The sequence below is a fragment of the Demequina sp. NBRC 110052 genome (assembly GCF_002090075.1).
GTDB lineage: Bacteria > Actinomycetota > Actinomycetes > Actinomycetales > Demequinaceae > Demequina.
This window is the reverse complement of sequence record NZ_BBRI01000003.1, coordinates 567894-680785: the sequence shown is the minus strand read 5'-3', so window position 1 is coordinate 680785 and position 112892 is coordinate 567894. Positions and strand designations below refer to the sequence as shown.

The window sequence follows — 112892 nt, the reverse complement described above, 5'->3', positions numbered from 1 at the left end:
CGCCTCGCGATGATGTGACGCCTGATGCGCGGCGCGTGCCAGGGTGGCTAGGCTGACCGGCATGACGTGGCTAGCCTCCCCTGCACACCATCGCTGGCTCGAGACGGAGACCGACCGACTGCTCGCCTTCGGGCGCGCGAGCCGCGATACACGCGGCGGCTTCGGGCGACTCGACGCTGCTGGCGCACTCGACGCGACGGACGGCGTCGAGGGCATCGTCGAGCTGTGGATCACGTGCCGCATGACGCACGTCTACTCGCTCGGCGCGCTGCTCGGACGCCCGGGCGCGGCCCCTCTCGCCGACCATGGGATCGACGCGTTGCTGGGGCGCTTGCGGGACGAGGAGCACGGCGGCTGGTTCGCCTCCGTCGGCCCCGACGGCCCCGTGAATGATGCCAAGGAGGCCTACGGCCACGCGTTCGTGATCCTCGCCGCCGCGTCGGCGACCGCGGCGGGGCGCCCGGGCGCGGCAGCACTCCTGGAGGACGCCATCGCGGTGCACTCGGAGAGATTCTGGGACGCGGCGTACGGCATGAGCCGCGAGTCGTTCTCGCGCGACTGGGCGGACGAGGAGGACTACCGCGGCATCAACGCCAACATGCACACGCTCGAGGCGTACCTTGCGGCGGCCGACGTGACGGGCAACCACGAGCTGCTGGGCCGATCGTTGCGCATCGCGACCCGGGCCCTCGACACCCTCGCCCGCGCGCACGGCTGGCGCCTGCCGGAGCACTTCGACGCGGACTGGAATCCGCTGCTCGACTTCAACGAGGCCGAGCCCGCGCACCCGTTCCGCCCCTACGGCGCGACGATCGGGCATAGCTTCGAATGGGCGCGCCTGACGGTGCAGCTCGCGTCGTCGCTCCAGCAGGCCGGGCTCGCGGCACCCGAGTGGATGGTGCCCGCCGCGCGCTCGCTCTACGCGCAGGGCGTGACCGACGGCTGGAGCGTCGACGGTGAACCCGGCTTCGTCTATACCGTGGACTGGGAGGGCGCTCCCGTGGTGCGCGAGCGCATGCACTGGGTAGCGGCTGAGGCGATCGGAGCCGCGGCAGTGCTGTGGCGCCGCACCAAGGCGGCGGAGTATGCGACCCAGTACCAGCAGTGGTGGGACTACACGGGCGAGCACCTCATCGACGACGCGCACGGGTCGTGGCACCACGAACTGAGCGCCACCAACGGACCCTCGGCGACCGTGTGGCCCGGCAAGCCCGATCTGTATCACGCCGTCCAGGCGACGCTCATCCCGCGCTTGCCGATCTCGCCCGCGCTCGCGCCGTCGCTCGCTGCAGGCACGCTCGGCTGAGTCCGTTCGGAGCGCCGACTCACCGGTGCCCGTCGGCGCCGACGGTGAGCACGAGCGAGCCCTCGAGGCCTCCCGCCTCCAGCGCCCGATGCGCTGCCGCAGCGTCGGCGAGTGGGAACGTGCCTGCGACGAGCGGGCGCACACGCTCTGGCACGAGCGGCCACACGTCGCGCTCGACACCTGCCACTACCGCGGCGCGCTCCGCGAGCGGCCTCGCTCGCAGCGTCGTCCCGATGATGCTCGCGCGCCGGGCGAGCAGCAGGCCCAGGTCGAGCTCGGCCCGCGCCCCCTTCTGCAGGCCGATGACGACGAGTCGCCCGCCGGTGGCAAGGGCCTCGAGATTGCGCTGGAGGTAGGCCGCACCCACCACGTCGAGGATCACGTCGGCGCCGCCGCGCTCGCGCACGCCCGCGACCCAGTCGTCGGCGATGTGGTCGAATGCGGCCTCGGCCCCCAGGTCGAGGCAGCGCGCGACCCTCTCCGGTCCCCGCGCCGTCGCGAGCACGCGCATGCCCCGCGCCGCGGCGTACTGCACCGCGATCGATCCGACGCCGCCGAGGCCGCCGTGGACGAGCACGGTGTCACCGGCCGTGGCGCCCGCAGCGTCGAGGTTCGACCACACCGTGCATGCGGCCTCGACCAGCGCGGCCGCCTCGACCACCTGCAAGCCTGCGGGGATCGGCAGCACCAGCGACGCATCGACCGCGACCTGCTCGGCGTAGCCCCCTCCGGGGAGCAGGGCGCACACTCTGTCGCCCGCGGCCCATCGTCCGACGCCTTCGCTCACCTGAGTCACGACGCCGGCGACCTCGAGGCCCGGCCAGCCCGGAGCGTCGGGCGGGGGCGGATAGAGACCCCGGCGCTGGAGCGCGTCCGCGGGGTTCACTCCCGCGCTCTCCACAGCAAGCACCACCTCGCCAGGCCCGGCAGTAGGGTCGGGAGCGTGTCCGGGCACCAACATCTCGGGCCCGCCGAAGTCGGACATATGGGTGACATTCATCACACTTGTCCCGTTCCTGCCGTCATAGTGGTCACGCTATTACGTCTCATGTGGCGTTCGACCGCTGGCGCTCATGTTTTCGGCACCCGGGCCGATAAGACGTGAGAGCCGTCGCACACCCGGTGCGGGGCGGACGCCGTCGGGTGACGATCCGGCGGCCAGAGGAGAGGGTTCGATGCTCCAGAGAATGGGTATCCGCGGCAAGATGCTGCTCACCATCGCGGTGCCGCTGTTCATCCTCGTGGTGACCGGTGCCGTCATCGTTGCGCAGGCCGTCGGCCAGCTCTCCGCCGCCAACAACACCCAGTCCGTCGTCGCCGCGCTCACCGAGGCGCGCGACTTCCAGTCAGACGTCACCGACGAGCGCTACCTCGCCGTCAACTTCCTCGACTCCGTACAGCTGGGTCGCGAGGCCTACACCGACGCGCAGGCCGACACCAATACGGCCTACACGACCCTGCAGGACTACCTGTCCACGGTGCAGGACCCCGAGAACCCCGCGCTCGCGGAGGACGCTGCGCGGCTCTCGTCGCAGCTCAGCGCTCTGATGACGCCCGACGCCAACGGCAACGTCCTGGGCGAGCTGCGCGTCGACCGCATCACGGCCGACGAGACCGGCCTCGTGTTCCCCGAGCAGCAGCAGGCCACCCAGGCTCGAATCGACTACGCGACCATCGCGAGCGCCGTCGAGCGCCTGCAGGAGTCGGGCGCGGCGGCATCGACCGGCTCCGCCGTGTACCTCGGAGGCCTCGCGAACCGTCTCAACGCCGAGGGCCTCGTGCTCCTCCAGCTCCTCACCGAGCCCGTGGAGATCCGCACCGAGCTGCTCGCCGTGTACGACGAGACCCTCGTCTCCATCGACGCCCTCACGACCGCCTCGCAGCAGATCGGATCCTCGGGCGAGAACACCCCGGTGCGAGAGCGCATCGACGCAGGAGCCGTCCTGCTCGAGGACCTTCCCGCCGTGCGCGCCAACACGCTCGCGGGCACCGCGAACTCGTCGACCACGCGCAACTACTACACGCAGATCATCGACCTCTCGAACCAGTCGATCCAGGCCGCCACCTCGACTGCCACCGACTCGGATCTGACGTCGCGCCTTGCCGCGACCGCCCGTCTCACGTCGCTCACCGAGAGCCTCGAGTTCGAGAAGATCGTCGACCAGCGACTGATCCGCGCAGGTGAGTTCGGCCCCCAGGACCCCGCCTTCGTGCGAGAGCAGGCCGTCCGTTCGGACCTGCTGCTCGACGAGGCCCAGGCGACCACGCAGTCGGTGCCGTCGCTCGGCACCGTGCCGGAGTTCCGGTCCGTTGCGTCGGGCGCGAACTCGACCTACACCGCCGTCCGCACCTCGTTGCTGAACGGACTCGACTCGTCGCTCGTCGCCGCCCAGTCGGCTGACTGGCCCGGCCTTGTGGACAATGAGGTCATCCAGTTCACGCCGATCATCGATCAGGCGTGGGACGAGGTCGTCGCGATCACCGACCAGAACGTGCAGGCGCTCGTCACGCAGACGATCCTCGTCACGCTGCTCGTGGTCGCGGCTATCGCGATCGCGTTCATCGTCGCGTCGACCATCGCCCGCCAGATCACCGTGCCGCTGCGACGCCTGACGACGACGGCGACCGCCGTCCGCCAGGAGCTTCCGCGACTCGTGGAGCGAGTCGCGATGCCGGGCGAGTCCGTGGACCTCTCTGAGGTCCAGATCCCCGTGGAGTCCAGCGATGAGGTCGGCCGCCTGGCGGAGGCGTTCAACGGCGTCAACGCGGCGACGCTGTCCATCGCGGCCGAGCAGGCCGCGCTGCGTGGCTCGATCTCCGAGATGTTCGTCAACGTCGCGCGCCGCGACCAGGTGCTCCTCAACCGCCAGCTCGCGTCGATCGACGAGATGGAGCGCACCGAGGACAACCCGGACACGCTCACCAAGCTCTTCGCGCTGGACCACCTCGCAACCCGAATGCGACGCAACTCGGAGTCGCTCCTGGTGCTCGCAGGCATCGACACCGGTCGCCGTCTGCGCCGCCCCATGCCGCTGTCCGACGTGGTCCGCACCGCGTCGTCCGAGATCGAGCTGTACGAGCGCGTCCAGCTTGAGCTCGACGCCGACCCCTCGATGGTCGGACACTCCTCGCTGACCGCTGCGCACCTCTTCGCCGAGCTGCTCGAGAACGCGACCGTGTTCTCCGACCCCGGCTCGCCCGTGATCGTGCGCACCGGCGAGCGCGACGGCGCGTACATCGTCGAGGTCGTGGACACCGGCATCGGCATGAACCCGGAGGAGCTCCACGAGGCGAACTCCCGCGTCGCCTCCAACCAGGCGTCGGAGATCCTCGGGGCCCAGCGCCTCGGCCTCTTCGTGGTCGGTCGTATTGCGCGCCGCATCGGTGCGCGCGTCGAGATCACCTCCCACGAGGGCGAGGGAACCACGGCTGTCGTCACGCTGCCGCCCGCGCTGTTCGACGAGCGCGACCACCAGGCACCCGCGGCGCAGAGCCAGCGTGCGTCGCAGACGGTCGCCGACGAGATCATCGACAATCCGCTGACCGGACCCGCGGAAGCCGCGGGCCAGGCACGTCCCACCGCGGCAGCCGCTGCGGCAGCCGGAACCGCAGCGGCCTCGCTCGAGGCCTACACGCCGTCCAAGATCGAGGAGGGCACAAGCCTGTCCGGTCGTGCGGGAGACGCCGCGGACGACTCGATCCCCGTGCCTCAGATGCCTGCTCGCGACGTGGAGTCCCTCATCGCCGCGGACGCCGCATCCGCCCCTGAGGGTGCCGCCACCGACTCGACCGCGCTGGTCGACGGTGCGACGCCCGCCGGGCTTCCCACGCGTCGCCGCCGCGCGGAGGATGGCCCGCAGGCCCCCGCCGAGCGCACCCCTGTGATCCCGCTGCCCGCGCAGGCGACTGCCGAGCAGCTCTCGGCCCTCGAGGGCGAGTCCGCCGCGGGAGGCTTCACGCCCGCCGTCTCGGCGAGCGAGGTCGCGCCCCAGAGCGCCGAGCAGCGCGCTGCGATGTTCCGCGGCTTCCGTCCTCGCCGCGCAGGCGAGGAGCCTGCCGCCGCGCCCGCGGAGGAGGCGGCACCGAGCGCGCTTCCGTCTCGCAGGCGCCCGTCCGACGCGGCGGCCGCCTTCGGCGCGGCTGCGGCCTTCGGCTCCGCCACGCAGCAGCCTGAGGCGGAGCCCGCCCCGCTGCCCACGCTCGAGCCCGACGAGAGTGCGACACCGCCCTCCGCTCCGGCGCTCGAGGAGGAGCCGCAGGATGCGCCCGCGCAGGCGTCGGAGCCCGCGCCTTCCACCGGGCAGTCCCCGCTCATTCAGCACGGCTTTGGTCACGACGACTTCGCGGCGCCCGCCGCAGGAGCCGCCGCCGGGGACGCCGCCGCGATGGCATTCGAGATCCCCACCTTCGAGGATGACGAGCCCGCGCCCGCGCCCGCGCACGAGGCACCGGCCGGTGCGACTGAGCAGCCAGAAGGCTTCGCGATGCCCGCCTTCGAGGACGACTCGCAGGCGGGAGTCCAGAGCGTGTCGCTCGAGGACTACCCGGCGGGTGCCTACGGCGAGCAGCAGCACGCGTCGGGCGAGCAGGCTCCGCCGCAGCCTCAGCAGCCGCAGGCGCCCCAGCTGTTCCAGCAGTGGGGCCAGCACGCACCTCAGGCGCCCCAGCAGGACCAGCCCGAGGCCTACCAGCAGTGGGGTCAGCCTGCGCCGCAGGCGGAGCAGTCTCAGCACGAGCAGCCGCAGGCCTACCAGCAGTGGGATCAGCCTGCGCCGCAGGCGGAGCAGTCTCAGCACGAGCAGCCGCAGGCCGCGACCGCCCCGTCGGCCCCGCAGCCGCCCGAGCCCGCCCCGAGCCTGGACGACCTCATCAGCTCGGCAGTGAGTGAGGACGAGGACGCACGCGGCGGGTTCTTCAACCGCCTCTTCGGACGCAAGGGCGACGCAGCCGCCGCGGGTGCCGCTGCAGGTGCCGCAGGTGCCGCAGCGCGTGCTCAGCAGACCTCCTTCTCCGTGCCCGAGCCGGCCGCTCCCGCGCAGCCCCTGCAGCCCACGCAGCAGGCACAGCCTCCGACGTCTGGCCCTGTGCCCATCGCACCCGGTCCGGGCGGCGGGTTCATGCCCGAGGCGTCGCAGGACGACAACTGGGCTGCCGACGTGGCCTCAGTGCAGTCAGCGCAGGCGGCCGCGCAGCCCGCTCCGACGAGCTTCGCGCCCGACCGGTCGACCTTCACCCCCGACCAGCTCGCGAACCCTGTCGGCTGGGAGGCCGCGGGCGCAAGCGCGCTCCAGGCCGCCGAGCCGGAGTCCGCACGCTCGTACCGCCCGGTCGTGCAGATCGACCCGGAGCCGGTCGAGGAGGACTCGGGCGCGCCGGACATGAGCGACGTGTTCTCCGAGTTCAGCTCGCTGACCGCCGAGCGTCCCAAGGTCGAGAAGACCCGCGCGGGGCTCGCCAAGCGTCAGAAAGCGCCTGAGGCCGAGCGGCCCGCGCCACAGCCGCTCGAAACCGAGGTCTCGATCCCCGCGGCGCCCCGCGATGCGGAGGCAGTGCGCAGCCGCTTCTCGAACTTCTACTCAGGAACCCAGCGTGCCCGTTCCGACGTCGCCGCGTTCGAGCAGCAGTCGGATCCGGCGGTGAGCGAGTAGAGATGTCCCACCCCACAACGATGATCGAGCTCCACCACAGGAGCTGCAACACCCCCAAGGAGGAGCAGTGAGCGAACTGAGTCCCGAGGCCACCAACTTCGGTTGGCTGCTGGACAACTTCGTCCAGACCGTGCCCGGCACCCGTCACACGCTCGTGGTGAGCGCGGATGGCCTGCTGATGGCCATGTCCAAGAACCTCGACCGCACGGGCGGAGACACGCTCGCCGCAGTCGTGTCCGGCATGGCGTCGCTGACGCGCGGAGCCGCGCGACAGCTCAACGCTGGCGAGGTGCGCCAGTCCATCATCGAGATGGACGAGCTGTTCCTGTTCCTGATGTCGGTGTCCAACGGCTCGGTGCTCGCCGTCGCCGCAGACTCGACGTGCGACGTGGGCCTCGTCGGCTACGAGATGACGCTGCTCGTCTCGCGCACCGAGAACGCTCTCACGCCGCAGCTGATCACCGAGATGCGCCAGAACCTGCCGACCGACGGTCAGCTGCGCGCGTAGGGCGAGATCATGACGGACCAGCCAGCTGAGCACGACGGCGAGGACACCTACGCGGTCCGGCCGTATGCAGTCACGGGCGGCCGCGTGAAGGCAGCAGGCAAGGACCTCCCCATGGAGGCCCTCGTCGAGTCGCTCGCCGACCCTCAGGCTCTGCGGGGCATCACCCCGGAGAAGAGAACGATCCTGCAGCTCGCTGCGGGTCAGTATCAGTCCGTGGCGGAGCTCTCTGCCCACACCCGGCTTCCGCTGGGTGTGGTCAGGGTGCTCGTGACGGACCTTGCAGAAGAAAACCACCTGAAAATTCACACTGGTGGCACGGCCGACGACGCGAGCACGCATGACGAGCACGGCGGCCTGTCCCTGAGTCTCTTGGAGAGTGTCCTCGATGGCATCGCAGCCCTCTAACGCGCCCGCGGCAGCTGCGCCCGCGCACGTGGCGCCCACCGTCGTCAAGATCGTGATCGCAGGCGGCTTCGCCGTCGGCAAGACCACGTTCATCGGCTCGATCTCGGACATCGACCCCCTCAACACTGAGGCGGCGATGACGGAGAAGTCGATCGGCATCGACGATGCCGGCGGCGTCACCGACCGCAAGACCACCACCACGGTCGCGATGGACTTCGGCCGCATCGCGCTGCCGGGCTCGCTGTGGCTGTACCTGTTCGGCACCCCCGGCCAGGATCGCTTCCTCTTCATGTGGGACGACCTGGTGCGCGGCGCGATCGGCGCGGTCGTGCTTGTCGACACCGAGCGACTCGACCAGTGCTTCCCGGCGGTCGACTACTTCGAGGGCAAGGGCATTCCGTTCGTCGTATGCGTCAACTGCTTCGACGGCGTCGCCCGCCACCAGCTCGAGGACGTTCGCGAGGCACTCGGCGTCTCCGCCGAGGTGCCCATGATGTACACGGACGCGCGTGAGAAGGCCGCCACGAAGCAGGCCCTCATCGCTGTCGTCCAGCTCGCCATGAAGCGTCTCAAGGGGGCCTGAGCCTCCGGAGGGGGACCGCGCGCACTGCGCGCACACGCACGCGCCGCGCCTCGGCAGGGAGGTGGCGGCGCGTGCGTGCGTCACGGGCCCGACGCTGGGGCGAGTGCGCGCTCACGGGCGCCTGGCGCGTCGGGCGCGGGCAACGGAGACCGGGGCCGCGCGGCGATACCCTGGGGGACGTGATCTACGTCGACGGCACCGCCCTGTGCAGGTTCCTTCCCGGCGTGCGCTACTTCGAGGAGTGGAACGCGTGGGTGGTGCCACGCGTGCGCGAGGTGGTCACCACTCAGCTGGGCCTCACGGAGCTCAGGCAGGCCGCTGAGCTCTACCCCCGGGAGACGAAGGCGAAGGCGTTCGACGTGGTCGAGGTCGTGCGCTCACGCATGCCCCTCATCCGGTTCTCCGACGAGAACGTCACGGTGTCCACCCACGCTGCGGCGGTCCTCAAGCCGTTCGCGGCGCTGCACCTCGGCGCTGCAGTGGCCCACCCCGCGATCGACACGATCGCAACCTACGACGTGGAGCTCGCGCGCGTCGCGGCCCTGTACGAGCTTCGCATCGTGACGCCCGGCCTGCCGGAGGGCTGGCACAATGGCACGGGCGCGGCGCCGCACGGCGGCTGACGCACCGGGAGAGTTGACCGAGCGGCCGAAGGTGACGGTCTTGAAAACCGTTGAGGCGTAACCCGTCTCCGTGGGTTCGAATCCCACACTCTCCGCCCCGGCGGGGCCGCGTTGCTCGGCGTGCCCCGCGACCGGTACCCTGGACCCCGGTCCAGCGCCGAGGAGACGTGACTGAGCGGCCGAAAGTGCATCCCTGCTAAGGATGTGATGGGGTTACCCATCCGTGGGTTCGAATCCCACCGTCTCCGCTCCCGGCCCCTGTCGAAGCGACGGGGGCCGTCGTGCGTCCGGGAGCGTTGACCTGGGGCGTATCAGAGTGGATCGAGCAGCCACACGTCGAGGAAGCCGCGGACGAGCGCGGACATGTCCACCGCCGCGCGGTCCAGCAGCCACTGCACCTGCAGGCCGTCGAGAAGTGCGATCGTCTGCGTCGCGATCGAGAGCGGATCGGCGCCGTCGATGAGCTCGCCCTCCTCCTCGAGCTCGCGCAGGGCGTCGACGAGGATCCCTCGCAGCCATGCGTAGCGTTCAGCGAAGTACTCGTGGCCGGGGTGATCGGGCGATGTCGCTGCCGCGGACAGCGTGGTGAACAGCGCGACGGTGCCCGGCGCCTCGACGTTGCCGCGCGCGATCGCCAGGAACGACCGCAGCAGGCCTCGCCCATCGCGCTCGTTCGTATCCATGCCCTCGATGCCGCGATCGTCCCGCCAGCGCAGCGCGTCCACCAGCAGCTCCCGCAGGTCCGGGTAGCGCTCGCGGAGCTGTCCCACGGTGATCCCGGCCTCGCGTGCGACCGCGCCGCGCGGGTCGTCCTCGAGCGAGCCGGTCGCGGACACGGCGAGCACCGCGTCGAGGATGCGGGCATCCTCCGCATCCACGTCCATGCGGGCGCCGCCGGGGCCCGTCAACGTCGTGGTGTCTGCCACCTCTGCGCCTCCCTTCGCAACATTGCGATGACTTGACTCTACGTCGCCGGACCCGCAAGCGACGACGAGCCGACCATGTGCACGGGCTCGCGTGAATGCCTGTATACTCGTGTCTCGGCCCGCTGGGCCATGCGCCCTTAGCTCAACGGATAGAGCATCTGACTACGGATCAGAAGGTTGGGGGTTCGAATCCCTCAGGGCGCGCATCGAGACGAAGGCCGGACCGCAAGGTCCGGCCTTCGTCATCTCCGATGCCGTGCGCTCCAGACCGGCGCATCGGGTCAGTCGAGTCGTCCGCCGTCCGCGCCGAGCGTGATCCTGGTCGCGTCGTCGCCCTGCTGCGCGACGATGGTCAGCAGCGTCTCCCTGCCGGGTGGCAGCAGCCGGACCGTCACCACGCCCCCGGTGGCGTCGTCGAGGACCTTCGCCACCGCGTCGGACAGGCGCTGCATGGCGAGCCCGTCAGCGACGGGCTCCCCACGGTCGTCGAGCAGGACCACCTGGACTCCTCGGCGCCGCGCGGCCGCCGCGGATGTGACGACGGCGGGGGTCGTGAGGCCACGGGCGCGCACGGAATCGCGCAGATCCGCCTCGGCAGCCTGGAAGTCCACCCTCTCGGCCTCGGTGAACGGTGCGCCCTGCGCGATGCGCCGCAGCGGGGCGCCGGCGGTCTGGACGACCTCGGCGACGCGGCGTCGGCGGATCTCGCGCCGCGCCTGCGCCTCCGCCTGCGCCTGCGCCGCCTCGTCGGCACGCGCACTGAACGCGTCGATGTCCCGGGACGCGCGCCTGAGGCCCGCCCCGAGCAGCGTCGCCACGACGAGCGTCCCGGCGTGGGTGTTGAGCATCATGAGCGTCGAGAGGGGACCGCGCCCCGAGGTGACGCCCCACGCCGCAGTGAGCGCGGCCATGAGTGCGAAGCCGACCCACGCGAGACCTGTGCGGCGCCGCAGCGCGAGGAAGAACAGCAGCCACGCGTTGGCGCTCTGATGCCACGTCGCACGGCCGAACTCACCGGTGTCGGGAAGGTTCCAGGTCACGAGTGCCGTCGACACCCCCACCACGGCGATCACGATCCACGTGCGTGCGAGCGGATACGGGTCCGGCCCGGGCACCATGAGCATGACAGCAGCGCCGAGCACGAGGACGAGCGCGACCATCGAGACCGCGGGGAAGGTGACGGCGTCCGCGTAGATGATCGCGAACGCGATGTTGGTGACGGCGAACAGGCCGACGATCACGTGGGCGGGCTCAGAGCCGAGGTGCAGAAGCGTCGCGGTGTCCGCGGGCAGGCGCCCTCCGCGCTGGCCGGTCATGCGCGCGTCCACACGAGTGAGACAACAGTGCCCTGGCCCGGCGTAGAGTCGACGGTGGCGTCGCCTCCTGCGTGCCGCATGCGCTCGACGATGCTCACCCGGATTCCGAGGCGACGCTCGGACACCGTGGCGGGATCGAAGCCCGCGCCGTCATCCGAGGCGCGCGCGGTGATGAGGTCGGGTGTGACTGTGAGGCGGACTGTGCGCTCCACGCGGCCGCCTCCGGCGTGGCGCATTGAGTTGCGCAGCGTCTCGGAGAGCGCCTCGACCACCGCGAACGCCACCTCGTGGGGGATGGTCCCGTCACCGTCGGAGGTGCCTCGTACGTCCGCCTCGGGAGCGGTCTCGAACGCCGCGGCCCGCAGCATGGAGAGCACCTCACCTGGGGTGAGAGGACGGTCGGGACTGTCGCCCGCGGCGAGGCGTTCGATCTCGTCCAGCGCGACGGTGGCCTGCTCGGCCACGGCCGTGGGCGGATGCGAGCTCGCGGCGGCGTAGAGGACCGACATGACGTCGTCATGCACGATGGCGTTGATGCGCGACTCCTCGCGCTCGCGCGCGGCCGTGCTCGCCTCGGCCGCAGCCTGCTCACGCGCGGTGCGCGCGGAGGCGTCGACGCGCTTGGCGGCGTAGATCAGCGCCAGCGACGTGCCCATCACAATGAGCGAGTACAGCGTGCCTCCGAGCGCGTCCACGAAGGGCCTCTCGTCGACGACGGGTCGCGAGAGCACCTGAGTGAAGGCGACCACTGGCGCCTGCATCACGCCGTACAGCCACACCCAGTTGCTGTTCCACACCACGGCCGCGATGACCGCGTGGAGCGCGTTGATCCCCTGGAGCCACGGTGGGGAGTCGAGAGTTCCCAGGCCGTCCACGATGGCCCACGGGAACGCGAGGTGCATGATCGCAAAGGCGATCACCACCGAACCTGCGTAGATGCGCATGAGCCTCAGCGGGGCCCACGGTGCCAGAGGGGCCAGGAGCGTCGGCGCGCCGAGCCCGATGACGATCGTCGCGAGGGCGTAGGTGGGCTGGAGGTGATCCACCTGGGACAGCGCGGTGGGGAGCATGAGCCCTGCGAACACCAGCCCGCTCAGCCCGCACGAGAGGTACAGGATGCGAAGCATCCGGTCGAGCGCCGGAGTCTCGGACGTGACGGCGACGCGGGTCGCGCCGCGCGTCGTCATCCGTCGATCCCGAGGTACCCGTCCTCGACGGCGCGCTTGTAGAGGTCGATGCGCGACTGCGCCGGCCGCCCGGCGTCGGCGTACTTGCGGCGGATCCGGCTCACGTAGTCCGCGACGGTCTCGCGCGACAGACCGGTCCGACGCGCGACCGTCGCCGCGGTCTCGCGCGACAGACCGGTCCGACGCGCGACCGTCGCCGCGGTCTCGCCCGAGGCGTACAGCGACAGGATCTCCTGCTCGCGCCGCGACAGTTTGGCATCCTGGAGCCCCGCATCGGCGTCGATCGCGGCCGCCCAGTCGGTGCCGAAGACCTCACGGCCCTCCGCGGCGGTGCGGATCGCATCGATGAGCACCTCGGGCTCGCTCGACTTGCGGATGAGTCCGAGCGCTCCCGAGCGGGCCGCAGACTGGATCAGCCGACGGTCCTCCGCGCCCGTGTAGATCAGCACGTGCGCGCCCATCCGGTGGATGGCGGCGACGTTGTCCGCGGGCAGCGAGCCGTCGGTCAGCCGCAGGTCGAGCACGACCAGGTCCAGCGTCGCGCCGAGGGATGCGAGGTCGGCGACCGTCTCCACGGTCCCCGCGAGCGTGAGCCCGTCGGCGGCCTCGACGAGGTCGCGGAAGCCCACCGCGATGAGCGCGTGGTCCTCGACCAGCGCGATCGTCCGCTCAGCCATGCGAGTACCCCCTCGTGATCCGGCCGTGTCCCTCACTTTAGTGCCCGAGTGCGGGCGGTCACGCGTGACGCCCCTCCCGGGGCGGTGCGATGGGGCAGTGAAACGCGGCTTCACGGCCCACATACGCCGCCAGGGCGTGGTGGGCGAGGGCGGGCGCGCGACGACACGGAGCCTCATACCCCGCGCGGTACCCACGCCCGGGTGCCCCCAGAAGATGGGGCTTTACGACCCCTAGTGCCGGTGCCAGAGTCGTCGTGGGCTCGCCGAGAGGCGCGCCCGGTCCTGGAGAGGAGGAAGTGATGCACTGGTCGGCGGAGGAAATCGTTCTGGTCGTCACGGGGGTCCTCTTCGCTGGGATCGTCGCGTCCTCGTACCTGCCTCAGGTAGAACTGACCCTGACCTCACGCCTTGCGTTTGCCATCGGCGCAGTGGTGTTCATCGGGGCCGCCGTGACCCTGGCAGGTGTCGAGTCCGCGAGCTATCCGCCACTTCTGTGGATTCTTCCCTTGGTGCCGCTCATGGTGATCGGGGTGCTGATTCGGGATGCCGTGGTCGGGGGGACCGCCGCGGCACCGCAGTCCTCGACCGCCATGGGCGCCCAAGGGGAGCACGAGATGCGTGTGACCGAGCTGCTGGGCCCCGCTCCGGGCGATTCCGGCGTCGGCATCGGTCGCGCGCTCGCGGCGGACCCGCACGCCTCGCCAGAGCAGCTCGCCGAGTTGGCCTACGCCCAGCCGGTGCTTCGCCCTCTCGTCGCCTCGAACCCAGCGACGCCTGCGAATCTGCTCGAATGGCTCGCCTCCCTCGGCGACCCTGACGTGCAGCGCGCTATCGGCACGCGCACCGCGCACTGATCCTCCGCCGGCGCCGGGTCAGGCGTCGGCGAAGTCCACCACGACGGGGACGTGATCGGACGCGCCCTTGCCCTTGCGCTCGTCGCGCACGATCTCGCATCCAGTGGCACGAGCCGCGAGCGGGGCGGAGGCATAGACGAAGTCGATCCTCATCCCCTCTCCCTTGGGGAAGCGCAGCTGCTTGTAGTCCCAGAAGGTGTAGGTGCGCTCGGCCGGGAGGAATCGGCGCGACAACTCTTCGAACCCGTGGTTCGCGAGCGACGCAAACGCGTCGCGAGCCTCCCGCGTCACGTGGGTCTCAGCGTCCGAGTCCTCCTCGGACCAGATGTCCGTGGGCAGCGGCGCGACATTGAAGTCGCCTACGAGCGCAGTAGGAGCGCCTGCCCACTGCTGTGACGCGTCCCGCAGTCGTGCGAGGAAGTCCAGCTTGTATGCGTAGTGCGGATCCGCGAGGCCCCGCCCGTTGGGCACGTAGAGACTCCACACGCGCACGCCCCCTGCGGTGGCGCCGAGCGCGCGCGCTTCAACGACAGGCTCCTGCCCGGGCTTGCCGAATGCCGGCTGCGCCGGGAATGCCTCCTCCACGTCGTCGAGCCCCACGCGCGAGGCGATCGCCACCCCGTTCCACTGGTTGAGACCGTGGATCGCGACCTCGTAGCCGCGCTCCTCGAACCCCGCGAGAGGGAACTGTGCGGGCTTGCACTTGATCTCCTGCATCGCGAGCACGTCCACGTCGGCCCGGTCGAGCCAGTCGAGGATGCGCGGCTCGCGCGCGCGGACGGAGTTCACGTTCCAGGTGGCCAGTCGCATGGCGACCACGGTACCTGCACGACCGCCGCGCGGGGCCTGGCTCGCCTAGGCTGTGCGCATGGCGACCGCACTGGTGACGGGGGCTTCCGCGGGCCTGGGCGAGGAGTTCGCCTGGCAGCTCGCGACGGCCGGACACGACGTGGTGCTCGTCGCGCGTTCGCGCGACCGGCTCTCGGAGATGGCGGAGGTGATCGCGTCCGCCACGGGTGTGGACGTGAAGGTCCTCGTCGCGGATCTCGCCGACCCCGAGCAGCTGGAGACGGTGGCGGCGAGGCTCGACGACCGCGAGCGCCCGGTGAGCCTGCTCGTGAACAATGCGGGGTTCGGGCTGGGCGAGGGCTTCCTCGCGTCGTCGTGGGAGGCCGAGAAGCGCATGCTCGACGTGCTGGTGGCAGCGCCGATGCGGCTGAGCCACGCGGCGCTGCCAGGCATGGTCGAGCGGGGCCATGGCGCCGTGCTGAACGTCGCTTCGATCGCCGCGCACCTCGGCAACTCGACGTATGCGGCGCACAAGCGCTGGGTCGTCGAGTTCACCGAGGCGCTCGCGGGCCAGCTCTCGGGTACCGGGGTGACGGCGACGGTGGTGCTGCCGGGTCTGGTGCGGACTGAGTTCCACGACGGGCCGACGCTCGCGCACATGCGCGAGGATTTCCCCGAGTCCGTGTGGCTGACCCCGGAGCAGGTGGTCAGCAGCGCGCTCGGGGCGGTGCGACGCGGGCAGGTGACGGTGACGCCGTCGGCGCTGTACGGGATCGCCGGCGGCGCTCTGAGGTTCGTTCCCAAACGGCTGACGCGGGGACGCCGCAGTCAGCGTCGGGACTGAGCGTCCTCACGCCCGACGCGGCGGTCACCGGCCGCGGGCTCCCCCCCTGCGTCTCGGTAGGCTGGGCGCATGACCTCCGGAACCCCGCGCGAGCAGTTGCGTGACCTCATCCTCGACCTGGCCGTGGTGCGCGGTCGCGTGACCCTCGCCTCGGGCAAGGAGGCGGACTACTACGTGGACCTGCGTCGCGTCACCCTGCACCATCGGGCGGCGCCCCTGGTGGGTCACGTGCTCCTGGACGCGCTCGAGGAGGCGGGCTTCGGCCCGGCCGATGTGGATGCGGTGGGCGGTCTGACTCTCGGAGCGGACCCCGTGGCGACGGCGCTGATGCATGCTGCCGCGTCGCGCGGCCTGGATCTCGACTCGTTCGTGGTGCGCAAGGAGTCCAAGGCACATGGCCTGCAGCGCCGCATCGAGGGTCCTGACGTCGCCGGTCGAGCGGTGGTCGCGGTGGAGGACACCTCGACGACAGGTGGCTCGGTTCTGACAGCGGTCGAGGCGCTGCGCGAGGCGGGTGCCAACGTCGTGGCGGTCGCGGTGATCGTCGATCGCGACACGGGTGCGCGCGAGCGCATCGAGGCCGAGGGGCTTCCCTACCTGTACCTGTACGGCCTGGACGACCTCGGCCTGTCCTGACGCATCGGCCGGGGGACGGATCCGATCGTCCCCGGGGCCGATTCGTGCAGAGCGTGTCGTCATCCCCGCCGCCGATGACGGCGTCGCTGGCGCTGGCTAGGGTGGCGGCATGACCAGGAACCTCACGTCGCGCCTCATGTCGATCGGGGCCGTCGCCGCGGTCGTCCTGGTGCTCGGCGTGGGCACGGGCTCGGACCTGCTGTTGGGGCTGGGCCTCGCGGCGGGCATCGTGGTCGGCGCGTGGGCGCTGTGGGACAGCGCGCAGCGGAGCAGGCATCGCAAGGAGCTCGCGACCTTCGCGGCGACGCACGGTTGGCAGTTCGAGCCCGCGACCACGGCCTACACCGGTCGATTCTCGGGCCTCCCCTTCGAGTCCGGCGTGCGCCGACGTCAGGAGGACGTGCTGCGCGGCACCTTCGCCGGCGCGCAGTGCGCGACGTACACGCAGGTCTACGAGACTCAGCGGCGTCAGACGAGCACGCGGAACTACTCCGATGCTCTGCTGCTGGACGAGGCGCTGTTCGGCGCGCTGCTGGCGCACGAGTCAGGCTCTCGGAGTCAGACCCAGACGTTCCACGTCACGCTCGTGGAGCTGCCCGTGACGCTGCCTCGGCTGGACCTGGTGCCCGAGGGCGTCGGCACGCACGCGGCGAAGGCATTCGGCGGCTCGGACGTCGACGTCGAGTCGCACGCCTTCAACCGTCGATGGCGCGTGATCGCCTCGGACCAGCGGTACGCGCACGCCATCCTTGACCCGCGCATGATCGACCGGCTCCTGCAGTCGGACCTCGAGGGCGTCTCGCTCAGGATCGACGGTGGCGCCGTGCTGCTGTGGTCGCCCGGCCGACGCGGCACTGAGGATCTCGCTCGGCGCCTCTCGGTCCTGACGTCCGTCGCACGCCGCATTCCCGCTCACGTGGTGCGGGAGTACGCGGAGGCGGGCCTCGCGCGCGGCGAGGGTCGGCCGATCTCACCCTCGGCACCGTCGTGGGCCACGACGCCTGGCGCGCTCACGTCGGGCCGCTGGACCGGCATCGAGCCCGGCCCGGCCGCCACCGGAGAGGGTTACTCAGGGCTTCCGAGCGGCGACGAGGACTTCGACATCTTCCGCTTCAGGGTCCTGTGACAGGAGAACCTGGGGACAATGCGGCCTCCCCTCGAGGCCGCCGCTAGCATCGAGAGAGCATGCCTCGGTCGGGGGGACCGCGGCGACTGAACCCGAGGAGGGGTCATGGAGTGGATCATCGGAGGCATCTTCGCCTTCATCGTCATCGTCGGCCTGTGGGCGATCGTCGCGTACAACGGCCTCGTCAAGCTGCGCAACCTGGTGCAGGAGGCGTGGCGCCAGATCGATGTCGAGCTGCAGCGCAGGCACGACCTCATCCCGAACCTGGTCGAGACCGTCAAGGGCTACGCGAAGCACGAGCGGGCGACGCTCGAGGAGGTCACTCAGGCGCGCACCATCGCGGCGGCGCCGGGGTCCTCTCCGGCCGAGCAGGCGCAGCAGGAGAATGTGCTGACCCAGGCGCTCGGACGTCTGTTCGCCGTCGCCGAGGCCTACCCGGACCTCAAGGCGAACCAGAACTTCCTGCAGTTGCAGCAGGAGCTCACCAACACGGAGGACAGGGTGGCGGCTGGACGCCGCTTCTACAACGCGAACGTGCGGACCCTCAACACGCGTATCGAGACGTTCCCGACCAACCTCATCGCGGGGATGTTCGGCTTCCACCGCGAGGAGTACTTCGAGACGGTCGAGTCGGCGCGCACGGCACCGAACGTGCAGTTCTAACGTCGCCTCAGACGATGCGAGATGCCCGGTAGGGCGCTAGTTTGTTCGTGACGGGAGTCACCGTGGCTTCCGCGATGAGCCGTAAGGGGCTTCCGCCATGTGGGACTTCTTCTCGAACTTCCTGTCGATCCTGTGGTTCACCCTGTGGATCGTTGTCTGGGTGTCGTTCATCATCCTGGTATTCCGCATCATCGGAGACGTGTTCCGCGACAAGTCGATCGGCGGATTCGCCAAGTTCCTGTGGATCGCCGCGATCGTGCTGCTGCCGGTGCTCGGCGCGCTCGTCTACGTGATCACTCGCGGCCGGTCGATGGCCCAGCGCGACCTTGAGGCCGCCGAGGGCATGCGCGCCGCACAGGTCGAATACACCAAGGGCCTCATGAACGAGGCAGGGGGCCCCGCGTCGGAGATCAAGGCCGCCAAGGATCTGCTCGACGCCGGTACCATCACCGCCGAGGAGTACGAGGCCATCAAGGCCAAGGCGCTCGCGTAGCGCTCACGAGGCGAGAGAGCCCGGTCCCGCGCGTGCGGGGCCGGGCTCTTCGCATGGGCGGCTCGCGCGCTACGCCTGAGCGTCGTCCTCTTGAGCGTCGTCTGCGAGGACAGGCCGATCGGGACGCGACTCGAGCCGGTGCTTGATCCACTCGACGACGATGGGGATCAGCGACACGGCGACGATGAGGATGAGCGCGACTTCGATATTGTCCTTCACGATGTCGAACCCGCCGAGCCAGAAGCCCAGCAGGGTCACTCCCACGCCCCACAGGAGTGCGCCGATGACGTTGTAGCGGATGAAGTGCGAGTAGTGCATCTTGCCGATGCCTGCGGCGACCGGGATGTAGGTGCGCACGAACGGCACGAAGCGCGCGAGCACGATCGCGCGACCGCCGTACTTCTCGAAGAACGCGTGCGTCTTGTCGATGTGCTCGCGCTTGAAGAAGCGGGAGTCAGGTCGGTTGAAGATCCTCGGCCCCGCCCCCCGACCGATGGCGTAGCCGATCTGGTCGCCGATGAACGCCGCGGCGAACAGCGACAGGCACGCGACCCACAGCGGCACGTCGAGTGCTCCCGTGCCGACGAAGAGTCCCACCGTGAACAGCAGTGAGTCGCCCGGGAGGAACGGGAACAGCAACCCGGTCTCGATGAGGACCACCGCGCAGATCGCGACGAGGGCCGCAGTGCCGTAGTCGTCGATGAAGCCCGTGATGAGGACCTCGGGGTCCAGCCAGTCGGGACCGAGGGTGGGCAACGGGGCGGCGGCGAGCAGCGCGGAGAGGTTCGGCACGGGCACCAGCGTACGTGGGCCACGGCAGAGCGTGACGCCGACGCGGTAGCCCCTCCGTCCCGGGCGCGCGATCCGGCACCCTGCGAAGATGGGCCCATGAGCGATGCCTCGGTGCGACTCGGCACCCCGTCCACCTCGACCGCCACCCGCGCCCTGCTCCTGGGTGCGGGCGAGCTCGGCAAGGAGGTCGCGATCGAGCTCACGAGGCTCGGCGTCGAGGTGATCGCCGTCGATCGCTATGCGGGGGCCCCTGCCATGCAGGTCGCGCACCGGTGGCACGAGGTCGACATGCTCAACCCGGCCGCTCTGCGCGCGGTCATCGACGCCGAGCGTCCGCACGTGATCATCCCCGAGATCGAGGCGATCGCCACCTCGGTGCTCGCCGAGGTCGAGGCGGCAGGCGAGGCACGCGTCGTGCCGACCGCGCGGGCGACGATGCTCACGATGGATCGCGAAGGCATCCGCCGGCTCGCCGCGGAGGACCTGGGGCTTCCGACGTCGCCGTACCTGTTCGTCGAGAGCCGAGACGCACTCGGGGTCGCGGTGGAACGGCTCGGCTACCCGTGCGTCGTCAAGCCGGTCATGTCCTCGTCGGGCAAGGGACAGTCCGTGATCCGCACCGCCGAGGATGTCGACGCGGCGTGGATCGCAGCGGTCGAAGGTGGCCGCGCGGGCGGGACGCGGGTGATCGTCGAGGGGTTCGTGGACTTCGACTACGAGATCACGCAGCTGACCGTGCGGCATCGGGATGGCGTGAGCCTGCTCGCACCGATCGGCCACACCCAGGTCGACGGCGACTATCGCGAGTCCTGGCAGCCGCAGGCGATGTCCGATGCGGCGCGGTTCAGGGCTCAGGAGATCGCCGAGCGCGTCACCGAGGCGCTCGGCGGGTGGGGCGTGTTCGGCGTCGAGCTGTTCGTGAGAGGCGACGAGGTGCTTTTCTCGGAGGTCTCGCCCCGTCCGCACGACACGGGCCTCGTGACGCTCGCGTCCCAGGACCTCAGCGAGTTCGCGCTCCATGCGCGCGCGGTGCTCGGTCTGCCGATCTCTTCCGTGTCCTTCCTGGGCCCGTCCGCCTCGTGCGCGGTGCTGGCCGAGGGCACAGGCGTGCCCGTCTTCGCCGGAGTGGGCGAGGCGCTCGCGGCGCCCCACACGGACGTGCGGCTGTTCGGCAAGCCGCGGGTGGACGGACGACGCCGTGTCGCCGTCACGGTGGCCCGCGCCGGCTCGACGGACGAGGCCCGCGCACGAGCTCGCGCGGCCGCGGCTGCGCTGCGCATCGAGCTAGTCGAAGAGTAGGGAGGGTCACGCCGACGCGACGACGGTGTGCTCCTCCGGCGACACCTTGACCTTGCGGCGTGCGAGCTGGGGGTAGCGCCGCCTGTACTCGTCGGCGCTGATGTCGGTGATGAGAGTGAGACCGTGCTCTGCGAGCAGACGCGCAGCCTCGGCGGGGTAGAGGCCCAAGCGCCACGGAGGGCCGCCGTGCACGAGTCCCTTGGCCTGCGCGAGCCCGTCGTGCGACCTCACGGTGGACTTGAGCACGTAGGTGAGGACGAGGTCGGTGCCGAGGCCCAGCGATGACACGCTCGTGAGCAGGCGCTCGAGCGCGATGTCGCTGAGGTACTGCGTGACGTCCTCGCAGATCACCATCGTTGGCTCGGCAGGGTCGACCCCCGCGTCCGTCAGGGCGTGCGCCGCTTCGAGGCTCTCGAGATCGATCGACGCGTAGGTGACGTGCTCCGGCAGCGAGCCGAGAGTGCTGGCGACCGCGTCGCGCTTGTACTCGATCATGTGCGGAAGGTCGAGCTCGAACACGTGCGCATGCTCGATGCCAGGGATCCGGTGGGCGCGGGTGTCGAACCCTGCCCCGATGATCGCCACCTGGGTCGTGCCGCGCTCGAGAGCGTCCCGCAGCACGTCATCGATGAAGCAGGTGCGGCTCACCAGCAGCCCGTAGTAGCCGGGTGCGGTGCCTTCGATCCGCCCGATGACGGAGGCACCTCCCCAGGGATCCATCATCCGGTAGCGCGCATAGTCGCCGAGAAGACCCTCCAGGAGCGGGTCGTCGAACAGCCTCCGCGAGTCCGGCTCAAGCTGCTCGATGAGCCTGCACATCGCGGACATGGCCGCGGTCGGCTCAGGCAGTGGTCCGTCGTCCTTGCGACGGAGGAACAGGCCCATCGGAGCGCCCCCTTCCGGTGCGGCTCCTTCGCCGCACCCGAATGGTTCCAGTGTGCTCCTTCGCCGGGCCATGGGGGGTGGGACGATGGACCCCGTGAGCCACGAGGAGTCCGCTGAGCGCGTCCCCAGCCATGGCGTCGGGCCTTGGCCGGGGGGTGAGCAGGCGTGGCCGCCAGATGAGCGCTACGACCCCGAGCTGCTTCGCGACGGTGACCGGCGCAATGTCGTGGACCGCTACCGCTACTGGAGGCACGAGGCGATCGTCGCGGACCTCGACGACCGGAGGCACCCCTTCCACGTAGCCATCGAGAACTGGCAGCACGACCTGAACATCGGTTCGGTGGTGCGCACCGCCAATGCGTTCCTCGCACGCGAGGTGCACATCGTGGGGCGCCGGCGCTGGAACCGGCGAGGCGCCATGGTCACCGATCGCTATCAGCACGTGCGCCACCACCCCGACGCCTCGGCGCTCGCGACGTGGGCGACCGGCGCGGGGCTCCCTGTGATCGGCATCGACAACCTTCCCGGCTCGGTGCCGCTCGAGACCTATGAACTGCCGCGGCAGTGCGTGCTCGTGTTCGGCCAGGAGTCCGTGGGGCTGACCGACGAGGTGCGCGAGGTGGCGGACGCGACGCTGGCCATCGCGCAGTACGGTTCCACGCGTTCCATCAACGCCGGGGCAGCCGCCGCGATCGCGATGCACGCGTGGGTCCGTCAGCATGGAGATATTGAGGCGGGGCATGATCTCTGAGATCCGCGACGAGGACCTCGAGCCTTGCATGAAGCGACACGCAGATGCCTCGCTGCGGGCGCTCGCGCACGTTCGACCCCGGCGCCCAGGTCGGTGAGTGGACCACCCTTGGCAAGACCGGGGCGCCCTACACGGTGACCGACATGGGTGGAAGTCGATCCTGATGCATCGCACGGGTCCAGTGCCGTCGTTGTAGGTTCGCGTCGCCGCGGAGGTTCACGACGCCGCACAGGTCATCGCGACCATGTCGATCCATTGCGTTGCGTGCGTCGTACGGGTGAGACTCGGGAGGTACCCGGGCTCGACTCAGCAAAGGATCCGCCATGAAGTACATGCTTCTCATCGTCTCCGACCCCACGATTGAATCCCCCGAGCCCGGAGACGCGGGCTTCGAGGAGTACATGTCCGCGTGGAGTCAGTACACCCAAGATCTGGTCGATGCTGGCGCCTACGTGTCCGGCGAGGCGCTTCAGGATGCTGGCACTGCGACAACCGTGCGGCATGCCGCCGGCAGCACGACTGTCGTCGACGGCCCGTTTGCCGAGCTCAAGGAGCATCTGGGCGGCTACTACCTCATCGATGTGGACACGCTCGATGCCGCCCTCGACTGGGCGCGCCGCCTGCCGGTGGGAGAAGGCGCGATCGAGGTGCGCCCGGTGTTCCCCACCGACGGCTACTGAGGACGATGGCGAGCGCAGGGCCAGCGCTCACCCGTGTCGCGCGTGAGGAGGGTGGGCGGCTGCTCGCCCTCCTCACCGACCGGCTAGGCGACCTCGAGCTCGCACACGACTGCCTTCAGGAGGCATATGCGACTGCGGCCGCACGGTGGCCCGCGGATGGCATCCCGCGAGACGCTGCGGCGTGGATCTACGTCGTGGCGCGCAATCGAGGCGTCGACAGACTGCGTCGTGACGCCGCCTCCCGCCGGAGGATGCAGGCGCAGTCGCGGGTGCTCGAGACAGGCGTGGCGCACGACGCGCCATCCGAGGGTGGAGTCTCCCCAGAGTTGATCGATGACTCTGACGACGCTGGTGACGAGCGGCTCCGGCTCATGCTGCTCTGCTGTCACCCCGCGCTGTCCCGCGACGCGCAGGTGGCGTTGACGCTGCGCCTCGCGGGAGGGCTCACGACGGAGGAGATCGCGGCGTCTCTGCTGATCCCGGAACCGACCGTCCAGCAGCGCGTGGTCCGTGCGAAACGCAAGATCAGAGCGGCCGGCATCCCCCTCGCGATCCCTGCGGACCTCGACGCACGTGCTGAGATCCTCGCGACTGTGCTGGGGTTCATCTTCAACGAGGGCTACCTCGCGCACGCGACCGATGCGGGCGCGCTCACGCGGGCGGAGCTAGCCGACCAGGCCATCAGCCTCACGGCGGCAGCCGCAGATGCGCTGCCCGACCACCCTGAGCTCGCGGGCCTCCTCGCGCTGGAGCTCTTCCACCGTTCCCGGGACGCCGCTCGGGTCGACAGCCACGGACGCCTCGTGCGCCTCGGCGATCAGGACCGCGCGAGGTGGGATCGTGTCATGATCGCCCGAGGTTTCGCTATCCTGGGTCGCGCCCTCGCGGCTCGGCAGCTTGGTCCATGGCAGGTGCAGGCACTGATCGCCGCCGAGCACACGCGTGACGAGACCGACTGGGCGCGGATCGTGCGCTACTACGACATGCTCCTGTCCATGACACCCGGCCCGATCGTCGCGTTGTCGCGCGCGATCGCGGTCGCCGAGGTGGAGGGCGCGGAGCCCGCGCTCGCCGAGGTGGAGCGGATCCCTGGCCTCGAGCACTATCACTTGTGGCATGCCGCGCTCGGCGACCTGCGTGAGAGGTGCGGCGACCGTGGCGCCGCCCGTGACGCGTGGGCGCGAGCCGCAGAGTTGGCGCGCAATCCCGCCGAGGCCGCCTTCGCTCGCGAGCGCGGCGAGCGCCTCCGACGGTCGATGTGACGGCCGCGTGAGAGGGCACTGGTCTGCCCCGGTGCGCAGGACCAAAGCCCGCCCACGGCCAAACCTGATCTCTGACAGAATGGATGGCGGTTCCATCCGCACAAGTTCAGGAGTCACCATGGCTATCGCCACCACTGAGTCTTACGCCGCGATGCTCGATGCCGCCAAGGCCGGCGGCTACGCGTTCCCCGCGATCAACATCACGTCCTCGTCCTCCGTCACCGCCGCCATCCAGGGCTTCGCCGAGGCCGAGTCCGACGGCATCATCCAGGTCTCGGTCGGTGGCGGTCAGTACGCCTCCGGCTCGACCATCAAGGACGCCGTGGTCGGCTCGCTCGCGCTCGCGGCCTACGCCCGCGTGGTCGCCGAGAAGTACGGCGTGACCATCGCGCTGCACACGGACCACTGCCACAAGGTGTACCTCGAGGAGTGGCTCAAGCCGCTGCTGAAGCTCGAGGCCGAGTCCATCGCCGCCGGCAACGGCCCCATCTTCAACTCGCACATGTGGGACGGCTCGTCCGTGCCGATGGACGAGAACCTCGCGATCGCCGAGGAGCTGCTCGAGCTCTCGCAGGCCGCTGACACGATCCTCGAGATCGAGATCGGCGTCGTCGGCGGCGAGGAGGACGGCCACTCGGCCGAGGTCAACGACAAGCTCTACTCGACCCCCGAGGACGGCATCAAGACCATCGAGAAGCTGGGCCTGGGCGAGAAGGGCCGCTACATGACGGCCATGACGTTCGGCAACGTGCACGGCGCCTACAAGCCCGGTGCCGTGAAGCTGCGTCCGGAGATCCTCGGCGACATCCAGTCCGCCGCTGCCGAGAAGTTCGGCAAGGAGAAGCCGTTCGACCTCGTCTTCCACGGCGGTTCCGGCTCGACGGCCGAGGAGATCGCGACCGCGGTCTCGCACGGCGTCATCAAGATGAACATCGACACGGACACGCAGTACGCGTACACGCGTCCTGTGGTGGACCACATGATGAAGAACTACGACGGCGTCCTCAAGGTCGACGGCGAGTGGGGCAACAAGAAGGCCTACGACCCTCGCGCCTGGGGCAAGCTCGCCGAGGCCGGCATGGCCGCTCGCGTCGTCGAGGCGTGCCAGCAGCTCGGCTCGGCCGGCAAGAAGATCTGAGCCGTGTGACTTCGTGGGAAGCCCCCGTGGTCGCATGACCGCGGGGGCTTCCGCACGTCCGGGCCGGAAGACAGATAGCATTCCAGGGGCGCAATCGCCCCATGAGCAGACCAAGCCCCCGGCGAAGCACCGGGGTGAGGGGAGGGCACCGTGCCTGGTGTCGTGATCGTCGGAGCCCAGTGGGGCGACGAGGGCAAGGGCAAGGCGACCGACGTGCTCGGTTCGCGTGTCGACTACGTCGTGAAGTTCAACGGCGGCAACAACGCCGGTCACACCGTGGTGGTGGGCGACCAGAAGTTCGCGCTGCACCTGCTGCCGTCCGGCATCCTCACGCCCGGCGTCACGCCCGTCATCGGCAACGGCGTCGTCGTCGACCTGCGGGTGCTCTTCGGCGAGCTGCGCCAGCTCCAGGAGCGCGGCGTCGACACCTCCAAGCTGCTCATCTCCAACGCGGCGCACCTCATCACGCCCTACGCGCGCACTCTCGACAACGTCACCGAGCGCTTCCTCGGCAAGAAGAAGATCGGCACCACCGGGCGGGGCATCGGCCCCGCGTACGCGGACAAGGTCAACCGCCTGGGCATCCGCGTGGGCGACCTGTTCGACGAGGAGCTGCTGCGCGACAAGATCGAGGGCGCGCTCGCCCCCAAGAACCACATGCTCGTCAAGGTCTACAACCGCCGCGCGATCACGGTCGACGAGGTCGCGGACGAGCTGCTCGGCTACCGCGACGAGCTCGCGCCGATGGTCGCTGACACGTCGCTCGTGCTGAACGAGGCGCTCGCGCGCGGCGAGAACGTGCTGTTCGAGGGCGGCCAGGCGACCATGCTGGACGTCGACCACGGCACCTACCCGTTCGTGACGTCGTCCAACGCCACCGCCGGTGGCGCGTGCACGGGCTCCGGCGTCGGCCCCACCGCGATCGACTCGGTCATCGGCATCGTGAAGGCCTACACCACGCGCGTGGGTGAAGGTCCGTTCCCCACCGAGCTGCTCGACAAGTGGGGCGACCGTCTGCGCGACGTGGGCCACGAGTTCGGCACCACCACCGGTCGCCCCCGCCGCTGCGGCTGGTACGACGCCGTGATCTGCCGGTACGCCTCGCGCGTCAACGGCCTCACGGACCTGGTGCTCACCAAGCTCGACGTGCTCACCGGCCTCGACGAGGTGCCCGTGTGCGTCGCGTACGAGGTCGACGGCAAGCGCTACGACGAGCTGCCGCAGGACCAGGCCGACTTCGCGAAGGCGACGCCGATCTTCGAGACCTTCCCCGGCTGGACCGAGGACATCTCGAAGGCGCGCACGTTCGAGGAGCTGCCGGTCAACGCGCGCGACTATGTGCTCGCGCTCGAGAAGATCTCAGGTTGCCGCATCTCTGCGATCGGCGTGGGCCCGGCACGCGACGAGATCATCGTCCGCCACGACCTTCTGCACGCACGCGGGGTCTGAACCGTTCGGCTGGCGTCCCACCTGCATCCTGTGAGGCACTGAGTGCTCAGGTGCAAGGCCAGAGAGCACTGAGTGCCTCACAGCGCGCCGCTGGCGAGGGCGAGCGTCCGCGCGCCGTCGGTAGACTCGCGAGCGTGATCGTCCTTCTTGTCGGCAGCGGCGCCCGTGAGCATGCGCTCGCCCGCGCGCTCCACCTCGACCCGTCCGTCACGCAGCTGCACGCCGCGCCGGGCAACCCCGGCATAGGCGACCTCGCGACGCTGCACGCGATCGACCAGAACGACGGCGCGTCCGTCGCCTCTCTGGCGGCGCTGGTGCGTGCTGACCTTGTGGTCGTGGGGCCCGAGGCGCCGCTGGTCGCGGGTGTCGCGGACGCGGTGCGAGCTGCAGGCATCCCCGTCTTCGGGCCCAGCGCCGAGGCCGCGATGCTCGAAGGCTCCAAGGCGTTCGCCAAGGAGATCATGGCCGCTGCCGACGTCCCCACCGCAGCTCCCCGCGTGTGCGACACGGCAGACGAGGTCGCCGCGGCGCTCGACGAGTTCGGCGCCCCGCACGTGGTCAAGGACGACGGGCTCGCGGCCGGCAAGGGCGTCGTCGTGACGTCCGACCGCGCCGAGGCGCTCGCGCACGGCGCCGCTGTGATCGACGCGGGTGGCCGCGTGGTCGTGGAGGACTTCCTCGATGGCCCCGAGGTCTCGCTCTTCTGCCTGTGCGACGGCAGCACCGTCGTGCCGCTCCAGCCTGCGCAGGACTTCAAGCGTGCGCTCGACGCCGACGCCGGGCCCAACACCGGCGGCATGGGCGCCTACAGTCCGCTCCCGTGGGCGCCCGAGGGTCTCGTGGACGAGGTCGTGCGTACCGTCGCACAGCCGACCGTCGACGAGATGGCGCGCCGAGGCACGCCCTTCGTGGGCGTCCTCTACTGCGGCCTGGCGCTCACGTCCAAGGGCACGCGCGTGGTCGAGTTCAACGCTCGCTTCGGCGACCCGGAGACCCAGGTGGTGCTCGCGCGCCTCGCGACCCCGCTCGCGGGAGTGCTGCTGGCCGCCGCCGAGGGACGCCTTGCCGACATCCCGCCGCTCGAGTGGAAGGACGACGCCGCGGTCACCGTAGTCGTCGCCTCGCACGGCTACCCCGCATCCGCCCGCACCGGAGACCCGATCACCGGACTGAGGGACGCGAACCACGAGACGGACGTGCATGTGCTGCATGCGGGCACGGCCTTCGACGACCAGGGCGCGCTGGTCTCGGCCGGCGGCCGCGTGCTGTCCGTCGTCGGGGAGGGCCCCACCCTTGCCGACGCCCGCGCAAGGGCGTACGCCGGCGTCGGGCATGTGGTGCTCGAGGGCTCGCACCACCGCACCGACATCGCCGCGCGCGCCGCCGCAGGCGAGAACCTGCTGGAGGGCTGATGCCCGGACACGTCGTCCCACCCACCGCCCCCGAGCTGCCGGGTTGGCGCCACGTCTACTCGGGCAAGATCCGCGATCTCTACGAGCCCGTCGAACCGCACCCCCGCGGTGACGTGGTGCTCGTCGTCGCGTCCGACCGCATCAGCGCGTACGACTGGGTGCTGCCCACGGAGATCCCAGGCAAGGGCGGCATCCTCACGGGATTGAGCCTGTGGTGGTTCGACCAGGTGGCGGACATCGTCGCTAACCACACGGTCGAGGCGCCGGTGCCCGACGCGGTCGCTGGGCGGGCGATGGTGTGCCGTCGGCTCGACATGTTCCCCGTGGAGTGCGTGGCGCGCGGGTACCTCACCGGATCCGGACTCGCCGAGTACAACGCGAGTGGCACGGTGTGCGGGATCCCGCTGCCCGACGGCCTCGTCGACGGCTCACGTCTGCCGGAACCGATCTTCACGCCCGCCACGAAGGCCGAGGTCGGTGAGCACGACGAGAATGTGGACTTCGACGCCGTCGTCGCCCTGATCGGCCGCGAGGACGCCGAAGCGCTGCGCGACCTCACGCTCGCCGTCTATGCGCGTGCCCACGAGATCGCGGCCTCCAAGGGCATCATCCTCGCGGACACCAAGTTCGAGTTCGGGCGCACCGCGGAAGGCGAGATCCTGCTCGCCGACGAGGTCCTCACGCCGGACTCGTCACGCTTCTGGCCCGTCGACGAGTGGGAGCCGGGACGCGCCCAGCCGAGCTTCGACAAGCAGTACGTCCGCGACTGGCTGACGTCCCCCGCGTCGGGCTGGGACAAGGCCGGCGACGCGCCGCCGCCGGCCCTCCCCGCGGACGTCGTCGAGCGCACGCGCGAACGCTACGTCGAGGCGTACGATCGGCTCGCCAAGCACTGACCCCACGAAAGGGCCGCGCCGTGCGTCTTACCTGCATGAAGACTCTGAAACGGGCCCCCGCCGCCATAGTGACCGCCGCGTCGGCGCTGGCACTCGCCGCGTGCGGTGCGGGCGGACTCCCCACCCAGGACGGCCGCGGCGACCACGGCACACCCGGTGAGGCCCTGCAGGTGGAGACCGGCGTGAACTACTACCCGGCGTGCGGCAACGAGGTGCTTCAGTGGGAGGGACCTGCCTGGTACCCCTTCACGCCGAGCAATCCCGAGGACTTCCCTGAGGAGCCCATCCCGGACTGGGCCCAAGGCGCGGGCATGCCCGACGCGGGCGTCACCACGGTCGCCCTCGTCCCCGCGGTCGTTGCGCCAGGACCCGGGGACGACGTCGGGACCCTCGTGATCTACGAGGGGGCGCTCGCGTATTGGGAGTCGGATTCGGGCGAGCTGGCGACGTGGCTCACGCGCGACGAGATCGAGTACGCCTGGGTGTGCTGAGCGGGTGCTCGCCTGCGGCTAGGCGTGGCTCTCCGTCTGGAGCTCGCGCTTCTGCACCACCGCGACCGTCGGCACGCCCCACCCGAGCGTGAGCGACAGGATCCGCAGCGCGAGGATCACGACCAGCGGGATCCAGAACACCAGCTCCGGTGCGAGGCCCCACGCCCACAGCGCCCAGTACGCGACCGCTCCGCCCAGCGCCGCGGTGGCGTACAGGTGTCCGTTCCAGAACACCTCCGGCACCTGCGCGGAGAAGAGGTCGCGCAGGATTCCGCCGCCGACGCCGTTCGCCACGCCCACGATGATCGCCGCGACCGGGCTGGCGCCCGCTCCCAGGGCGATTCCGGTACCGATCACCACGAAGATCGCGAGTCCGAACGCATCGGACAGCTCGACGATGCGGTGACGTGCGAAGGCGCCGAGGTCCCTGCGCCGCGCGAACGGCGCGATCGCGAGGGCGACTCCCACGGCGACCACGATGAGAGTGGGGTTCTCGATCCAGAACACGGGCTGCTGCAGCAGCAGGTCACGCATCGTCCCGCCGCCCACGGCGACGAGGCCTGCAAGCACGACGGCGCCGATAAGGTCCATGCGTCGACGGCTCGCCGCCACCGCGCCCGAGATCGCGAACGCCACCGTGCCGAGGTACTCGAGCGCCACGCGCAGGGTGCTGAGCGCGTGCCCCAGCAGATCGTCGGTCGCGACGGCGGTGAGCAGGCTGTGCATCGCATCCCTCCACCGCCCTCGCACCGTGCGGGAGCGGCGTCGAAAGCGTACTCGCCGGAGCGCGGCCCTCGTCGGGGTGCTGGTGGACTGTTGTGTCCACAGCATGCGCGCGTCGCGCCCACGACGGCGACGCCGCTGGTAGATTCGATCCCGACCGCACGGGGGGTGCGGTTCCCATCACCAGGAGAGAATCCCATGCGCATGCGTGCTGCCATCGTCCCGAGCCTCGCGCTCCTCGCCCTTCCCGTCCTCACCGGCTGCAGCCTGTTCGGGCCCACGTCGGTGCAGGAGTTCACCGTCGGAGAGTGCGTCAACCTCACGGCAGACGTGACCGAGGAGTCGACGGAGGTGGGCGAGCTGCCCGTCGTCGACTGCGCCGAGGCCCACGACGCCGAGGTCTTCCACGTCACGGACACGTCGCTGACCGAGTTCGACGAGGACGCGATCACCACCGAGGCCGACCTGGCCTGCTACGACGCCTTCGAGGGCTACGTGGGCATCGCGTACGAGGAGTCCTCGATCTACTACACGCTGCTGTACCCGACCCAGGAGTCGTGGGACATCGACGACCGCGCGATCGTGTGCCTGCTGCTCGGCGCCGAGCAGCTGACTGGCTCGCTGGAGGGCGCCGGGATCTGATCCGAGTCTCCCGGCGCCGCGCTCGCGCGGCCCGGTAGACTGCCGCCATGCCTACCATCGTCGTGGACGTCATGCCCAAGCCCGAGATCCTGGACCCCCAGGGCAAGGCCGTGGGCGCCGCTCTGCCCCGCATCGGCATCGAGGGCTTCTCACAGGTCCGTCAGGGCAAGCGCTTCGAGCTCACCGTGGACGGCGAGGTCACAGAGGAGGTGCTCGCAGCGGCCCGCACCGCAGCCGAGACGCTCCTGAGCAACCCGGTCATCGAGGACGTCGTCGCCGTGACGGTCGAGGGCGCCTGACATGACTGCCCGCATCGGCGTCGTCACGTTCCCCGGCACGCTCGACGATCGCGACGCCGCTCGCGCGGTGCGCCTCGCGGGTGCCGAGGCGGTGCCGCTGTGGCACGCCGCCGAGAGCCTCGACGACGTCGACGCCGTCGTGCTCCCCGGTGGCTTCTCGTACGGCGACTACCTGCGAGCTGGCGCGATCGCGCGCTTCGCGCCGATCATGGACCTCATCGTCGACGCCGCGCACGGGGGCATGCCGGTGCTCGGCATCTGCAACGGCTTCCAGCTGCTGACCGAGGTGCACCTGCTGCCCGGATCCATGATCAAGAACGACCACCTGCACTTCGTGTGCCGCGACCAGACGCTCCGCATCGAGAACGCGGAGACGGCCTGGACCACCGAGTACCGGCAGGGCGAGGACATCACGATCCCGCTCAAGAACCAGGACGGCCAGTACGTCGCCGACGACTACACGCTCGACCAGCTCGAGGCCGAGGGCCGCGTCGCGTTCCGCTACGTGGGCTGGAACCCCAACGGCTCGCGCCGCGACATCGCAGGCATCACCAACGAGCGGGGCAATGTCGTGGGGCTCATGCCGCACCCGGAGCACGCCGTCGAGCCCGGCTTCGGACCCGACTCTCGTGAGGCCGGCCGTCACGGGACGGACGGACTCGCCTTCTTCACCTCGGCGATCAAGGGACTGCTCGCCACAGCGTAGGGACATCCATGGGGGATCGCACCGCAGTGCTGAATGCACTCGCCGACCGGGTCCAGGCCCGGTCACGCGAGTTGGTGCATCCGTGCCGTGTGGGCATCGACGGCGCCGACGGCGCCGGCAAGACCACGCTGCGCTGCGACCTCGCGACCGAGTTGCGCGCCCGCGGCATCCAGGTGATCGAGGCCAGCCTCGACGACTTCCACCACGTGAAGGCGCGGCGCTACCGTCGAGGCCGCGACAGCTGGCAGGGCTACTGGCACGACGCGTTCGACCTGCGCCGCGTGCGCCGCGAGCTGCTCGAGCCGCTCGGGCTCGCCGGCGACCTGCGCTACCGCACCCGCGGGCACGACCTCGCGACCGATGAGGTGCTCGACGGGCCGTGGGAGAGCGCGGATCTGGACTCGGTGCTGCTGTTCGACGGCGTGCTGCTGCAGCGCCCCGAGCTCGCGCAGGCACTGGACTACGTGATCTTCGTCGACGCCCCGGAGGACGAGCGCTACCGGCGCATGGCCGTCAGGGATGGCATCGACCCGGATCCGGAGGCGCTCAAAAACCTGCGCTACACGCTGGTGCAGCGTCACTACCGGTGGTCGCGCGAGCCGTTGCGCTGGGCTGACGCGGTGGTGGACAACACCGATCCGGAACTCCCGGAGTTGGTGCCGCCAGCGGTCGCGCCGACGCGCTGACCCCGTCTCTCGATAGTCCGCACGGAAATCTCGGCGACGCGCCGCTCACGCGACTGTCCCGCCCGGCGCGAGTCGGGGTGTCGCACTGAGATCCGTGCGGAGTGTCGCGGGCAGTGGCGGGGGCGCCAGGAGATTCCGGCTCCTGGCGCCCCGCGGCACCCTCACGAGCGCAGGCGCTCCCTGAGCTCCGCGAACGCGTCGAAGGTGATGCGGTTGAAGTCGGCGCCGAGCTGGTTGGGGATCGTCACGAGCAGCGTGTCTGCGCTCATCACTGCCTCGTCCTCGCGGAGCTCCTTCTCGAGCTTGTCGAGGTCGCCCACGTAGGTCTTGCCGAACGTGGAGACCGCGTTGTCGATCTCACCGATCTGGTCGCGGTTCGCGCCCATGCGGTCGCGTTCGAGGTGAGGTCCGAAGTAGGTCGTCGTGAGGTCGTCGACGATCGGCATGATCGAGCGGGAGACCGACACACGGGGCTCGCCCGCGTGCCCCGCCTCGCGCCACGCGGTGCGGAAGATGTCGATCTGACGCGACTGCACCACGCCCAGCGGCTCGCCGGTGGCCTCAAGGACGAGCGTCGAGGACATGAGGTGCATGCCGAGCTCGCCGACGCGTCGGGCGGAGTCGTTGCCGCCGGCGCCGTACCAGATGCGGTCGCTGAGCCCCGGCGAGTGGGGCTGGATGGGGAGCTTCTCGCCCTCCCTCACGTGGGCGTGCGCGCCGGGCTCGGCGATGCCAGCGCCCGAGATCGCCTCGCGGAACTGTGCGATGCGCTGCGCGGAGTCCTCTGCGGGGGTGGTCCCCACCGGGAGCGGGTACCCGAAGGTGCCGGGGCCGTCGGCGGCGGACTCGGGTGAGCCGCGCGAGACTCCGAGCTGAAGCCGTCCGCCGGAGATGAGGTCGGCCGTGGCTGCCGCCTCGGCCATGTAGAGCGGGTTCTCGTAGCGCATGTTGATGACGCCGGTGCCGAGCTCCACGCGGGACGTGCGCGCGCCCATCGCCGCGAGCAGCGGGAACGGGGACGAGGTGTTCTGCTCGAAGTGGTGGACGCGCATCCAGGCGCCGTCCATCCCCGCGTCCTCGGCTGCCTCGGCCAGGCGGATCGTGTCCTCGAGCACGTCGCCCGCGGTGCGCACGCGCGAGCCCGGCGCACCGGACCACCATCCGAACGACAGGAAACCGATGTTGCGCATGGAGCCATCCTCTCTCGCACACAGTAGATGCGTGCGCATGAAAAGTCTGCACAGGTGAACCCCGCGCGCTCCCCGGGCATTCCAGAGCCCCGGCGCTAGATTTGCCTCATGATCACGATCCGCGAGGTCGCGGCAGACGACGCCGACGCTCACGCCCTGTGGCTCGAGCAGCAGGCCGACCTCGCGCTCCGCTACGACGAGCCCGACCTGGTGCTCGAGACCGAGTTCCCCACGCTCGTCGCCTCGCTCGTCGGCGAGGTCGACGGCCACCCCGTCGCGAGTCTCGTGCTCCGATGGTCGCCGTATCACGAGCCGGGCGTCATCGAGCTCAAGCGCCTGTTCGTGCGCCCGGGCCACCGCGGACATGGGCACTCGCGGGTCATCATGGGCGTCGCTGAGTCTCTCGCGCGGCGCAGCGGCGCGACGCGCCTGGTACTCGAGACGGGCGACCAGCAGCCCGAGGCGCTGCGCCTGTACGACCGCATCGGCTACCACCGCATCCCGAACTTCGGCGAGTACAAGCACGAGGAGGGGTCGATCTGCTTCGGCCTCGACCTGCCCACGCGCGTGCTCGTCGTGAACGGCACGATGGGCGCAGGAAAGACCGCAGTGGCCGCCGGGGTGCTCGACGCGCTCGAGGATCGCGGCGCGCGCGCGTCCTTCATCGACGCCGACGCGCTGTGTCAGGCGGTCCCGGCCGCGCCCGACGACCCGTATCACCAGGACCTGCTGTTCGCCTCGCTTGAGCGACTCGCACCCTTGCATCGCGCGCGCGGCTTCGGCTGCGTCGTCATCGCGCGCGTGGTGGAGGACGCCGACGACCGTGCTCGCTACGTGCGCGCCTTCGGCTGCGCGGCGGGAGCAGCCGAGGTGGTGCTCGCCCGCGTCACCGCGCCCGAGGACGAGCGACTCGCGCGGCTCGACGCGCGCGAGCCGGAGGGACGCTGGCGCGACTTCGCGCATGCGCGCACCGTCGAGCTCGATGACGTACTGGAGTCGCTCGCGCTGGACGACGTGGTCGTCGAGAACGCGGGTCGCAGCGCCCGCGAGACTGCCGAGGAGATGTTGGCCGAGATCGGCTGGTAGGCCCGCGCCAACGCCAGGCCTGTCGTCAGCGCATGTGCGGGCCGCCGAGGAGCGCGCGCCGCCAGTCCGCCTCGTGCGCGCGGATCCACACCGCATCCCGGTGCCACACGGCACCCACGCCGCGGTCCCACAACTCGATCCAGGGCGACTCGCCCGTGCCGACCATGTCCGCCAGGTACTCGTACATGCGCTCGGAGCGCATCGCGAGCAGCGGCAGCAGCTCTTCCCTGCCCGCGGCATCGAGTCGGTAGCCGTCGATCAGCGCGCGCAGGCGACCGGCGGCGTCAGCGAGGTCGGTGTCGGCGCTGTACAGGGGCGCGAACGAGTGCGCGGCGTGCGCGAGATCCCACAGGCGCGTGCCAGGCGCGGCGGCATCCCAGTCGATCGCGACGAGCGACCCGTCCTCGCGGATCACGATGTTCGAGGGCGCGATGTCCTGATGCACGATCAGGTCGTCGCCCGGCGCGGGAAGCCCGGCGAACCACTGCGCGTCGGCGGGCGGCTCGAAGCTCTCGAGTGCGTCGTGCATGTCCCGCAGGAACGCGCCGATGCGGGTGGGGTCGAGCGCGCGGTCGGGCGCGCGCCCGCTGTCGGCCCTGATCCCCGGCACGTACTCCACGAGGTGACGGCCCGCGTCGTCCCACCCGAACGAGCGCGGTGCGCCGCGGAACCCGACCGACTCGAGGTGCATGAGCAGCGCGTGCAGCGCCCCGGTGTACGGGTCGGGCGCCTGGAGTCGCACCTCGTGGCCGCCCAGGCGGCGCGTGCCCGACGCCGGGGTCGGCTCCGGCGTGACGTCTCCAGGTGGCGTCTCAATGCCCGACGCCGGGGTCGGGTGCTGAGCGTCGCCCAGGGAAGTCTCGTCCCGGGACGGCTCTGCCGAGGTGAGGCGTTCGGACACCGGGATCGCCTCGGTCGCCGCGGTGTTCCAGGGCGAGGTCTCGTCCGTGGACTCCTCGGGGCGCCCACTCTCGTGCTCGTGTGCGCCCTGAACCCATCCCGCGGCGACACGCGCGGCCGCGACGGCTGCCTCGAGCGCTTCGACGGGGATGCCCTCCGAGCGCGCCACTGCCTCGCGGTACGCCCTGCGCTCACGCCTGCTCAGTCCCCCCGGCGGAGTGTCCAGAACCTCGAGGTCCTCGTAGCGCGGCGTCGCGAGCGGGGTGATGTGGGGTCCGGCGTCGCGGGTCTCGCTGCCATGCACCGCGGCGAAGAACGCGGTGCCCACCTCGGGGGTCGGCGGGGAGGTGAGAGCGCCGTCCGGCCCCTGCCGCGTCGGGCGTCCTTCGCCGGTGGTGCCCCACGCCCAGCCAGGGGGCCACGTCGGCTCGACGATGCGCGGGACCGGGCGCGGATCGCGTCCGCCCGCCATGCGACCCAGCATCCACTCGAGCCCTTCGACGCTGTCGAGCAGCCGCGCCTCGGCATCGTCGTCGCCCATGGCGTGCACGAGCACGCGGCCCGACCACGCCGAGTCCAGCAGGGCATGCAGGGTCCAGCGGTCCCTGCTGCCGGCGCCGAATGGCAGCACCAGGCGTCCCGACAGCTGTGCGCCAGCGTCGACGCCGCTGAGCACGACCGCGACGACGTTGTCGCCGAGCGTCGCCAGGTGCCGGTCGAGCTCGGGGACGAGGTGATGGCCGTGCTGGAGCTGCAATGCGACGCCCACGTTGCGCAGGCCGCGCGCGCCGAGCGCGGTGACGACGTCCACCATGGTGCGCGGCTCGCCGCCCCAGCCTCCGTGGTTCGCGAGTACGAGGCCCATGCCGAAGTCCTGCGCCGCGGTCGCGAGAGGTGCGAGGTGGTCGGCGGCGCGGGTGACCTCCACCGCGTGCTCGCGATCGGAGATCTCGGGCGGCGGCCCCGGCGGTCCGTAGGCGAGAGGCGTCCAAAGATCGGGGGACAATCCGCGCAGCGCCGCCTCGCGCATCAGTGCGAGGGTGAGAGGGGGAACCTCGCCGAAGCGGGAGTCGTAGTCAGGCGCGGCGGGCTCGGGCAGCGGGACCGGTGCCCACAGGCCCTCGAGTGCGATGCCGGCAGCGCGGAACGCGTCCATCTGCGAAGCGAGCGCGCCCACGCTGTCCTCGCGCCAGTCCCACACGACGCGAGAGATGCCGATGCGCTGGAGCATGGCCGCGCGCTCGCGTGGGGTTCGTGGCACGGAGTCGTAGCCGAGGTGCGTGGCCGCGACGGAGCCGCGGGCGCCCCATTCGGGCGTCCGCCAGGCCCACGCAGGCATGCGCGCCGGCAGTGACATGTCCCGTGACCTCCCCCAGCAGCGGTCGAGACTTCGATCAAGGCTAACGCCGGATTGGGGGGCCCACGCACGAGAATGTGAAGTAGGTCACAGCAGTTTCCGGGCGCATATCAGGGCATTCAGTGCACATGCCGCATCCTGCCGCGGTCGAGCCGGGTGGCAGCGTGAGAGTACGCGGGCGTGCCGCTCAGTCGGCGAGCGAGAACTCGAGCCCGGCCTGCGCGTGCAGCGCGATCGAGTCGAGGAAAGGCACGTCGAGGTCGTCGGCTCCGAGCACGAGCGGGATCTCGTTGCAGCCGGCGATGATGCCCTGCGCTCCGCGGCCGACCATCTCTGCGGCGGCGTCGTGCACGAGCGTGCGGGCCGCGTCAGTGACGACGCCCTCGCCGAGCGGGCCGTTGATCTGCTCGTGGATCGCCTGGAGGGCGTCTTCCTGCGGCACGAGCAGCTTCACGCCGTGCGAGGCCATGCGCTCGCGGTAGAACGGCATGCGCATGGTGAAGCCGGTGCCGAGCAGTGCGACGGTGTCGAGGCCGGCGTCCTTCGCGGCCTTGGCGGTGACGTCGATGGAGTGGATCACGGGGACGTCGACGGCGGCCTGCACGGAGGCGGCCGCGACGTGCATGGTGTTGGCGCAGATCATGATCGCCTCGGCGCCGCCGTCGACGAGCCACTTCGCATCGGCGGCGAACTGGCGCGCGAGCCGCACCCACTCGCCGGTGTTCTGCGCCTGCCCCACCGTGCCGAAGTCGTAATGGCGGATGACGAGGTCGGCGGTGCGGCCCGGGATCGCGGCGGCGACCCCCTGATGCAGCAGGCGCTCGTAGACGAGGGTGCTGTGCCAGGTGATTCCGCCAAGGAGGCCGAGACGTCGCGGTTCCGTGCGCATGGCCCGAGCCTAGTTCTGGCGTTGAGAACGACACAACCATCGGGGGTGCGGAGTCGGTCACAGGGGGGTCTGGTGGCGTCCAAAACCTTGACGTACGATGGAAGGTATGCGCATCGGAGAGCTCGCCGAGAAGGCGGGAGTGACTTCCAAGACCATCCGCTACTACGAGTCGATCGGGCTGATCGAGGACGCTCCGCGTCATGCCAACGGCTATCGCGACTATGGCCAGGACGCGCTCACTCAGCTGCGGTTCATCCGGGACTCGCAGGCGGCGGGTCTCACGCTCGCGGAGACGGGCGAGATCCTGGCGATGAAGCGCGCAGGCGAGTCCACCTGTCATCACACCCGTGAGCTGCTGGACCACCGGCTGGCAGACATCGACCGGCAGATTGACAGTCTGCTCGCCGCGAAGGCGGAGCTGCTCGCCATGTCCGCGCGGGCAGAGGCCCTCGACCCTGTCGAGTGCACCGACCCGGACCGCTGCCAGGTGATCGAGGCGGGACGTGCAGAGGGGCAGGGCACGCACGAGCCCCCGCGTCGCGCGCACCTCGGCTCGGCGATCCCGGTGAGGGCGGGAGCGTGAGGCTGTTCGCCCGTCGTCGTGCAGCCGCTGAGACCGCTCCCGAGGTCGAAGGCGTCGACGCGGGGGACGCCTCTGTCGGAGAGGGCGACCTGGAGCTGCGCATCGGCGGCATGACTTGCGCGGGATGCGCGACCACCATCCGTGACGGGCTGCTCCAACTGCCCGGCGTCGCGTCCGCTGGGGTGAGCCCCGTGACGCACAGGGCCGTGCTGAGGCCGGACGGCTCCATGGATCCCGAGGACCTTGAGATGCTCGCTGCCGCCGCGATCTCCGGCCTCGGATACCGCGTGGACGGGGCGTCGGGACCCAGGGCTTGACCTTTCCCTGCACTGGAAGGTCTACCTTCGTGTCAGCGGGTGAGCCAGAGGGGCCGCCCGGAGACCGAAGGAGCACCACGTGAGCACCACCCCCGCGATCGACATCACCGTCCAGGGCATGACCTGCGGCGGCTGCGCCAACAAGGTCCGCAACGCACTGACCGCGACCGACGGCATCTCCGACGTGGAGATCGACGTCCCCACGGGAGCGGTCAAGGTCCTCACCGACGGCACCGTGCCCGCCGCGGATCTCGAGTTCGCGATCGACGAGGCAGTCACGGGCGTCGGATACACCGTCGTCTGACCCGCCCGGGCGACACCGCCCCGCACGTGCGTAGAGGATCCTGCCCTCCACGCGCCGCACCACCCGAACGCACGCAAGCCTGGAGAATCATGACCGCCGCACCCGACACCGCGCCTGAGACCGGCGCCGCACCGCTCACGCTGCCCGTCGAGGGCATGACGTGCTCGAGCTGCGCCGCCACCATTCAGGGTGGACTGTCCAAGCTCGACGGCGTCGCCGATGCGACGGTCAACTTCGCGACGCGTCGCGCCACCGTGCGAACGGACGGCACGATCGATCCCGACGCGCTCGCGGAGATGATGCGCACCACCATCGCCGAGCTCGGCTACCAGGTTCCGCAGTCTGCGGGCTCCGACGGCCCGACGCTGGAGGAGGAGCACGCACAGCATGCCGCCGCTGACACGGCGCGCATCGCGGACTACCGTCGCCGGTTCCTCGTCGCGGCCGTGCTCACCGTGCCGCTCATGCTCATCTCGATGGTGCCCGCGTGGCAGTTCTCCGGCTGGGAGTGGGTCGCACTCGCGCTCGCCACGCCCGTCGTCGGCTGGTCCGCGTGGCCCTTCCACCGCGCCACGATCGGCGCTGCGCGTCACCGCGCGACCACCATGGACACGCTGGTCACGATCGGCACCGTGGCGGCGTGGTCCTGGTCCACCGTGGTGCTCCTCGGGCACGCCTGGGGCGCACTCGGCCATGCGCACGTGTACTTCGAGACCGGCGCCGTCATCGTCACGCTGATCCTGCTGGGCAAGTGGATGGAGGTGCGCTCGTCCGCGCGTGCGGGCGACGCGATCCGCGCCCTCAGCTCGCGCCAGGCCTCCACCGCGACGCTCGAGGACGGCACCGTGATCGAGCGCAGCGCCCTCGAGCTCGGGATGCGCTTCATCACGAGACCCGGCGAGATCATTGCCACCGACGGCGTGGTCGTCGACGGCGAGGCCGCAGTGGACGCGAGCCTCGTCACCGGCGAGTCGGTGCCGGTGCGCGTGGTCGAGGGTGGCGAGGTCGTCGGCGGCACAGTCGCCACAGACGGCACTCTGACCGTCGAGGCCACTCGCGTCGGCTCCGAGACGATGCTCGCGCAGATCGCGCGCATGGTCGACGAGGCGCAGACCGGCCGTGCGCGCGTGCAGCGGCTCGCGGACCGCGTCGCCCGCATCTTCGTCCCCGCAGTCATCGCCGTCAGCGCCTTCACGCTCGTCGCGTGGCTGCTCGTGACAGGCGACGCCGGGGCGGCCTTCACGGCCGCCGTCGCCGTTCTCATCATCAGCTGCCCGTGCGCGCTCGGGCTCGCCACGCCGCTGGCGATCATGGTCGGCACCGGACGCGGCGCGCAGCTCGGCGTGCTCGTCAAGGGCCCCGAGGCGCTCGAGGACACGCGCGACGTCACCACGATCGTGCTCGACAAGACCGGCACCGTGACCGAGGGGCGGATGACGCTCGTCTCCGCCACCGCGTCGGGCGAGGACAAGGACCAGGCCGACGCGTTCCTGGATGCGGTCGCCTCGGTCGAGGCGCGGTCCGAGCACCCGATCGCGCAGGCGATCGCCGCCGCGCGGCCCGCGCGCATCCCCGTGAAGGGCTTCCGTGCGCTCGCCGGCTCCGGCGTGGTCGCGACGGTCAAGGGCGCTGCGGTCGACGGCGGGAACGCGGACGTCACCGTGGGCGCACGCCGCCTGTTCGACGAGATCCCCGACGCGATCGAGGCGCTTGCTGTCGAGGCCGAGCGCGAGGGGCGCACGGCCGTGCTCGCGGGCCGCACGCCGGCCACGGGCGGCCTCGGTACGGACGTGTTGAAGGCACGGCCCGCGCTCGTCGCCGAGGCGGTCCTCGTCGTCAGCGACGCCGTGAAGCCCACGTCCCGCGAGGCGGTCGCCGCGTTCCGCGAGCTCGGGCTCGACGTCGTGCTGCTCACAGGAGACAACGCGCGCGCGGCGCAGACGGTCGCCGAGGAGGTGGGCATCGAGCGTGTGATCGCCGAGGTGCTGCCGGGCGACAAGGCCGAGGTGATCCGCGAGCTCCAGGCGGAGGGCGCACGAGTCGCGATGGTCGGCGACGGCATCAACGACGCCCCTGCACTCGCACAGGCCGACCTCGGTCTCGCCGTCGGCACCGGCACGGACGTGGCGCGCGAGGCGTCTGATCTCACCATCGTCTCCGGTGACCTGCGCGCCGCCGCCGACGCGATCGCCCTGTCGCGCCGCACGCTCAGCACGATCCGCGGCAACCTGTTCTGGGCATTCGCCTACAACACCGCAGCCATCCCGCTCGCGGCGCTGGGCATCCTCAACCCCATGATCGCGGCGGCTGCCATGGGCGGATCGAGCCTGTTCGTCGTGGGGAACTCGTTGCGCCTGCGCCGCTTCGCGGGCTACCGCGCGCCGCGCGCCTGACCTCTCACATGGTGGCGCGACGCACCTGAGTGACGACGGTCTGGGCGAGCGTGTACAGGCCCGAGAGCTCGTGCATCCCGTCGACCAGGTCGCCCTCGGACGCCTCCGCGACCATGCAGCGGTCACCGCGGCGGACGAAGAAGCGCACGCGCCCCTCCGTGGGATAGGACAGGTCCGGCAGGGGAAGCATCTCGTCTGCCCACGCACCGGCCTCGGCCACCAGCATGCGTGACGCATGCGCCACGTGGTCGTGCTCGCCCGCGCCCACGAGTCCGCCGCCGGTGCTCATGAGCAGCGACGTCGTGCCGTCCCACCCGCTCAGGATGGTGATCACCACATCGGGGAAAGCGACGTCCATACCCGCGAGCCAGGCCTCGGCCTGCTCGGGTGCGCCGTAGTCGCGCGCGGGCGCCGTGAGGGCGCGCTCGCGCACGTGCGCCGTCGCTTCCGTCGCGCCGCTCATGCGGCACCCTCGCGAGACGGCGCCAGCATCAGAACGCCTCGAGCGCCCGCTCGAGGTCTTCGCGCAGGTCCTCGACGTCTTCGAGCCCGATGCTCAGGCGTACCGTCGCCTCGCACATCCCGACCGCCGCGCGCCCCTCGGCGCCGAGCTTGCGGTGCGTCGTGGTCGCCGGGTGCGTCGCGATCGACTTCGCGTCGCCCAGATTGTTGGAGATGTCGATGACGCGCAGCGCATCCATGAAGCGGAACGTCGCGGCCTTCGCCTCGGGTCCGTGCGGATCGACCCCGTCGGGCAGCGCGATGTCGATCGTCACGAGCGTCCCGCCGAGCGTCATCTGACGGCGCGCGAGTTCGTACTGCGGGTGCGACGGCAGCAGCGGATAGCGCGCCACCGCGACCTTGGGGTGCGCGTCGAGCCACGTCGCGAGCGCGAGCGCCGACGCGGACTGCGCCTTCACGCGCACCGCGAGCGTCTCGAGGGACTTGCCGAGCACCCAGGCGTTGAACGGCGAGAGCGTCGCACCCATCGTGCGGACCATCGTGCGGACCTTGTCCACGTACTCGCGGCCGCCCAGCACCGCGCCGCCCAGCACGCGGCCCTGGCCGTCGATGTGCTTGGTTGCGGAGTACACGACCGCGTCGGCGCCGAGCTCGAGCGGCTTCTGGCCCAGGGGCGTCGCGAACACGTTGTCCACGATCAGCAGCGCGCCCGCGGCCTTGGCGAGCGAGGCGACGTGGGGGATGTCCACGACGTCCTGCATCGGGTTGGTGGGCGACTCGACGTACACGGCGTCGGCGGGGGTCGCAAGCACGCGCTCCCAGTCGGCGTTGTCGTGAGCGTCCACGTAGTCGACGACGATCCCCCACTTGGCGAAGTACTCGTTGAACACAGTGATCGATGAGCCGAACAGCGCGCGCGCTGCCACGAGGCGGGAGCCCGACTCGAGGATCGACGCCATCGACACGAACACGGCGGCCATGCCGGTCGCGGTCGCGAAGCAGTCCTCCGCACCCTCGATCGCGGCGAGCCGCTCCTCGAACATCGTCACCGTGGGGTTGCCGTATCGCGAGTACTGGTAGCGCTCGATCTCGCCGGCGAACGCGGCCTCGGCTTCGGCGGCCGTGGGGTAGACGTAGCCCTGAGTGACGAAGATCGGCTCAGCCATCTCGTCGAAGGGCGTGCGGTGCTGGCCCGCGCGCACGGCGAGGGTATCGGGACGAAACGCGGGGACGTCGGCGTCGTTCATGGGGCCAGCGTAGCGGCGCGCGTCGGAGGGCTCCCGGCCCGCCGACGTGATCGCTCCGCACCACCCTTGTGACGGGTGGTGAGGGCGGGGGCAATGTGATCATCACATCGCCCCCGCCCGCCACAAGAGTCACGTCCTTGGTGCGGAGCGAACGTGGTCAGGCGACTACGACCGGGTACTGCCTGCCCGACGCTCCGGTCGCCTTCGCTTCGGCGCCGTCCACGGTCACGGTGACGGTGTCACTCTCGCCGTTCGAGGCGTGCAGCGTGATCTCCCGGGAGCCTTCCGCGCCGGGGTAGACGTGGAGCTCGACCTCGGTGAGGAAGTCGTAGTCGGGCCGGTCGTCGCGGGTGCCGCGGGGGATCACGGCGCCCTCGCGCACGTACAGCGGCAGCGAGTCGAAGCCGTGGACCTCCTGCACCCAACGACCGCCCTCGACGCGCTCCCCGGTGAGCAGCGACGTCCACGTGCCGTCCGGCAGGTAGAACGACACGTCGCCCGCCTCGGTGAACACCGGCGCGACGAGCAAGTCATCACCGAGCATGTACTGGCGGTCCAGATGCTGCGTGGCAGGGTCCCCGGGGAAGGCCATGAACATCGGCCTCATCATCGGCAGCCCCGTCTCGGAGGTCTGCACCGATGCGGCGTACAGGTACGGCGCGAGGGTGAGCTTGAGCTTGGTGAAGGTGCGAGCGACGTCCACCGCCTCGTCGTCGAACGCCCACGGGACGCGGTAGCTCGACGAGCCGTGCAGCCGCGAGTGCGAGGACATGAGGCCGAAGGCGAGCCAGCGCTTGAAGACGGCCGCGTCTGGAGTGCCCTCGAAGCCGCCGATGTCGTGGCTCCAGTAGCCGAAGCCGGACGACAGGAGCGACAGGCCGCCGCGCAGCGACTCGGCCATGGACACGAACGACGACGAGTTGTCGCCGCCCCAGTGCACGGGCATCGTCTGCCCACCGGCGGTGGCGGAGCGCGCGAACAGCACCGCCTCGCCCTCGCCCTTCTCCTCGACCAGCACTTCGTAGACGGCTTCGTTGTACAGCTGCGTGTACAGGTTGTGCATCGTCAGCGGGTCGGTGCCGTCGTGCCAGACGACGTCGGTGGGGATGCGCTCCCCGAAGTCGGTCTTGATGGCGTCGACCCCCTGCCGCACGAGCGTGCGGACGAAGTCCTGGAACCAAGCCCTCGCGTCGGGGTTGGTGAAGTCCACCAGGGCCATGCCGGCCTGCCACTGGTCCCACTGCCAGACGGACCCGTCGGGCCGCTTGACCAGGTAGCCGCCCTCGACGCCCTCGCGGAACATGCGGCCGCGCTGAGCGATGTACGGGTTGATCCACGCGGACACCTGCAGGCCCTTGTCCTCGTGCATGCGCTTGAGCATGAGATCGGGATCGGGGAAGACGCGCTCGTCCCACACGCCGTCGGTCCAGTTGAACTCCCGCATCCAGAAGCAGTCGTAGTGGAACACGGACAGCGGGATGTCCCGCTCGGCCATGCCGTCCACGAACGACGTGACCGTGGCCTCGTCGTACTCGGTGGTGAACGAGGTTGTGAGCCACAGTCCGAACGACCACGCCGGCACGCGCGGCGGGCGACCGGTGAGCTCGGTGTAGCGGCGGACCACGTCGGCGGGCGTCGGGCCGGCGATGACGAAGTACTCGAGCGATTCGCCCGCCGTCGAGAACTGGACTCGCTCCACCGCCTCCGAGCCGACCTCGAAGCTCACGTGCTCGGGATGGTTGACGAAGACGCCGTAGCCCTTCGACGAGAGGTAGAACGGGATGTTCTTGTAGGACTGCTCGGAGCTGGTCCCGCCGTCGGCGTTCCAGGTGTCCACGCTCTGGCCGTTCTTGACGAAGGCGCCGAAGCGCTCGCCGAGTCCGTAGATCGTCTCGCCCACGCCCAGCTCCAGCTGCTCGTGCACGTAGGTGCGCGAGGGCGCCATGCCGTCCGTCGAGTACCCGGTGACGCCGGCGGGCTCGGCAGTCACGGTGGACTCCTTGCCCAGCTCGATGTAACCGAGCGACTTGTGGCCGGAACCGGTGACCCGCTCGCCGTCCACCTCGAAATCCAGGCACCAGGGGGCGCCCTTCGTGACGCGCGCGGTCAACGGGCCCGACGCGAGGGTGCCCCCGGTCGCATCCGTCGCCGCGGTTCCGGCTCCCTCGGTAGCGCCCGGGAGCGCGAAACCGGGGGAGCGGTGCGCGCCCTGGTGGTGGTCGATGCGCACCCGCACCACTCCCTCGAGCGGCGAGGAGAGGGTGACCGTGAGCATCGGCAGGTTGAGCACGTCGCCGCGCTTGAGGATCTGCTTGGTCGGCGCATAGGCGGTGAGGGTGTCGCCCTCGGCCCACACGTCGTAGGCCTCCTGGCCGTAGTGGGCGGTGACGCCGGGTCGGCGCATCCAGAACCCGTCGGTGAACTTCACTTGACTGCTCCTGCCGTGATGCCGCGCGTGAGGGTGCGCTGGAAGATGAGGAAGAAGATGATCGTGGGGATGATGCTGATGAGCGTGCCCGCGATCAGGGTGGTCGTGTCCGTCTGACGCTCGCCGTTGAGCTGCTCGAGCAGCAGCGGCACCGTCAGCGAGTCGGAGCTGTTGAGGAACGCCAGCGGCAGCAGGAACTCGTTCCACGTCCAGATGAAGAAGAACACCATCAGCACGGACAGCGTGGGACGCACGATCGGCACGATGACCGATCGCAGGATGCGCCAGCGGCTCGCGCCGTCCACGGCCGCCGCCTCGAGGATCTCCTTGGGGAACGTGCCGAGCAGGCTCGCCAGCAGATAGGTGCCGAACGCGGACTGGATGACCGTGAAGGTGATGATGACGGACCACGGGTTGGACAGCAGCCCCAGGTCGTCGTACAGCCGGAACAGCGGGTCGAACAGCATCTCCTGCGGGATCAGGTTCGCCATGAGGAACACCAGCACGATCCAGGTGCGGCCCTTGACCCTGCCGATGCCGATCGCGAATGAGTTCAGGACTGAGAGGATGACCGCGAGGATCGCGACCATGCCGGAGATGAAGATCGAGTTCCACAGCGCACGCGGGAAGTTCTGCGTCTCCCAGAAGGTCTGGATGCCCGTGAAGTCGAGCGCCTCGGGGAAGTCCAGCGGGCTCGAGTTCGCGTAGTCAGCAGGCGACTTGAACGCGTTGAGCAGCAGCAGGAGCATCGGGAAGACCACCAGCAGCGCGCCGAGCACCGCGAGGATCATGAGGATCCATTCGGACGGCGTGCGGGGCCGGGTCTTGTTGTGGTCGGGCTTGGGCGTGCCCGACGCGGTGGCCGGGGAGGTCGTGAGCGTGGTCATGTCACGCGTCCTTTCGCTCTGCGGCGTTCTGCACGCGGATGAAGATCACCGCGACCACGAACACGACGATGGTGATGGCCGACGCGATGGCGGCGGCATAGCCCTTGTCGGTGCCGTTGATGAACTCGTTGTAGGCGTAGAACGACGGCACATACGTCGACTTGTTGGGTCCGCCTGCCGTGAGGATGAAGACGGGCGCGAAGACCTTCAGCGCTGCGATGGTGGTGGTGAGGCTCACCACGAACACCTCGGGCCGGATCATGGGCAGCGTGATCGCGCGGAAGCGCTGGAACCAGTTGGCGCCGTCGAGCTCCGCCGCCTCGTACAACTGCGGTTCCACTCGCTGGAGCGCCGCCATGAAGATCACCACGGGGTAGCCGATCTGGATCCACACCATGAGCACCATGACGGAGCCCATCGCGGTCCCGTAGGAGCCGCCGAGCCAGTTGATCGCCACGTCGGTTCCGGTGATCGCGCTGAGGAACTGGTTGAGCACGCCCTGATCGTTGGGCTTGAGGATCCAGCTGAACATCACACCGGCCACCGCGATCGGCAGGATCTGCGGCAGGTAGTAGGTGGCGCGCAGGAAGCTCGAGAGCTTGCCGCTGAAGCGCCGCCCCACCACGTCGAACAGGAGGGCCGAGACGACGAGCCCCACCAGCGTCGGGATGATGACCATCGCAAGGATGACCAGGAAGATGTTCTTGAACGACTGCAGAAACTCCGTGTCCGAGAACAGGGCGATCCAGTTGTCGAGACCCGCGAACTCCTCCTCTGCGCGGCCGCCGCGCCAGTGGAAGAAGCTCAGGCGCAGGTTGCGCAGCAGCGGGTAGAAGATGATGGCGCCCACGAGGATCGCGCCAGGGATGAAGTACAGCCAGTAGCCGAGCCTGCTGCCGCCGCGCTCCGGGATCCGCGCGGGATCCTGCGGGCGTCGGGTGCGGCGCTTCTCGCGCACCAGGGGGAGGGAAGCCATGAGGGGTCCGTCTCTGGCGGGGCCCGAGCTGAGGGACTCGGGCCCCGCCTTCAGGGGGTGGGGGTCAGCGGACGGTTGAGACGTAGCTCTCGTAGTACTCCTCGAGCTGGGCCTGGGCGCCGGCGGGGTCGAAGTCGCCGTTCACGAGGCCCTGCATCACGGAGTTGAGGTCGCCGTAGAAGTCAGGCGTGGGCCAGTCGGGGTAGAAGGACAGGCCGTCGCGGTCGTTGACCTCGTTGAAGATCTCGATCAGCGCCTGCGCATCGGGGTTCTCGATGTCCGACGTGTCTGCAGCGACCGGCAGGCCGCCGGACTCGCCCAGCAGCGCCTGAACCTCGGGACGCATGGTGATGTCGATGAAGATCTGCGCGAGCTCGGGCTGCTTCGACTCCACGGGGATCACCCAGATGTTGCCGCCCGAACCGGGGGTGAGGGTCGTGTCAGGCCAGTTGGTGATGCCGAAGTCGAACGACGTGATGTCGGACAGCATGCGGCCGTACCACCACGAGCCCGAGTAGAAGAAGGGCACCTCGCCGTTGATGAACTGCAGGCCCGCGTCCTCGGCGGTCATGCCGGTGACGCTGGTGGAGATGTAGCCGGCGTCGACCCAGTCGGCGAGTGTCTCGGTGGCGTACGAGATCTCGGGACCGGACCAGTCCACGACGTCCGTGTACAGCTGGTAGGAGTCCACGAAGCTGCGGTCGGCCTGGCTCAGCGCGAGCTGGTACCAGAGCTGGCCCATCGGGTACTCCTGTGCCGAGGTGGTCAGCGGAGTGATGCCCGCGTCGGCGAAGGTCGCGAACGCGGACTCGAGGTCGTCCATCGAGGTGGGCACGTCGAGGCCGTACTCGGCGAGCAGGTCCTCGTTGTAGTAGAGGAAGACGAACTCGCCATAGTTCGGCACGCCGTAGAACGAGCCGGAGCCCATCACGCCGTCCTCGTTGTACTTGGCGATCGTGTCCACGCCGGCACCGAGCTTGTCAGCCCAGCCGTACTCGGCGTACGCGTCGTCAAGGTTCTGGATGACGCCGATCGCGGCGAGCTGGCCAGCGGTGCCGTTGCCCTTGTTGTACTCCGAAACGTCAGGCGCGTCGGAGGAGTCGAAGAGCTGTTCGGCCGAGGCGTTGAGGTCCTCGAATGCGGTCGTCTGCAGGTCGACGGTCGCGCCGGTCTCCTCCTCGAAGATATCGATGGCGCGGTTCCAGGCGATGCCCATCGCTGAGTCGTCGCCTTCGTAGTGCATGACGGTCAGGGTCTGGCCCGACCAGTCGGTGCTGCCATCGGCGCCGGTCGGTGCGGGGGTGTCGTCCCCGCCCGACGAGCACGCCGTCAGTGTCAGGGCGCCGACGGCGAGTGCCGCCGCGGCGTATCCGGTGCGGTGCTTCATGACTCTCCTACTTCCTTGTAGTGGGTCCCTGGGGGACAGGGTTCAGTGCTGTGTCGAACGCTGTCGAAGCGCTTCGACGATGGGCGTGCGCACGCAGCGGCGGATGGGGGTCATGCCGACGCCTGGCTCACGTCCTCGGCCACGCCCGCACGGCGGACGGAGTCGAAGTCTCGGTACTCGGGCGCGATCAGGACGGTGCGCGGCTCGCGCTCACCCCGATCGATCGCGGCGACCAGCAGGTCCACCGCGGCTGCGCACGACGCGTGGGCGTCGAGCGGGATGGTGTCGAGCGGCACGGCGAACCGCTCCGTCGAGTAGGCGGCGCCTGCGGCGATCACCGACACGTCGTCGGGAACGCTGCGACCGCGCGCCCCGAGGGCGGGGACCGCGTCGGCCGCGACCTCCGAACCGGTGTTGAGGATCAGTCCGGACATGCCTGGCAGCGCCGTCAGCAGTTCGTTGATCGCGCGCCGCGCAGACGTGGCCTCGGGGTACGCGACGGCGAACGCGATGCCGCGCTCACGGCAGCGCCGCTCGAAGCCTTCGAGGAAGCGCAGGGGGAAGTTCGAACCGCGGTCCATGGTGATCCGCGGGTGCGAGACGAGGCCGATCGAGGCATGACCCGCGTCGGCCAGGCGATCCACCGCGAGTGCCGCGGCTGCCTCGAAGTCCAGGTCGACGCAGATCAGGCCCGTAGTGTCGTGCGGGATTCCGATGAACACCACCGGGTAGTCGAGCCCGCGGGCGAGGTCGGCGCGCGGGTCGTCGGCGTCGACGTCCAAGACCGCGATGCCGTCTGCGAGCGCGGTGCCCGCGGAGCGGCGCATGCCTTCCATGGCGTCGTCGTGCACCAGGAGGAGGGTGTCGTAGTCGCACTCGCGCGCGGACTTGGTGACCTCCATGGCGAACTGCATGTGCACGGTGTGATCGGTGTCCTGGTGCAGTGGTGCGGTGACCGCGATGATCTGGGATCGCTTGGCGGCGAGCATTCGTGCGCTGGCGTGGGGGAGGTAGCCGAGCTCCTCAGCGGTCTTCAGGACCTTGTCGCGCGTCGTGGCCGAGATGCTCCGCTTGCCGGACAGCGCGTAGGACACGGTGCTGATGGAGACGCCTGCGGCCTTCGCCACGTCGCTCGCTGTCGCCATGTCCTGACTCCGTCGTCCGGTCGAATGTCGAAGCGCTTCGATACGCTCCGCGTGATCACGACGTTAGGTTGCGAGCGTCAACAATGCAACCGATCGGTGCGTCTGTGACCTATTCGTGACATTCATGCGTCGCGAATGACCGGCGCGCTCCTGTGACACACACGCACGGTGGCCGAGGTCAGGGCAGCGGGGCTCAGCCCTGCTGCCAGGGCAGGCCCGCAGCCTTCCAGCCGGCGTCCACGCCTCGGTGACCCGACGCGTCGGGCGCTCCCTCGAATCCCTCGAGGATGTTGTACGCAGGCCCGATGCCCATCGCGGTGGCCGCCGTGGCCGCGCCGATGCTTCGCTGGCCTGAGCGGCACAGGAACACCACGGGACGCTCCTCGCCGGGAGTGAGGCCCGCGTCGAGCAGCTGCTGCGAGAAGTTCGCGTTGGGCGCGCCGCCGGGCCACGTGACCCACTCGATGAACACCGGCTCCGCACCGGCGGAGCTGAGGTCCGGACGGCCGACCCACTGCCACTCCGCGGCCGTGCGCACGTCCACGAGGATCGCGCCGTCCGCGACCATGTCCCACGCCTCCTGCGGCGTGACGTCCCCTGCGTAACCGGTCATGGCGTGCTCCTTCGTGCGGCGTCGGTGCGTCTGCGTCGTCGCCCAGTCTAGGAGGGTCGGGCCCGCCCGATGCGGACGCCGGGTCGCGCCGTCCTCGCCGTGCCCACGGCGAGAAGGTAGCGGGCCCGACCGCGTACGAGATGGCGTTCGTTGCGGTCGGGCCCGACATCTGTACAACGCTCCCGGGCGCCGGGAGGTTGGGTCAGGCGCGCGTGCGATCCAGTGGGCGGGACGACGTGCGCGTGGTGGCGGCGACGATCGCGGCTCCCAGCCCGACGCAGATCAGTGAGATGGCGAGCACCAGCAGGAGCGGCACCACGGCGTGGCTCAGGTGCGTGACCGCCCAGATCGGGCCGACCTGGTAGCTGTCGGAGTAGGCAGCGCCGTCGGCTGTCTCAGCGATCGGCTCCCACGCCTGATACGAGAACATGCTCACGGCGCCGGCGATCCCGACGAGCGCGCCGAGGGCGAGGCCCGTGAGCATCGGTGAGGCGAACTGCACGCCCGACGCCATGCGGGCTCCGCGGGCATCCAGCCCCAGCGCTGCGGTGGCGTCGGCCTCGGCGGCGGTTGCCTGGCGCAGCGACATGAACGCGCCGAGCGCGACGGCGACGAGAGTCAGCATGCCGATGGCGATGACGCCCATGAGGGTTGCGCCGAAGTCGTCGTATCCCGTGCCGACGAGCATCTGATCGAGGGGGCTCGGCGCGTGCGAGGTGCCCCAGTACATGACCGGAGCGTCGTCGGCCCATCGGGCGAGCGCAGTCCACGTGGTGATGCCGAACGCGACGCTCGCGGCGAGCGCGATCACGGAGGCAGGGCCCGATGCTTGGCGAAGCCTGCCGGTCAACGCGCCTCCGGCCGCGATCGCCCAGGGTCGGCTTCCGAGTGCGATGCGGTGGCTCACTCGGGCGACCGAGCGCCTCGTGAGCTCGATCATGAGGGGCACGCTGGTGACGAGCGCGCCGAAGCCGAGGAGCGGCGCGGCGAGGCTCAGCACATGCATGAGGGGCTGGCGCGAGTCCGTGACATGGAGCCCGATCAGCAACGGCACGGTGAACAGCGCCCACAGTGCGAGCACGGGCCAGATCGGCGCCTTGCGAGAGATCTCGGCCTGCGTCGCGGGCGTGACCGGCTTGAGCGCTGCCGCGGGCGCGACCCGCGCGGCCCAGAAGGCGGGGATGGCGCCGATGATCGCCGCGATCACGACTCCGACTCCGGTCATCGCCGCCCAGAGCCACAGGGGGGCCTGCATGGACGGGGGAGCGAGGGCGTCGGGGGCTTCGGCGAGCTGGGCGATCCAGTTCATGGCGACCGCGGCATACCCGAGCGCGGAGCCCCCGAGGCCTGCGACGAACCCGATCACGAGCACCTCGAGCGCGGTCGCCGTAGCAATCGTGCCGCGTGTTGCTCCGAGCACGCGGGCCGTCGCGATCCAGCCGGTGCGCGCCTGCGCCTGGGCTCGTCCGACCGTGAACGCCATTCCGATGAGTCCCACGAGGAGCACGCCGGCGCCGACGGCGAGCACGACGGGCGTCGCCGGCAGGAGCACGATGAACGAACCCATCCAGACGCCGGGGTCCCAGTAGGCGGCCAGTGCGTCGGTCGGCTCCTCTGCGGTGATGGTCGCGTAGCTGAGGAGCGCGCCGTCCCAGACCTCCACGCCGGCGCTGTAGAGGCGCGCGTCGAGGTCTGAAGCGGTCTCGAACGTGACGAGACCGGTGGGCGTGTCGACGTGATAATCACCCGGGAGGGGATCGCGGAGCAGTCCGCTGATGGTGAGTGTGCCGAGGTCGACCTCGACGTCTTCGTCCTCGGGGTTGGCCCACACCCAGGTGCTCACGGACACCGTGTCGCCGATCTGAGCCTGCGCGAGCGCTGCCTGTGAGGCGCTCACCGCGATCTCGCCGTCGCCCGGCGCGCTCCCAGACGCGAGCAGCGCGTCCCAATCGAGGTCGCCGGTGACGGCCTCGGCGCTCGTCGTCGGCCACAGCGTGGGAATGGTGCTCCCGTCAGACTGCGCCAGGGGCGTCGAGAGGTCCAGTCCGAAGTCCATCCTGGCGGCGGCGCCCGCGCCCTGCTGGTTGGCCGCGCTGATCGTCGCCGACAGCTCCTGGGCAGTCGTGACCGCGACACCCGGGTCGGTGTAGCCGTTGTCGTACAGCTGCGCGAAGCCGATCCAGTCGCCGTCCATCCCGTACGCTTCGGCGGCGTGCTGCGACACGGCAGCCCCCTGCGCTCCGCTGAACGCGGCGTAGGAGGCCATCGCTACTGCCAGGGTGAGCAGCGCGGTCGTCCAGATCACGTAGGTGCGGTGCGAGCGCAATTGCTCGCGCATGAGCTGGCGGATCATCGGACCCCCTCCTTGTCTGCCAGGCGGATCTCCTGTGCGGGGGTGCCGCGCGCCATCGAGCTGCCGAATGCGGCGGTGACGAGCAGCGCGAGCGCGAGCGAGACCGCCCCGATCCCGAGCGGCGCGCCCCATGCGACGTGTTGCCACTGCCACGCCCAGCCCCACAGCGTCTCGCCGAGATCGAGCGGCGCCCCCGGCTTCAGCAGCGTCGGGTGCGAGGCCAGGGTGGCGATGAAGGCTCCTGACACAGTGCCCACGAGCGTCGCCGCGGCAATGCCGAAGCCTGCCTCGACCATGGGCACCGCGCGCAGCGCTCGCGGTGAGGCGCCAAGCGCGGCGAGGGTGGCCATCTCGCGGCGCAGCTCGCGCGCCGACGAGGCGGCGAGCGCGATGACCAGTCCCACGCCCAGCATGATGAACGGGGACCCGAACAGCCATCCCACGATGCCGGCCTCACCGGATGAGGCGCCGCCAGTGCTGCCGAGCACGTGGAAGTCCAGGCTGGCTCCCGCGTCGGCGAACACGTCGTCGAACATTGCGAAGGTCGCCTCGGCGGACTGCCCGGGTTCGGCTGCCCACACGATCACGCTCGAGACGGGCACGTCACCGTATGCCGCTTCGGCCCAGGTGCGCGTCACCAGGGGCGCCAGCCCGACGCTGCGCAGGCGGTACAGGTCCGCCTCGCCGACGCGCGTGGCGCCTTCTCCGCGCGAGGTCACCGTGCCGTCCTGGAACCCGAGCGGGCGCAGGCCCGTGTCGCCGACTCCGGCCAGGTCTTCGGGCGCAACGACGAGCATCGCCTCACCAGCCGAGGTCACGGTGACCGTGCCGTCGATGGGTCCGTCGTCCTCGGACGTGACGATGAGGCCCGCGGGTGCGGCGATGACCCGGGGGTCGTCGACGATGGCCTGAACCACCGCGTCGGGCAGGCGCGAGGCGACCACGCCGGGGTCGAGCGCCTCGTCCCATCGGACCGTGGAGAGCACGCCGTAGGTCCAGTACGGCGATTCTGCCCGCTGACGCGCGTCACTCAGCGCAGACGTGGTGCTCGCGAAGGCGACCACGGCGATCACGAGCGTGGTGAGGGCTGCCGCAAGGGTGCGCAGGCGCGAGCGACGCGACAGTGCCTGGGCCCCGAGCCGGAGGCCCGAGCTCGGCCGGCTGCCTGCGCGCTCGAGCAGTGCGGCGACACCCAGGGCCGCGCTCGCGGCCGCGCGCTGGACCCCGTATCCCAGAGGCCGGGGGAGAAGCGAGTATGCGGCGACCAGGGCCAGCCCGCCGGCCACGGCGACCACGAGCCCCGCGCCCGAGGACGGGTCCTCAGGCGCGGTGAGCGGTGCGAGTCGGTGGAAGCTCAACACCCCCAGGCCTGCGGCTCCCATCATTGCCAGGATCAGCGTGACCCTCGGAGACTGCGGTGAGTCCTCCTCGGGCGGCTCGAGCAGCGTGGGTGCCGAAGCGCGCCCCGGGGCCGTCAGACGCTGGGCGGCGGCCTGATAGGCGAGGCTGCCCGCGACCGCGGTGATGGCGACGAGCGTGAAGCCATGCACGAGCGCGAGCATCCAGGCGCCGAACGGATTCTCGGACGGCACGCTGGAGGCCGGCAGCATCAGCACGCCTGCAAGGCCGACGGTCACGCCCCCCGCGCCTGCGAGGGCGCCGTGACGCGCACCCTGCCACGTCTGCGCGTGCACGAGGTCCTCGCGCACGGCGCCGAGCGACATCTCGACGCGCCACTGTGCGGCCTCGTGGCGCAGTCCGACGACCCTGAGGGCGTAGCCGAGTACCCCGGCCACGAACGCGGCGAAAAGTCCCGCGATGAGCACGGCGACGAAGGCCGTGTCGCTGTAGCCGAACTCGATCGAGGCCGGCGCGGGAAAGGCGACCTCGGCGGAGGTGAGCACGAGCCCGGTAGCGATCCCGGCGAGGACACCGGAGAACGTGAACAGGACGACCGGTATCCGCTTCATCGCACGCCCTCCTTTTCGGCGGTGCGGAGTTCTTCGACGGGCGTGCCTCGCGACATGAACATTCCGAGGACCGCGGCGGCCGCGACGGATGCGAGCAGCGCGAGACCGGCTACGAGCGCGGGGAGCGCCCACGAGGCGTGAGCCAGCTCCCATATGAATCCCCACGTCGTCTCGACCGGGTCGAGCGGCGCTCCCTCGGCGAGCAGCGTCGGATGGCTGACCGCCAGGCCGAGTGCCGTGCCGAGAGGAACTCCGACCACGGTGGCGGCGATCACGGTGAGTCCGGACTCGAGCGCGGGCGCGAGTCGCAGAGCACGGGGTGCCGCGCCGAGGGCTGCCAGCGTGGCGTAGTCGCGGCGCCGATCCTTCACCGACGCGACAGCGAGCGTGACGGTGAGGATCAGTCCCGTCACTGCGAGCGGCATCGCGAGCACGGTGAGGAGCCCCACGAACGCCGACCCGTAGGTGAGGAACCCGTAGATCTCATTGGTGGAGACCGACATCGCAGGCAGGCCTGCGGCTCCAGCGTCGGCGACCACTTCGTCCAGCAGAGCGATCTCGTCGTCGGTGACGGCTATCTCGATCACCCCCGAGTTCAGCCCCGCCTGCGGGGCTCCGGCGATGTCGCCGGAGTCGGCGGGCCACAGCATGACCCCGACGAGGGGGACGGTTCCGTACGCGGCTTCGGCCCACGTGCGCGTCACCATGGGCGTGGTGTTCGAGTTGGGAAGCACGTACAGGTCGTCGCGACCGCCGCCGAAGGTGCCGCTCTCCCAGGTGAGGGCGGCAGGGGTGGAGGTCGCCGTGCCGTCCTGGAGTCCCAGGGGCCGCGCTCCTCCGGAGGAGCGAACCTCGAGGTCGGAGGGGTCGACGACCAGCACGGTGCTGCGCGTCGTGTGCTCCGTCACTGAGCTGTCCGGGAGTTCCTCCGTCCACTGCCACGAGTCATCGCGGATGACGCCGTAGGGCACGGCGGTGACGCGCGGATCAGACAGGAGTGCCTCGACCACGGCGGTATCTAGGGGCTCGTTCACGGCCCCCGAAGGCGCGGTCATGTCGTCCCACCAGTCAGTGGAGGCGACGGTGTACTCCAGCGCGAGGCGCCCCGAGATCTCGCCACGGGCGTCATCGAGTGACGACGTGGTGGAGCTCAGCGCGGTGATCACCATCACGGCACCCATGGCGCCGATGGCGAGCGACCGCGCGCCGGAGCGGTGCGCGAGACCGTCGGCGGCGATCTGCGCAGAGGTGGCGATCGCCCGACCACCCTTGGTCGCGCCCCGCTCGAGGCCTCGCGCGAGTCTGAGTGCGAGCGCGCGTGTGAGCGCGGCGATGGCGCGAGCGGCAAGGGCCAATCCGCTGATGATGCAGATGAAGCCCGTCACCGCAAGCGAGTTGATGATCCAGACATCGCCAGCGCTGTAGACGGTCTCGGGTCCGATGCCGAACAGCCTGTCGGCCACCATGATCCCGCCGCTGAGGCCGACGACGACGAACTGGAAGGCGAGAACACGCCCGACGCCGCGGCCTGGTTCGCGAGGCGTTCCGGCCCCAGCGTCGTCCCAGCTCGAACCGGCAGCGCGCGCACCGGTGAGCGAGCGGGCGGCAAGCCACGCCACGATCCACGCCGCCGTGACCGTGACGAGGTACGTGAGCAGCAGCCCGGCGAGCGCATAGAGGCTTGGCTCGAGTCCCAGGGAGACGCCGGCTGGCCGGTAGTACGGCAGCACCAGCCCGAGAGTGAATCCCGCGATCGCGCCCACGCCAGCCCAGATGGCCGCGCGGCGCAGACCGTCGCGGCTCGCCTCGCGCACGATCGTGCGGCGGTCCGCGCCGAGGGCGATCATGGCGTGCCACTCTGCGGCCGTGGCGCGCAGGCCGATCCAGTGGAACACCCAGGCGAGCGCCGACGCCGGCAGCAGCACGAGCACGCCGCCATACGCGGCGAGCAGCACTGTGTACGCGGTCATCGACGCGAGTTCGTCGCGGCCCAGGCTCTCCAACGGAACCGCGCCGAACGCGAGACCCCCGAGGAACGCTGCCACTCCGAACAGTCCTGCAGGCACCCACCTCATCGCTCGACCCCCGCGAGGGCGTCGAGGCCGGCGAGCACCGCGTCGGGCGTGGGATCCGTGACATGGCCGGCGACCTTGCCGTCGGCGAAGAGCAGCACCTGGCCCGCATAGGAGGCAGCCGTCGGGTCGTGGGTGACCATGACGACGGACTGCCCGAGCTCGCGGCACGAGACGCGCAGGTGCGAGAGCACCTCGGCGCTCGCGTGGGTGTCCAGGTTGCCGGTGGGCTCGTCGGCGAGCACCACGCGCGGCCGGGTGATCAGCGCGCGGGCGATGGCTACCCGCTGCTGCTGACCACCCGACATCTCATAGGGCTTGCGCTCCAGCTCGCGCCCGATGCCCAGCATGTCCACAAGAGCGTCGAACCAGGAAGGGTCCTGCGACAGACCGTTGAGACGCAGCGGCAGCACGATGTTGTCGCGCGCGCTCATGGTCTGCAGCAGATTGAAGCCCTGGAACACGAAGCCGACGATGCGGCCGCGCACCTTGGCGAGTTGCTTGTCCCTCATGGCGGTGATCTCGTCGTCGCCCACCCAGACCTGCCCGGCGTCGGGCTTGTCGAGCCCTGCGAGCAGGTGCACGAGCGTGGTCTTGCCTGAGCCCGACGGCCCCATCACCGCGGTGAGCACGCCTTCTGGGATGTCCAGATCCACGTGGTCCACCGCGGTGACGGCGGCGTCCCCCGCGCCGTACGCCTTGGTCAGCCCCCGCGACCTCAGTGCGTACGCCGCTTCTTCCCCCACAGCCATGTGCGTCATGAAGCCCCCTTGTCGAGACCGACGCTATCCGCGCCTGGGGTGCAGCCGCGTCGGCCCAGGGGATGGACTTGGGGTGATACCGAGGTATGACGCGCGAATCTGTGGGAGCGCCAGTCACGCGTGCGGCGCCACGAGCCCCGTCTCGTAGGCGACGATCACGGCCTGCACGCGGTCGCGCGCGCCGAGCTTCGCGAGCACGCGGCCCACGTGCGTTTTCACGGTCGGCTCCGCGAGCACGAGCTCCGTACAGATCTCGTGGTTGCTCAGCCCCTGCGCCATGAGCTTCAGAACCTCGCGCTCGCGGTCGGTGAGGTCGGCGAGGCGCGCATCAGCATCCGTGGGGACGGGGTCCGGGAGGGAGGCGACCCGATCCAGTAGCCGACGCGTCGAGGAGGGGGCGATCACAGCGTCGCCTGCGTGCACGGTGCGGATTGCGGCGAGCAGGTCCTCGGGAGGGGCGTCCTTGAGCAGAAAGCCCGACGCGCCGGCCCGGATCGCGGCCAGCACGTACTCGTCGAGGTCGAAGGTCGTGAGGATGACTACTCTCGCCTCGGAGGTTGCCGTGAGGGCCTCGCACGCGGCGATGCCGTCCATGCCGGGCATGCGGATGTCCATGAGCACCACGTCGGGTGCGGCTTGCGCGAGCGAGGCCACCGCGTCGGCGCCATCGCCGGCCTCGGCGACGACCTCCATGTCGGGCTGCGAGTCGACGACCATCCGGAAGCCGGCACGGATCAGCTGCTGATCGTCGACGAGCGCCACGCGGATGGTCATGGTGTCAACCTTGCTCGGGGTGCGGCTTGCCCGGGGTGACCGGAGGAAGCGCCGACCACGGGAACGTGATCCACATGTCGGTGCGCTTCCACACGTAGTCGGGGTCGATGATCGAGCGGGACTTCGCGTACAGCACGACGGTGCGCACCTCGGCGGCGTACTGCTCCATGAGCGACTTCACCAGCGCGAGCGTCTCGCCAGTGTCCGCGACGTCATCGGCGACCAGCACCTTCATGCCGCGCATCGACTCGGTGTCAAGAAGCGGCGGCAGGACCACGGGGGCGGGCAGGCGCTCGTCGATGCCGGTGTAGAACTCGACGTTCAACGTGCCGACGCCCTTGGTGCCCAGCGCATACGAGATCGCGCCGCCGATCGGCAGTCCGCCGCGCGCGACCGCGACGACGAGGTCGGGCTCGAAGCCGTCGTCCACGACCGTCTGCGCGAGCTCGCGCGTCGCGTCTCCGAAGCCCTGCCAGGTGAGCACCTCGCGCTCGTCGCTCATGCATCTGCTCCCGCGTCCGGGTCGGCCCCGGCGGCCGACGCTGAGGCGAGGCTACCGCCCTGCGAGGTGAGCGGGAGCCGTGCCTTGACGATGAATCCGCCGCCCGCGCGCGGCCCAGCCGTGAGCGAACCGCCGAATACCGTGGCTCGCTCGACCATGCCGGCGATGCCCGAGCCTGAACCATCGCGTCGGGCGGCCGCGCCGCGCCCGTCATCGGAAATGACGAGAGAGAGCGCATCCGCCTCCCACTGCAACTGGACGAAGGCATGCGGCGAGGGCCCCGCGTGCTTCAGCACGTTCGTGAGCGCCTCCTGCACGATGCGATAGGCGGCCAGTCCCGCGCCGATCGGCAGCGGACGGGGCGTGCCCGTCGTGACGAAGCTGACGTCCAGCCCGCCCTCGCGCGTCGTCGCCACGAGCGCCGGGATGTCCGCGAGCGACGGCTGCGGGCCGAGCGCGGCCTCTCCGTCGCCCTCGCGCAGCACGCCCAGCAGCGCGCGCATCTCCGTCAACGCGGACCGGCTCACGTCGGCGATGGTCTCCAGGCTCCGCAGCGCCGCCTCGCTGTCCGTGCGCCCGGCGAAGCGACCCCCGTCGGCCTGTGCCACCACCACGGAAAGCGTGTGCGCGACCACGTCATGCATCTCGCGTGCGATGCGGGCCCTCTCATTGGAGGTCGCGAGCTCGCGCGCCGCGTTCGCGGCGAGGGCGGAATTGGCCTCAAGGGCGGCCGCGCGCCGCCGCTCCACGCGCAGTCGCAGCCCCAGCCATCCGGCCAGCGCGAGAGCCGCCACGGCGATGCCGAACGCGAGCCAGATCATGCGCCCACTGTAGGCGGCAGGGCTCCTCAGAGGGCTCGATCCTGTCTCAGGGTGCAAATCGGACGTTCATACGTTCTTATGGAAAGACCGGAATCCGCCGAAGGAACACTCATGGCCCCCGATGACGACGCGCTGCTCGACGCGCTCGCGGGCGCGCTAGACACCGAGGAGAACTGGTCGCCCGCCGCGCCCGACGCTCCGCCCGTACGTTCTCTTCCCGGCCGCCACCCTGGCGAGGCGCTCGCCTCCCGCACCCGGCCCGTCACCGGAGCTCGGGCGCTGATCGTCGACTGCGGCACCTCGCGGCTGGACGGCGCGACGCATGTGCTGTGGATCGCGGAGGACGCCCCGACGGTGCTCGGCTCCCGCGTATTCGCGGAGCTCGGTCAGGCCATCGCCGATCGCGTCGGCTCGAGCGACTACACATGGGAGGGCTCCGACCTGCTCCACCTCGAAGCGCCCGACCGCACGTGGGAAGAGGTGCTGCGCGTCGCGCGTGACGCCGTGGCGAGCCTGTCCGGGGCGTGAGCGGCCGACCCGGCGGCAGCGTCGGGCATGGACCAGGGGTGATGCGCGCACGCGCGGGGTCCTATGGGCACGCGGGTACGCTGGTTCGGTAATCCATCGCCGGACACTCTTCCCGTGAGGACCCCCATGACCGAGACCACCACCCCTGCCGCGCCCGCGCACGTGCCCGACACCGTCGAGAACGCCGCCGCGACGCCCGAGCAGGAGATGCCCTGGGCCGAGCTGGGCCTCAAGGCGGACGAGTACGAGCGCATCGTGTCGCTCCTCGATCGCCGCCCCACCGCAGCCGAGCTCGCGATGTACTCCGTGATGTGGTCGGAGCACTGCTCGTACAAGTCGTCCAAGGTGCACCTGCGCCAGTTCGGCGACAAGACCACCGAGGACATGAGGAAGCACCTCATGGTCGGCATCGGCGAGAACGCGGGCGTCGTCGACATCGGCGACGGCTGGGCCGTGACCTTCAAGGTCGAGTCGCACAACCACCCGTCTTATGTGGAGCCGTACCAGGGCGCCGCGACGGGCGTGGGCGGCATCGTGCGCGACATCCTGGCGATGGGCGCGCGTCCCGTGGCCGTCATGGACGAGCTGCGCTTCGGGGACATCGACCACCCTGACACGGACCGGGTGGTGCACGGCGTCGTCAGTGGCGTCGGGGGCTACGGCAACTCGCTCGGCCTGCCCAACGTGGGCGGCGGCGTCGTGTTCGACTCCTGCTACCAAGGCAACCCGCTCGTCAACGCGCTGTGCGTGGGCGTGATGAAGCACGAGGACATCCACCTGGCCTCCGCCGAGGGCGTGGGCAACAAGGTCGTGCTGTTCGGCGCCCGCACCGGCGGCGACGGCATCGGCGGAGCCTCGATCCTCGCGTCGGAGACGTTCGAGGACGGCGTGCCCGCCAAGCGCCCCTCCGTGCAGGTGGGCGACCCGTTCATGGAGAAGGTGCTCATCGAGTGCTGCCTCGAGCTGTTCGCGGCCGACGTGGTCAAGGGCATCCAGGACCTCGGCGCCGCCGGTATCTCGTGCGCGACCTCGGAGCTTGCGTCCAACGGCTCGGGCGGCATGCACGTGTGGCTCGACGACGTGCTGCTGCGCGACCCCACGCTGAACGCGGGCGAGATCCTCATGTCCGAGTCGCAGGAGCGCATGATGGCGGTCGTCACGCCGGACAAGCTCGACGAGTTCCTGGCGATCACCGCCAAGTGGGACATCGAGACCGCCGTGGTGGGCGAGGTCAACGACTCGGGCCGTCTCACGATCGACCACCACGGTCAGCGCATCGTGGACGTCGACCCGCGCACCGTCGCACACGACGGTCCCGTGTACCAGCGCCCCTACGCGCGCCCCGAGTGGATGGACGGTCTGCAGGCCGACCACGCCCCGTCGCTCCCCGAGGACCCCGAGGAGCTGCGCGCCGCCGCTGTCGAACTGCTGTCGTCGCCCAACCTCGCTGACCGTTCGTGGATCACGAGCCAGTACGACCGCTACGTGCAGGGCAACACCGCTATGGCGCGCCCGGACACCGTCGGCGTGATCCGCGTGGACGAGACCACGGGCCGCGGCGTCGCGATCGCCACGCGCTCGAACGACCGCTACACGAAGCTCGACCCGTATGCGGGCGCGGGCCAGTCGCTCGCGGCGGCATACCGCACGGTGGCGATCGCCGGCGCGACGCCCGTCGCCGTCACCGACGGTCTCAACTTCGGCTCGCCCGAGGACCCGGACTCGATGTGGCAGTTCGCGGAGGCCATCCGTGGACTCGCCGACGCGTGCCAGACGCTCGGCGTCCCCGTCACGGGAGGCAACGTCTCGCTGTACAACGGCACCGGCGAGCCCGGGCGCATCGACTCGTCGATCAACCCCACGGCCATCGTCGGCGTGCTCGGCGTGTTCGACGACGTCACGCGTGCCACGCCCTCGGGCTGGCGCGAGGGCGGGCAGGTGCTGTACGTGCTCGGCACCACGCGCGACGAGCTCGACGGATCCCAGTTCGCAGGGCTCCAGGGCCACCTCGGCGGTCTGCCGCCCGTGGTCGACTTCGAGGCCGAGAAGGTGCTCGCCGAGGTGATGGTCTCTGCGTCGCGAGACGGCCTGATCGACGCGGCACGCGAGATCGGCGAGGGAGGCATCATCGCCGCCGCCGCGCTGGGCGCGCTGCGCTACGGCGTGGGTGCCCGCATCGTGGTGGACGAGATCTGCAGGCGCGACGGCGTGAGCGCCGCGCAGGCGCTCCTGTCCGAGTCTCAAGGCCGCGTGCTCGTCGCTGTGCCGCGCTCCGAGGAGTCGCGCTGGACCGCGATGCTCGACGCGCGCGGCGTCCCGAACCTGCGCGTGGGCGTCACGTACGACTACGAGGCCAGCTCGGAAGCGGCTCTCGAGGTACAGGGGCTGTTCACGCTGCCCCTCTCGGAGCTCGAGGAGTCCTGGAAGGCGACGCTCCCCGAGCGCTTCGCCTGATGGCAGCGCGCCGTCGCATCGACGTGGCTGCCGGTCGGGCGGCGGTGGAGGCGTGGGTGCGCGCAGCAGGTCCCTCGTTGCATGCGCCCGACGCGGCGACGGCTCGCGACGCGTCGCCCGCTCCGGACCGGGCTATGACCGCGACGGCAGTGCGCTACACGCTTGAGGAGCTGGGGCTGCGTGCCCCTGGCCGCTCGGTCGAGGTGCGCGTGCCACCCTTCGGCGCCGTGCAGTGCATCGAGGGCACCACGCACCGCCGCGGGACGCCGCCGGCGGTGATCGAGACCGACGCCGCGACGTGGCTCGCGCTCGCCACGGGCACGCTGGCGTGGGAGGACGCCGTCGCGTCGGGCGCCGTCCAGGCCTCGGGCGAGCGCACGGACCTCGCGGCGCTCCTGCCGCTGACCTGAGCTTCCGCGCTCGCCACACTCCCCGCCGCGGCTCACCCCCACCACGCAGCCCCACCGCGGCTCACCCCCACCACGCACCCCCCACCGCGGCTCACGCACGCGGTTTGTACTGCATGCGGCGATTCGTACTGACGTGAGTCGGCGACACGCCGTGCGCATGACGTCGCGCGTGCGGGAGCCGCGCGCGTGGGTGGCGAGCCTGCGGGTGGGAGGCGGAGCCGGAATGGCGCCACGCTCCGAACACCTCTTGACCCATCCCGGCGCATGTCCACGAGGTGTCGGGTCCGACACCCCGAGCGCGAGGGTGGGGCCGTGTCAGAGAGTGTCGTCGTCGGCTGTGCCACCATGGTGCGGACGCGGCCGGGGGCGGCTGCGCGAGGGGGTGAATGATGCGGATCGCGTGGCGACGGATCGCGGCGGTGCTCGCGACGGCGGTGACCGCTCTTGCGCTGGCGGGATGCGGCGGGTCGGTCCCCTCGGCCATGCCAGGGAACGGCGACACCACCGCGTCGTCCACGCCCGGCGAGGAAACCGCTTCGTCCTCTCCGGATCCCGCGTCCTCGGTCTCGGGTCGCCAGGATGGGGGCATGAGCGATGACGCCACTTCTCAGGATTCCGCAGCCGCCTCGTCCTTCTACCGCGCGCCGACCAGCGTGGATGCCGCACTTCAGCGCGCGCGCGACGAGGGTCGTGACGACGACGCGGCGCTGATTGAGCGCATCGCTTCGCAGCCGATCGCGGTGTGGCTCAACGGTGGGGACGCGGCGATCGCCGAGGCCGCCGCTGTGTCTCAGGCGGCGACGGCTTCTGGCCAGATCGCACTGTTCGTCGTCTACAACATCCCGGGTCGCGACTGCGGTCTGTACAGCGCGGGAGGTGCTGAGGAGAGCGAGTACTTGGCCTGGGTCGAGAGGGTCGCGGAGGCACTTGCGGAGGGCGGGACCGCGTGGGTCGTCCTTGAGCCCGACGGGCTCGCGAGCCTCGGCGACTGCGATGGCCAGGGCGACCGCGTGGGGTTCCTTGCGGGCGCGGCCGCGATCCTCGATGCGGCGGGGGCCCGAGTGTTCCTCGACGTCGGGCACTCCGGATGGCAGTCGCCAGACGAGATCGCGGACCGGATCCGGCGTGTGGGGACCGAGCATCTGGCGGGTTTCGCGACCAACACCTCGAACTACAACGCGACGGCTGATGAGCAGGCGTGGGGCGATCAGGTGGCGGCGAAGGTCGGGCTGCCGTTCGTGGTCGACACCTCGCGCAATGGCAACGGCTCGAACGGCGAGTGGTGCAACCCGCGTGGGCGCGCGCTCGGAGAGAACCCGGGGTTGACCGGGAAGGCCGCGGGCATGGTCGCCCGCGTATGGACCAAGGTGCCCGGCGAGTCCGACGGCACCTGCAACGGCGGGCCGGCCGCGGGCGCGTGGTGGGAGGAGATCGCGTTGGAACTCGCCCGGAACGCCGCCCAGTGACGGGTCAGTACACGTACGGCACGAGCTTCTTGGTGCGGCTCGCGTAGTCGTCGTACTGCGCGCCGTAGTGCTCGGCGAGATGCGCATCGAGGCGCGGGATGTGCACCCAGATGAAACTCGCCGTCATCAGCACGGGGAAGATCGCCGCCCACCACGAGTGGGCGAGCATTGCGAAGCCCGTGAACAGCAGGCAGTCGCCCAGGTAGTTGACGTGCATCGACCGTGAGAAGAGGCCCTCGGTGTAGAGGCGACCCCGATGCGCGGGGTCCTTCTTCCATTCGCGTCGCTGCCATTCGGAACCGGTGTTGAGGTACGACCCGACGACGTAGAGCACTACGGCGAAGGCGCTCAGCCACCCGAGGCTCGCACCCGCCTGGCCGCCGAGTCCGATGAGCCCGATCTGCAGGATCGCGGCCCACGGACCCACCGCCCAGGCCTCTGACCAGGGGAAGGGGCGCGTCACCATGACGAACTGTGTGACGAGAAAGCGCGCGAAGTACACGGTTCCTGCCGCAGCCAGCAGCCAGCGTCGGCCGGGCGAGGCGACGGGGGCGTACGAGCCGAGCAGCGGGTCGAGAGCCCCGGCGAGGTACACGAGGCCGAGCGCGAGTCCGGCGCCGTGGATCGCGGCGGCGGTGAGCTTCGGTACGCGGGAGGTGTCAGTCATGGGGGTTCCCTTCGTGTTCGGAGCCTGCTGAGGCGCCGTGCGGTGAGGTGCGGGCGAGCATGCGCGCGACTTCTGCGGTCCAGCGTTCGGCGCCTTCGCCGGTGAGAGGATCCGCGCCGAGCAGCGACCCGAGCGGCTCCCTCAGTGCGAGGGCGGCGAGGTCGATCATCGCGACGAGCGCGGCCCGTGCGCGCGGGTCGGGGCCGGGGGAGACGGCGCCGGCGTCGATCATGCTCTGCCATGCCTCGACGCTGGAGCGAGTGACGAGCTCGACGAGGGCGGCGCCGCGGTCGCCACCGTCGACGAGGCTTCGCAGCAGATAGCGCGGCAGTGGGGAGTCGTCGCCGAACAGCCGCGTGGCGGCGTCCGCGAAGCTCGCCGAGCTGTGGGGATCGATCGCTCCGGCGGGGTCGGAGGCGATGTGCTCCAGGAGCGCGCCGATCTGGGTCGCGACGTGTGCGTCCACGGCCTCGCGCAGTCCCTCCATGGAGCCGAAGTGTCTGATGATGAGCGCGGGGGAGACTCCCGCGGCCGTGGCGATGTCGCGCACGGAGGCGCGAGCACCGCCCGGTTCCGCGAAGAGGCGCAGTGCCGCGTCGCGGATCAGGGGAGGGTTGGAGGAGGTCGAGGGGCTCACTCGGCCAGTGTAAACAAATGTTTACTGTGACCGCAAGTCTGGGCACCCGTGGTGCGGCCTCGGCGGCACGAAGGGCGAGCAAGGCTGTCTCGAGCGCACATAGTCCCTCCTAGATGGCTCATCGGCCGATGTGCGCGATCACATCTTGTGTCACGCTTGCGTCACGATTCGCGACCTTTTTCGCGATAGAGGTTGCCATGGTGGGCGCGTGCGCCTACGTTGAATGTAAGCGTTTGCGTCGACGGTGACGCGAGAGGCTTCTCCGCCGTCGCATGCGCTCGACCCGTCCTTGTCAGGGGGACGGGCCGACACGCTACTCAACGAAGAGGAGACGCAGTGTCTACCAAGCGACGGTATTTCGCCTCGATCGCGGCGGTCGCCGCCTCGGGGCTCGTCCTCGCCGGCTGCTCCGGCGGTGACGCGGACCCCACGGACTCCGCCACCGACACCGGCGGCGGCGACATGATGGAGGGCTGTGAGGACTACGCCGACTTCGGCACGTTCGACGGCGGCGAGGTCGAGGTCTACACGACCATCTCTGGTGTCGAGCTCACTCAGCTCGAGGACACCTTCACGGACTTCCAGGAGTGCACCGGACTGACCGTGAACGTCGTCGGCTCGGACGAGTTCGAGACGGAGATCAACATTCGCGTCGAGGGTGGCAACCCGCCCGACCTCGCGATCATCCCGCAGCCCGGTCTGCTGCAGACCCTCGTCGGCACCGGCGCCGTGAAGCCCGCGCCAGCCTCGGTCGAGGCGAACGTGGACGAGTTCTGGTCTGCGGACTGGAAGAACTACGGCACCGTGGGCCAGACCTTCTACGCCGCGCCGCTCATGGCGTCGGTCAAGGGCTGGGTCTGGTACTCGCCGTCCGACTTCGAGGCCAACGGGTACGAGATCCCCGCGACCTGGGACGAGATGATGACCCTCACCCAGACCATGGCGGAGACCGGCGGCACCGGCCCGAACTACAAGCCATGGTGCATCGGCTTCGAGTCGGGCACCGCGACGGGCTGGCCCGGCACGGACTGGATCGAGGACATCGTCCTGCGTGAGTCCGGCACCGACGCGTACGACCAGTGGGTCGTGGGCGACCTCGACTTCACGTCGCCCGAGATCACCTCGGCCTTCGAGAAGTTCGGCGCCATCGCGCTCAACACCGACTACATCAACGGTGGACTCGGCGGCACCCAGTCGATCGTCGACACCGCCTTCCAGGAGGGCGGCCTGCCGATCCTCGACGGTTCGTGCTCGCTCCACCACCAGGCCTCGTTCTACGAGGCTCAGTGGCTCGGCGAGGGCGACGTGACCGTGGCTCCCGATGGTGACATCTGGGCCTTCCTCACCCCGCCGATGGCCGAGGGCGACCCGGCCGCCGTCACGGGTGGTGGCGAGTTCGTCGCGTCGTTCAACGACACCCCCGAGGTCGAGGCGGTGCAGAACTACATGTCGTCCGACCTCTGGGCGAACATCCGCGTCGAGCTCGGCGGCGTGATCTCCGCGAACAAGGGCCTCGACTCCTCGCTGGCCTCCTCGGAGATCGCCAAGCAGGCCATCGAGATCCTGCAGGACGACAACACCGTGTTCCGCTTCGACGGCTCCGACCTCATGCCGTCGGCCGTGGGCGCCTCGGCGTTCTGGACCGAGATGGTCAACTACGTCCAGGGCAAGGACCTCAACACGGTCCTCGCGGACATCGAGTCCGCCTGGCCGTAAGACCGGGCCATAGGTGACCGGCCGGGCCCCGCATCGCGCGGGGCCCGGCTGGCCCCACCGCTCAGACGTCCGTTCGAGGGAGAAGAGGCACATCGATGGCCGGGTTCCACGGGGGCAGGCTCCCCCTACCGCAGTCAGGACTCGATGCTGAGTTCTGGTCCACGCAGGGGAGCAATCTGACCCTTGCGGCAGTCGCGATCATCGCGTTCATCGCGGTGGTCGCTCTCGTCATGTTCGGCGCGGACCTCGTCCGCGGCAAGGCGCGCGACAAGGTTCAGCTCGTCGTGCTCATCACGCCGGTGCTCGTGCTGCTCGGCGTCGGCCTCGTCTATCCCGCGCTCGACACCGTCTGGCTGTCGTTCACGGAGATCGTGAAGGAGCCCGACCCGGTCACAGGCATCAACACGGAGAGCGTCAACTTCGTGGGGCTGGCGAACTACACGTACGCGTTCACCGACCCGACGATGCTGAGGACCATCCTCAACACGCTCGTGTGGATCGTCATGGTGCCGCTCCTGTCCACCGCCGTCGGCCTCGCCTACGCGGTGTTCATCGACCGCGCCAAGGGTGAGAAGGCGCTGAAGTCGCTCGTGTTCATGCCGATGGCGATCTCGTTCGTCGGTGCCTCGGTCATCTGGGGCTCGATCATGTACGACTTCAACGAGACCGGCGAGCAGACGGGCATGCTCAACGCGTTCCTCGGCACGCTTGGCATCGACCCGATCAACTTCCTGGCGGCCGAGCCGTGGAACACGCTGTTCCTCATCGTCATCCTCGCGTGGATCCAGACGGGATTCGCCATGGTGATCATCTCTGCGGCGATCAAGGGAGTGCCGCCCGAGATCAACGAGGCGGCCTCGCTCGACGGTGCGAACGCGTGGGAGCGCTTCTGGCACATCACGATCCCCTCGATCCGCGGCACGCTCGTGGTCGTCATGACCACCATCACGATCGCGACCCTCAAGGTGTACGACATCGTGCGCACGCTGACCCAGGGCCGCTACAACACGGATGTCGTGGCGAACAAGATGTACGTGCTCGGTTTCGTCGAGCAGCGTGAGCCGCTCGGCGCCGCGCTCGCCGTGATCCTGTTCGTGTTCGTCATCCCGATCGTGGTCTACAACGTCCGATCGCTCCAGAAGGTGAAGGAGACCCGCTGATGACCACGCCTGCTCCCGCGATCCCCGACGAGACCGCATCCCCCAAGAAGACGAAGGCGCAGAAGGCCAAGGAGAACCTTACGTCGCCCTGGGCGACGGGCGCCGCCATCATCATCGCTGCGCTGTGGACGATTCCCACCATCGGCCTGTTCATGACCTCGCTCGTCCCGGGCGAGCAGTACCGGACCGAGTCGTGGTGGAACGTCACGTTCAACGGCGACCTGACCTTCGAGAACTTCGGACAGGTGCTGTTCGACTCGTTCGGTGACAGCTCGAACGCGCCGCCGCTGCTGGGCAACCTGATCAACTCGATCGTGGTCACGGTGCCCACGGTGGTGTTCCCGCTGGTGATCGGGCTCATGGCGGCCTACGCGTTCGCGTGGATCCCCTTCAGGGGCTCGAACTTCCTGTTCGTGTTCATCTTCGCGCTCCAGGTGGTGCCGCTCCAGCTCGCTCTGATCCCGCTGCTCAAGCTGCTCGGCCCGGAGGGGATCGGCATCGCCGGTCAGTTCCCCGGCGTCTGGGTGGCCCACACGATCTTCGCGATGCCGTTGGCAGTGTTCCTGCTGCATAACTTCATCGCGCAGATACCCAGCGACATCATCGAGGCCGCACGCGTCGACGGCGCGAGCCACACGCAGATCTTCTTCCGCGTGATCATCCCGCTGTCGCTGCCGGCGATCGCCTCCCTGGCGATCTTCCAGTTCCTGTGGGTGTGGAACGACCTGCTCGTCTCCGCCGTGTTCGGTGGCATCAAGACGTACCCGCTCACCTACCCGATCTCGAACCTCGCAGGCGACTATGGCGCCACGGCATACCTCGTGCCGCCTGCGGCGTTCATCTCGATGGTCATCCCGCTCATCGTGTTCTTCTCGCTGCAGCGCTACTTCGTGCGCGGCCTGCTCGCGGGCTCCACGAAGGGCTGACGGACTCGACCACGGCGGCCCCGTCCCTCACCGGGCGGGGCCGCCGTGCGTCACCGCCTAGACTGGCACCGTGAGCGACGCCCCCCGCCCCGAGGACTCGCAGCCCGAGCCCGACGCGCCAGCACCCGAGGCGCCGGAGACGGCCGTACCCTCCCCCGCGTCGGGCATGTCCCAGGACGCTCCCGAGCCCACCGAAGAAGAACTCGCCGCGGCCATCCCCGCGGTCGTGCGCCGTGCCCCCCGCTTCGCGCGGATGGTCGCGACCGGCGCCGTGCCGATGTTCGCGATCGGCTTCCTGCTCGGCGCGCTGCTGCCGAACGGTGAGACCGCGGGCCGCTTCCTCAGTGGGCTTCTGATCGGGCTGGGCTTCGGCACGATCGGGGCGGTCATCGCTGGCGCGATCGCGACCAGGGCCGACGCGGTGGCCAGCCGCCGCGCGGACGAGAGCCGCGCGCGCACGCTCGAGTGGCTCGAGAACGAGGAGGGCCGATGAGGCGCGGAGACGGACGGCTCACGCAGGAGCTCGACCCGCAGGACCAGGGCCCGCAGGATGCGTGCGGCGTGTTCGGCGTGTACGCGCCGGGCGAGGAGGTCGCGAAGCTCAGCTACTTCGGCCTCTACGCGCTCCAGCACCGCGGTCAGGAGTCGGCCGGGATCGCCACCTCGGACGGCGAGAAGATCCTCGTGTTCAAGGACATGGGACTCGTCTCGCAGGTGTTCGACGAGGCCGCCCTCGAGGCGCTCACGGGGCACATCGCCGTGGGCCACGCGCGCTACTCGACCACCGGCGCATCGGTATGGGCGAACGCCCAGCCCACGCTCGGGCCGACCTCGGCCGGGACCGTCGCGCTCGGGCACAACGGCAACCTCACCAACACGCAGCAGCTGATCGACCTGCTGATCGAGCGCGAGGGCTACCCCAAGCGGCTCGACCTCAAGGGCGGCAAGTGCACTGACACGCAGATCGTGACCGCGCTGCTGGGCGGCGACGGCGACTCGCTCGCGGAGGTCGCCCTCGAGCTGCTGCCGCACCTCGAAGGCGCGTACTCGTTCGTGTTCATGGACGAGACGACCCTGTACGCCGCGCGCGACCCTCAGGGCGTGCGCCCGCTCGTGCTGGGCGAGCTGGCGTCGGGTGGCTGGGTCGTCGCGTCGGAGACCGCGGCGCTCGACATCGTAGGCGCGCGCTTCGTGCGCGAGGTGGAGCCGGGCGAGTTCCTCACGATCGACGCGGACGGCGTGCACTCGCAGCGCTTCGCCGAGGCCGTGCCCAAGGGCTGCGTCTTCGAATACGTGTACCTCGCACGCCCGGACACCACCATCGCAGGCCGCTCGGTGCAGGCCGCCCGTCTCGAGATGGGACGCCAGCTCGCACGCGAGCACCCCGTCGAGGCGGACCTCGTGATTCCGACGCCCGAGTCGGGCACTCCAGCGGCCGTCGGCTACGCGCAGGAGTCCGGCATCAAGTTCGGCCAGGGCTTGGTCAAGAACTCTTACGTCGGCCGCACCTTCATCCAGCCGTCGCAGACCCTGCGTCAGCTTGGCATCAGACTCAAGCTCAACCCCCTGCGTGAGGTCATCGAGGGCAAGCGACTCGTGGTCGTGGACGACTCGATCGTGCGCGGCAACACCCAGCGGGCCATCGTGCAGATGCTGCGCGACGCGGGCGCGGCCGAGGTGCACGTGCGCATCTCCTCGCCTCCCGTGCAGTGGCCGTGCTTCTACGGCATCGACTTCCCCACGCGCACCGAGCTGGCCGCCGTCGGCCACAGCGTCGAGGACATCCGCGACCAGCTCGGCGCGGACTCGCTCGGCTACATCTCGCTCGACGGCATGGTCACCGCGACGCAGCAGGCCGAGGACCGCCTGTGCACCGCATGCTTCACGGGCGAGTACCCGATCGCGCCCCCCGTGGATGCGCGCCACCTGCTGACGCTGCAGACCGAGGAGGTCGCCGGATGACCGAGCCCATCACCTACGCAGGCGCCGGCGTGGACACCGAGGCCGGCGACAAGGCCGTCGAGCTCATGAAGGAGGCCGTCGGGCGCACGCACGGCCCCGAGGTACTGGGCGGCATCGGCGCCTTTGCCGGACTGTTCGATGCCTCCGCGCTCAAGGACTACCAGCGGCCGCTGCTCGCCTCGTCGACCGACGGCGTGGGCACGAAGATCGTGATCGCCCGCCAGATGGACGTGCACGACACCATCGGCCAGGACCTCGTCGCGATGGTCGTCGACGACATCGTCGTGTGCGGCGCCAAGCCGCTCGTCATGACGGACTACATCGCGTGCGGCAAGGTCGTGCCCGAACGCATCGCCGACATCGTGCGTGGCATCGCCGAGGGTTGCGAGATGGCCGGCACGGCGCTCGTGGGCGGGGAGACTGCCGAACACCCCGGCGTGATGGACCCCGACGACTACGACGTCGCTGGCGCCGCGATCGGCGTGGTCGAGGCCGACGCACTGCTCGGTCCCGACCGCGTGCGCTCGGGGGACGTGGTCGTCGCGATGGCCTCGTCCGGGCTGCACTCGAACGGCTACTCGCTCGTGCGTCGCGTCGTGGAGCACGCCGGATGGAAGCTCGACACCGTGGTGCCCGAGCTGGGCCGCGCGGTGGGCGAGGAGCTGCTCGTGCCCACCCGCATCTATGCGTCGCTGTGCGTCGCTCTGGCCGAGGATATCGCTGGGCTGCACGCCTTCTCGCACGTCACCGGCGGCGGGCTCGCTGCCAACGTGGCACGCGTGATGCCCGCGGGCCTTGCCGCCCGAGTGGACCGTGGCTCGTGGGAGCTCCCGCCGGTGTTCTCCACCGTGCAGGCCGCAGGATCGGTGCCGTGGAACGACCTCGAGTCGACGCTCAACATGGGCGTCGGGATGGTCGCCCTGGTGGCCGCCGAGGATGCCGACGCCGTGATCGGGTCCTGTGCCGCGTCGGGCGTGGACGCGTGGGTGCTGGGCGACGTCGTCGAGGACGACGGTCGCATCGCATCGCCGGACGTGATCCGGGGCGCCAAGGGCGTGCACGGCGGCGCCGTGGTGCTCAGCGGTTTCTACCGGGCCTGAGCCGACGGCGGGGGCAGCGCGGCGAGGTCAGTCCTCGTCGTCCGCCCAGCGGTCCGTGTAGTCGTCGGAGTCGTCCGACTTCGAGGCAGGGGTCGTCGAGATGACCTCACGCTCCAGGTCGCGCAGATCTGCGGTGTGGCTGGTGTACTTCAGCTGACGCGCGATCTTCGCGTCCTTAGCCTTCTGACGGCCGCGCCCCATGTCGCCGCCCCTTCCAACGTCATGGCCGCCTCGCGGCGGGCCTGCGTGTCGAGTCCTCGCCATACTTTACAACGCGCGCGAGGTGGCGCGCGAACACCCCTCTCCCGAGATGGTGTCGTCGTGCCGTGTGCTGCGCATGTGTCGAGCCGGTCCGGGGCGGAGCGCCCCGAAATCTCAGCCATTTCCGCACATTGTCCGGATTTTCGCGTCATAGTGGGGGTGTCGGTCGCTCTCATTGTGCAGAACGTCCCCTCCCGAGGGCGTCGACAACAGCTGAGGGAATTGGAAATGATGGCAGAGACGATTCAGGAGCCGGAGAAGCTGCTCACCCCGAGTGAGGTCGCCGCGATCTTCCGCGTGGACCCCAAGACCGTGACCCGATGGGCGAAGGTCGGCAAGCTCTCCTCGATCCGCACGCTGGGCGGACACCGCCGTTTCCGCGAGGCCGAGGTGCAGGCGCTCCTCGCCGCCGCGCGCGAGCAGGGCAACTGACACCTGCGTGACGGTGCCACCTGACCCCCAGGTGGCCGTCGCCGCGGCGCACTGCAGCGCCGTAGCCTTGCTCGCATGACAGAACCGCTCGTGTGCGCACGCGTGGACTCGCTCGTGGGCGAGATGTGGATCGCGGCCACGCCCGAGGATGGCGTGGTGCGCGCCGCAGGTCGCGCGACGCCGCATGAGCTCGAGCTGAGGCTTGAGGCCTCGCTCGCGGCGCGCGGCATGGTGGAGGGCTCACTGCCCGACGCGGTGAGCGCCGTCGAGGCGTGGAACGACGGCGACTTCGCGCCCATCGGCGAGGTCGCGGTGGCGCAGCAGGGTGGGCCGTTCGCGCAGCGGGTCTGGAGCGCGATGAGGCGCATCCCGCCGGGCGAGCCGATGTCCTACCAGGAGCTCGCTGCCGCCGCGGGAAGCCCGCGCGCGATGCGGGCCGTGGGCACCGCGTGCGCGCGCAACGCCGTGGGGATCTTCGTGCCGTGCCATCGCGTCATCCGCGCGCACGGCAGGCTCGGCTCGTACGGGTTCGGCGGCGTGGGGATCAAGGCCGCGATGCTGACCCACGAGGCGGGTGGCGGACTGGGCAAGGTCGCGCTCGCGCTGACCCAGGCGCATGAGGATGACCGAGCGCCCACGGCGGTGACCGCGTGACGGCCGCACCCGCGCGCGCGTGGCTGCCCGCCCTGATCCTGACGGCCCTCGGATGGGGCTCGTCCTTCCTCTTCATCGAGCTCGCGCTGGATGCCTTCACGCCGTCGCAGGTCGGCTTCGGACGCCTCGCGGTCGGGGCGCTCGTGCTGTGGGCCCTGGTGGCGTGGGGGCGCAGGCGCCCCGCTCTCACAGCTCGAGACGTCCTGTCCGTGGCTGTGGTCGGCGTGTTCATGTCCGGCATCCCGCTGATCCTGATCCCGATGGCTCAGCAGCACCTCACCTCCATCCTCGCAAGCCTCCTCAACGCGACGACGCCGCTCTGGGCCGCCTTCTGGGTGGCGGTGCTCATTCCCGCTGAGCGGACGACGCGCGCGCAGCTCGGGGGCCTGCTCGTGGGAGCCGCAGGCATCGCGGTGCTGGTGGGGGCGTGGAACGTGTCCGACTTCCCGCTGGGCGGTGTCGCTCTGATGCTCGCCGCGACCGCCTGCTACGGCATCGGATCGACGCTGTCGCGGCGTCTGCTCGCGCGGATCGAGGAGTCCAACACCGTGCTGTCGGCGACGCAGATCGCCGCGAGCGCGGTAATGCTTGCGCCCTTCGCGCTCGCGTCGGGTGCGCCGGAGCCCGGCACGTTCGCGCTGGACTCCGTGCCGCTGTGGGGTCTGATCGGTCTCGGCGTCGCGGGCACGTCTTTCGCTTACGTGCTGTTCTGGCGCGTGGTCCGACTTGCGGGGGCGACGACGGCCACCTCGGTCACGTACCTGGTGCCTGTCGTGGCGACGACGCTCGGCGTGCTCGTCCTGGGCGAGCGCCTGCACTGGTACGAGGTCGTGGGAGCCGTCATCGTGCTGCTCGGTGTATGGCTCGCGGGCCGCACGCCGACGCGCAGGCCTGAGGTGGCGACGGAGGCCGAGGCGGCCGCGTAGCGGCTCCGTCAGGCGCTGGGGCTCACTCCCAGTTGAACATCGCCTTGACGTTGTTGATCGACTCCGTGGGAGCGAGATCCGAGTTCTTCTTGATGAGCGAGACGCCGATGCCGGCGAGGATCGCGACGAGCAGGATGATGCCGCCCGCGATCACGAGCGCGGACAGCCACACGGGCCACACGGTCGAGAGCCCTGCGACCGCCGCCACGACGAGCAGCGTGAGCGCCAGCGAGCCGAGCACCGCAGCGGCGCCGATGAGTGCGCTGCCGACGCCGATCTTGCCGAGCTTGGCGGACACCTCCGCCTTGGCGCGCTCGAACTCGATCTTGAGCATCGCCTGGTAGCGGCCGACGACCCCCGAGAACAGTGCGGTGGCGGCGGACTTGGCGAACGTTGACATCACGGGCTCCCCTGGTAGCAGATGCTCCTAGTACATCCTCTATCGGCACCGAATCGCAAGCGCGTGAGCGCTCGGCGCCCGCCCGCGCATATGACGAAGGCCCGCTCCCTCGAGGGAGCGGGCCTTCGTGCTGGTGGCTCCGACCGGCGTCGATCCGGTGACCTTTCGATCAAGGGCGCCCGGCTCTGAGGGGCGGGGACCTGTCTGGCAATCGTTGTGCTCAGGCGATGACCGCGTGGAGGACGACGGCTGCGCGGTAGACGATCGCGTGTTCGTCGTATCGGGTCGCCCGTGCGCGGCACTGTTTGAGGTGGGCGAAGTGACGTTCGATGACGTTGCGTCCCTTGCAGTCGATCTCGTCGAAGCTGACGGGGCGGCCTGCGCGTGAGTCGCGACGCTTGCGATGGCCGTTCTGATCGTCAGGCTCGGGATAACGGCGGTGATGCCGCGTTCGCGCAGGTGGCTACGGATCGCGCGAGACGAACTTGACCGCGCGCACGGCGCCGGGCCGCGTACGGGGTCGCCCGAGAGGCCGGCCGACCTTGACCTCGGCCAGCAGCGGCAGCATGTGTCGTGAGTCCGATGCCTGCCCGGCGGTGACGACAGTGACCAACGGCAATCCGGCAGCGTCCATTCGCGATCGTGGAGTCCACCGACACCGACCAGTCCACGCGCGTCCGCGTCAGCGGCCAGCTTCGCCATTGCCCTGTCCCACGTACCCTCGGACGCCACCCGGTGGTGTCACGTCCACACCGTCTGCCACGAGCCGAACACCTCAGGAAGATCCCGCCACGCTATCCCGGCGCAATGGCGGCAGATGATCGCTGCGACCATCGTGCGGGCATCCGAGAACGGACGACCACGCCGACCGGTCCGCTTGGGCAACATCGGCTCGATCAACGACCACTGGGCATCAGAGAGCAACCAGTGGAAGCGAGACACGCCAACCAACGTGGCAGACAGACCCCCGACCGATTGCCACACACGCCCTAGGCGGGCTGCGACCAGGCCTCGATCGTGCTCTCGAACGTCTCGGTCGCTTCGGCGGTACGCGGATCTTCCACGAGTCGCCGGCCAAGTTCGGCTGAGACGGTGAAGGCAGGGACGCCGACCTTGAGCAATGCGGTGACGTCATCTACGCTACGGAGGCTCGCTGCGAGCACGGTCGTCGGCCTCTCGGCACGCATTGCGATCGACACCATGGTGGCGATCTCTGCGCGCTCGTCGACTCCGGCATCGCGCATGCGGCCCGCATAGGGTGCGATGTACTCGGCGCCAAGGCTCTGTGCGGCCATCATCTGTGTAGCCGAGTAGACCGCGGTGATAAGGACGCGTGCACCCGATTCGCGCAGCTCGCGTGCAAGCGCGTATCCGTCTCGCGTGGCAGGGGTCTTCACGACGATAGACGGCGCGATGTCCAAGATCCTTGCGGCATTGGCGCGCATGTCCTCGAGCGAACGGCCCCATGTTTGGAAGCAGATCTCCCGAGCACCCGCCGCCGTAGCCCAACCGTGGATGCGAGGGAGATCAGCTGCAGTCGCCGAGGCCCTGTGGAGGATCGTCGGGTTGGTCGTCAGCCCGTGGAAGATGCCGCTTGAGAAGAGCTCCTCAGCTGCGCGCTGATCCGCCGAGTCGACGAATAGTTGCGGGTATCCGAGGTTCACGGTGCCCCCTTCTCATGCGTCTTCGTCGACCCGTGTGACACGGCGACGGTGATCCTTGGTTGTCCAGACCCTAACGTCGACTACGTTCCATCGCATCCGAGTGTGTGCTCATATGAGCGACTTGGTTAAGTCGATCGTCTGGAGACCCCCTACTCTGTCGCGGTTCGCTCGTGCATGGCGAGAAGTTCCCGTGCTACCTGCGTGTCAGTGACAAGCATGTTCGCGAACCCGCCCCTGAGAACCGCATGAATCGCCTCGGTCTTCGATGTGTGGCCGGCGACGGCGATCACGGTCGGCACACGCCGCAGTTGAGAGGATGTCATCGCGAGTATTCGAGGTGATAACGGCGTCTCGACTTCGTTGCCGTCCTCATCCAGGAGGACGCCGCAGATCTCTGCCTTCACTCCGGCGGCGGTCATAGCGGCGCGATCGTCTCGTGTACAGAACATTCGCAACTGCGAGTTCGGCGGCTCCCAACTGCCTACGGCGACAACGGCGACTGACACATCTCGGAAGCGGTCAAGAGTGGATGAGATTTCCGGAGACCCCTTCAGGCTCTTCGCAGTGTCCTCGTTGGGGACGACGAGCGGCGCATACAGCGGAAACGCCCTCCCGCCGCTGTGAGACGAGAGAATCCGTACGAGCTCGATTGAGTTTTCCCCAGGATCCCCAGCAATGCCTCCGAGCTGGACCACGTTGCACTTCGGGAGCGTGCTGACCTGATCAGCGATCGCCTTAACGGTGCGGCCCCATCCGACGCCGAGTACATCCTCATTCGTCAGGTACTGCTGGAGCAGCAACGCGCCCTCGCGACCGAGTCCTGCGCGCAGCTGCTTCATCGAGGCGCCGTGCATGTTGACGGCGACGACGTGCTGGAGTCCGTAGGCCTGCTTGAGCCGCATTGCGAGTCCGGTCCATCGCTCACGCGGGCGGTGGAGCGTGATCCGCACGGCGCCTCGGTCGCGCGCCTCGGTGAGCAATCGCGCCGTCTTGAATCGGGAGATGCCGAGATCGCGGGCGATATCGATCTTCGACTGCTCTTGGAAGTGGTACCTACGGGCGACCTCGATGAGCAGGTCGTCGTGCTGGTGGAGATCACCGGGATGCTCAGCGTCGAGGCCGAGCTGCGATTCGTCGCTCATATGAGCACCTTAGCGTTGAGTCGGGCGCGTCAACAGACCTACTATCACTGCGCGGCGGCAGCGGTGCAGTCGGCAAGACGCTCGAAGGAGAGGTGGACGAGGTGAGGCGAGTCTCGTTAGGTATCGATTTCGGCACCGAGTCTTGCCGTGCCATCGTGGTCGACCTCGCTGACGGTGCCGAACTGGCAGTGCAGGTGAACGCGTATCGGCACGGCGTGATCGACAGCGTCTTCCCTGCAACGGGTGCCGAGTTGCCTCTGAACTGGGCGCTCCAGTCGCCAGACGACTATCTCGAGTCGATGAAGATTGCGGTCCGCGGCGCCCTTGAAGCGGCCGACATCACGTCTGACGAGGTCATCGGCGTCGGCGTGGACACCACGGCATGCACGCTGATCCCGACAAAGGCGGACGCGACCCCGCTAGCGAGCACCGATCGCTTCCGTGCCGAGCCCTTCGCGTACGCCAAGCTGTGGAAGGACCACTCATCGGAGTCTCAGGCGCAGCGCGTGTCCGCGCTGGCCGTTGAGCGGGGCGAATCGTTCATCGACTACTACAGCGGCAAGATCTCTTCCGAGTGGGTCCTTCCCAAGCTCCTCAAGCTCTACGAGGAGGCTCCAGATGTATTCGAGGCAGCAGAAAAGGTCTACGAGTGCGGCGACTGGATCACCACGCTGCTTGTCGGGCACGAGGCGCGGGCCCTTGCCGTTGCTGGATTCAAGGCGGCGCATCAGCCACATCTGGGTGGATACCCGCAGGCCGACTATCTGGACGCGCTGGCACCTGGGTTCTCGGCGGTAGTGTCGAAGCTCGGCCAGGACCTGCTCGCTCCGGGGGAGAAGGCGGGAGTGCTGACTGCCGAGTGGGCTGAGGCATTCGGGCTGCGTCCCGGCATCGCAGTGGCCGCGGGCCACTTGGATGCGCAAGTAGCCGCGGTAGGCGCCGGGGTCATGCAGCCCGGAGAGATGCTGCTCGTGATGGGCACCTCGGTGTGCAACCTCATGCCTGCACGCGAGGACGCTGCAGTCCCCGGAATGGCGGGCCTCGTGCAAGGCGGACTCGATGCAGGTTCGTGGGCCTACGAGGCAGGGCAGGCAGGCGTGGGCGACACCTTCGGGTGGTTCGTGAAGAACATGGTGCCGCCGCGGTATTTCGAGATCGCCGACGAGGAAGGCGTATCAGTCTTCGAGATCCTGGAGCGCGCCGCAGCCGCCATGCCTCCGGGGGGCCAAGGCATAGTCGCGCTCGACTGGTTCAACGGAAACCGTTCGACGCTCATGGACCAACGTCTCAGTGGACTCTTCGTGGGCATGACTCTCCGCACGCGTGCCGAGGAGCTCTACCGGGCCCTGATCGAGAGCGCGGCATTTGGACAGCGCGCGATCTTCGAGGCGTTCCAGGAAGCGGGCGTCCCGGTGCGCCGGGTCGTCGCATGCGGAGGCCTGCCGAGCCGCGCCCCGCTGCTCATGCAGACACTCGCCGATGTGCTCGACATGGAGATTGAGGTCAGCGCATCCGCGAACACTCCTGCGCTCGGAGCCGCGCTGCACGCCGCGGTTGCCGCGGGCGCGGACGCCGGCGGCTTTGGAGACCTGGCCTCGGCCGCGGCGATCGCCAGTCCAGTGTCGGCTACGTATCGCCCGGATCCGGACCGCAAGCGCCGGTTCGACGAGATCTACCGCATCTACGCGCATCTGTACCACCAGTTCGGTGAGCAGGACCGTGCAGTCATGCACGGGCTGCGCAACATCGCCGACTCCAACCAGCAAGAGAAATAGGAAAAGGGAGAACAAGCAAGTGATGTCTACACAGCGCAGTGTCAGCCTCGTAGCGACGATCGTCGCCGGGGGTCTGCTGCTCACGGCGTGCTCCGGTGGCTCGGGCGACGACGTGAGCGACGGAGGATCAGACTCCTCTGAGGTTCAGATCGTGAACGTCGTCAAGCTCTCCGGCGGTGACTGGTTCAACCGCATGGAGGTTGGCAACCAGGAGTGGGCTGCCGCCAACCCCGGTTACGTCGTCACACAGACAGCTGGCGACGATGCCTCCGAGGAGAAGCAGATCGCCATTATCAACGACCTGCTTCCGCAGCAGCCCGCAGCTCTCACGGTCGTCCCCAACTCGCCAGAGTCGCTTGAGAACGTGCTTTCGCGTGCTCAGGAGGCTGGCATTGTCGTGATTACCCATGAGGCGCCCGGCATCGAGAACGCGGTTGCGAACATCGAGGCGTTCGACAACGCCGCCTACGGTGGCTTCCAGATGGACCTGCTCGCCCAGTGCATGGGAGAAGAGGGCCAGTACGCGCACATGGTGGGTTCGCTCACTGTCGCGAGCCACAACGTGTGGGCCGACGGCGCGCTCGCACAGGCAGAGGCCGCATACCCCGGGATCGAGCGTGTGACCGATGCGATCTCGTCCGACGAAGACCAGGAGACCGCCTACCAGCGAGCCCGGGAGCTGCTGGCTACCTACCCCGACATCTCAGGCTTCATCGGCGCGGCGTCGACGGACATCGCGGGCATCGGCCGCGCGGTGCAGGAGGCCGGCATGCAGGACGACATCTGCGTCGTCGGCACGTCTACGCCGTCGACCGCGGGCGCTCTGCTCGAGGACGGTTCCGTCGATGTGATCACCGGATGGGACCCCGCGCTAGCGGGTGAGGCGATGCTCGCCGCGTCCAAGATCGTGCTCGACGGCGGTGAGATCGTCGACGGCATGGATCTCGGGATCCCCGGTTACGAGTCGATTACCCAGGACTCCGCCATTCCGAACAACTTCTTCGGAGCAGCGTGGATCCAGATCACCTCGGAGAACGTGGCCGACTACCCGTTCTAACCACGCAGTTCACTCTTGCGTGCGGGATTCGCGCGATGGTGCGAATCCCGCACGCAAGCCACAAGGGAAGGTAGAGCCCAGTGTCGTTCGCACTGAGAGCACGAGGCATCAGCAAGTCGTTCGGCGGCGTCAAGGCGCTGACAGACGTCGACCTGGATGTGGTGCCAGGAGAGGTCCTGTGCCTCGCCGGCGCCAACGGTTCCGGCAAGTCCACGCTGATCAAGATCATCTCCGGCGTCGAGACTCCGGACTCCGGCACGATCGAGATCGACGGCGAGGAGATCGTCACCTCCTCGGTGGCAGCCGCCGTTCAGCGCGGCGTCCAGGTGATCTTCCAGGACATGTCATTGTTCCCGAATCTCACGGTCGCCGAGAACATCGCGATGTCTGAGCGCGTGAAGGACGGCGTGAAGGTCATCTCAGGCAAGCGCGCTCGCTCGCTCGCCAAGTCGGTCATCGAGCGCTTGGGAATCGACCTCGACCTCGAAGCCCGCGTCGAGAACATCAGCGTGGCCGACCGACAACTCGTGGCAATCTGTCGCGCGCTTGCGCTCGACGTCAAAGTCCTCTTCATGGATGAGCCGACAACCGCGCTCACGTGGCACGAGATCGAGTCGCTACGCCAAGTCGTCGAACAGCTCAAGAAGGAGCAGGTCGGCATCGTATTCGTCTCGCACAAGACCGAAGAAGTCTTCGCGATGTCCGACCGCATCGTCGTTCTACGCAATGGCGTCGTCGTGCGCACCGGCGCTACAGCGGACTTCACTGAGAACTCCCTGGTCGAAGCCCTCGTCGGCTATCTCCCCGAAGACCAGCGCCGGGTCGAGATCTCCGACACCGGAGAGGAGCCTCCCGCACTGTCGGTCGAGGGCATCGGTGTCGAGTCGCTGTTCGCGGACGTTTCGTTCGCGGTCGGGCGAGGCGAGATCGTCGGGCTCACAGGCCTCCTCGGATCAGGAAGATCCGAGATCGCCGAGGCGATCTTCGGCAAGCTCCCGATCGACACGGGGACTATCGCCGTGGGTGGCGAGACCAAGACCATCCGATCTGTTGCCGACGCGATCACGGCAGGCATCGGCTACGTGCCCGAGGACCGCCTGACGCAGGGAGTTGTTCTCGGGCAGAGCATCGAACGCAACTTGGTGTCCGCGGCCCTTGGCAAGGTCTCGAGCAGTGCGGGCGTGCTCAAGGAGCGGCTCCTTGCTGAGACCTCTCGCGCGAGCGTCGCGGAGCTGCAGATCAAGACGGACAACGCTGCACTGCCCGTCTCGTCGCTGTCGGGCGGCAACCAGCAGCGAGTGGTGCTCGGCAAGTGGATGCTGACGGATCCCAAGGTGCTGATCCTCAACGGTCCCACGGTCGGTGTCGACGCCGGTTCCAAGGCCACCATCCTGGAGATCCTGCGTGACGCGGCGCGCTCAGGCATGGGAGTCCTACTCATCTCCGACGACGTTCCCGAGCTCGTGAGCGTCTGTCACCGCGTGCTGTTCGTGAGGAGGGGGCGGCTCGCAGGCGAGCTCGCCCACGACGAGGTCGCCGAGCCGGCGATCAGAGAGAGGTTGGTGCGATGAGCACGGCTGTGGCTGATTCGAGCACGGTGCGCGACCGGATGTCCGCGCTGTGGCGGCGGTATCGAGGCGAGAACAACGAGACGACGCTCCTGCTCCTCATCCTGGCGCTCGTGGGTGTCATGGCGATCGTCGAGCCTTCGGCGATCACCTTGGGCTTCTTCGGGGACATCATCCGGTCGGGCATCGTGACACTCGCCTTGGCGCTGGGGCTGCTGATGATCATCATCTCCGGCGGCATGGACGTCTCCTTCCCCGCGATCGCGATCTTCGCGGGCTACGCGACGATCACTCTGATGCAGAGCCTTGGTGTCGATGGAGCCGTGTGGCCGTTCGTCGTCGCTGTGGCGATGGGACTGCTGCTGGGATCGTTGAACGCGGTGCTCGTGGCTCGTTACAAAATGGAGACCCTGATCGCCACTCTTGGCACCCAGGTGATCATCCGTGGTGTTCTGATCGCCTTCATCGGCTCGGTCTACATCTCCGTGCTGCCCGCTCAGCTCGACGCTGTTGGCGCGACGTCCATCATGCAGCTGGGTGGCACACAGGTGAACGTTCTTGTCATCCCCGTGCTTGTCCTGGCGGGTGCCCTGGCGTGGGTCCTGCGGAGGACGATGTTCGGGCGCTCGATCTACGCGATCGGCGGTGACAAGGAGTCTGCGAAGCGCGTCGGAATCTCCGTCAAGAAGGTTCAAGTCGCGATCTACCTGGTGGCAGGCGCGTTGGCTGGATTCGGAGGCATGGTTCACGTTGTCCTGTCCCGCCACGCATCGCCGTTCGAAATCGTCGGCACAGAGCTGAACGTGATCGCCGCAGTCGTGATCGGTGGGGCGCTGGACTCCGGCGGGCGCGGTTCGGTGCGCGGCACGATCCTCGGTGTAGTGCTGATCAGCCTCGTTCAGAACTCCCTCATCCGGCTCGGCGTATCGAGCTACTGGCACGTGTTCGTTGTCGGACTCGTGGTTCTTGCCGGCGTCGCGATCCAAGCGCGCTCGGCCGCTGCCACGCACCGCCGGACTCGCATCCTCGAGCGACTGGAGACCGCAGCATGACCGACATGAAGACTTCGAGTACGGCGGGACTCAGGGCGCGCGCGACGAGCCTTTGGCAAGGTGCGACGCGCCACCATGCCTACGATCTGGGGCTGCTGGCGCTTGCGCTCGTCGTCGCAGTCGTATTCACGCTGATCAACCCCTCCGTGTACGCCTCGCAGCTGAACGTCGAGTCGATCGCGTTCTCCGTCCCTGAGGTCGGCCTCATGGCACTCGCCATCTCGATCGCGATGACGGTGGCAGGTATCGATCTGTCGACCGTCGCGGTCGCGAACCTGTCGGCGTTGTTCATTGCGTGGTACTCCGCCGTGGGCGAGGCGGCGGGTCAGGGACCGATCGTGAGCACGCTGATTGCAGTCGCCGGCGCGCTCGTGATCGGCGCCGTGGCCGGCGCCGTCAACGGGTTCGTCATTTCGAGGCTGAAGGTGGCGCCCATTCTGGCAACGCTCGCCACGATGCAGATCTATACAGGTCTGGCCATCGCCCTCACGAGGGGAGAGGCTGCCTACGGCGTCACCGCTCCGCTGTCGGAGTTCGGCATGGGAGACCTGCTCGGAGTGCCGTACGTGTTCTGGTTCTTTGTCCTCGTGGTTGTCGTGGTCTGGGCGATCATGACAAAGACCACGTTCGGTCTGAAGGCCACACTGACCGGCGCCAGCAAGGTCGTCTCGGAGTTCACCGGCTACTCGTACTCCGGCGTCATCGTCCGAGCCTACGTTCTCACGGGCGTGATCTCGGCGTTGGCGGGACTCGTGATGGTGTCCCGCACGGCCTCAGCATCGGCCGGCTACGGCTCGTCCTATCTCATGCTTGCTATCACCATCGCGGTTCTTGGCGGCGCGAACCCGTTCGGCGGTCGGGTGGCGATCACGGGGGCGGCGCTCGCCGCTGTCGTCCTCCAGCTGATCTCGTCGGGGCTGAACATGGTCGACGTGAGCGCGTACATCTACCAGATCGTTCAAGGCGCGATCCTTGCTGGTGTCTTCGTCGTCACCTTCGAGCGCCAGCGCCTACTGCAACGGCTCGCAAGGAGGCGCACCGCGCCACCTGAGCCAGGCGCACCTCAGCCAGCACCGTCAGTTGTAAGGGAGAAGGAGCCCGCCTAATGCACCACAACGAACTCGATCGCGCCCGTGCCTTCATCGAGAGCGAGGGAGCCGCCGTCTCTCGAGTGGCTCGTCAGCTGGACACCTCGTTTGTCGAGGTCGCCGACGCCATGATGAAGGTGAGGGGCAAGGTGATTGTGTCGGGCGCCGGCACGTCGGGCACCATCGCGCGCCGCCTTGCGCATCTTCTCACTGTGTCTGGGACCCCTGCGTTCTACCAGAACCCGACTGACGCGCTCCACGGCAGTTCTGGGGTCGCGATGCCTGGCGACATGTTGATCGCGATCTCGAAGGGCGGTGACTCGGGCGAGATCACCGATCTGCTTGGTCTGGTCAAGGAGCGCGGCGCCACCACGGTAGCCCTGACCGCAACGGCTGACAGTCCGCTGGCTCGGGCGGCAGACTCGGTGGTCGTGGTGGACAGTCCCAATGCTGACCCCGGCGGCATCATCGCCATGGGCAGCACGTTGGCGACCGCTGCGTGGGGTGATGCTCTCGCGATCACGCTGATGACGCGTCGTGGTTACAAATGGGAGCAGGTCTTGCACTCGCACCCCGGTGGGGCCGTGGGCAAACACGCAGCTGAACTGCTCGACCAGGTGGGGTCCGCTGAAGTGTAGTGCCCAGGGACATCGATTGAGTTCCGAGCGAGTGGGAGAACCTCCGGGCAGAGTGAGGCTGTCTAGTTGTTCTGGCTCATGACGTTCGCGACGCGGCAACCCAAACTTCCTTTTCGCGAGGCATGGGTCAAGTCCCTGCAAGCGGTGAATCGGCCTGGGTTTCGTTCCGTGTGATCGACATGGATGGAACGCATGACTCGATACACGCCGGAGATGCGTGGGCGCGCCCTGCGGATGCTCGCCGAGGCGCTGCCGGATCACCCGAACTTGACTTCTGCGACGCGGCACGTGGCGGGGATGCTCGGGATGAGCCCGGAGACGCTACGGCTGTGGCAACGCCAGATGGAAGCCAACGCGGGCGGCAAGGTCGCGAACGTCGCGGACGCGGCGGCAGAGATCAAGCGTCTCAAGCGCGAGGTCGCCGAGCTACGTAAGGCCAACGAGATCCTCAAGGCTGCGAGCGTGTTTTTCGCCAAGGAGCTCGACCGGCCCTGACCGAGATGATCCGCTTCATCGATGAGCACAAGGATCAGTTCGGGGTCGAGCCCATCTGCCGGGTGTTGCGTCCGGCGGTCCAGGGATTCCTCACCTCTCGTGGCTATCGCGCCGCGAAGACCAGGACGCCGTCGGCCCGCGCTCTGCGCGATGACCTGCTTGTTCCCGAGGTCGCTCGCCTGCATGCGGAGAACTACGGCGTTTACGGACGGCGGAAGATGCATGCGTTGATGCGGCGTCAGGGCTGGGAGATCGGCCGTGATCAGACCGAACGGCTCATGCGGCTCGCCGGTGTTCGCGGGGTGAAGAAGTCCAAGCGCGTCTTCACCACGAAGTCGGACCCGAAAACGGCGATGCCGAAGGATCTCGTGAAGCGCAACTTCCGAGCGCCCGGTCCTCGGCGGTTGTGGGTGGCCGACATCACGTACGTCGCCACGTGGTCCGGCTTCGCTTACGTCGCGTTCGTGACTGACGTGTTCTCGCGAAGGATCGTGGGCTGGAACGTCGCGTCGACGCTCAAGGCCGAGATCTTGCCACTTCAGGCGCTCGATATGGCTGCCTGGGACGCCGGAGGCGACCTGGCCGGATTGATCCATCACGCCGATCACGGGTCGAACTATCACTCGATGGTCTACACCGACCGCGTCGTTGAGCTCGGCGCGAAACCGTCGACCGGAACCGTCGGCGATTCGTATGACAATGCGCTGGCTGAGGCGATCAACAACCTCTACAAGACCGAGCTGATCCGTCAGCGTGGCCCGTGGCGGACCGTCGAGCAGGTCGAGCTCGCGACCCTCGAATACGTCTGGTGGTGGAACCACCAGCGCCTGCACGGCGAGCTCGGCATGAGAACACCCGAAGAGGTCGAAGCCGAGTACTACGCTGACCTCGCAGCCGCCCCAGTGGCGTCTGTCGGACAAAGAAACTGAGCGGAACGAAACTCAGGCCGATTCAGCTATTGGTCGCCTTCAGTCGCTCATCAACCGGGACAAGAACGAGACTGACGCCGGCGCCACGAAGAACTGCCGGTCGACTTCGAGTGGACTGCTGCAGCTCGCTGTCAGCAATGGCGCGATCGCAAGGAATCCCGGCCATGGTGTCGAGCGCATCGAGAGGTCCAAGGGTGCTAGGGGTGCGGTGGCGACTTCTCTCGGCGAGCTGCGAGGGTTCCTTGAGGCTGTTCGTGACGACGACGTTCTCAAACGCTGGGACACGGGCGAGCTGATTGATTTCATGCTCGCCTCCGGGCGGCAAGTCGCGGAGGTCTGTGGGCTCGAAGCCTCGTCCGTCGACTTCGATGCAGGCACCGCGACGGTCGAGGCGATGGCGGTACGCGTCAACAGCCGAGGCGCGATTCGCCAGCCCCTTGCGAAAACGGAGTAGTCGGCGAGAACGACGCCGCTGCCGCCTGCGACGGAGGCGTTGCTGCGTCGTCGCATCGATCGACTCGGCGAGTTCTCCGACCTGGTGTTCCGTGCGCCGCTCATGCGACTGCGCGACCCGTCGAACACGCAGAGGGGGATCGGTGATCGCCGCGACGCGCTCGAGTCTCCCCGACTGTCGACGCACCCCTTCCGCAAGACGGTCGCGAGCACGCTCGACCATAGGTGACTGTCAGCGACTGAGATCGCGGACAACCTGGGCCACGAGAACCCCGCGATGACGATGAACGTGCATATGGAGCGCGCGGAGGGCTCTGTTGAGGCGGCGAAGAAGATGGCGGTGCTGCTGGGTGGGGTGATCTGAGAGTGCGGAACCAATGCGAGAGTGATCACAGGTAGAAACGAAAAACCCCCGCCGTAGCAGGGGTTTCGTGGCTCCGACCGGCGTCGATCCGGTGACCTTTCGATTTTCAGTCGAACGCTCTACCAACTGAGCTACAGAGCCGTGGGGGATGACCCCCGATGGACGAAAACCCCTTACGAGAAGGGGCTGTCGCTTCCGCGACCCTGACGGGACTTGAACCCGCGACCTCCGCCGTGACAGGGCGGCGCGCTAACCAACTGCGCTACAGGGCCTTGCATCGCACCCGCAACAGGCGCGGAGACCAGTGTAGACCATCCGCGCCGGTGCAAAGTACCCCCAACGGGATTCGAACCCGTGCTGCCGCCGTGAAAGGGCGGTGTCCTAGGCCGCTAGACGATGAGGGCATCGCTTCGGGGCCCTCACTGCGGCCCCGAGACCGTGGACCATCATACCGGCGAGCGGGGCCGCGGTCGCGCCCCGTGCGACGATGGGCACATGGTCGTGATGTCTGACGAGGAGTTCGAGGCCGCAGTGGACGACGCCCTCGAGGCTGTCCCGGGCGAGCTACTCGACATGCTCGACAACGTGGTGATCCTCATCGAGGACGAGCCCGAGGGCGACGATCCCGAGTTGCTGGGTCTGTACGACGGGATCGCGCTCACGGATCGCGGGGACACCGGCTTCGGCGAACTCCCGGATCGAATCCTGATCTTCAAGAACCCGACGCTGCGGGTCTGCGAGGACGCGGACCACGTGCGTGAGGAGGTCGCGATCACGGTGGTGCATGAGATCGCGCACCACTTCGGCATCGACGACGAGCGCCTGCACCGGCTCGGCTGGTCCTGACGCCCCCGCGACGCCTCCTGTGAGGCACTCAGCGCTAGGCGGGGATCGCTGAGAGCACCCAGTGCCTCACAGGGCGCAGGTCAGTCGTCGGCGACCATCCCGGCCGGCGCGTCGGCGACCGTGCCGTGCGTCTCCTCCGTGTCGAGACCGCGCACACGGGCGACCCAGCCGAGCCCGTGATAGATCGCGAGCGCCGCGACCGAGCCGAGCGCGATGCCGTTGAACACCATGGAGCCGGCGACTGCGGTGTAGTCAGCGGTGCCCACGATGAGCGCCACGCCGGCGGTGACGAGGTTGACGGGCTTGGTGAAGTCGACGCGGTTCTCGATCCAGATGCGCGCGCCGAGGATCGCGATGAGGCCGAACAGCAGCGTGGAGAGGCCTCCGAGGATGCCGGCGGGTATGACGGCGACCATCGCGCCGAACTTCGGCACGAGGCTCAGCAGCAGAGCGAACGCGGCGGCGGCCCAGTACGCGAGCGTCGAGTACACGCGCGTGGCGGCCATGACGCCGATGTTCTCGGCGTAGGTGGTGGTTCCGGAACCGCCGCCGAGTCCGGCGACGGTCGTGGCGAGGCCGTCCGCCATGAGAGCGCGACCGGTCTCGGGGTCGAGGTTGCGGCCGGTCATGGCGGTGACGGACTTGAGGTGGCCGATGTTCTCGGCCATGAGGATCAGCACGACGGGCACGAACGCGACGAGCACGCTCGGCTCGAACGTGGGGGTGTGGAACTCCGGCAGCCCGAACCACGAGGCCTGGGCGATGTAGTCCACTGGCGACAGCCCGCCCAGCGAGTCCGACGCGGTGGTCCACTCGCCGCGCAGCGCGGAGAACACTGCGCCGATGACCGCGCCGACCAGGATCGCGATGCGCCCCAGGAACCCTCGGAACGCGACCATGGCGATGAGCACGGCGGCGAGCGTCACGAGTGCCGTCCAGGGGCTCGCCTCCCACTGGCCGCGCGCGGCGCCTGCGAGGTTGAGACCGATCAGTCCGACGATCGCGCCGGTGACGACCGGCGGCATGAGCCGCTCGATCCAGTGGGCCCCCAGGAGGTGGACGACGAGTCCGACCACGGTGAGCAGGATGCCCGCGAGGAGTACGCCGCCGAGGCCGCGCCCGATCGTCTCCGCGTCGAGCGGTGCGTTGGCGCTCGTGACCCCTGCGGCCCCGAGCGGGGCGAGGAATGCGAAGCTCGAGCCCAGGTAGCTCGGGACGCGGTTGCGCGTGATCGTGAGGAACAGCGCGGTGCCGATCGCTGAGAAGAACATCGTGGTCGACGCGGGCATGCCCGTGAGCGCGGGCACCAGCAGCGTGGCGCCCATCATGGCGAGCACGTGCTGCGCACCGATGCCGATGGTGCGTGGATAGGTGAGTCTCTCGTCGGGCGCGACCGCCCCTGTGGAGGAGACTGTGCGCCCCTCACCGTGCAGCGTCCACGTGAACATGCTCATTCCAGCTCCCTTGCCGTCCCCCGCCGCGTGTGCGGCTGGCCGCAATCTAGCGGGATGCGGCGGTACGCGCATGGGGAGAGGGTCCCGGTGTTGCGCCCGACGCTGGGGCGCGATGCCCGACGCGGGGGCCGGGTCAGGCTGGCATGCCCGACGCGTTGGACAGGTGGGTGCGGATCAGGCCTTGGGGTGCGAGGCCCAGGCGCTCGCAACCATCTCCTCGATAGTGTGGCGCATCTCCCAGTCGAGGTCGCGCGTCGCGAGCTCGCCCTTGGCGACGATGCTCGCGGGGTCGCCGGGCCGCCGCGGACCCTCCTCGATGGGGAGGTCGGTCCCGGTGGCGGCCACGATGGCCTCCATGATCTGGCGTACGGAACTGCCGGCGCCGGAGCCGAGGTTGTAGACCTTCTCGAGACCGACGCCCGCGTCGAGGGCGCGCGCTGCGGCGACGTGCGAGATCGCGAGGTCGCCTACGTGCACGTAGTCGCGCACGCACGTGCCGTCAGGCGTGTCGTAGTCGGTGCCCGCGATGACGGGCGAGTGACCCGCGACGATGCGGTCGAACACCTTGGGAAGCAGGTTGTGCGGCGACGCGTCCCAGATGTCCTCGTAAGACGAGCCGACGACGTTGAAGTAGCGCAGGCTCGTGGCCTTCAGGGGCGCCTCGGAGCCTGCGGTGGCGCGCTCCTGGTCGCGGATGAGCCACTCGCCGATGAGCTTCGACTCGCCGTAGGGCGACTCGGGGAACGTGCCGGTCTGCTCGTCGACGACGGCGGTGGACGGCGTCCCGTACACGCCCGCGGACGAAGAGAACACGAGCCCGGTGACCTCGGCCTCGGCCATCGCGGACAGGAGCACGCGTGTGCCGTCGACGTTCTGCTCGTAGGTGTGCAGCGGGTGCTTCACGGACTCGCCCGCGTACTTGTAGCCGGCGCAGTGGATCACGCCGGTGACACCGTGGTCGCGCAGCGCGCCGAGCACCGCGTCGCGGTCCAGGATCGAGGCGCGCACGAAGGGCACGTCCGCGGGCACGAAGCTCTCGAGGCCCGACGACAGGTCGTCGAGCACGACGGGGTCGATGCGTGCGTCGACGAGTGCGCGCACGACGTGCGCTCCGATGTACCCGGCGCCTCCGGTGACGAGCCAGCTCATGCGTGTCCTCCTCGTTCAGGTCCGGTCGCGCGACCGTCCCACGCAAGCCTAGACGCGTGGCTCAGCTGTCGCGGCGCGGTCCCGCCGACGGCGTGACCGTGAAGGTGGTCGGAGCCGTGAAGCCGGCCTCGGAGAATGCGGCGACCACTGCGTCGGACGCCTCCGCGAGGCGCTCGACGGGTATGAGGGCGATGGCCGAGCCGCCGAACCCGCCGCCCGTCATGCGGGCACCGATCGCGCCGTGGGCCATGGCGGTCTCGACGGCGAGGTCGAGCTCGGGCACGGAGATCTCGAAGTCGTCGCGCATCGAGGCGTGCGAGGCGAGCAGCAGGTCTCCGATGGCGCGCGGGCCGTGCTCGCGGAGCACCTCGGCGGTCTCGATCACGCGGGCGTTCTCGGTGATGACGTGGCGCACGCGCCTGAATGTCTCGTCGTCGAGGGCGTCCTGCGCGGCGGGCAGGTCGTCCTCGGTGAGCGCGCGCAGCGACGGCACTCCCATCGCCTCGGCGCCCGCCTCGCATGAGCGGCGGCGTGCGCCGTAGCCGCCCGTCGCGTGGGCGTGGGTCACGTGCGTGTCGATGACCAGCAGGGTCAGCCCCTCACGTGCGAGCGGCAGCGGCACGAGCTCGGACACGAGGCTCTGGCAGTCGAGGAGCACGGCGTGGCCCTCGGCACCGCGCAGGGATGCCGTCTGGTCCATGATCCCGGTGGGGGCGCCGACGGCGACGTTCTCGGCGCGCTGGCACGCGAGCGCGAGTGCGCCGGAGTCGAGGCCGAGCTGCCACGTCTCGTTGAGCGCGGTGGCGACCGCGCACTCGATCGCGGCGGAGGACGACAGCCCGGCGCCGGTGGGCACGTCCGACGCGATGGCGAGGTCTACGCCGAGCCTCCCGGCAAGGTCGACGCCGCGCTCGTGGAGCGCCCAGATGACGCCGAAGACGTAGGCGCTCCAGCCGGCGAACTCGGCCTGCTCGATCGCGTCGAGCGACAGCTCGTGCACCTCGTCGGAGAAGGTCGAGTACACGCGAACCGTGCGGTCGTCGCGGGTGCGCAGCGCGCACCACGTGCGACGTTCGATCGCGAACGGGAGGACGAGTCCGTCGTTGTAGTCGGTGTGCTCGCCGATCAGGTTGACGCGGCCGGGCGCCGACCACACGCCATCGGGCTGCGCGCCCGTGAGCGACGTGAGCGCCGAGGCGGCTGCCCCGGCGAGGTCGGATGCGGCGCCGAGCGTCGCGGGAGCATCGTTGCTCATGGAAATCGGTCCTCGCATCGGTATCGTTTGGGTCACGGCAGGGCGATGGGGGTACGCGGTGCCGTGCAAGGAATGTTACCGTGAACATCGTCCTTGAGCTCCGTCCCCGTCTCCAGGGCGAGAGGTCCCGGCCGCGCAACGCAGCGCGAACGGGTGCGGGATGGATCAGACCAGGACAGACGACCGCGAGCCGCGGTCGCATGACGTCCCAAGGAGGTGGCGCATGGGCCGAGGCGCCCGAGGTCCCAGCATGCACGACGTGGCGGCGCTTGCCCACGTCTCGCATCAGACGGTGTCACGCGTGCTCAACGGCTTCGAGGGCATCCGACCGGACACCCGCCAGCGCGTGCTCGACGCGATCGATGAGCTCGGGTACCGCCGCAACCTTGCCGCTCGCTCGCTCGCGACGGGCCGCACGGGCGTCGTGGGTGTGATCGCGCCGGATAACCCCACGTTCGGAGCGACGTCCAGCCTGTACGCAGTGGAGCATGCGCTGCGCGACGCGGGACTGCAGCCGCTCATCACGGCGACCGCGTCCCGCCGCAGCTCGATCGAGGCGGCGCTCGAGTTCCTCCATGGACGTTCGGTCGAGGCGCTCGTCATCATGGCGCCGTCGCGCAAGGTGCTCGAGGTCCACGACTCGATGGGCGCGGAGGTTCCCACGGCGTATCTGCTCACCGGAGAGGAGCGCGGCCGCTGGTCCGTCTCCGTCGACCAGCAGGGTGGCGCAGACCTAGTGCTTGAGCATCTGTACGCGCAGGGCCACCGCCGCATTCAGCACGTGCGGGGTCCGCTCGACTCGATCGAGGCGCAGCTGCGCGCCGATGCGTACACGCGCTTCATGGCGCGTCATGGCCTCGCGAGGCTCAGGATGGCCGAGGGCGACTGGAGCCCGCAGTCGGGCTTCGAGGCGTATCGCCGCATCGACCCCACCGCGACGGCAGTGTTCTGCGCCAACGATCAGATGGCGATGGGCCTGATCCACGCGGCGTCCGATGCGGGGATGAAGGTGCCGGAGGACCTCAGCGTGGTCGGATTCGACGACATCCCCGAATCCGCGCACATGCTCCCGCCGCTCACGACCGTCAAGCAGGACTTCCGCGCCGTCGGGATGCTCGCGGTGGCCCTGCTCGAGGCGACGCTCGCGGGAACCGAGCCCCCCTCGACCGAGCCGCTCGAGCCCGAGCTGGTCCTCAGGTCGTCGGTGGCGCCCGTCGGGGCTGCGGCGAGGTGAGGACGCCCGACGCGGCGGCCGGGCACGCGCGGATACCCCGGCCAGCGCGTCGGGCATGGGACCTCGGTCCCGTTCGCACCCCACCGATGTTAGCGTTATCATCTACACGGCGAAGGCAAGGAGGCCCTCAATGACCGAGTACGACGTCGCCGCCATCGAGGCGGCCGTGGTCGATCTCAGGAAGCAGGTCAGCGACCTGCACAGCGAGCTCACCCGCTACCAGCTCGTCATCTGGACTGGCGGAAACGTGTCCGGCCGCGTGCCCGGCCACGACTTGTTCGTCATCAAGCCGTCAGGCGTGAGCTACGACGAGCTCGCGCCCGAGAACATGGTCGTGTGCGACCTGGACGGCAACGTCATCCCGGGCACGCTCGGCTCGGACCGCTCGCCCTCCTCCGACACCGCCGCCCACGCGTACGTCTACCGCCACATGCCCCACGTTGGCGGCGTGGTCCACACGCACTCGACCTACGCGACCGCCTTCGCGGCCCGCAACGAGCCGATCCCGTGCACGATCACCGGCATGTCCGACGAGTTCGGCGGCGAGATTCCCGTGGGACCGTTCGCGATCATCGGCGACGACTCGATCGGCCGCGGCATCGTCGAGACCCTCTCGGGCCACCGCTCGCGTGCGGTGCTCATGGCCAACCACGGGCCCTTCACCATCGGCAAGGACGCCAAGGACGCAGTGAAGGCCGCGGTGATGTGCGAGGACGTCGCACGCACCACCCACATCGCAATGCAGCTCGGCGACCTGGTCCCGATCCCTCAGGACAAGATTGACGCGCTGTTCGACCGCTATCAGAACGTCTACGGACAGAAGCCGCAGGGAGGCATGGCATGACCGGGATCGTCCCGAACCTCGCCGAGTACGAGGTCTGGTTCCTCACGGGGTCGCAGACCCTCTATGGCCCCGAGGTGCTCGCGCAGGTCGCCGAGCAGTCGCAGGGCGTCGTCGACCTCCTCAAGGCGTCGGGGGACATCCCCGTCACGCTCGTGTGGAAGCCGGTCGTCAAGAGCCGCGACGAGATCCTCGACACCATCAGGGCCGCCAACGCGGACCCCAAGGTGATCGGCCTGATCACGTGGATGCACACGTTCTCGCCGGCCAAGATGTGGATCTCCGGACTCAACGCGCTCCAGAAGCCGATGCTTCACCTCCACACGCAGGCGAACGTCGAGCTCCCGTGGTCCACCATCGACTTCGACTTCATGAACCTCAACCAGGCCGCGCACGGCGACCGCGAGTTCGGCTACATCGAGTCGCGTCTCGCGATCCCGCGCACCACCGTCGTGGGTCACGCCTCGAACCCTGAGGTCTCGACCCGCATCGGCGAGTGGACCCGCGCCGCGGCCGGACGCCTCGCCGCGTTCGACATGAAGGTCGCGCGCTTCGGTGACAACATGCGCTACGTCGCGGTCACCGAGGGCGACAAGACCGAGGCGGAGGCCGTGTTCGGCGCGCAGATCAACACGTGGGGCGTCAACGAGCTCGTCGAGCGCGTGGACGCGGCGACGGACGAGCAGGTCGACGCGCTCGTCGCCGAGTACCTGGACCTGTACGAGGTCGCCGACGAGCTCAAGCCCGGTGGCGAGAAGCACGAGTCGCTGCGCTACGGCGCCGCGGTCGAGATCGGCCTGCGCGCGTTCCTCGAGGAGGGCGGATTCCACGCCTTCACCGATTCGTTCGAGGACCTCGGTGGACTTCGCCAGCTGCCTGGCCTCGCGGTGCAGCGCCTCATGGCAGAGGGCTACGGCTTCGGCGCGGAGGGCGACTGGAAGACCGCGATGCTCGTGCGCATCGCCGCCGTCATGGGCGCCGGCCGTCCGGGCGGCGCGAGCCTCATGGAGGACTACACGTACCACCTGGTCGCGGGAGAGGAGCTGTCTCTCGGTGCGCACATGCTCGAGGTGAGCCCCTCGCTGTCGTCCGCGAAGGCGTCGCTCGAGGTGCACCCGCTGGGCATCGGCGGCAAGGAGGACCCGGTGCGCCTGGTGTTCACCGCGGACCCCGGCCCCGCCGTGGTGGTGGCGATGTCCGACGTGCGCGATCGGTTCCGCCTGGTGGCGGCCGAGGTCGACAACGTCGAGCTGCCGGAGCCGATGCCGCACCTGCCCGTGGGGCGCGCGGTGTGGCGTTCGCGTCCCGACTTCGCGACCGCGACCACGTGCTGGCTCGAGGCTGGAGCGGCGCACCACACGGCGATGTCGACCCAGACGTCGCTTGCCACCTGGAAGGACTTCGCCCGCATGACGGGCGTGGAGCTGGCTACCATCACGGCCGAGACGACGATCGACGGATTCGTCCGCGACCTCGCGCTCAACGCCAAGGTGTTCGGTCATTAAAACCCCACGTAAACATCAGGTTTGTCAAAGTCTCGAATCGGTTTCCCGATGGTTACGTGATCGTGACCTGAGCGGCTTGACTCACCAATGTGAACGTGAACACAATTGCCATACCACCGTACCTGCGCAAGGTGGCGCAGGGTGGATCTCAAGGAGGAGATATGAAGGCAAAGCAGCTCATCGCTGCGGCAGCCGGTACCGCGATGGCGCTGACCCTCGCGGCATGCGGCGGCTCCGGTGCAGGAGAGACGACCGACGACGCCACCAACACTGCTGGTGGCGACAGCGGCGAGACCTTCCGCGTCGGCGTGGCCATGCCCACGCAGACCTCTGAGCGCTGGATCGCTGACGGCGACGCCGTCAAGTCCCAGCTCGAGGAGCTCGGCTACGAGGTCGACCTGCAGTTCGGCAACGACGACATCCCGACGCAGTCGCAGCAGATCGACCAGATGATCACGAACGGTGCGGACCTGCTCATCGTTGCGGCCATCGACGGCACGGCTCTCGCGGGCCAGCTCCAGACGGCTGCCGACAACGGCATCGCGACCATCGCGTACGACCGCCTCATCCGTGACTCGGAGAACGTGGACTTCTACGTGACCTTCGACAACTACCAGGTGGGCGTCCAGCAGGCGACCTCGCTGCTGGTGGGCCTCGGCCTCCTCAACGAGGACGGCTCCGAGGGCGACGCGACCGGTCCGTTCAACATCGAGCTCTTCGCGGGCTCGCCTGACGACAACAACGCCGGGTTCTTCTTCAACGGCGCCATGTCCGTGCTGCAGCCGCTGATCGACGACGGCACCCTCGTGGTGACCTCGGGTCAGACCGACTTCGACACGGTGGCCATCCTGCGCTGGCAGCAGGAGACCGCGCAGAAGCGCATGGAGGACCTGCTCACCTCGACGTACTCGAGCGGCGCGAAGGTCCAGGGCGTGCTGTCGCCGTACGACGGTCTGTCGCGAGGCATCATCACCGCGCTGCAGAACGCCGGCTACTCCGGCACCACCGCGGACGGCTTCCCGATCGTCACCGGTCAGGACGCTGAGATCGCCTCGGTCAAGCTGATCGCCGACGGCGTCCAGTTCTCGACCATCTTCAAGGACACCCGCAAGCTCGCGACCCAGGCCGTGACCGCTGCGGAGGAGATCCTTGCGGGCGGCGAGCCCACGGCGAACGACACCGAGACCTACGACAACGGCGTGAAGGTCGTGCCGTCGTACCTGCTCGAGTCGGACATCGTGTACGCGTCCAACATCCAGTCGCTGCTGGTCGACAGCGGCTACTGGACCGCCGAGGAGGTCGCCTCCGGCGTTGCCGAGTAAGGCGAACTCACACGCAACACCCTGATCCACCCGTGGCGCCGGTTCCCTCCGGAGCCGGCGCCACGGGCCAGGGCGCAGTCATCATGTCAATGGAGAGGAACGATGGCTAACAACATCCTCGAGATGCACTCCATCACCAAGACGTTCCCCGGAGTGAAGGCGTTGGAGGACGTCGAGCTGCGGGTGGCGGAGGGCGAGATCCACGCGATCTGCGGCGAGAACGGCGCCGGCAAGTCCACGCTCATGAAGGTGCTCTCGGGTGTGTACCCGTATGGCACCTACGACGGCCAGATCGTCTTCAAGGGCGAAGAGGCGCGCTACCACTCGATCAACGAGTCGGAGGACGCCGGCGTCGTCATCATCCACCAGGAGCTCGCGCTGGTCCCGCACCTCACGGTCGCGGAGAACATCTTCCTCGGCAACGAGGTGCGCAATGCGCTCGGCCTCATCGACTGGAACGAGGCCAACCACCGCGCGACCGACCTGATGCATCAGGTCGGCCTGGACGAGAACCCGACCACGCCCGTCGGCCAGCTGGGCGTCGGCAAGCAGCAGCTCATCGAGATCGCGAAGGCGCTCTCCAAGAAGGTGTCGCTGCTGATCCTCGACGAGCCGACCGCCGCGCTCAACGACTCCGACTCGCAGCACCTGCTCGACCTGCTCAAGCGTCTGCGCGACGAGCAGGGCATCACGTCGATCATGATCTCGCACAAGCTCAACGAGATCGAGTACGTCGCGGACACCACGACGATCATCCGTGATGGGCAGACCATCGAGACTCTCGACATGTCGCTCCCCGAGTCGACCCAGGACCGCATCATCCGCGGCATGGTGGGTCGCGAGCTCGAGAACCGGTATCCCCCGAAGACCGGCCGGCAGATCGGCGACGAGGCATTCCGAGTCGAGAACTGGACCGTGCACCACCCCACGCAGCCCGGCCGCGTCGTCATCGACAACGCCGCCTTTGACGTGAAGGCCGGCGAGGTCGTCGGCATCGCGGGCCTCATGGGCGCAGGGCGCACCGAGCTGGCGATGAGCATCTTCGGACGCACCTACGGTCGCGGCATCAGCGGCGAGGTGTACAAGCGTGGCGAGAAGATCAACACGCACACCGTGTCCGAGTGCATCGACAACGGCATCGCCTATGCGACCGAGGACCGCAAGCGCTACGGCCTGAACCTCATCGCAGACATCCGCCACAACATCTCGGCTGCCGGCCTCAAGAAGCTCACGTCCAACGGGTGGATCAACACCAACGAGGAGCTCAAGGTCGCGCAGGACTACCGCGTCGCGATGAACATCAAGACGCCGTCCGTGCTGCAGAAGGCGGGCAACCTCTCCGGAGGAAACCAGCAGAAGGTCGTGCTCTCGAAGTGGATGTACACCGACGCTGACGTGGTGATCCTCGATGAGCCCACGCGCGGTATCGACGTGGGCGCCAAGTACGAGATCTACACGATCATCAACAAGCTCGCCGCTGAGGGCAAGGCCGTGGTGATCATCTCGTCGGAGCTGCCCGAGCTGCTCGGCACCTGCGACCGCATCTTCACCATCGCCTTCGGCCGCGTGACGGGCCAGATGCCCGTCGATGAGGCCACCCCCGAGGCACTCATGAAATTGATGACCCAAGAACGAACCGCGAAGCCGGCTGCGGCTTCTGCTGGAGAGAGCCACTGATATGTCAACTCCTGCAACCGCCCAGAACGACGGCGCCGAGACCAACGTCAACTCGATCGCTCAGTCGATCAAGGAGACGTTCACCTCGAACATCCGCCAGTCCGGCATCTTCATCGCGTTCATCGCGATCATCGTCCTGTTCGCGTTCCTGACCGATGGCACCCTGCTGTCCGGTCAGAACGTCACGAACATCGTCCTGCAGTACTCGTACATCCTGGTGCTCGCCATCGGCATGGTGATCGTCATCATCGGCGGACACATCGACCTCTCGGTCGGATCCGTGGTGGCGTTCTCCGGAGCCGTCTCGGCTGTCGTGGTCATCAAGGGCGGTCAGCCCTGGTGGGTCGGCGTGCTCGCCGCCATCGCCGTTGGCCTCCTCGTCGGAGCGTGGCAGGGCTTCTGGGTCGCGTTCGTCGGCATCCCGGCCTTCATCACGACCCTGGCGGGCATGCTCATCTTCCGAGGTGCCACGTACCTGACGCTCGAGAACATCTCGCTCTCGCCGTTCCCGGCCGAGTACACCCGCATCGGCATCGGCTTCCAGAACGGACTGTTCGGCGGCAACGGCTATGACGTGTTCACGCTGGTCGTGTTCGCGGTCGCCGTGGCCGGATACATCTTCACGCAGTTCCGTCAGCGTGCGGCCGCGGTGAAGTACAACCAGCACGTCACGGCGATGCCGCTGTTCATCGTCAAGCTCGTCGCGGTCGCGGCAGTGGTGATGGCGTTCTCGTGGCTGCTCGCCAACGACCGTGGTCTGCCCAACGTGCTGATCATCCTCGCGGTGCTCGTGATCATCTACACGCTTGTCACCACCCGCACGGTGTTCGGTCGCCACGTCTACGCGATCGGTGGCAACCTCACCGCCGCGACGCTGTCCGGCGTCAAGGTCAAGTGGGTCAACTTCGGCATCATGCTCAACATGGGCTTCCTCGCCGGTATCGCAGGCGTGCTCTTCGGAGCCCGCTCCAACGGCGCACAGCCCGCTGCTGGAAACATGTTCGAGCTCGACGCCATCGCCGCGTCGTTCATCGGTGGTGCCGCGGTCACCGGTGGTGTCGGTCGCGTCACCGGCGCCATCGTCGGTGGTCTGATCATGGCCACCATGACCAACGGCATGCAGCTGCTCGGCTACGAGCAGTCCGTGCAGAACATCGTCAAGGGCCTGGTGCTGCTGCTGGCCGTCGCCTTCGACGTGTACAACAAGCGCCGCGCCGGCGGTCGCTGACCGGTACGCGCTGACGAAGGGGCCCCGCCGCACGGCGGGGCCCCTTCGTCGTGCCCGCCGTCCCACTCGTCGCGGGAATGCAGGCGACCTCGCCTACGCTGTGAAGCCATAGACACGCGCCGGACCACCCGGGGCCGGACGCGCGGACACTGGAGGGCCGGATGGGAATCACCGACGAGCTGCTGGAGAACAACAAGGCGTACGCGGAGCAGTACACGCCCGATCGTCCGTTGGCGCCGGCTCGCCAGCTCGCCGTCGTGTCCTGCATGGACTCGCGCCTGGACATCTTCGCGCTGCTCGGACTCGAGATCGGCGACGCGCACATCATGCGAAACGCGGGCGGCGTGGTCACTGACGACATGATCCGGTCGCTCACCATCTCGCAGCGCAAGCTCGGGACGCGCGAGATCATCCTCATCCACCACACCGACTGCGGCGCGCTCACCTTCACCGATGACGAGCTGCGCAACCAGCTGCTCGAGGAGACCGGGCTCAAGCCCACGTGGACTCCCGAGAGCTTCAAGGACCTCGACGCCGACCTCCGCCAGTCCATGGAACGGCTGCGCCGCAGCCCGTTCCTGGTCGACTCGACGCAGGTGCGTGGCTTCGTCTTCGATGTCCACACCGGTCAGCTGCGCGAGGTCGAGTAGGAGCGCGCCATGTGGTGGAGGTTCTTCGAGGCGATCCGCACCGGCGAGCACCGGCTCGCGCCGATGACGTGGATCACCGCCGTGGGCGCGGTGATCTATGCGATCTCGCCTATCGACATCATCCCTGAGCTGTTCTTCGGGCCCATCGGCGTCGTCGACGACGTCGGAGTGTTCGGCATCCTGTTCACGCTCGTGGCGCGCGAGAAGGCACGCTGGGAGGCCGGTCTGGGACGAGGGTCGTTCGACGGGAGCGGCGCGGAGGCGTAGCGTCGCGCAGACACGCACGCGCCGGGCCTCCACCCACGCTCCCAGGTGACGGCGGGGAATGCCTGCCCCCGCGTCGGGCGTTGCCGCTCACGAGGCGCCGCGGCCGCCCGAGAGCCGGAGTCGGCCCGTGCGTCGGGATGGAGCAGCATGTCTGACACCGCCCCCGCGACCTTCGAAGGGCTGAAGGCCGTCTTCGTCAACTGCACGCTCAAGCCGAGCCCCGCGCTCAGTCACACGCAAGGCCTCATGGACGACTCGATCACGCTCATGCGCGACCAGGGCGTCGAGGTGGACGTGATCCGCGCCGCGGACCATGTGATCCCGCCGGGCGTGTACCCGGACATGCGCGAGGACGTGCCGGGCGGCAATCAGGAGCGCGACGACTGGCCCGAGCTGGCCGCACGGATCTTGGCTGCGGACATCCTGGTGGTAGGCACGCCGATCTGGCTGGGAGACAAGAGCTCCATCGCCACCAGGGTGATCGAGCGCCTCTACGGGCTCTCGGGTGACCTCAACGATCGCGGCCAGTACCTCTACTACGGACGTACCGCAGGCGTGGTCGTCACCGGTAATGAGGATGGCGTCAAGCACGTCGCGATGAACGTCCTGTACTCGCTTCAGCACCTTGGATACACGATCCCGCCCAATGCTGACGCGGGCTGGATCGGAGGGATCGGCCCCGGACCGTCGTACCTGGACGAGGGCAGCGGTGGCCCCGAGACGGACTTCACCCAGCGCAACCTCACGTTCATGACGTGGAACCTGCTGCACACTGCCGCGTGGCTCAAGGCCGGCGGAGGCTTCCCGGCGGGCGGCAACTCACGGGAGGGCTGGAACGCGGGCGAGCGCTACGGACACCCGAATCCCGAGTACCGCTGACGACGGCGCGGCCGCCCGCGCATCGGCCGCATCCTTGCCGTCGCCGCTAGGTTGGTGACGTGACCGCGCCCCTGATCGATCTCAATGCCGACCTCGGCGAAGGCTTCGGGCGCTGGCGCCTCACCGACGATGACGCCCTGCTCGACTCTGTGACGTCGGCCAACGTCGCGTGCGGCTTCCATGCGGGCGACGCCCCGACGATGCGACGCGTCTGCGAGCGGGCGGTCGAGCGGGGAGTGACGATCGGCGCGCAGGTGTCGTACCTGGATCTGGCGGGCTTCGGGCGGCGCCCCATGGACGTGCCGCGCGACGAGCTCGCCGCGGAGGTGGCGTACCAGGTGGGCGCGCTCGACGTGTTCGCGCGGGCCGCGGGAGGCGCCGTCGCCTACGTCAAGCCGCACGGCGCGCTGTACAACCGCGTGGTGCGCGACGCCGAGCAGGCCGCAGCGGTCATCGAGGGCGTGCAGGTCGCATCCCGGGCCTCGGGGGTGGCGCTCGCAGTGCTGTGCCTCCCGGGCTCCGCCCTCCTGAGCGAGGCCGACGCCGCCGGGGTTCCGTCATTCACCGAGGCGTTCGCCGACCGTGCCTACCAGGCCGACGGCTCGCTCCAGCCACGCTCCGAGTCGGGCTCGGTCCTCCACGAGCCCGACGCGGTGGTCGCCCGGTCGGTCGCGATCGCGCGTCACGAGCCGATCACCGACGCGGGCGGCGCACCGTTGCTGGTCTCCGCACGCTCGCTCTGCGTCCACGGCGACACTCCGGGCGCGGCTGCGCTCGCGGCACGGGTGCGCGCCGCGCTCGAACGGGATGGGGTGCAGCTGCGCGCCTTCGCGGGCGGCGGAGCGTGAGCACTCGCGAGGTGCGCATAGCGCCGGTGGGCGACGACGCGCTGCTCATCGAGGCAGACAGCGGCGCGGCGATCGCGCCGTGGGCGGCGCACGCGCGCGCTCTGCACGACGACGGCGCACTCCATGTGACGGACATTGTCCCGGGCGCGCGCACCGTGCTGCTTGATGGGGTCGGAGGACCGCAGGCGCGCGACGACCTGGCCGCCGAGGTGGCGGCATGGGACCCGCGCGCTGAGGAGGCGACAGGGGGCCCTCTCGTCGAGATCGGCGTGACGTTCGACGGTCCTGACCTGCGGTCCGTGGCCGAACTCTGGCAAGTGCCGGTGGACGCCGTGCCGGGCCTCGTATGCGGCGCGGAGTTGACTGTCGCGTTCTGCGGATTCGCGCCGGGCTTCGCGTATCTCACGGGTATGGGGCGCACAGTGCCGCGGCTCGAGACTCCACGCACGCGCGTCCCCGCGGGCGCGGTGGGTCTCGCAGGCGAGTTCGCGGGCGTCTACCCGCGCGAGTCGCCTGGCGGATGGCGGATCATCGGGACGGCGGTGGACGCTGTGCTGTGGGACGCGACGCGCGCCGAGCCGGCGCTGCTCGCGCCAGGAACGCGGGTCCGGTTCGTCGAGGCGGGGCATTGCGCATGAGCGCCGGCGCCGACACCGCGCTTGAGGTCGTGCGCGCGGGAGCGTTGACGACGGTGCAGGACCTGGGACGTCTGGGGCTCGCGCACCTGGGCGTGCCGCGTTCAGGCGCTGCGGACGTGGACGCGCATCTGCGGGCCAACGCGCTCGTCGGCAACGCCCCGGGAGCCGCGACGCTCGAGACGACCGCGACGGGGTGCGCGCTGCGCGTCCGCGGCGAGGCCGTCGTCGCGGTCGAAGGCGCGCGCTGCCGCGTCAGCGTCGGAGACGTGCCTGCGCCGTGGGGCGCGCCAGTGCGCCTGCGCGCGGGACAGGTGCTCGAGGTGGGTGCCGCCGTCGACGGACTGCGCAGCTATGTGGCCGTGCGCGGCGGGGTCAACGCGGGCGTCGTCCTGGGAAGCCGATCCACCGACCTGCTCTCAGGCCTGGGTCCCGCGCCGCTGCGGGTGGGCGCCACGCTCGCGGTCGGCTCCGAGGCCGACGGCGAGCCGGCCTTCGCGACGATGGGTGCACTCCGCAGTAGTGTCACCGACGGCGGCGCGGTGGGGCTGAGCGGCGCGGCGGTGACCGAGATGAGTGTTGCGCATCACGCGCCGGCGGTGGAGCTGCCGCTGGTCCTGGGGCCGCGCGCGGACTGGTTCACTGCGCGCGCGCTCGCGGCACTTGACGGGGCGGAGTACGTCGTGACGTCCGAGTCGAACCGCGTGGGGCTCCGGCTCGACGGGTTGCCGCTGCACTGGGCACGCGCGGGCGAGCTGCCGAGCGAGGGCATGGTGCTCGGCGCGGTGCAGGTGCCGCCCTCCGGGCTGCCCGTGGTGTTCCTCGCTGACCATCCGACGACGGGCGGGTATCCCGTCGTGGGGGTCGTCACGCACGAGGGAGTGGCGCGAGCGTCTCAGGCGGCGCCGGGGTCGCGCGTGCGGTTCGCCATCGCCGACTCTCGCGCCCTGTGAGGCACTGAGTGCTCACGCTCGGCTGAACTGAGCACTGAGTGCCTCACAGCGCGCACCACGGCCGTGAGCGGCACTGGGCTCCAGCTCAGGCGAGCTCCCACACCACCCGCAACACGGCCTGGGCCTCGACCCCGGCGGGCTCCACTGGAACCGTCGCCGCCATGCGCTGCGGCGCGACCACTGCCTCCGCTCCTTCGGTCACGCTCCGCACGGACCCTAGCCTCCGTCCCGCGAGCTCGGCGAGCCTCGCAGCGGCGGCCACGGCGTCGGCCCAGGCGGCCTCGCGTGCCTCGGCATGCAGCGCCTGCCCGTCAGCGACCCCCACCTCGACGCCCTCGAGGCGTGCGGCGTCGCCTGCAGCCGCGATGGCCGTGGCGAGCACCTCGCCCAGCCGGGCGACATCCTCGACACCGATCTGCAGCCGGTGGCTCGCCACGTACTCGGTCGCTCCCTGCGGCTCACCGCGCATGCCTCGCTCGACCGCGCGGACGGTGGCGCCCACGGTCGGCACCGCTGCGGCGTCGATGCCGTGTTCGGCGACGGCGGCTCGCACCATGCGCACCGCCGCATTGGCGTCCGCCATCGCATCGGCGACCGTCGCGCGCTCGGCCCTGCATTCGAGTCGGATCGTGCCGCGATCGGGCGCTGCCGTCGCGGACCCTCGGCCCGTCACGGACACGGTGGGGGAGTCGGGAGCCATGCGGTCAGCCTAGGGCTGGCGGTCCGACTCTGTCCTGGTGACAGCGCCGACAGCCGCAGGTCACGTCAGCCCTCCCGTTGAGACCTCCGCGCCCGGCGCGCCTTGCCTGTCGACGTGTTGAGCACGCGGATGAACGCGTCGAGTCGGGCCGGAGAGACCATGCCGTCCGATGCCATGGCCAGTGCCCTCAGCGGCATCGCTTCGAGCATCGCGACACCGACGGCATCGGACTCATCTGCGAGGCCCATCTGCTTGCCTGCCATCCTCCTGATGACGGCGTGCGTGCCGAGTCCGAGCGCGGAAAGCTTGAGTTCCCGCAGGGTCGTCTCTCGATTGAACGGGAGCGTGGGTGCCGGTGAGGGCACGGGGTATCCGAGCAGCGCGGCGAACTCCGCATCGTCTGCGACAGGGCCAGCTGGCGCGGGAACCTCGGCGGGCGTCGCTCCGCCGGAGACACGCACCGTGACAGTGCCACGGATGTCGGTCGAGGAGAGGCCCACGCGCAGTTCGAACTCGCCCGGCTCGACGACGAACGACGCGGACTCGACGTCGTAGACGGCGAGCGCCCTCTCGTCGACGGCGATCTTGACGGTGGTGGACGCGCCGGCCTCGAGCGCGACCTTGGCCCACCCGGCGAGCTCCTGCACGGGACGGTGCAGGGTCGAGGCCTTGTCGTGCGCGTATACCTGCACGACGGTCGTGCCCGCCCGGTCTCCGGAGTTCGTCACCTCGACGCTTACGGTGCGCGAGGTGCCGCGGCCGCTCACGCGTGGTGCGTCCAGCGCGAACGTCGTGTAGCCGAGTCCGTGGCCGAACGGGAAGCGCGCGGGCACGTCCCAGGTGTCGTGGAAGCGGTAGCCCACGTACAGCCCCTCGCGATACAGGGCCTGCGTGGGGTGCGTCGCGAAGTTGTCATGAGACGGCAGCTCGGCCGCGAGCACGGGGAACGACTCGGCGAGGCGCCCCCCGGGCTCGACATCGCCCAGCAGCATGTCCGCGACGGCCGATCCTCCGGCCTGACCCCCCAGGTAGGCGAGCAGGATCGCCCGTGCGTGGTGGGCCCACGGCAGCTCCATGGGGGCGCCTCCGCACAGCACGACGACCGTGTTCGGGTTCGCGTCGATCACCTCCTCGAGCAGCCGTGTGTGGCCGTGCGGCAGGCGCAGGTGGTCGCGGTCATAGCCCTCTGCCTCGTACGAGCCCGGCAGTCCGAGCATGAGGACTGCGGTGTCGGCGTCCGCAGCCGCGCGGCGCGCCTGGGCGACGAGCGCGTCGGTCGTCTCTCCCGTCGCCGCGTCGTAGCCGGGCGCGTAGGTGAGTCGACCGCCGAGCCGCTCCTCGAGCGCGCCGAGGGCGGTGTCGAGCCGCGTCGGGTTCACCTGCGACGAGCCAGCGCCCTGGAAGCGGGGTGTTTCTGCGAAGGCGCCGATCAGCGCGACGTCGGTCTCCGGCGCCAGGGGAAGTGCGCCGTCGTTGCTGAGGAGGACGGAACCCGCAGCCGCGGCGCGGCGTGCGAGAGCGTGATGGGCGTCAGGGTCGGCGGGGGCGTCGTCCGCGTGGGCCTCCCGCTCGGCGGCGGCGCGCAACGCGAGCGCGATGACGCGTGCCGCTGCGGTGTCGAGGTCGGCTTGATCGAGCGCGCCCGAGGCGAGGGCTGCCTTGACCTCGTGGTCGTACATGCCGCTCGAGCCAGGCATCTCGAGGTCGAGCCCGGCTGCGACTCCCTTGGCGCGGTCCGCGACCGCGTACCAGTCGGACATCACGAGCCCCTCGAAGCCCCATTCGTCGCGCAAGATGCCGGTGAGAAGCCTGCGGTGCTGGCTGGCGTGCGTGCCGTTGACCTTGTTGTACGAGCACATCACGGTCCAGGGCCGTGACTCCTTCACCGCGATCTCGAACCCGGTGAGGTAGATCTCGCGCAGCGTGCGCTCGTCGACCACCGAGTCGCTGCGCAGGCGGTCGCGCTCCTGACTGTTCGCGGCGAAGTGCTTGAGGCAAGCCCCGATGCCCTGGGACTGGATGCCGTTCACCATCGCTGCGGCCATGCGTCCCGCCAGGATCGGATCCTCCGAGAGGTACTCGAAGCTGCGGCCGCCCGCCGGGTGGCGCTTGATGTTGAGGCCCGGTCCCAGGATGACGTCGATGTCGAGCGATCGCGCCTCGCGGGCGAGAGCGGCGCCCACCTCGGAAATGAGCGCGGGGTCCCAGGTGGCGCCCAGAGCGGAGGCGGTGGGGAAGCAGGTGGCGGGATCCGAGGAGTCGAGGCCGACGTGGTCCTCGTCGGGGGCTTGGTGCCTCAGTCCGTGCGGGCCGTCGGAGACCGAGGTCGCCGGGATGCTTCGTGCAGGGACCGCCTCGGTGTTCCATTGGTCCGCGCCGGACAGCAGCCGCACCTTCTCGTCTACGGTGAGCGTCGAGACGATCTCGCGGGCACGGGTGAGGTGGCTGGTCATGGCTTTCCTTCGCGCATCGGTGCGGGGTCCTGTCCCCAGACTATCGACGCGCGAAGGTCGTTCCTCGCCTGCCCGACGCGGTCGCTGGGTCGCGCTCAGGGTGCTGGTTCGGACCCGCCGCCGCGCGGAGGCGTCACATCTCCTCGTGGGTGTCGGGGTCGCCGTCGAAGAGGCGGCCGTCGGGCCTGGTCAGAGCCGAGATTGCCGCCATCTCGTCGTCGCTCAGCGCGAAGCCGAACACGTCGAGGTTCGCGACCTGACGTTCGGGCGTGGCCGACTTGGGCAGCGGCACGGAGCCGAGCTGCACGTGCCACCGCAGAATGACCTGCGCCGGGCTCACGCCGTGGACCTCGGCGGCTGAGGCGACGCTCTCCTGATCGAACGGCGCCTCGCGCTTGCCGAGGGGGCTCCACGCCTCCGTGACGATGCCGTGGCGGGCGTGAGCGCGTCGCATCTCGCTCTGCGAGAAGCACGGGTGAAGCTCGATCTGGTTCACCGCGGGCGTCACGTCCGTGTCCGCGATGATGTCGCTCAGGTGTGCCGCCGTGAAGTTGCTGACGCCCACGGAGCGGACCAGGCCGCGCTCACGAGCGTCGACGAGCGCGGCCCACGCCTCGCGATACCTGCCCGTGATCGGGTTGGGCCAGTGGATGAGCATCATGTCGATGCGTTCCAGACCCAGGCGCGCGAGCGACTCCTCGATCGAGGCCGGCGCGCGGTCGGCGCCGTGGTGGCGGCCGGGCAGCTTGGTCTGCACCGTGATCTCGTCGCGGTCCACGCCGGATTCAGTCACGAAGTCGCGGATCGCCTTGCCAACGACGCCCTCGTTCTCGTAGTTCACTGCGGAGTCGATGAGGCGGTAGCCGGCGTCCAGCGCCTGGCGCACGGCGCGGTATCCGGCGTCGCCCTGCAGGGGATACGTGCCGAAGCCGACTGCCGGGAGGGCGTGGCCGTCGTTCAGGGTCAGGGTGGGGATGCTGGAGTTGCTGGAGTTGCTGGAGTTGCTGGGGTTGCTGGGGTTGCTGGGGTTGCTCATTCTGCGAGGCTACGTCAGGTCCCGGGCGGCGTCGCAAGCCCGACGCGCTGGTCGAGCCACGCGATGAGGTCGCCGATGACCTCGTCCTGGTTGGTCTCGTTCACGAGCTCGTGCCGGGCGCCCTCGTAGACCTTCACGGTGACATCCGTGAGACCGGAGCGGTCCTCATAGTCGTGCGCGAGGTGGTGCGCGGACTCGGCGCCGCCCAGCGGGTCGTCATCGCCCACCGTGATCAGCAGCGGAAGGTCGTTCACGTCACGCGAGGGGCGTCCCAGGAGGCGCAGCGTGTCGCGCACGCCGAACAGCTTCAGCAGCGGCACGTCCGTGGTCAGCAGGTCCGCCTTGAAGGCGTGCGCGACCGCCGGGTCACGGCTCAGCCATTCGAGTCCCGTGTCGCCGAGGTGACGGAAGCGTGCGTTGAGGTTCCCGCCGTTCATGTGGCGCACGGTGCGGTGCGCCGTGCCCATGAGGATTGCGGCGTCGTAGTCGTCCGAGTGCGTGTTCAGGATGATCTGCGCCATGAGCGAGCCCCACGAGTGGCCGAACAGCACGAGCGGCAGCTCGGGATGCGCCTGGCGCGCCCCGGCGGAGATCAGCCGCACCGCCTCCACTGCAGCGCGGTGACCGCCGGGACCGAGCCGCCCCAGACGGTCCGGATGCCCCTCGTGCTGCTCCACGCCGGTCCGGCCATGCCCCCGGTGGTCATCGGCCCACACCTCGTAGCCCGCCCTCGCGAACGCCGCTCCCACATGCGAGTAGCGCCCGGCATGCTCGCCCACCCCGTGCAGCAGATGCACCACGGCGCGTGGCTCGCGCGGTGACCACACGGTGTAGTGGATGCGGATGCCGTGCGAATCGACCAGGTCGTCCTCGCGGCGGGTGACTTCAGCGTCGGCCATGCGCCGATGCTAGCGGCGCCGAGCGCGCACGGCCTCGGAGCGATCACTTCGAGACTCACGAGGGTGGCTCGCGCGGCGTGTTGCTCGCGACACGCCGCGACTGCACGCGTGCGCGTGTCAGAGAGCGTCCGTGGGGCGCGTCAGGCCGCGAGCCTCACCCCGGCCGGGAGCGTCAGGGTGGTGGCGTCGCGTGCGCCGTCATCCGCGGTGGCGTCGCCCGCGTGGGCGTTGCCGTTGACTGCGTTCGCGGCCTCGAAGTTGAGCGAGAGATCCAGCACGGCGACACTCGTCGACGTTCCGGTGGGCTCGGCGCGCGGCGCGCGTGGAGCGTCGTCATCAGAGGTGAGTGCGACGTTCGTCGCTCCGGAGGCGGACGCGGAGTCGTGGTCCATGGCCGTCGCGCAGCCGGCGAGCGCGAGCACGCCGACGGACGTGGCCGCGAATGCGGCGAGGGTGCGGTGTCGTCCTTTCATGCTCTCAGTCCACGCCGCCATTCTCAGAGGTGCCTGGGACTGGCCTGCGAGGTGGCTGCGAGTCAGAAACGGACGTCTCGCCTCGCGCTCGAGCGCCGCCTCCAGCATGCTGGCAGTGGACGACGACGTCGGCAGGACTCAAGGAGGACGCCATGGAAGCCCACGGTCCCGTACAGCTCATCACCTATGCCGATCGGCTGGCAGGCGACATCCCGACGCTGACGCGGCTTCTGCGCAGCGAGCCGTTCGCCTCGGCTTTCAAGGGTGTGCACATCCTGCCGTTCTTCACGCCGTTCGACGGCGCGGACGCGGGCTTCGATCCCGAGGATCACACGCAGGTGGATCCCCGCCTGGGCACCTGGGACGACGTGCGCGAGCTCTCCGGCATGCACACCACCATGGTGGATCTCATCGTCAACCACGTCTCCGCCGGCTCAGCCGCGTTCCAAGACGTCGTGGAGAGGGGCCGCGACTCCGAGTTCGCGCCGATGTTCCTGACGTTCAGCACGGTCTTCCCCCACGGAGCCACCGAGGAGCAGCTCACCGCGATCTACCGCCCACGACCTGGCCTGCCGTTCACGCCGATCAAGCTGGGAGGCGAGCTGCGGCTCGTCTGGACCACGTTCACGTCGCAGCAGATCGACATCGACATCCACTCCGAGCCGGGCCGCGCCTACCTCGCCTCGATACTCGACGCCGTCGCCGACGCGGGCGTCACCCTGGTGCGCCTCGACGCCGTCGGCTACGCGGTCAAGGTGCCGGGCTCGTCGTCGTTCATGGTGCCGGAGAGCTTCGAGTTCATCGCCTCCTTCACGGAGCAGGCCCGCGCGCGTGGCGTCGACGTGCTGGTCGAGGTGCACTCGTATTACAAGCGGCAGATGGAGATCGCCGCGTCGGTGGATCTCGTGTACGACTTCGCGCTGCCCCCGCTGGTGCTGCATGCGCTCTACACGGGCGAGGCCCAGGTGCTCGCGCACTGGCTCGAGATCCGCCCCACCAACGCCGTCACGGTGCTGGACACGCACGACGGCATCGGCGTCATCGACGCGGGTCCGGCCGGCCCCGACGAGCCCGGACTGCTCGACCCGCAGCAGATCGACGAGCTCGTCGAGGGCATCCACGAGCACTCGGGCGGCACGTCGCGCGAGGCCACCGGAGCCGCAGCCTCGAACCTTGACCTCTACCAGGTCAATTGCACGTTCTACGACGCGCTCGGCGCTGACGATGCGCGGTATCTCGCCGCCCGCGCCATCCAGTTCTTCACGCCCGGCATTCCGCAGGTGTACTACGCCGGCGCGCTCGCGGCGCGCAACGACGTCGCGCTGCTGCGCGAGACGGCCGTCGGCCGCGACATCAACCGCCCGTATTACGACGTCGACTCGCTCGTCGAGGCGCTGGGCCGCAAGGTGGTGCGCTCGCTGATGGCGCTGTGCGCCTTCCGCAGCGCGCACCCCGCGTTCGATGGCGTGTGCGAGGTCAGCACCGAAGGCACGACGCTCACCATGGTGCGGCGGGGAGAGGCAGTGCCCGACGCGTCGGCCACGCTCGTCGTGGACCTCGCCACCGGCGAGGCGAGCATCGAGTGGACGGGCCCCGTCGCGTCGGGCAGGACCGACGACCTCCTGGGCAACCCGCCGCGCACTTGAGCTTCGGCAGCAGGGTAGGCCCCGCGTCGGGCACGCCCGACGCGGGCGTCAGCGCTCGCGGAAGCGGCGCCACACCTCACGCACGGTGGGTACATGGACGCCGTCGGCGGCCATGGCGGCGCGGGTCTCGCGGCGGCTTGTCACCACGCCGATCACGCCCATGAGCCACGGGACCAGCAGGGTCGCGAACGCGATGCGGTACTCATCGAGCGTGTACGTCGTGGCGCCAGCGGGAGACGCGACCTGGAGCGCGACGCCGACGATGAGGATCGCGATGATGCTCGCCACGAAGCCGCCCATGTTGACGAAGCCGGTCGCGCTGCCCACACGGTGCTGCGCCGCGAAGGAACGCGCGAAGTCCATGCCCACCAGCGACATCGGCCCTCCGGCTGCGACCACGACCACGAACAGCACCATCTGCCAGAACGGGCGAGGCGTGGACGGCACGAGGATCGCCACCCACGCGAGCGCGGTGAGGCTCGCACCGCCGAGCACGAGCCACGAGCGACGCCCGGGATAGCGCGCAGTGAGCGCCCCGATGACGGGGCCCACGGCGATGTTCGTCAGCACCGCGACAGTGAGCAGCGCGCTGGCCTGCGCCGTCGAGAAGCCCTGGCCCTGCGTGAAGAACGGCACGCCCCACAGCAGCGCGATCGTGTTGATGGTGAACGGGCCCAGGAAGTGCGACCAGAAGCCGAGCCTGACGCCGGGCGTGCGCCAATGCGTCCGCAGCGCCTCCGCCACCGAGAACCGTGCGGGTCGCTCCGTGGGCTTGCCGTGGCCCGGGCGGAGCATCACCCACCAGATGCCGAGCGCGGCGAGCACGCCGACGACGGCGAGTCCCGCGAACGTGGGCGTCCAGCCGGCGTGGTGCAGCGCGAAGGCGACCGGCACGGCCGTGGCGAG

General features: G+C 69.4%; 109 protein-coding genes, 6 tRNA genes, 1 pseudogene and 1 other annotated feature (2 of these 117 cut by a window edge). Of the genes and pseudogenes, 70 read left to right on the top strand and 46 right to left on the bottom strand.

From position 1 onward, the window contains the following. On the top strand, positions 1-18 hold the 3' end of the coding sequence (locus B7K21_RS10700; protein ID WP_234989278.1) for an HAD family hydrolase. It extends 843 nt beyond the left edge of the window; 18 of the gene's 861 nt are visible here — the last part of the coding sequence; the start codon falls outside the window, past its left edge; it ends in the stop codon at positions 16-18. A 43-nt stretch (positions 19-61) separates the two neighbouring features. Beyond that, positions 62-1306, top strand: a complete 1245-nt coding sequence (locus B7K21_RS10695; protein WP_084075402.1) for an AGE family epimerase/isomerase — start codon at positions 62-64, stop codon at positions 1304-1306. Positions 1307-1325: 19 nt separating this feature from the next. On the opposite strand, the gene B7K21_RS10690 is transcribed toward B7K21_RS10695, so the two are convergent. Further along, positions 1326-2306, bottom strand: a complete 981-nt coding sequence (locus tag B7K21_RS10690; RefSeq protein ID WP_084075401.1) for a zinc-binding dehydrogenase — start codon at positions 2304-2306, stop codon at positions 1326-1328. A gap of 175 nt (positions 2307-2481) precedes the next feature. On the opposite strand from B7K21_RS10690, the gene B7K21_RS10685 reads away from it, so the two are divergent. From B7K21_RS10685 to B7K21_RS10655, 7 genes are all read left to right on the top strand, one after another. Continuing rightward, positions 2482-6954, top strand: a complete 4473-nt coding sequence (locus B7K21_RS10685) for an ATP-binding protein (RefSeq protein ID WP_159448495.1) — start codon at positions 2482-2484, stop codon at positions 6952-6954. Between the two features lie 76 nt (positions 6955-7030). Continuing rightward, on the top strand, positions 7031-7462 hold the full coding sequence (locus tag B7K21_RS10680; RefSeq protein WP_373994285.1) for a roadblock/LC7 domain-containing protein: 432 nt from the start codon (positions 7031-7033) through the stop codon (positions 7460-7462). Between the two features lie 9 nt (positions 7463-7471). Continuing rightward, entirely contained in the window at positions 7472-7867 is a 396-nt protein-coding gene (locus tag B7K21_RS10675) for a DUF742 domain-containing protein (RefSeq protein WP_084075398.1), read from the top strand. Continuing rightward, on the top strand, positions 7848-8450 hold the full coding sequence (locus B7K21_RS10670; protein ID WP_084075397.1) for an ATP/GTP-binding protein: 603 nt from the start codon (positions 7848-7850) through the stop codon (positions 8448-8450). The genes B7K21_RS10675 and B7K21_RS10670 overlap by 20 nt, the downstream gene beginning before the upstream one ends. Before the next feature lie 179 nt (positions 8451-8629). Continuing rightward, a complete protein-coding gene (locus tag B7K21_RS10665; RefSeq protein ID WP_234989277.1) occupies positions 8630-9073 on the top strand; it encodes a hypothetical protein in 444 nt (147 codons plus the stop codon). Positions 9074-9080: 7 nt separating this feature from the next. Continuing rightward, positions 9081-9168 (top strand) — tRNA-Ser (locus B7K21_RS10660). 66 nt (positions 9169-9234) lie between these two features. Beyond that, positions 9235-9321, top strand: a tRNA-Ser gene (locus B7K21_RS10655). Between the two features lie 63 nt (positions 9322-9384). Here the strand turns inward: B7K21_RS10655 and B7K21_RS10650 are convergent. Beyond that, complete coding sequence (locus tag B7K21_RS10650; protein ID WP_084075396.1) at positions 9385-9999, bottom strand: TetR family transcriptional regulator C-terminal domain-containing protein; 615 nt, start codon at positions 9997-9999, stop codon at positions 9385-9387. Between the two features lie 131 nt (positions 10000-10130). Between B7K21_RS10650 and B7K21_RS10645 the strand changes: the two genes are divergently transcribed. After that, positions 10131-10203 (top strand) — tRNA-Arg (locus B7K21_RS10645). Between the two features lie 77 nt (positions 10204-10280). Here B7K21_RS10645 and B7K21_RS10640 read toward each other — a convergent pair. From B7K21_RS10640 to B7K21_RS10630, 3 genes are read right to left on the bottom strand one after another with little or no spacing between them, the layout of a single operon-like run. After that, positions 10281-11315 carry a hypothetical protein gene (locus tag B7K21_RS10640; RefSeq protein WP_144016185.1) on the bottom strand — a complete coding sequence of 345 codons (1035 nt, stop codon included), beginning with the start codon at positions 11313-11315 and terminating at the stop codon, positions 10281-10283. Beyond that, the gene (locus B7K21_RS10635) at positions 11312-12502 is read right to left on the bottom strand and encodes a sensor histidine kinase (RefSeq protein WP_084075394.1); all 1191 of its coding nucleotides are present in this window, start codon (positions 12500-12502) and stop codon (positions 11312-11314) included. Before B7K21_RS10635 ends, B7K21_RS10640 begins: the two co-directional genes overlap by 4 nt. Then, positions 12499-13179 carry a response regulator transcription factor gene (locus B7K21_RS10630; RefSeq protein WP_084075393.1) on the bottom strand — a complete coding sequence of 227 codons (681 nt, stop codon included), beginning with the start codon at positions 13177-13179 and terminating at the stop codon, positions 12499-12501. Before B7K21_RS10630 ends, B7K21_RS10635 begins: the two co-directional genes overlap by 4 nt. Before the next feature lie 299 nt (positions 13180-13478). Here B7K21_RS10630 and B7K21_RS10625 point away from each other — a divergent pair, with 299 nt between their 5' ends. After that, on the top strand, positions 13479-14033 hold the full coding sequence (locus B7K21_RS10625; protein WP_084075392.1) for a hypothetical protein: 555 nt from the start codon (positions 13479-13481) through the stop codon (positions 14031-14033). An 18-nt stretch (positions 14034-14051) separates the two neighbouring features. Here the strand turns inward: B7K21_RS10625 and B7K21_RS10620 are convergent, their stop codons facing one another. Continuing rightward, entirely contained in the window at positions 14052-14843 is a 792-nt protein-coding gene (locus tag B7K21_RS10620; RefSeq protein WP_084075497.1) for an exodeoxyribonuclease III, read from the bottom strand. 58 nt (positions 14844-14901) lie between these two features. On the opposite strand from B7K21_RS10620, the gene B7K21_RS10615 reads away from it, so the two are divergent. From B7K21_RS10615 to B7K21_RS10595, 5 genes are all read left to right on the top strand, one after another. Then, a complete protein-coding gene (locus B7K21_RS10615) occupies positions 14902-15666 on the top strand; it encodes an SDR family oxidoreductase (RefSeq protein WP_084075391.1) in 765 nt (254 codons plus the stop codon). A 69-nt stretch (positions 15667-15735) separates the two neighbouring features. Further along, positions 15736-16302: an orotate phosphoribosyltransferase gene (gene pyrE, locus B7K21_RS10610; protein ID WP_084075390.1), complete on the top strand. Its 567-nt coding sequence runs from the start codon at positions 15736-15738 to the stop codon at positions 16300-16302. 109 nt (positions 16303-16411) lie between these two features. Then, complete coding sequence (locus B7K21_RS12485; RefSeq protein ID WP_144016184.1) at positions 16412-17428, top strand: DUF3137 domain-containing protein; 1017 nt, start codon at positions 16412-16414, stop codon at positions 17426-17428. 105 nt (positions 17429-17533) lie between these two features. Continuing rightward, positions 17534-18091 (top strand): LemA family protein, encoded by a 558-nt coding sequence (locus B7K21_RS10600; RefSeq protein ID WP_084075389.1) that lies wholly within the window; start codon positions 17534-17536, stop codon positions 18089-18091. Positions 18092-18188: 97 nt separating this feature from the next. Beyond that, positions 18189-18584: an SHOCT domain-containing protein gene (locus B7K21_RS10595; RefSeq protein ID WP_084075388.1), complete on the top strand. Its 396-nt coding sequence runs from the start codon at positions 18189-18191 to the stop codon at positions 18582-18584. 69 nt (positions 18585-18653) lie between these two features. On the opposite strand, the gene B7K21_RS10590 is transcribed toward B7K21_RS10595, so the two are convergent. After that, positions 18654-19376: a DedA family protein gene (locus B7K21_RS10590; protein WP_234989276.1), complete on the bottom strand. Its 723-nt coding sequence runs from the start codon at positions 19374-19376 to the stop codon at positions 18654-18656. 96 nt (positions 19377-19472) lie between these two features. Here B7K21_RS10590 and purT point away from each other — a divergent pair, with 96 nt between their 5' ends. Further along, positions 19473-20675 carry a formate-dependent phosphoribosylglycinamide formyltransferase gene (purT, locus tag B7K21_RS10585; RefSeq protein WP_084075386.1) on the top strand — a complete coding sequence of 401 codons (1203 nt, stop codon included), beginning with the start codon at positions 19473-19475 and terminating at the stop codon, positions 20673-20675. Between the two features lie 6 nt (positions 20676-20681). Here the strand turns inward: purT and B7K21_RS10580 are convergent, their stop codons facing one another. Beyond that, positions 20682-21560 carry an SAM-dependent methyltransferase gene (locus tag B7K21_RS10580; protein ID WP_159448494.1) on the bottom strand — a complete coding sequence of 293 codons (879 nt, stop codon included), beginning with the start codon at positions 21558-21560 and terminating at the stop codon, positions 20682-20684. An 85-nt stretch (positions 21561-21645) separates the two neighbouring features. Between B7K21_RS10580 and B7K21_RS10575 the strand changes: the two genes are divergently transcribed. The 8 genes from B7K21_RS10575 to B7K21_RS10540 all read left to right on the top strand — a co-directional run bounded on the left by B7K21_RS10575 (position 21646) and on the right by B7K21_RS10540 (position 29639). Then, positions 21646-22311 carry a TrmH family RNA methyltransferase gene (locus B7K21_RS10575; protein WP_144016183.1) on the top strand — a complete coding sequence of 222 codons (666 nt, stop codon included), beginning with the start codon at positions 21646-21648 and terminating at the stop codon, positions 22309-22311. Between the two features lie 323 nt (positions 22312-22634). After that, positions 22635-22991, top strand: coding sequence for a YciI family protein (locus tag B7K21_RS10570; protein WP_084075383.1), 357 nt, complete (start codon positions 22635-22637; stop codon positions 22989-22991). Positions 22992-22996: 5 nt separating this feature from the next. Then, positions 22997-24253, top strand: a complete 1257-nt coding sequence (locus B7K21_RS10565) for an RNA polymerase sigma factor (protein WP_084075382.1) — start codon at positions 22997-22999, stop codon at positions 24251-24253. 118 nt (positions 24254-24371) lie between these two features. Further along, positions 24372-25391, top strand: coding sequence for a class II fructose-bisphosphate aldolase (gene fbaA, locus B7K21_RS10560; RefSeq protein WP_084075381.1), 1020 nt, complete (start codon positions 24372-24374; stop codon positions 25389-25391). Positions 25392-25541: 150 nt separating this feature from the next. Then, positions 25542-26840, top strand: a complete 1299-nt coding sequence (locus tag B7K21_RS10555; RefSeq protein WP_084075380.1) for an adenylosuccinate synthase — start codon at positions 25542-25544, stop codon at positions 26838-26840. 134 nt (positions 26841-26974) lie between these two features. Continuing rightward, positions 26975-28252: a phosphoribosylamine--glycine ligase gene (purD, locus tag B7K21_RS10550; protein WP_084075379.1), complete on the top strand. Its 1278-nt coding sequence runs from the start codon at positions 26975-26977 to the stop codon at positions 28250-28252. Next, positions 28252-29148 carry a phosphoribosylaminoimidazolesuccinocarboxamide synthase gene (locus tag B7K21_RS10545; RefSeq protein WP_084075378.1) on the top strand — a complete coding sequence of 299 codons (897 nt, stop codon included), beginning with the start codon at positions 28252-28254 and terminating at the stop codon, positions 29146-29148. Before purD ends, B7K21_RS10545 begins: the two co-directional genes overlap by 1 nt. A gap of 35 nt (positions 29149-29183) precedes the next feature. Then, positions 29184-29639, top strand: coding sequence for a hypothetical protein (locus B7K21_RS10540; protein WP_144016182.1), 456 nt, complete (start codon positions 29184-29186; stop codon positions 29637-29639). Positions 29640-29657: 18 nt separating this feature from the next. Here B7K21_RS10540 and B7K21_RS10535 read toward each other — a convergent pair whose 3' ends face one another. Next, on the bottom strand, positions 29658-30365 hold the full coding sequence (locus B7K21_RS10535) for a trimeric intracellular cation channel family protein (protein WP_159448493.1): 708 nt from the start codon (positions 30363-30365) through the stop codon (positions 29658-29660). 201 nt (positions 30366-30566) lie between these two features. On the opposite strand from B7K21_RS10535, the gene B7K21_RS10530 reads away from it, so the two are divergent. From B7K21_RS10530 to B7K21_RS10515, 4 genes are read left to right on the top strand one after another with little or no spacing between them, the layout of a single operon-like run. Beyond that, a complete protein-coding gene (locus B7K21_RS10530) occupies positions 30567-31004 on the top strand; it encodes a septum formation family protein (protein WP_144016199.1) in 438 nt (145 codons plus the stop codon). 47 nt (positions 31005-31051) lie between these two features. Continuing rightward, complete coding sequence (gene purS, locus B7K21_RS10525) at positions 31052-31303, top strand: phosphoribosylformylglycinamidine synthase subunit PurS (RefSeq protein ID WP_084075374.1); 252 nt, start codon at positions 31052-31054, stop codon at positions 31301-31303. Between the two features lies 1 nt (position 31304). Beyond that, positions 31305-32009 (top strand): phosphoribosylformylglycinamidine synthase subunit PurQ, encoded by a 705-nt coding sequence (purQ, locus tag B7K21_RS10520; protein ID WP_084075373.1) that lies wholly within the window; start codon positions 31305-31307, stop codon positions 32007-32009. 8 nt (positions 32010-32017) lie between these two features. Next, a complete protein-coding gene (locus B7K21_RS10515; RefSeq protein ID WP_084075372.1) occupies positions 32018-32695 on the top strand; it encodes a hypothetical protein in 678 nt (225 codons plus the stop codon). A gap of 161 nt (positions 32696-32856) precedes the next feature. Here the strand turns inward: B7K21_RS10515 and B7K21_RS10510 are convergent, their stop codons facing one another. Then, positions 32857-33885 carry an LLM class flavin-dependent oxidoreductase gene (locus B7K21_RS10510; protein WP_084075371.1) on the bottom strand — a complete coding sequence of 343 codons (1029 nt, stop codon included), beginning with the start codon at positions 33883-33885 and terminating at the stop codon, positions 32857-32859. 108 nt (positions 33886-33993) lie between these two features. Between B7K21_RS10510 and B7K21_RS10505 the strand changes: the two genes are divergently transcribed. Next, a complete protein-coding gene (locus B7K21_RS10505) occupies positions 33994-34971 on the top strand; it encodes a GNAT family N-acetyltransferase (protein ID WP_084075370.1) in 978 nt (325 codons plus the stop codon). A 25-nt stretch (positions 34972-34996) separates the two neighbouring features. Here the strand turns inward: B7K21_RS10505 and B7K21_RS10500 are convergent, their stop codons facing one another. Beyond that, the gene (locus tag B7K21_RS10500) at positions 34997-37228 is read right to left on the bottom strand and encodes a phosphotransferase (RefSeq protein ID WP_084075369.1); all 2232 of its coding nucleotides are present in this window, start codon (positions 37226-37228) and stop codon (positions 34997-34999) included. Between the two features lie 187 nt (positions 37229-37415). Next, positions 37416-38117 carry an aspartate/glutamate racemase family protein gene (locus tag B7K21_RS10495; RefSeq protein WP_084075368.1) on the bottom strand — a complete coding sequence of 234 codons (702 nt, stop codon included), beginning with the start codon at positions 38115-38117 and terminating at the stop codon, positions 37416-37418. Positions 38118-38223: 106 nt separating this feature from the next. On the opposite strand from B7K21_RS10495, the gene B7K21_RS10490 reads away from it, so the two are divergent. The 4 genes from B7K21_RS10490 (at position 38224) to B7K21_RS10475 (ending at position 41714) form a co-directional block, all read left to right on the top strand. Further along, complete coding sequence (locus B7K21_RS10490) at positions 38224-38700, top strand: MerR family transcriptional regulator (RefSeq protein ID WP_084075367.1); 477 nt, start codon at positions 38224-38226, stop codon at positions 38698-38700. Beyond that, complete coding sequence (locus tag B7K21_RS10485; RefSeq protein WP_084075366.1) at positions 38697-39017, top strand: heavy metal-associated domain-containing protein; 321 nt, start codon at positions 38697-38699, stop codon at positions 39015-39017. The genes B7K21_RS10490 and B7K21_RS10485 overlap by 4 nt, the downstream gene beginning before the upstream one ends. Positions 39018-39096: 79 nt before the next feature. Continuing rightward, the gene (locus B7K21_RS10480; RefSeq protein ID WP_234989275.1) at positions 39097-39321 is read left to right on the top strand and encodes a heavy-metal-associated domain-containing protein; all 225 of its coding nucleotides are present in this window, start codon (positions 39097-39099) and stop codon (positions 39319-39321) included. Between the two features lie 89 nt (positions 39322-39410). Beyond that, positions 39411-41714: a cation-translocating P-type ATPase gene (locus B7K21_RS10475; protein WP_084075365.1), complete on the top strand. Its 2304-nt coding sequence runs from the start codon at positions 39411-39413 to the stop codon at positions 41712-41714. Between the two features lie 4 nt (positions 41715-41718). On the opposite strand, the gene B7K21_RS10470 is transcribed toward B7K21_RS10475, so the two are convergent. The 15 genes from B7K21_RS10470 to B7K21_RS10400 form a co-directional block, all read right to left on the bottom strand. Further along, positions 41719-42177 carry a hypothetical protein gene (locus tag B7K21_RS10470; protein ID WP_084075364.1) on the bottom strand — a complete coding sequence of 153 codons (459 nt, stop codon included), beginning with the start codon at positions 42175-42177 and terminating at the stop codon, positions 41719-41721. 28 nt (positions 42178-42205) lie between these two features. Next, positions 42206-43423 carry an O-succinylhomoserine sulfhydrylase gene (locus B7K21_RS10465; protein WP_084075363.1) on the bottom strand — a complete coding sequence of 406 codons (1218 nt, stop codon included), beginning with the start codon at positions 43421-43423 and terminating at the stop codon, positions 42206-42208. A 157-nt stretch (positions 43424-43580) separates the two neighbouring features. Next, positions 43581-45851 carry an alpha-xylosidase gene (gene yicI, locus B7K21_RS10460; protein ID WP_084075362.1) on the bottom strand — a complete coding sequence of 757 codons (2271 nt, stop codon included), beginning with the start codon at positions 45849-45851 and terminating at the stop codon, positions 43581-43583. Continuing rightward, entirely contained in the window at positions 45848-46738 is an 891-nt protein-coding gene (locus tag B7K21_RS10455) for a carbohydrate ABC transporter permease (protein WP_084075361.1), read from the bottom strand. Before B7K21_RS10455 ends, yicI begins: the two co-directional genes overlap by 4 nt. A 1-nt stretch (position 46739) precedes the next feature. Continuing rightward, entirely contained in the window at positions 46740-47714 is a 975-nt protein-coding gene (locus tag B7K21_RS10450; protein ID WP_084075360.1) for a carbohydrate ABC transporter permease, read from the bottom strand. A gap of 64 nt (positions 47715-47778) precedes the next feature. After that, positions 47779-49101, bottom strand: coding sequence for an ABC transporter substrate-binding protein (locus tag B7K21_RS10445; RefSeq protein ID WP_084075359.1), 1323 nt, complete (start codon positions 49099-49101; stop codon positions 47779-47781). A 110-nt stretch (positions 49102-49211) separates the two neighbouring features. After that, the gene (locus B7K21_RS10440; RefSeq protein ID WP_084075358.1) at positions 49212-50246 is read right to left on the bottom strand and encodes a LacI family DNA-binding transcriptional regulator; all 1035 of its coding nucleotides are present in this window, start codon (positions 50244-50246) and stop codon (positions 49212-49214) included. 193 nt (positions 50247-50439) lie between these two features. Further along, a complete protein-coding gene (locus B7K21_RS10435) occupies positions 50440-50859 on the bottom strand; it encodes a rhodanese-like domain-containing protein (protein ID WP_084075357.1) in 420 nt (139 codons plus the stop codon). Positions 50860-51061: 202 nt separating this feature from the next. Beyond that, positions 51062-53212 (bottom strand): FtsX-like permease family protein, encoded by a 2151-nt coding sequence (locus B7K21_RS10430; protein WP_159448492.1) that lies wholly within the window; start codon positions 53210-53212, stop codon positions 51062-51064. Continuing rightward, positions 53209-55182, bottom strand: coding sequence for an ABC transporter permease (locus B7K21_RS10425; RefSeq protein WP_084075355.1), 1974 nt, complete (start codon positions 55180-55182; stop codon positions 53209-53211). The genes B7K21_RS10430 and B7K21_RS10425 overlap by 4 nt, the downstream gene beginning before the upstream one ends. Next, entirely contained in the window at positions 55179-57257 is a 2079-nt protein-coding gene (locus B7K21_RS10420; protein ID WP_084075354.1) for an FtsX-like permease family protein, read from the bottom strand. The genes B7K21_RS10425 and B7K21_RS10420 overlap by 4 nt, the downstream gene beginning before the upstream one ends. Further along, on the bottom strand, positions 57254-58015 hold the full coding sequence (locus B7K21_RS10415; RefSeq protein ID WP_084075353.1) for an ABC transporter ATP-binding protein: 762 nt from the start codon (positions 58013-58015) through the stop codon (positions 57254-57256). The genes B7K21_RS10420 and B7K21_RS10415 overlap by 4 nt, the downstream gene beginning before the upstream one ends. Positions 58016-58129: 114 nt before the next feature. After that, positions 58130-58789 carry a response regulator transcription factor gene (locus B7K21_RS10410; RefSeq protein ID WP_084075352.1) on the bottom strand — a complete coding sequence of 220 codons (660 nt, stop codon included), beginning with the start codon at positions 58787-58789 and terminating at the stop codon, positions 58130-58132. 4 nt (positions 58790-58793) lie between these two features. Further along, a complete protein-coding gene (locus tag B7K21_RS10405) occupies positions 58794-59291 on the bottom strand; it encodes a phosphoribosyltransferase (RefSeq protein WP_084075351.1) in 498 nt (165 codons plus the stop codon). Continuing rightward, positions 59288-60112: a sensor histidine kinase gene (locus B7K21_RS10400; RefSeq protein WP_084075350.1), complete on the bottom strand. Its 825-nt coding sequence runs from the start codon at positions 60110-60112 to the stop codon at positions 59288-59290. Before B7K21_RS10400 ends, B7K21_RS10405 begins: the two co-directional genes overlap by 4 nt. Positions 60113-60223: 111 nt before the next feature. Between B7K21_RS10400 and B7K21_RS10395 the strand changes: the two genes are divergently transcribed. The 4 genes from B7K21_RS10395 to B7K21_RS10380 all read left to right on the top strand — a co-directional run bounded on the left by B7K21_RS10395 (position 60224) and on the right by B7K21_RS10380 (position 64970). Continuing rightward, positions 60224-60640 (top strand): hypothetical protein, encoded by a 417-nt coding sequence (locus tag B7K21_RS10395; protein WP_084075349.1) that lies wholly within the window; start codon positions 60224-60226, stop codon positions 60638-60640. A 126-nt stretch (positions 60641-60766) separates the two neighbouring features. Then, on the top strand, positions 60767-63094 hold the full coding sequence (gene purL, locus B7K21_RS10390) for a phosphoribosylformylglycinamidine synthase subunit PurL (protein ID WP_084075348.1): 2328 nt from the start codon (positions 60767-60769) through the stop codon (positions 63092-63094). Then, entirely contained in the window at positions 63094-63504 is a 411-nt protein-coding gene (locus B7K21_RS10385) for a sterol carrier family protein (RefSeq protein ID WP_084075347.1), read from the top strand. The genes purL and B7K21_RS10385 overlap by 1 nt, the downstream gene beginning before the upstream one ends. A 587-nt stretch (positions 63505-64091) precedes the next feature. Further along, positions 64092-64970, top strand: coding sequence for a glycoside hydrolase family 6 protein (locus tag B7K21_RS10380; protein WP_159448491.1), 879 nt, complete (start codon positions 64092-64094; stop codon positions 64968-64970). Between the two features lie 4 nt (positions 64971-64974). Here the strand turns inward: B7K21_RS10380 and B7K21_RS10375 are convergent, their stop codons facing one another. Both B7K21_RS10375 and B7K21_RS10370 read right to left on the bottom strand, forming a co-directional pair. Further along, a complete protein-coding gene (locus tag B7K21_RS10375) occupies positions 64975-65637 on the bottom strand; it encodes a DUF1295 domain-containing protein (RefSeq protein ID WP_084075345.1) in 663 nt (220 codons plus the stop codon). Then, positions 65630-66274: a TetR/AcrR family transcriptional regulator gene (locus B7K21_RS10370; RefSeq protein WP_084075344.1), complete on the bottom strand. Its 645-nt coding sequence runs from the start codon at positions 66272-66274 to the stop codon at positions 65630-65632. The genes B7K21_RS10375 and B7K21_RS10370 overlap by 8 nt, the downstream gene beginning before the upstream one ends. A gap of 336 nt (positions 66275-66610) precedes the next feature. On the opposite strand from B7K21_RS10370, the gene B7K21_RS10365 reads away from it, so the two are divergent. From B7K21_RS10365 to purM, 6 genes are all read left to right on the top strand, one after another. Continuing rightward, on the top strand, positions 66611-67990 hold the full coding sequence (locus B7K21_RS10365) for an ABC transporter substrate-binding protein (protein ID WP_084075343.1): 1380 nt from the start codon (positions 66611-66613) through the stop codon (positions 67988-67990). Between the two features lie 95 nt (positions 67991-68085). Continuing rightward, positions 68086-69150 carry a carbohydrate ABC transporter permease gene (locus B7K21_RS10360; protein ID WP_084075342.1) on the top strand — a complete coding sequence of 355 codons (1065 nt, stop codon included), beginning with the start codon at positions 68086-68088 and terminating at the stop codon, positions 69148-69150. Beyond that, positions 69150-70076, top strand: a complete 927-nt coding sequence (locus B7K21_RS10355) for a carbohydrate ABC transporter permease (protein WP_084075341.1) — start codon at positions 69150-69152, stop codon at positions 70074-70076. Before B7K21_RS10360 ends, B7K21_RS10355 begins: the two co-directional genes overlap by 1 nt. A 70-nt stretch (positions 70077-70146) precedes the next feature. Next, complete coding sequence (locus B7K21_RS10350; protein ID WP_084075340.1) at positions 70147-70569, top strand: hypothetical protein; 423 nt, start codon at positions 70147-70149, stop codon at positions 70567-70569. Further along, positions 70566-72038 carry an amidophosphoribosyltransferase gene (gene purF, locus B7K21_RS10345; RefSeq protein WP_084075339.1) on the top strand — a complete coding sequence of 491 codons (1473 nt, stop codon included), beginning with the start codon at positions 70566-70568 and terminating at the stop codon, positions 72036-72038. The genes B7K21_RS10350 and purF overlap by 4 nt, the downstream gene beginning before the upstream one ends. Next, the gene (gene purM, locus B7K21_RS10340; RefSeq protein ID WP_084075338.1) at positions 72035-73138 is read left to right on the top strand and encodes a phosphoribosylformylglycinamidine cyclo-ligase; all 1104 of its coding nucleotides are present in this window, start codon (positions 72035-72037) and stop codon (positions 73136-73138) included. Before purF ends, purM begins: the two co-directional genes overlap by 4 nt. A gap of 27 nt (positions 73139-73165) precedes the next feature. On the opposite strand, the gene B7K21_RS10335 is transcribed toward purM, so the two are convergent. Beyond that, on the bottom strand, positions 73166-73339 hold the full coding sequence (locus B7K21_RS10335) for a DUF3073 family protein (RefSeq protein WP_084075337.1): 174 nt from the start codon (positions 73337-73339) through the stop codon (positions 73166-73168). A gap of 291 nt (positions 73340-73630) precedes the next feature. Between B7K21_RS10335 and B7K21_RS10330 the strand changes: the two genes are divergently transcribed. From B7K21_RS10330 to B7K21_RS10320, 3 genes are all read left to right on the top strand, one after another. Next, a complete protein-coding gene (locus B7K21_RS10330) occupies positions 73631-73831 on the top strand; it encodes a BldC family transcriptional regulator (protein ID WP_084075494.1) in 201 nt (66 codons plus the stop codon). 75 nt (positions 73832-73906) lie between these two features. Further along, the gene (locus tag B7K21_RS10325) at positions 73907-74485 is read left to right on the top strand and encodes a methylated-DNA--[protein]-cysteine S-methyltransferase (protein ID WP_084075336.1); all 579 of its coding nucleotides are present in this window, start codon (positions 73907-73909) and stop codon (positions 74483-74485) included. After that, entirely contained in the window at positions 74482-75411 is a 930-nt protein-coding gene (locus tag B7K21_RS10320) for a DMT family transporter (RefSeq protein WP_084075335.1), read from the top strand. The genes B7K21_RS10325 and B7K21_RS10320 overlap by 4 nt, the downstream gene beginning before the upstream one ends. Before the next feature lie 22 nt (positions 75412-75433). Here the strand turns inward: B7K21_RS10320 and B7K21_RS10315 are convergent, their stop codons facing one another. From B7K21_RS10315 to B7K21_RS10300, 4 genes and pseudogenes are all read right to left on the bottom strand, one after another. Next, the gene (locus B7K21_RS10315) at positions 75434-75811 is read right to left on the bottom strand and encodes a phage holin family protein (RefSeq protein WP_084075334.1); all 378 of its coding nucleotides are present in this window, start codon (positions 75809-75811) and stop codon (positions 75434-75436) included. Between the two features lie 220 nt (positions 75812-76031). Then, positions 76032-76699: pseudogene (locus B7K21_RS10310) on the bottom strand (transposase). Between the two features lie 101 nt (positions 76700-76800). After that, a complete protein-coding gene (locus B7K21_RS10305) occupies positions 76801-77475 on the bottom strand; it encodes a transaldolase family protein (protein WP_084075333.1) in 675 nt (224 codons plus the stop codon). Positions 77476-77624: 149 nt separating this feature from the next. Next, positions 77625-78329 (bottom strand): sugar-binding transcriptional regulator, encoded by a 705-nt coding sequence (locus B7K21_RS10300; RefSeq protein ID WP_234989289.1) that lies wholly within the window; start codon positions 78327-78329, stop codon positions 77625-77627. On the opposite strand from B7K21_RS10300, the gene B7K21_RS12655 reads away from it, so the two are divergent. The 9 genes from B7K21_RS12655 to B7K21_RS12650 all read left to right on the top strand — a co-directional run bounded on the left by B7K21_RS12655 (position 78324) and on the right by B7K21_RS12650 (position 87673). After that, positions 78324-78722 (top strand): hypothetical protein, encoded by a 399-nt coding sequence (locus B7K21_RS12655; RefSeq protein WP_200806304.1) that lies wholly within the window; start codon positions 78324-78326, stop codon positions 78720-78722. The two genes, B7K21_RS10300 and B7K21_RS12655, sit on opposite strands and share 6 nt — an antisense overlap. Next, on the top strand, positions 78710-80392 hold the full coding sequence (locus tag B7K21_RS10295) for a ribulokinase (RefSeq protein WP_084075331.1): 1683 nt from the start codon (positions 78710-78712) through the stop codon (positions 80390-80392). The genes B7K21_RS12655 and B7K21_RS10295 overlap by 13 nt, the downstream gene beginning before the upstream one ends. A 22-nt stretch (positions 80393-80414) precedes the next feature. Beyond that, the gene (locus B7K21_RS10290; RefSeq protein WP_084075330.1) at positions 80415-81449 is read left to right on the top strand and encodes a substrate-binding domain-containing protein; all 1035 of its coding nucleotides are present in this window, start codon (positions 80415-80417) and stop codon (positions 81447-81449) included. Between the two features lie 80 nt (positions 81450-81529). Beyond that, positions 81530-83020 carry a sugar ABC transporter ATP-binding protein gene (locus tag B7K21_RS10285; RefSeq protein ID WP_084075329.1) on the top strand — a complete coding sequence of 497 codons (1491 nt, stop codon included), beginning with the start codon at positions 81530-81532 and terminating at the stop codon, positions 83018-83020. Positions 83021-83028: 8 nt separating this feature from the next. Next, positions 83029-84069, top strand: a complete 1041-nt coding sequence (locus B7K21_RS10280; protein ID WP_200806290.1) for an ABC transporter permease — start codon at positions 83029-83031, stop codon at positions 84067-84069. Between the two features lie 5 nt (positions 84070-84074). Then, the gene (locus B7K21_RS10275; protein WP_159448488.1) at positions 84075-85175 is read left to right on the top strand and encodes an ABC transporter permease; all 1101 of its coding nucleotides are present in this window, start codon (positions 84075-84077) and stop codon (positions 85173-85175) included. Then, positions 85175-85795 carry an SIS domain-containing protein gene (locus B7K21_RS10270; protein ID WP_084075326.1) on the top strand — a complete coding sequence of 207 codons (621 nt, stop codon included), beginning with the start codon at positions 85175-85177 and terminating at the stop codon, positions 85793-85795. Before B7K21_RS10275 ends, B7K21_RS10270 begins: the two co-directional genes overlap by 1 nt. Before the next feature lie 183 nt (positions 85796-85978). Further along, a protein-coding gene (locus B7K21_RS10265; protein ID WP_373994284.1) for an IS3 family transposase occupies positions 85979-87219 on the top strand; the annotation gives its coding sequence in 2 pieces (ribosomal slippage) (positions 85979-86264 and positions 86264-87219; 1242 coding nt in all). Then, positions 86257-86373, top strand: a sequence feature (AL1L pseudoknot). Its footprint overlaps the gene before it by 117 nt. Before the next feature lie 208 nt (positions 87220-87427). Continuing rightward, entirely contained in the window at positions 87428-87673 is a 246-nt protein-coding gene (locus tag B7K21_RS12650) for a hypothetical protein (RefSeq protein ID WP_084075325.1), read from the top strand. Positions 87674-88104: 431 nt separating this feature from the next. Here B7K21_RS12650 and B7K21_RS10250 read toward each other — a convergent pair. The 3 genes from B7K21_RS10250 to B7K21_RS10240 form a co-directional block, all read right to left on the bottom strand. Beyond that, positions 88105-88177 (bottom strand) — tRNA-Phe (locus tag B7K21_RS10250). 57 nt (positions 88178-88234) lie between these two features. Further along, a tRNA-Asp gene (locus tag B7K21_RS10245) sits at positions 88235-88308 on the bottom strand. Between the two features lie 59 nt (positions 88309-88367). Then, positions 88368-88440 (bottom strand) — tRNA-Glu (locus B7K21_RS10240). Positions 88441-88531: 91 nt separating this feature from the next. On the opposite strand from B7K21_RS10240, the gene B7K21_RS10235 reads away from it, so the two are divergent. Next, positions 88532-88882, top strand: a complete 351-nt coding sequence (locus B7K21_RS10235) for a metallopeptidase family protein (protein ID WP_084075323.1) — start codon at positions 88532-88534, stop codon at positions 88880-88882. A gap of 80 nt (positions 88883-88962) precedes the next feature. On the opposite strand, the gene B7K21_RS10230 is transcribed toward B7K21_RS10235, so the two are convergent. From B7K21_RS10230 to galK, 3 genes are all read right to left on the bottom strand, one after another. Then, positions 88963-90336 (bottom strand): uracil-xanthine permease family protein, encoded by a 1374-nt coding sequence (locus B7K21_RS10230; protein ID WP_084075322.1) that lies wholly within the window; start codon positions 90334-90336, stop codon positions 88963-88965. A 174-nt stretch (positions 90337-90510) separates the two neighbouring features. After that, on the bottom strand, positions 90511-91485 hold the full coding sequence (galE, locus tag B7K21_RS10225; RefSeq protein WP_084075321.1) for a UDP-glucose 4-epimerase GalE: 975 nt from the start codon (positions 91483-91485) through the stop codon (positions 90511-90513). Positions 91486-91546: 61 nt separating this feature from the next. Next, a complete protein-coding gene (gene galK, locus B7K21_RS10220) occupies positions 91547-92740 on the bottom strand; it encodes a galactokinase (RefSeq protein WP_084075320.1) in 1194 nt (397 codons plus the stop codon). A 259-nt stretch (positions 92741-92999) separates the two neighbouring features. On the opposite strand from galK, the gene B7K21_RS10215 reads away from it, so the two are divergent. From B7K21_RS10215 to B7K21_RS10160, 12 genes are all read left to right on the top strand, one after another. Continuing rightward, positions 93000-93974 carry a LacI family DNA-binding transcriptional regulator gene (locus B7K21_RS10215; protein WP_159448487.1) on the top strand — a complete coding sequence of 325 codons (975 nt, stop codon included), beginning with the start codon at positions 93000-93002 and terminating at the stop codon, positions 93972-93974. Positions 93975-94104: 130 nt separating this feature from the next. After that, positions 94105-94818 carry an L-ribulose-5-phosphate 4-epimerase gene (locus B7K21_RS10210; RefSeq protein WP_084075318.1) on the top strand — a complete coding sequence of 238 codons (714 nt, stop codon included), beginning with the start codon at positions 94105-94107 and terminating at the stop codon, positions 94816-94818. After that, entirely contained in the window at positions 94815-96320 is a 1506-nt protein-coding gene (gene araA / locus B7K21_RS10205; RefSeq protein ID WP_084075317.1) for an L-arabinose isomerase, read from the top strand. The genes B7K21_RS10210 and araA overlap by 4 nt, the downstream gene beginning before the upstream one ends. Positions 96321-96481: 161 nt before the next feature. Next, the gene (gene chvE, locus B7K21_RS10200; protein WP_084075316.1) at positions 96482-97642 is read left to right on the top strand and encodes a multiple monosaccharide ABC transporter substrate-binding protein; all 1161 of its coding nucleotides are present in this window, start codon (positions 96482-96484) and stop codon (positions 97640-97642) included. Positions 97643-97744: 102 nt separating this feature from the next. Next, complete coding sequence (gene mmsA, locus B7K21_RS10195; RefSeq protein ID WP_084075315.1) at positions 97745-99319, top strand: multiple monosaccharide ABC transporter ATP-binding protein; 1575 nt, start codon at positions 97745-97747, stop codon at positions 99317-99319. A gap of 1 nt (position 99320) precedes the next feature. Further along, positions 99321-100547, top strand: coding sequence for a multiple monosaccharide ABC transporter permease (mmsB, locus tag B7K21_RS10190; RefSeq protein WP_084075314.1), 1227 nt, complete (start codon positions 99321-99323; stop codon positions 100545-100547). A 161-nt stretch (positions 100548-100708) separates the two neighbouring features. Further along, entirely contained in the window at positions 100709-101197 is a 489-nt protein-coding gene (locus B7K21_RS10185; protein WP_084075313.1) for a carbonic anhydrase, read from the top strand. A 9-nt stretch (positions 101198-101206) separates the two neighbouring features. After that, positions 101207-101464: a YkvA family protein gene (locus B7K21_RS10180; RefSeq protein WP_084075312.1), complete on the top strand. Its 258-nt coding sequence runs from the start codon at positions 101207-101209 to the stop codon at positions 101462-101464. A 147-nt stretch (positions 101465-101611) separates the two neighbouring features. Further along, positions 101612-102343 (top strand): flavodoxin family protein, encoded by a 732-nt coding sequence (locus B7K21_RS10175; RefSeq protein ID WP_084075311.1) that lies wholly within the window; start codon positions 101612-101614, stop codon positions 102341-102343. A gap of 74 nt (positions 102344-102417) precedes the next feature. Beyond that, complete coding sequence (locus tag B7K21_RS10170; RefSeq protein WP_200806302.1) at positions 102418-103191, top strand: 5-oxoprolinase subunit PxpA; 774 nt, start codon at positions 102418-102420, stop codon at positions 103189-103191. Continuing rightward, a complete protein-coding gene (locus B7K21_RS10165) occupies positions 103188-103829 on the top strand; it encodes an allophanate hydrolase subunit 1 (RefSeq protein ID WP_234989274.1) in 642 nt (213 codons plus the stop codon). The genes B7K21_RS10170 and B7K21_RS10165 overlap by 4 nt, the downstream gene beginning before the upstream one ends. Beyond that, positions 103826-104779: a biotin-dependent carboxyltransferase family protein gene (locus tag B7K21_RS10160; protein ID WP_084075310.1), complete on the top strand. Its 954-nt coding sequence runs from the start codon at positions 103826-103828 to the stop codon at positions 104777-104779. The genes B7K21_RS10165 and B7K21_RS10160 overlap by 4 nt, the downstream gene beginning before the upstream one ends. A gap of 85 nt (positions 104780-104864) precedes the next feature. Here B7K21_RS10160 and B7K21_RS10155 read toward each other — a convergent pair whose 3' ends face one another. From B7K21_RS10155 to B7K21_RS10135, 5 genes are all read right to left on the bottom strand, one after another. After that, positions 104865-105479, bottom strand: a complete 615-nt coding sequence (locus tag B7K21_RS10155; protein WP_084075309.1) for an SIMPL domain-containing protein — start codon at positions 105477-105479, stop codon at positions 104865-104867. A 65-nt stretch (positions 105480-105544) separates the two neighbouring features. Beyond that, positions 105545-107932 carry a glycoside hydrolase family 3 C-terminal domain-containing protein gene (locus tag B7K21_RS10150; RefSeq protein WP_084075308.1) on the bottom strand — a complete coding sequence of 796 codons (2388 nt, stop codon included), beginning with the start codon at positions 107930-107932 and terminating at the stop codon, positions 105545-105547. Between the two features lie 133 nt (positions 107933-108065). Then, positions 108066-108968 (bottom strand): aldo/keto reductase, encoded by a 903-nt coding sequence (locus tag B7K21_RS10145; protein WP_084075307.1) that lies wholly within the window; start codon positions 108966-108968, stop codon positions 108066-108068. 14 nt (positions 108969-108982) lie between these two features. Next, positions 108983-109867, bottom strand: coding sequence for an alpha/beta fold hydrolase (locus B7K21_RS10140; protein WP_084075306.1), 885 nt, complete (start codon positions 109865-109867; stop codon positions 108983-108985). Positions 109868-110007: 140 nt separating this feature from the next. Next, positions 110008-110340 carry a hypothetical protein gene (locus B7K21_RS10135; protein ID WP_144016177.1) on the bottom strand — a complete coding sequence of 111 codons (333 nt, stop codon included), beginning with the start codon at positions 110338-110340 and terminating at the stop codon, positions 110008-110010. A gap of 152 nt (positions 110341-110492) precedes the next feature. Between B7K21_RS10135 and gtfA the strand changes: the two genes are divergently transcribed. Next, positions 110493-111986, top strand: coding sequence for a sucrose phosphorylase (gtfA, locus tag B7K21_RS10130; RefSeq protein ID WP_084075304.1), 1494 nt, complete (start codon positions 110493-110495; stop codon positions 111984-111986). 48 nt (positions 111987-112034) lie between these two features. Here gtfA and B7K21_RS10125 read toward each other — a convergent pair whose 3' ends face one another. Continuing rightward, positions 112035-112892, bottom strand: the 3' portion of a protein-coding gene (locus B7K21_RS10125; RefSeq protein WP_234989273.1) for a nitrate/nitrite transporter. 447 nt of this gene lie beyond the right edge of the window; 858 of the gene's 1305 nt are visible here — the last part of the coding sequence; the start codon falls outside the window, past its right edge; it ends in the stop codon at positions 112035-112037.

What these genes read in the sequence shown, in the direction of transcription:
- B7K21_RS10695 (WP_084075402.1), top strand. Translation starts at nt 62, where the DNA reads ATGACGTGGCTAGCCTCCCCTGCACACCATCGCTGGCTCGAGACGGAG.
- B7K21_RS10690 (WP_084075401.1), bottom strand. Translation starts at nt 2,306, where the DNA reads ATGAATGTCACCCATATGTCCGACTTCGGCGGGCCCGAGATGTTGGTG.
- B7K21_RS10685 (WP_159448495.1), top strand. Translation starts at nt 2,482, where the DNA reads ATGCTCCAGAGAATGGGTATCCGCGGCAAGATGCTGCTCACCATCGCG.
- B7K21_RS10675 (WP_084075398.1), top strand. Translation starts at nt 7,472, where the DNA reads ATGACGGACCAGCCAGCTGAGCACGACGGCGAGGACACCTACGCGGTC.
- B7K21_RS10670 (WP_084075397.1), top strand. Translation starts at nt 7,848, where the DNA reads ATGGCATCGCAGCCCTCTAACGCGCCCGCGGCAGCTGCGCCCGCGCAC.
- B7K21_RS10640 (WP_144016185.1), bottom strand. Translation starts at nt 11,315, where the DNA reads ATGACCGGCCAGCGCGGAGGGCGCCTGCCCGCGGACACCGCGACGCTT.
- B7K21_RS10635 (WP_084075394.1), bottom strand. Translation starts at nt 12,502, where the DNA reads ATGACGACGCGCGGCGCGACCCGCGTCGCCGTCACGTCCGAGACTCCG.
- B7K21_RS10630 (WP_084075393.1), bottom strand. Translation starts at nt 13,179, where the DNA reads ATGGCTGAGCGGACGATCGCGCTGGTCGAGGACCACGCGCTCATCGCG.
- B7K21_RS10625 (WP_084075392.1), top strand. Translation starts at nt 13,479, where the DNA reads ATGCACTGGTCGGCGGAGGAAATCGTTCTGGTCGTCACGGGGGTCCTC.
- B7K21_RS10620 (WP_084075497.1), bottom strand. Translation starts at nt 14,843, where the DNA reads ATGCGACTGGCCACCTGGAACGTGAACTCCGTCCGCGCGCGCGAGCCG.
- B7K21_RS10615 (WP_084075391.1), top strand. Translation starts at nt 14,902, where the DNA reads ATGGCGACCGCACTGGTGACGGGGGCTTCCGCGGGCCTGGGCGAGGAG.
- pyrE (WP_084075390.1), top strand. Translation starts at nt 15,736, where the DNA reads ATGACCTCCGGAACCCCGCGCGAGCAGTTGCGTGACCTCATCCTCGAC.
- B7K21_RS12485 (WP_144016184.1), top strand. Translation starts at nt 16,412, where the DNA reads ATGACCAGGAACCTCACGTCGCGCCTCATGTCGATCGGGGCCGTCGCC.
- B7K21_RS10600 (WP_084075389.1), top strand. Translation starts at nt 17,534, where the DNA reads ATGGAGTGGATCATCGGAGGCATCTTCGCCTTCATCGTCATCGTCGGC.
- B7K21_RS10595 (WP_084075388.1), top strand. Translation starts at nt 18,189, where the DNA reads ATGTGGGACTTCTTCTCGAACTTCCTGTCGATCCTGTGGTTCACCCTG.
- purT (WP_084075386.1), top strand. Translation starts at nt 19,473, where the DNA reads ATGAGCGATGCCTCGGTGCGACTCGGCACCCCGTCCACCTCGACCGCC.
- B7K21_RS10580 (WP_159448494.1), bottom strand. Translation starts at nt 21,560, where the DNA reads ATGGGCCTGTTCCTCCGTCGCAAGGACGACGGACCACTGCCTGAGCCG.
- B7K21_RS10575 (WP_144016183.1), top strand. Translation starts at nt 21,646, where the DNA reads ATGGACCCCGTGAGCCACGAGGAGTCCGCTGAGCGCGTCCCCAGCCAT.
- B7K21_RS10570 (WP_084075383.1), top strand. Translation starts at nt 22,635, where the DNA reads ATGAAGTACATGCTTCTCATCGTCTCCGACCCCACGATTGAATCCCCC.
- B7K21_RS10565 (WP_084075382.1), top strand. Translation starts at nt 22,997, where the DNA reads ATGGCGAGCGCAGGGCCAGCGCTCACCCGTGTCGCGCGTGAGGAGGGT.
- fbaA (WP_084075381.1), top strand. Translation starts at nt 24,372, where the DNA reads ATGGCTATCGCCACCACTGAGTCTTACGCCGCGATGCTCGATGCCGCC.
- B7K21_RS10545 (WP_084075378.1), top strand. Translation starts at nt 28,252, where the DNA reads ATGCCCGGACACGTCGTCCCACCCACCGCCCCCGAGCTGCCGGGTTGG.
- B7K21_RS10540 (WP_144016182.1), top strand. Translation starts at nt 29,184, where the DNA reads ATGAAGACTCTGAAACGGGCCCCCGCCGCCATAGTGACCGCCGCGTCG.
- B7K21_RS10535 (WP_159448493.1), bottom strand. Translation starts at nt 30,365, where the DNA reads ATGCACAGCCTGCTCACCGCCGTCGCGACCGACGATCTGCTGGGGCAC.
- B7K21_RS10530 (WP_144016199.1), top strand. Translation starts at nt 30,567, where the DNA reads ATGCGTGCTGCCATCGTCCCGAGCCTCGCGCTCCTCGCCCTTCCCGTC.
- purS (WP_084075374.1), top strand. Translation starts at nt 31,052, where the DNA reads ATGCCTACCATCGTCGTGGACGTCATGCCCAAGCCCGAGATCCTGGAC.
- purQ (WP_084075373.1), top strand. Translation starts at nt 31,305, where the DNA reads ATGACTGCCCGCATCGGCGTCGTCACGTTCCCCGGCACGCTCGACGAT.
- B7K21_RS10515 (WP_084075372.1), top strand. Translation starts at nt 32,018, where the DNA reads ATGGGGGATCGCACCGCAGTGCTGAATGCACTCGCCGACCGGGTCCAG.
- B7K21_RS10510 (WP_084075371.1), bottom strand. Translation starts at nt 33,885, where the DNA reads ATGCGCAACATCGGTTTCCTGTCGTTCGGATGGTGGTCCGGTGCGCCG.
- B7K21_RS10505 (WP_084075370.1), top strand. Translation starts at nt 33,994, where the DNA reads ATGATCACGATCCGCGAGGTCGCGGCAGACGACGCCGACGCTCACGCC.
- B7K21_RS10500 (WP_084075369.1), bottom strand. Translation starts at nt 37,228, where the DNA reads ATGTCACTGCCGGCGCGCATGCCTGCGTGGGCCTGGCGGACGCCCGAA.
- B7K21_RS10495 (WP_084075368.1), bottom strand. Translation starts at nt 38,117, where the DNA reads ATGCGCACGGAACCGCGACGTCTCGGCCTCCTTGGCGGAATCACCTGG.
- B7K21_RS10490 (WP_084075367.1), top strand. Translation starts at nt 38,224, where the DNA reads ATGCGCATCGGAGAGCTCGCCGAGAAGGCGGGAGTGACTTCCAAGACC.
- B7K21_RS10475 (WP_084075365.1), top strand. Translation starts at nt 39,411, where the DNA reads ATGACCGCCGCACCCGACACCGCGCCTGAGACCGGCGCCGCACCGCTC.
- B7K21_RS10470 (WP_084075364.1), bottom strand. Translation starts at nt 42,177, where the DNA reads ATGAGCGGCGCGACGGAAGCGACGGCGCACGTGCGCGAGCGCGCCCTC.
- B7K21_RS10465 (WP_084075363.1), bottom strand. Translation starts at nt 43,423, where the DNA reads ATGAACGACGCCGACGTCCCCGCGTTTCGTCCCGATACCCTCGCCGTG.
- B7K21_RS10455 (WP_084075361.1), bottom strand. Translation starts at nt 46,738, where the DNA reads ATGACCACGCTCACGACCTCCCCGGCCACCGCGTCGGGCACGCCCAAG.
- B7K21_RS10450 (WP_084075360.1), bottom strand. Translation starts at nt 47,714, where the DNA reads ATGGCTTCCCTCCCCCTGGTGCGCGAGAAGCGCCGCACCCGACGCCCG.
- B7K21_RS10445 (WP_084075359.1), bottom strand. Translation starts at nt 49,101, where the DNA reads ATGAAGCACCGCACCGGATACGCCGCGGCGGCACTCGCCGTCGGCGCC.
- B7K21_RS10440 (WP_084075358.1), bottom strand. Translation starts at nt 50,246, where the DNA reads ATGGCGACAGCGAGCGACGTGGCGAAGGCCGCAGGCGTCTCCATCAGC.
- B7K21_RS10435 (WP_084075357.1), bottom strand. Translation starts at nt 50,859, where the DNA reads ATGACCGGTTACGCAGGGGACGTCACGCCGCAGGAGGCGTGGGACATG.
- B7K21_RS10430 (WP_159448492.1), bottom strand. Translation starts at nt 53,212, where the DNA reads ATGATCCGCCAGCTCATGCGCGAGCAATTGCGCTCGCACCGCACCTAC.
- B7K21_RS10425 (WP_084075355.1), bottom strand. Translation starts at nt 55,182, where the DNA reads ATGAAGCGGATACCGGTCGTCCTGTTCACGTTCTCCGGTGTCCTCGCC.
- B7K21_RS10420 (WP_084075354.1), bottom strand. Translation starts at nt 57,257, where the DNA reads ATGAGGTGGGTGCCTGCAGGACTGTTCGGAGTGGCAGCGTTCCTCGGG.
- B7K21_RS10415 (WP_084075353.1), bottom strand. Translation starts at nt 58,015, where the DNA reads ATGACGCACATGGCTGTGGGGGAAGAAGCGGCGTACGCACTGAGGTCG.
- B7K21_RS10410 (WP_084075352.1), bottom strand. Translation starts at nt 58,789, where the DNA reads ATGACCATCCGCGTGGCGCTCGTCGACGATCAGCAGCTGATCCGTGCC.
- B7K21_RS10405 (WP_084075351.1), bottom strand. Translation starts at nt 59,291, where the DNA reads ATGAGCGACGAGCGCGAGGTGCTCACCTGGCAGGGCTTCGGAGACGCG.
- B7K21_RS10400 (WP_084075350.1), bottom strand. Translation starts at nt 60,112, where the DNA reads ATGATCTGGCTCGCGTTCGGCATCGCCGTGGCGGCTCTCGCGCTGGCC.
- B7K21_RS10395 (WP_084075349.1), top strand. Translation starts at nt 60,224, where the DNA reads ATGGCCCCCGATGACGACGCGCTGCTCGACGCGCTCGCGGGCGCGCTA.
- purL (WP_084075348.1), top strand. Translation starts at nt 60,767, where the DNA reads ATGACCGAGACCACCACCCCTGCCGCGCCCGCGCACGTGCCCGACACC.
- B7K21_RS10385 (WP_084075347.1), top strand. Translation starts at nt 63,094, where the DNA reads ATGGCAGCGCGCCGTCGCATCGACGTGGCTGCCGGTCGGGCGGCGGTG.
- B7K21_RS10380 (WP_159448491.1), top strand. Translation starts at nt 64,092, where the DNA reads ATGAGCGATGACGCCACTTCTCAGGATTCCGCAGCCGCCTCGTCCTTC.
- B7K21_RS10375 (WP_084075345.1), bottom strand. Translation starts at nt 65,637, where the DNA reads ATGACTGACACCTCCCGCGTACCGAAGCTCACCGCCGCCGCGATCCAC.
- B7K21_RS10360 (WP_084075342.1), top strand. Translation starts at nt 68,086, where the DNA reads ATGGCCGGGTTCCACGGGGGCAGGCTCCCCCTACCGCAGTCAGGACTC.
- B7K21_RS10355 (WP_084075341.1), top strand. Translation starts at nt 69,150, where the DNA reads ATGACCACGCCTGCTCCCGCGATCCCCGACGAGACCGCATCCCCCAAG.
- purF (WP_084075339.1), top strand. Translation starts at nt 70,566, where the DNA reads ATGAGGCGCGGAGACGGACGGCTCACGCAGGAGCTCGACCCGCAGGAC.
- purM (WP_084075338.1), top strand. Translation starts at nt 72,035, where the DNA reads ATGACCGAGCCCATCACCTACGCAGGCGCCGGCGTGGACACCGAGGCC.
- B7K21_RS10335 (WP_084075337.1), bottom strand. Translation starts at nt 73,339, where the DNA reads ATGGGGCGCGGCCGTCAGAAGGCTAAGGACGCGAAGATCGCGCGTCAG.
- B7K21_RS10330 (WP_084075494.1), top strand. Translation starts at nt 73,631, where the DNA reads ATGGCAGAGACGATTCAGGAGCCGGAGAAGCTGCTCACCCCGAGTGAG.
- B7K21_RS10325 (WP_084075336.1), top strand. Translation starts at nt 73,907, where the DNA reads ATGACAGAACCGCTCGTGTGCGCACGCGTGGACTCGCTCGTGGGCGAG.
- B7K21_RS10315 (WP_084075334.1), bottom strand. Translation starts at nt 75,811, where the DNA reads ATGTCAACGTTCGCCAAGTCCGCCGCCACCGCACTGTTCTCGGGGGTC.
- B7K21_RS10300 (WP_234989289.1), bottom strand. Translation starts at nt 78,329, where the DNA reads ATGCACGGCGCCTCGATGAAGCAGCTGCGCGCAGGACTCGGTCGCGAG.
- B7K21_RS10290 (WP_084075330.1), top strand. Translation starts at nt 80,415, where the DNA reads ATGTCTACACAGCGCAGTGTCAGCCTCGTAGCGACGATCGTCGCCGGG.
- B7K21_RS10275 (WP_159448488.1), top strand. Translation starts at nt 84,075, where the DNA reads ATGAAGACTTCGAGTACGGCGGGACTCAGGGCGCGCGCGACGAGCCTT.
- B7K21_RS10270 (WP_084075326.1), top strand. Translation starts at nt 85,175, where the DNA reads ATGCACCACAACGAACTCGATCGCGCCCGTGCCTTCATCGAGAGCGAG.
- B7K21_RS10235 (WP_084075323.1), top strand. Translation starts at nt 88,532, where the DNA reads ATGGTCGTGATGTCTGACGAGGAGTTCGAGGCCGCAGTGGACGACGCC.
- B7K21_RS10230 (WP_084075322.1), bottom strand. Translation starts at nt 90,336, where the DNA reads ATGAGCATGTTCACGTGGACGCTGCACGGTGAGGGGCGCACAGTCTCC.
- galE (WP_084075321.1), bottom strand. Translation starts at nt 91,485, where the DNA reads ATGAGCTGGCTCGTCACCGGAGGCGCCGGGTACATCGGAGCGCACGTC.
- galK (WP_084075320.1), bottom strand. Translation starts at nt 92,740, where the DNA reads ATGAGCAACGATGCTCCCGCGACGCTCGGCGCCGCATCCGACCTCGCC.
- B7K21_RS10210 (WP_084075318.1), top strand. Translation starts at nt 94,105, where the DNA reads ATGACCGAGTACGACGTCGCCGCCATCGAGGCGGCCGTGGTCGATCTC.
- araA (WP_084075317.1), top strand. Translation starts at nt 94,815, where the DNA reads ATGACCGGGATCGTCCCGAACCTCGCCGAGTACGAGGTCTGGTTCCTC.
- chvE (WP_084075316.1), top strand. Translation starts at nt 96,482, where the DNA reads ATGAAGGCAAAGCAGCTCATCGCTGCGGCAGCCGGTACCGCGATGGCG.
- mmsA (WP_084075315.1), top strand. Translation starts at nt 97,745, where the DNA reads ATGGCTAACAACATCCTCGAGATGCACTCCATCACCAAGACGTTCCCC.
- mmsB (WP_084075314.1), top strand. Translation starts at nt 99,321, where the DNA reads ATGTCAACTCCTGCAACCGCCCAGAACGACGGCGCCGAGACCAACGTC.
- B7K21_RS10185 (WP_084075313.1), top strand. Translation starts at nt 100,709, where the DNA reads ATGGGAATCACCGACGAGCTGCTGGAGAACAACAAGGCGTACGCGGAG.
- B7K21_RS10180 (WP_084075312.1), top strand. Translation starts at nt 101,207, where the DNA reads ATGTGGTGGAGGTTCTTCGAGGCGATCCGCACCGGCGAGCACCGGCTC.
- B7K21_RS10175 (WP_084075311.1), top strand. Translation starts at nt 101,612, where the DNA reads ATGTCTGACACCGCCCCCGCGACCTTCGAAGGGCTGAAGGCCGTCTTC.
- B7K21_RS10160 (WP_084075310.1), top strand. Translation starts at nt 103,826, where the DNA reads ATGAGCGCCGGCGCCGACACCGCGCTTGAGGTCGTGCGCGCGGGAGCG.
- B7K21_RS10155 (WP_084075309.1), bottom strand. Translation starts at nt 105,479, where the DNA reads ATGGCTCCCGACTCCCCCACCGTGTCCGTGACGGGCCGAGGGTCCGCG.
- B7K21_RS10150 (WP_084075308.1), bottom strand. Translation starts at nt 107,932, where the DNA reads ATGACCAGCCACCTCACCCGTGCCCGCGAGATCGTCTCGACGCTCACC.
- B7K21_RS10145 (WP_084075307.1), bottom strand. Translation starts at nt 108,968, where the DNA reads ATGAGCAACCCCAGCAACCCCAGCAACCCCAGCAACTCCAGCAACTCC.
- B7K21_RS10140 (WP_084075306.1), bottom strand. Translation starts at nt 109,867, where the DNA reads ATGGCCGACGCTGAAGTCACCCGCCGCGAGGACGACCTGGTCGATTCG.
- B7K21_RS10135 (WP_144016177.1), bottom strand. Translation starts at nt 110,340, where the DNA reads ATGAAAGGACGACACCGCACCCTCGCCGCATTCGCGGCCACGTCCGTC.
- gtfA (WP_084075304.1), top strand. Translation starts at nt 110,493, where the DNA reads ATGGAAGCCCACGGTCCCGTACAGCTCATCACCTATGCCGATCGGCTG.